The 115,343-nt window shown below is 39.6% G+C and carries 107 protein-coding genes, 1 other RNA gene, 2 pseudogenes and 1 riboswitch (1 of these 111 running past the window's edge); of the genes and pseudogenes, 26 read left to right on the plus strand and 84 right to left on the minus strand.

The window, feature by feature from the left end; all coding sequences use genetic code 11:
- Window positions 1-69: 69 nt before the first annotated feature.
- The 3 genes from hpf to HMPREF1519_RS00465 all read right to left on the minus strand — a co-directional run bounded on the left by hpf (window position 70) and on the right by HMPREF1519_RS00465 (window position 2,659).
- Window positions 70-618 (minus strand): ribosome hibernation-promoting factor, HPF/YfiA family, encoded by a 549-nt coding sequence (hpf, locus tag HMPREF1519_RS00455; RefSeq protein WP_002883786.1) that lies wholly within the window; start codon window positions 616-618, stop codon window positions 70-72.
- Between the two features lie 78 nt (window positions 619-696).
- A complete protein-coding gene (locus tag HMPREF1519_RS00460; protein WP_022496199.1) occupies window positions 697-1,359 on the minus strand; it encodes a ComF family protein in 663 nt (220 codons plus the stop codon).
- The gene (locus HMPREF1519_RS00465) at window positions 1,340-2,659 is read right to left on the minus strand and encodes a DEAD/DEAH box helicase (protein WP_022496200.1); all 1,320 of its coding nucleotides are present in this window, start codon (window positions 2,657-2,659) and stop codon (window positions 1,340-1,342) included. Before HMPREF1519_RS00465 ends, HMPREF1519_RS00460 begins: the two co-directional genes overlap by 20 nt.
- Window positions 2,660-2,713: 54 nt before the next feature.
- Between HMPREF1519_RS00465 and HMPREF1519_RS00470 the strand changes: the two genes are divergently transcribed.
- A complete protein-coding gene (locus HMPREF1519_RS00470; protein ID WP_022496201.1) occupies window positions 2,714-3,340 on the plus strand; it encodes a YigZ family protein in 627 nt (208 codons plus the stop codon).
- A gap of 101 nt (window positions 3,341-3,441) precedes the next feature.
- A complete protein-coding gene (gene cysK / locus HMPREF1519_RS00475) occupies window positions 3,442-4,368 on the plus strand; it encodes a cysteine synthase A (protein WP_002883742.1) in 927 nt (308 codons plus the stop codon).
- 177 nt (window positions 4,369-4,545) lie between these two features.
- Here the strand turns inward: cysK and HMPREF1519_RS00480 are convergent, their stop codons facing one another.
- The 11 genes from HMPREF1519_RS00480 to HMPREF1519_RS00530 all read right to left on the minus strand — a co-directional run bounded on the left by HMPREF1519_RS00480 (window position 4,546) and on the right by HMPREF1519_RS00530 (window position 15,236).
- The gene (locus tag HMPREF1519_RS00480; protein ID WP_002883751.1) at window positions 4,546-5,205 is read right to left on the minus strand and encodes a CBS and ACT domain-containing protein; all 660 of its coding nucleotides are present in this window, start codon (window positions 5,203-5,205) and stop codon (window positions 4,546-4,548) included.
- Between the two features lie 134 nt (window positions 5,206-5,339).
- Window positions 5,340-6,050, minus strand: coding sequence for an ABC transporter ATP-binding protein (locus HMPREF1519_RS00485; RefSeq protein ID WP_002883761.1), 711 nt, complete (start codon window positions 6,048-6,050; stop codon window positions 5,340-5,342).
- On the minus strand, window positions 6,050-6,814 hold the full coding sequence (locus tag HMPREF1519_RS00490; RefSeq protein ID WP_002883723.1) for an ABC transporter ATP-binding protein: 765 nt from the start codon (window positions 6,812-6,814) through the stop codon (window positions 6,050-6,052). The genes HMPREF1519_RS00485 and HMPREF1519_RS00490 overlap by 1 nt, the downstream gene beginning before the upstream one ends.
- Window positions 6,815-6,816: 2 nt before the next feature.
- On the minus strand, window positions 6,817-7,767 hold the full coding sequence (locus tag HMPREF1519_RS00495) for a branched-chain amino acid ABC transporter permease (RefSeq protein WP_002883720.1): 951 nt from the start codon (window positions 7,765-7,767) through the stop codon (window positions 6,817-6,819).
- 3 nt (window positions 7,768-7,770) lie between these two features.
- Window positions 7,771-8,655, minus strand: a complete 885-nt coding sequence (locus HMPREF1519_RS00500) for a branched-chain amino acid ABC transporter permease (protein WP_002890014.1) — start codon at window positions 8,653-8,655, stop codon at window positions 7,771-7,773.
- 43 nt (window positions 8,656-8,698) lie between these two features.
- Window positions 8,699-9,874 carry an ABC transporter substrate-binding protein gene (locus HMPREF1519_RS00505; protein WP_037610579.1) on the minus strand — a complete coding sequence of 392 codons (1,176 nt, stop codon included), beginning with the start codon at window positions 9,872-9,874 and terminating at the stop codon, window positions 8,699-8,701.
- 154 nt (window positions 9,875-10,028) lie between these two features.
- Entirely contained in the window at window positions 10,029-10,310 is a 282-nt protein-coding gene (locus HMPREF1519_RS00510) for a DUF2129 domain-containing protein (protein WP_002883763.1), read from the minus strand.
- On the minus strand, window positions 10,303-10,752 hold the full coding sequence (locus HMPREF1519_RS00515) for a YlbF family regulator (RefSeq protein ID WP_037610582.1): 450 nt from the start codon (window positions 10,750-10,752) through the stop codon (window positions 10,303-10,305). The genes HMPREF1519_RS00510 and HMPREF1519_RS00515 overlap by 8 nt, the downstream gene beginning before the upstream one ends.
- Window positions 10,753-10,837: 85 nt before the next feature.
- The gene (locus HMPREF1519_RS00520) at window positions 10,838-11,428 is read right to left on the minus strand and encodes an ATP-dependent Clp protease proteolytic subunit (RefSeq protein ID WP_002883818.1); all 591 of its coding nucleotides are present in this window, start codon (window positions 11,426-11,428) and stop codon (window positions 10,838-10,840) included.
- A gap of 173 nt (window positions 11,429-11,601) precedes the next feature.
- Window positions 11,602-12,231 (minus strand): uracil phosphoribosyltransferase, encoded by a 630-nt coding sequence (gene upp, locus HMPREF1519_RS00525; RefSeq protein WP_002883819.1) that lies wholly within the window; start codon window positions 12,229-12,231, stop codon window positions 11,602-11,604.
- Window positions 12,232-12,320: 89 nt separating this feature from the next.
- Complete coding sequence (locus HMPREF1519_RS00530) at window positions 12,321-15,236, minus strand: glycoside hydrolase family 68 protein (protein ID WP_037610583.1); 2,916 nt, start codon at window positions 15,234-15,236, stop codon at window positions 12,321-12,323.
- A 159-nt stretch (window positions 15,237-15,395) separates the two neighbouring features.
- Between HMPREF1519_RS00530 and HMPREF1519_RS00535 the strand changes: the two genes are divergently transcribed.
- Window positions 15,396-17,117 (plus strand): glycoside hydrolase family 32 protein, encoded by a 1,722-nt coding sequence (locus HMPREF1519_RS00535; protein WP_037610585.1) that lies wholly within the window; start codon window positions 15,396-15,398, stop codon window positions 17,115-17,117.
- A gap of 35 nt (window positions 17,118-17,152) precedes the next feature.
- Here the strand turns inward: HMPREF1519_RS00535 and HMPREF1519_RS00540 are convergent, their stop codons facing one another.
- The 4 genes from HMPREF1519_RS00540 to HMPREF1519_RS00555 all read right to left on the minus strand — a co-directional run bounded on the left by HMPREF1519_RS00540 (window position 17,153) and on the right by HMPREF1519_RS00555 (window position 24,244).
- Window positions 17,153-18,316: a MalY/PatB family protein gene (locus tag HMPREF1519_RS00540; protein ID WP_037610587.1), complete on the minus strand. Its 1,164-nt coding sequence runs from the start codon at window positions 18,314-18,316 to the stop codon at window positions 17,153-17,155.
- 10 nt (window positions 18,317-18,326) lie between these two features.
- The gene (locus HMPREF1519_RS00545; RefSeq protein WP_037610588.1) at window positions 18,327-19,421 is read right to left on the minus strand and encodes a cystathionine gamma-synthase; all 1,095 of its coding nucleotides are present in this window, start codon (window positions 19,419-19,421) and stop codon (window positions 18,327-18,329) included.
- Window positions 19,422-19,714: 293 nt separating this feature from the next.
- Complete coding sequence (locus HMPREF1519_RS00550) at window positions 19,715-22,495, minus strand: cation-translocating P-type ATPase (protein WP_037610591.1); 2,781 nt, start codon at window positions 22,493-22,495, stop codon at window positions 19,715-19,717.
- A gap of 117 nt (window positions 22,496-22,612) precedes the next feature.
- A complete protein-coding gene (locus HMPREF1519_RS00555; protein ID WP_037610593.1) occupies window positions 22,613-24,244 on the minus strand; it encodes a putative polysaccharide biosynthesis protein in 1,632 nt (543 codons plus the stop codon).
- Between the two features lie 94 nt (window positions 24,245-24,338).
- Here HMPREF1519_RS00555 and HMPREF1519_RS00560 point away from each other — a divergent pair, with 94 nt between their 5' ends.
- The gene (locus HMPREF1519_RS00560) at window positions 24,339-25,784 is read left to right on the plus strand and encodes a UDP-N-acetylmuramoyl-L-alanyl-D-glutamate--L-lysine ligase (RefSeq protein ID WP_037610595.1); all 1,446 of its coding nucleotides are present in this window, start codon (window positions 24,339-24,341) and stop codon (window positions 25,782-25,784) included.
- A gap of 61 nt (window positions 25,785-25,845) precedes the next feature.
- Here HMPREF1519_RS00560 and HMPREF1519_RS00565 read toward each other — a convergent pair whose 3' ends face one another.
- The 12 genes from HMPREF1519_RS00565 to HMPREF1519_RS00620 all read right to left on the minus strand — a co-directional run bounded on the left by HMPREF1519_RS00565 (window position 25,846) and on the right by HMPREF1519_RS00620 (window position 37,704).
- Window positions 25,846-27,078 (minus strand): lipid II:glycine glycyltransferase FemX, encoded by a 1,233-nt coding sequence (locus tag HMPREF1519_RS00565; protein WP_037610597.1) that lies wholly within the window; start codon window positions 27,076-27,078, stop codon window positions 25,846-25,848.
- 293 nt (window positions 27,079-27,371) lie between these two features.
- Window positions 27,372-27,935: a TIGR00730 family Rossman fold protein gene (locus tag HMPREF1519_RS00570; protein ID WP_037610599.1), complete on the minus strand. Its 564-nt coding sequence runs from the start codon at window positions 27,933-27,935 to the stop codon at window positions 27,372-27,374.
- Between the two features lie 64 nt (window positions 27,936-27,999).
- Entirely contained in the window at window positions 28,000-28,353 is a 354-nt protein-coding gene (gene rbfA / locus HMPREF1519_RS00575) for a 30S ribosome-binding factor RbfA (RefSeq protein ID WP_002883798.1), read from the minus strand.
- 95 nt (window positions 28,354-28,448) lie between these two features.
- Complete coding sequence (gene infB / locus HMPREF1519_RS00580) at window positions 28,449-31,265, minus strand: translation initiation factor IF-2 (protein WP_037610602.1); 2,817 nt, start codon at window positions 31,263-31,265, stop codon at window positions 28,449-28,451.
- Window positions 31,266-31,283: 18 nt separating this feature from the next.
- A complete protein-coding gene (locus tag HMPREF1519_RS00585; protein WP_002883776.1) occupies window positions 31,284-31,586 on the minus strand; it encodes a YlxQ-related RNA-binding protein in 303 nt (100 codons plus the stop codon).
- A complete protein-coding gene (gene rnpM / locus HMPREF1519_RS00590) occupies window positions 31,579-31,875 on the minus strand; it encodes an RNase P modulator RnpM (RefSeq protein ID WP_002883779.1) in 297 nt (98 codons plus the stop codon). The genes HMPREF1519_RS00585 and rnpM overlap by 8 nt, the downstream gene beginning before the upstream one ends.
- 20 nt (window positions 31,876-31,895) lie before the next feature.
- Window positions 31,896-33,095 (minus strand): transcription termination factor NusA, encoded by a 1,200-nt coding sequence (gene nusA / locus HMPREF1519_RS00595; protein WP_002886615.1) that lies wholly within the window; start codon window positions 33,093-33,095, stop codon window positions 31,896-31,898.
- A gap of 65 nt (window positions 33,096-33,160) precedes the next feature.
- Window positions 33,161-33,634, minus strand: a complete 474-nt coding sequence (gene rimP, locus HMPREF1519_RS00600) for a ribosome maturation factor RimP (RefSeq protein WP_002883745.1) — start codon at window positions 33,632-33,634, stop codon at window positions 33,161-33,163.
- A 152-nt stretch (window positions 33,635-33,786) separates the two neighbouring features.
- Complete coding sequence (gene lytR, locus HMPREF1519_RS00605; protein WP_037610603.1) at window positions 33,787-35,040, minus strand: glycopolymer--peptidoglycan transferase LytR; 1,254 nt, start codon at window positions 35,038-35,040, stop codon at window positions 33,787-33,789.
- 8 nt (window positions 35,041-35,048) lie between these two features.
- The gene (locus HMPREF1519_RS00610; protein WP_022496347.1) at window positions 35,049-35,570 is read right to left on the minus strand and encodes a GNAT family N-acetyltransferase; all 522 of its coding nucleotides are present in this window, start codon (window positions 35,568-35,570) and stop codon (window positions 35,049-35,051) included.
- Entirely contained in the window at window positions 35,563-36,006 is a 444-nt protein-coding gene (gene tsaE, locus HMPREF1519_RS00615) for a tRNA (adenosine(37)-N6)-threonylcarbamoyltransferase complex ATPase subunit type 1 TsaE (protein WP_014633907.1), read from the minus strand. The genes HMPREF1519_RS00610 and tsaE overlap by 8 nt, the downstream gene beginning before the upstream one ends.
- A gap of 276 nt (window positions 36,007-36,282) precedes the next feature.
- A complete protein-coding gene (locus HMPREF1519_RS00620; protein ID WP_022496346.1) occupies window positions 36,283-37,704 on the minus strand; it encodes an NCS2 family permease in 1,422 nt (473 codons plus the stop codon).
- Window positions 37,705-37,912: 208 nt separating this feature from the next.
- Here HMPREF1519_RS00620 and HMPREF1519_RS00625 point away from each other — a divergent pair, with 208 nt between their 5' ends.
- The 3 genes from HMPREF1519_RS00625 (at window position 37,913) to HMPREF1519_RS00635 (ending at window position 41,528) form a co-directional block, all read left to right on the plus strand.
- Window positions 37,913-38,725 carry a Cof-type HAD-IIB family hydrolase gene (locus HMPREF1519_RS00625; protein ID WP_014633589.1) on the plus strand — a complete coding sequence of 271 codons (813 nt, stop codon included), beginning with the start codon at window positions 37,913-37,915 and terminating at the stop codon, window positions 38,723-38,725.
- A 728-nt stretch (window positions 38,726-39,453) separates the two neighbouring features.
- Entirely contained in the window at window positions 39,454-40,191 is a 738-nt protein-coding gene (locus HMPREF1519_RS00630) for a LytR/AlgR family response regulator transcription factor (RefSeq protein WP_002883766.1), read from the plus strand.
- On the plus strand, window positions 40,191-41,528 hold the full coding sequence (locus HMPREF1519_RS00635) for a sensor histidine kinase (RefSeq protein WP_197016862.1): 1,338 nt from the start codon (window positions 40,191-40,193) through the stop codon (window positions 41,526-41,528). Before HMPREF1519_RS00630 ends, HMPREF1519_RS00635 begins: the two co-directional genes overlap by 1 nt.
- A gap of 87 nt (window positions 41,529-41,615) precedes the next feature.
- Here HMPREF1519_RS00635 and HMPREF1519_RS00640 read toward each other — a convergent pair whose 3' ends face one another.
- The 6 genes and pseudogenes from HMPREF1519_RS00640 to HMPREF1519_RS00665 form a co-directional block, all read right to left on the minus strand.
- The gene (locus tag HMPREF1519_RS00640) at window positions 41,616-42,683 is read right to left on the minus strand and encodes an HlyD family efflux transporter periplasmic adaptor subunit (protein ID WP_037610607.1); all 1,068 of its coding nucleotides are present in this window, start codon (window positions 42,681-42,683) and stop codon (window positions 41,616-41,618) included.
- Window positions 42,684-42,700: 17 nt separating this feature from the next.
- The gene (locus HMPREF1519_RS00645) at window positions 42,701-44,857 is read right to left on the minus strand and encodes a peptide cleavage/export ABC transporter (RefSeq protein WP_037610609.1); all 2,157 of its coding nucleotides are present in this window, start codon (window positions 44,855-44,857) and stop codon (window positions 42,701-42,703) included.
- 472 nt (window positions 44,858-45,329) lie between these two features.
- Window positions 45,330-45,551, minus strand: a complete 222-nt coding sequence (locus HMPREF1519_RS00650; RefSeq protein ID WP_022495973.1) for a garvicin Q family class II bacteriocin — start codon at window positions 45,549-45,551, stop codon at window positions 45,330-45,332.
- 365 nt (window positions 45,552-45,916) lie between these two features.
- A complete protein-coding gene (locus tag HMPREF1519_RS00655) occupies window positions 45,917-46,879 on the minus strand; it encodes a thioredoxin family protein (protein ID WP_002883806.1) in 963 nt (320 codons plus the stop codon).
- Between the two features lie 774 nt (window positions 46,880-47,653).
- Window positions 47,654-48,060 (minus strand): annotated as a pseudogene (locus HMPREF1519_RS10795) (transposase); the annotation flags it as partial.
- A 189-nt stretch (window positions 48,061-48,249) separates the two neighbouring features.
- Window positions 48,250-48,981: a cyclase family protein gene (locus HMPREF1519_RS00665; protein ID WP_002883746.1), complete on the minus strand. Its 732-nt coding sequence runs from the start codon at window positions 48,979-48,981 to the stop codon at window positions 48,250-48,252.
- A gap of 379 nt (window positions 48,982-49,360) precedes the next feature.
- On the opposite strand from HMPREF1519_RS00665, the gene HMPREF1519_RS00670 reads away from it, so the two are divergent.
- From HMPREF1519_RS00670 to serS, 9 genes and pseudogenes are all read left to right on the plus strand, one after another.
- The gene (locus HMPREF1519_RS00670) at window positions 49,361-50,368 is read left to right on the plus strand and encodes a PTS sugar transporter subunit IIB (protein WP_022495829.1); all 1,008 of its coding nucleotides are present in this window, start codon (window positions 49,361-49,363) and stop codon (window positions 50,366-50,368) included.
- 17 nt (window positions 50,369-50,385) lie between these two features.
- A pseudogene (locus HMPREF1519_RS00675) lies at window positions 50,386-51,187 on the plus strand (PTS mannose/fructose/sorbose transporter subunit IIC).
- 15 nt (window positions 51,188-51,202) lie between these two features.
- Complete coding sequence (locus tag HMPREF1519_RS00680) at window positions 51,203-52,117, plus strand: PTS system mannose/fructose/sorbose family transporter subunit IID (protein ID WP_022495830.1); 915 nt, start codon at window positions 51,203-51,205, stop codon at window positions 52,115-52,117.
- Between the two features lie 12 nt (window positions 52,118-52,129).
- Window positions 52,130-52,516, plus strand: coding sequence for a DUF956 family protein (locus tag HMPREF1519_RS00685; RefSeq protein ID WP_021145046.1), 387 nt, complete (start codon window positions 52,130-52,132; stop codon window positions 52,514-52,516).
- Window positions 52,517-52,781: 265 nt separating this feature from the next.
- Window positions 52,782-53,774 (plus strand): PTS sugar transporter subunit IIB, encoded by a 993-nt coding sequence (locus HMPREF1519_RS00690; protein ID WP_002883770.1) that lies wholly within the window; start codon window positions 52,782-52,784, stop codon window positions 53,772-53,774.
- Window positions 53,775-53,841: 67 nt separating this feature from the next.
- Window positions 53,842-54,657 carry a PTS mannose/fructose/sorbose transporter subunit IIC gene (locus HMPREF1519_RS00695; protein WP_037610611.1) on the plus strand — a complete coding sequence of 272 codons (816 nt, stop codon included), beginning with the start codon at window positions 53,842-53,844 and terminating at the stop codon, window positions 54,655-54,657.
- 14 nt (window positions 54,658-54,671) lie between these two features.
- Window positions 54,672-55,583: a PTS system mannose/fructose/sorbose family transporter subunit IID gene (locus HMPREF1519_RS00700; protein ID WP_037610613.1), complete on the plus strand. Its 912-nt coding sequence runs from the start codon at window positions 54,672-54,674 to the stop codon at window positions 55,581-55,583.
- 78 nt (window positions 55,584-55,661) lie between these two features.
- A complete protein-coding gene (locus tag HMPREF1519_RS00705) occupies window positions 55,662-56,036 on the plus strand; it encodes a DUF956 family protein (protein ID WP_003092275.1) in 375 nt (124 codons plus the stop codon).
- A gap of 208 nt (window positions 56,037-56,244) precedes the next feature.
- Window positions 56,245-57,522 (plus strand): serine--tRNA ligase, encoded by a 1,278-nt coding sequence (gene serS / locus HMPREF1519_RS00710; RefSeq protein ID WP_037610727.1) that lies wholly within the window; start codon window positions 56,245-56,247, stop codon window positions 57,520-57,522.
- A 35-nt stretch (window positions 57,523-57,557) separates the two neighbouring features.
- Here the strand turns inward: serS and HMPREF1519_RS00715 are convergent, their stop codons facing one another.
- The 8 genes from HMPREF1519_RS00715 to HMPREF1519_RS00750 form a co-directional block, all read right to left on the minus strand.
- Window positions 57,558-58,187, minus strand: coding sequence for a hypothetical protein (locus tag HMPREF1519_RS00715; protein ID WP_037610615.1), 630 nt, complete (start codon window positions 58,185-58,187; stop codon window positions 57,558-57,560).
- A gap of 63 nt (window positions 58,188-58,250) precedes the next feature.
- Entirely contained in the window at window positions 58,251-59,561 is a 1,311-nt protein-coding gene (gene der / locus HMPREF1519_RS00720; RefSeq protein ID WP_002886596.1) for a ribosome biogenesis GTPase Der, read from the minus strand.
- Between the two features lie 104 nt (window positions 59,562-59,665).
- Window positions 59,666-60,568, minus strand: coding sequence for a primosomal protein DnaI (gene dnaI / locus HMPREF1519_RS00725; RefSeq protein ID WP_014633898.1), 903 nt, complete (start codon window positions 60,566-60,568; stop codon window positions 59,666-59,668).
- 3 nt (window positions 60,569-60,571) lie between these two features.
- On the minus strand, window positions 60,572-61,747 hold the full coding sequence (locus tag HMPREF1519_RS00730) for a DnaD domain protein (RefSeq protein WP_037610617.1): 1,176 nt from the start codon (window positions 61,745-61,747) through the stop codon (window positions 60,572-60,574).
- Window positions 61,744-62,223: a transcriptional regulator NrdR gene (gene nrdR, locus HMPREF1519_RS00735; protein ID WP_002883820.1), complete on the minus strand. Its 480-nt coding sequence runs from the start codon at window positions 62,221-62,223 to the stop codon at window positions 61,744-61,746. The genes HMPREF1519_RS00730 and nrdR overlap by 4 nt, the downstream gene beginning before the upstream one ends.
- A gap of 121 nt (window positions 62,224-62,344) precedes the next feature.
- Window positions 62,345-63,874, minus strand: a complete 1,530-nt coding sequence (locus HMPREF1519_RS00740) for a HAMP domain-containing sensor histidine kinase (RefSeq protein WP_014633896.1) — start codon at window positions 63,872-63,874, stop codon at window positions 62,345-62,347.
- Entirely contained in the window at window positions 63,871-64,560 is a 690-nt protein-coding gene (locus tag HMPREF1519_RS00745) for a response regulator transcription factor (RefSeq protein ID WP_002883757.1), read from the minus strand. The genes HMPREF1519_RS00740 and HMPREF1519_RS00745 overlap by 4 nt, the downstream gene beginning before the upstream one ends.
- Window positions 64,561-64,715: 155 nt before the next feature.
- Window positions 64,716-65,252 carry a DUF177 domain-containing protein gene (locus HMPREF1519_RS00750; protein WP_002883813.1) on the minus strand — a complete coding sequence of 179 codons (537 nt, stop codon included), beginning with the start codon at window positions 65,250-65,252 and terminating at the stop codon, window positions 64,716-64,718.
- Window positions 65,253-65,550: 298 nt separating this feature from the next.
- On the opposite strand from HMPREF1519_RS00750, the gene rsmG reads away from it, so the two are divergent.
- From rsmG to HMPREF1519_RS00765, 3 genes are all read left to right on the plus strand, one after another.
- Entirely contained in the window at window positions 65,551-66,264 is a 714-nt protein-coding gene (gene rsmG, locus HMPREF1519_RS00755; protein WP_037610619.1) for a 16S rRNA (guanine(527)-N(7))-methyltransferase RsmG, read from the plus strand.
- Window positions 66,265-66,332: 68 nt separating this feature from the next.
- The gene (locus HMPREF1519_RS00760; RefSeq protein WP_081721210.1) at window positions 66,333-67,697 is read left to right on the plus strand and encodes a TrkH family potassium uptake protein; all 1,365 of its coding nucleotides are present in this window, start codon (window positions 66,333-66,335) and stop codon (window positions 67,695-67,697) included.
- A 39-nt stretch (window positions 67,698-67,736) separates the two neighbouring features.
- Window positions 67,737-68,408 carry a potassium channel family protein gene (locus tag HMPREF1519_RS00765; RefSeq protein WP_022496217.1) on the plus strand — a complete coding sequence of 224 codons (672 nt, stop codon included), beginning with the start codon at window positions 67,737-67,739 and terminating at the stop codon, window positions 68,406-68,408.
- 89 nt (window positions 68,409-68,497) lie between these two features.
- Here HMPREF1519_RS00765 and HMPREF1519_RS00770 read toward each other — a convergent pair whose 3' ends face one another.
- From HMPREF1519_RS00770 to HMPREF1519_RS00815, 10 genes are all read right to left on the minus strand, one after another.
- Window positions 68,498-69,328, minus strand: coding sequence for an energy-coupling factor transporter transmembrane component T family protein (locus tag HMPREF1519_RS00770; protein ID WP_037610623.1), 831 nt, complete (start codon window positions 69,326-69,328; stop codon window positions 68,498-68,500).
- Window positions 69,321-70,997, minus strand: a complete 1,677-nt coding sequence (locus HMPREF1519_RS00775) for an ABC transporter ATP-binding protein (protein ID WP_037610625.1) — start codon at window positions 70,995-70,997, stop codon at window positions 69,321-69,323. The genes HMPREF1519_RS00770 and HMPREF1519_RS00775 overlap by 8 nt, the downstream gene beginning before the upstream one ends.
- Before the next feature lie 65 nt (window positions 70,998-71,062).
- On the minus strand, window positions 71,063-71,608 hold the full coding sequence (locus HMPREF1519_RS00780) for an ECF-type riboflavin transporter substrate-binding protein (RefSeq protein ID WP_002883774.1): 546 nt from the start codon (window positions 71,606-71,608) through the stop codon (window positions 71,063-71,065).
- Window positions 71,609-71,617: 9 nt separating this feature from the next.
- The gene (locus HMPREF1519_RS00785) at window positions 71,618-72,466 is read right to left on the minus strand and encodes an SAM hydrolase/SAM-dependent halogenase family protein (RefSeq protein WP_037610627.1); all 849 of its coding nucleotides are present in this window, start codon (window positions 72,464-72,466) and stop codon (window positions 71,618-71,620) included.
- Window positions 72,467-72,616: 150 nt separating this feature from the next.
- Window positions 72,617-73,825: a serine/threonine transporter SstT gene (gene sstT, locus HMPREF1519_RS00790; RefSeq protein WP_037610629.1), complete on the minus strand. Its 1,209-nt coding sequence runs from the start codon at window positions 73,823-73,825 to the stop codon at window positions 72,617-72,619.
- A gap of 121 nt (window positions 73,826-73,946) precedes the next feature.
- Window positions 73,947-74,639, minus strand: coding sequence for a methionine ABC transporter permease (locus HMPREF1519_RS00795; RefSeq protein ID WP_037610631.1), 693 nt, complete (start codon window positions 74,637-74,639; stop codon window positions 73,947-73,949).
- Complete coding sequence (locus HMPREF1519_RS00800; RefSeq protein ID WP_037610633.1) at window positions 74,639-75,706, minus strand: methionine ABC transporter ATP-binding protein; 1,068 nt, start codon at window positions 75,704-75,706, stop codon at window positions 74,639-74,641. Before HMPREF1519_RS00800 ends, HMPREF1519_RS00795 begins: the two co-directional genes overlap by 1 nt.
- A complete protein-coding gene (locus HMPREF1519_RS00805) occupies window positions 75,699-77,072 on the minus strand; it encodes a M20/M25/M40 family metallo-hydrolase (protein ID WP_002883790.1) in 1,374 nt (457 codons plus the stop codon). Before HMPREF1519_RS00805 ends, HMPREF1519_RS00800 begins: the two co-directional genes overlap by 8 nt.
- 60 nt (window positions 77,073-77,132) lie before the next feature.
- Window positions 77,133-78,035, minus strand: a complete 903-nt coding sequence (locus tag HMPREF1519_RS00810; RefSeq protein ID WP_037610635.1) for a MetQ/NlpA family ABC transporter substrate-binding protein — start codon at window positions 78,033-78,035, stop codon at window positions 77,133-77,135.
- A 159-nt stretch (window positions 78,036-78,194) separates the two neighbouring features.
- Complete coding sequence (locus HMPREF1519_RS00815) at window positions 78,195-79,043, minus strand: amino acid ABC transporter substrate-binding protein (protein WP_002883793.1); 849 nt, start codon at window positions 79,041-79,043, stop codon at window positions 78,195-78,197.
- Window positions 79,044-79,432: 389 nt separating this feature from the next.
- Between HMPREF1519_RS00815 and HMPREF1519_RS00820 the strand changes: the two genes are divergently transcribed.
- Window positions 79,433-80,824, plus strand: coding sequence for a DUF4153 domain-containing protein (locus HMPREF1519_RS00820; RefSeq protein ID WP_037610637.1), 1,392 nt, complete (start codon window positions 79,433-79,435; stop codon window positions 80,822-80,824).
- Between the two features lie 51 nt (window positions 80,825-80,875).
- Here HMPREF1519_RS00820 and HMPREF1519_RS00825 read toward each other — a convergent pair whose 3' ends face one another.
- The 6 genes from HMPREF1519_RS00825 to HMPREF1519_RS00850 form a co-directional block, all read right to left on the minus strand.
- On the minus strand, window positions 80,876-81,208 hold the full coding sequence (locus tag HMPREF1519_RS00825) for a DUF805 domain-containing protein (protein WP_014633880.1): 333 nt from the start codon (window positions 81,206-81,208) through the stop codon (window positions 80,876-80,878).
- Between the two features lie 124 nt (window positions 81,209-81,332).
- Window positions 81,333-83,429: a peptide cleavage/export ABC transporter gene (locus tag HMPREF1519_RS00830; RefSeq protein WP_037610640.1), complete on the minus strand. Its 2,097-nt coding sequence runs from the start codon at window positions 83,427-83,429 to the stop codon at window positions 81,333-81,335.
- Window positions 83,430-83,603: 174 nt separating this feature from the next.
- Window positions 83,604-84,503 (minus strand): helix-turn-helix transcriptional regulator, encoded by a 900-nt coding sequence (locus HMPREF1519_RS00835; protein ID WP_037610642.1) that lies wholly within the window; start codon window positions 84,501-84,503, stop codon window positions 83,604-83,606.
- A gap of 177 nt (window positions 84,504-84,680) precedes the next feature.
- Window positions 84,681-85,331 (minus strand): phosphatase PAP2 family protein, encoded by a 651-nt coding sequence (locus tag HMPREF1519_RS00840; protein WP_037610644.1) that lies wholly within the window; start codon window positions 85,329-85,331, stop codon window positions 84,681-84,683.
- A 2-nt stretch (window positions 85,332-85,333) separates the two neighbouring features.
- Entirely contained in the window at window positions 85,334-85,891 is a 558-nt protein-coding gene (locus HMPREF1519_RS00845; protein ID WP_037610646.1) for an ECF transporter S component, read from the minus strand.
- An 80-nt stretch (window positions 85,892-85,971) separates the two neighbouring features.
- Window positions 85,972-86,094, minus strand: a riboswitch (FMN riboswitch).
- Between the two features lie 106 nt (window positions 86,095-86,200).
- Entirely contained in the window at window positions 86,201-86,710 is a 510-nt protein-coding gene (locus HMPREF1519_RS00850; protein ID WP_037610648.1) for a tRNA (cytidine(34)-2'-O)-methyltransferase, read from the minus strand.
- A 277-nt stretch (window positions 86,711-86,987) separates the two neighbouring features.
- On the opposite strand from HMPREF1519_RS00850, the gene trkA reads away from it, so the two are divergent.
- A complete protein-coding gene (gene trkA / locus HMPREF1519_RS00855) occupies window positions 86,988-88,337 on the plus strand; it encodes a Trk system potassium transporter TrkA (RefSeq protein WP_022496357.1) in 1,350 nt (449 codons plus the stop codon).
- Window positions 88,338-88,343: 6 nt separating this feature from the next.
- Window positions 88,344-89,783, plus strand: coding sequence for a TrkH family potassium uptake protein (locus HMPREF1519_RS00860; protein WP_022496358.1), 1,440 nt, complete (start codon window positions 88,344-88,346; stop codon window positions 89,781-89,783).
- A 22-nt stretch (window positions 89,784-89,805) separates the two neighbouring features.
- On the opposite strand, the gene yidD is transcribed toward HMPREF1519_RS00860, so the two are convergent.
- The 10 genes from yidD to HMPREF1519_RS00910 all read right to left on the minus strand — a co-directional run bounded on the left by yidD (window position 89,806) and on the right by HMPREF1519_RS00910 (window position 95,952).
- The gene (gene yidD, locus HMPREF1519_RS00865; protein WP_013990033.1) at window positions 89,806-90,054 is read right to left on the minus strand and encodes a membrane protein insertion efficiency factor YidD; all 249 of its coding nucleotides are present in this window, start codon (window positions 90,052-90,054) and stop codon (window positions 89,806-89,808) included.
- A complete protein-coding gene (locus HMPREF1519_RS00870; RefSeq protein WP_002883686.1) occupies window positions 90,054-90,779 on the minus strand; it encodes a pseudouridine synthase in 726 nt (241 codons plus the stop codon). Before HMPREF1519_RS00870 ends, yidD begins: the two co-directional genes overlap by 1 nt.
- A 91-nt stretch (window positions 90,780-90,870) precedes the next feature.
- On the minus strand, window positions 90,871-91,452 hold the full coding sequence (gene scpB / locus HMPREF1519_RS00875; RefSeq protein ID WP_037610652.1) for an SMC-Scp complex subunit ScpB: 582 nt from the start codon (window positions 91,450-91,452) through the stop codon (window positions 90,871-90,873).
- On the minus strand, window positions 91,445-92,158 hold the full coding sequence (locus HMPREF1519_RS00880) for a segregation/condensation protein A (protein ID WP_013990031.1): 714 nt from the start codon (window positions 92,156-92,158) through the stop codon (window positions 91,445-91,447). The genes scpB and HMPREF1519_RS00880 overlap by 8 nt, the downstream gene beginning before the upstream one ends.
- Window positions 92,158-92,919, minus strand: a complete 762-nt coding sequence (xerD, locus tag HMPREF1519_RS00885) for a site-specific tyrosine recombinase XerD (protein ID WP_037610654.1) — start codon at window positions 92,917-92,919, stop codon at window positions 92,158-92,160. Before xerD ends, HMPREF1519_RS00880 begins: the two co-directional genes overlap by 1 nt.
- Window positions 92,873-93,355, minus strand: coding sequence for a cyclic-di-AMP-binding protein CbpB (gene cbpB / locus HMPREF1519_RS00890; RefSeq protein WP_002883680.1), 483 nt, complete (start codon window positions 93,353-93,355; stop codon window positions 92,873-92,875). The genes xerD and cbpB overlap by 47 nt, the downstream gene beginning before the upstream one ends.
- Entirely contained in the window at window positions 93,352-93,873 is a 522-nt protein-coding gene (locus HMPREF1519_RS00895) for a metallophosphoesterase (RefSeq protein ID WP_037610656.1), read from the minus strand. The genes cbpB and HMPREF1519_RS00895 overlap by 4 nt, the downstream gene beginning before the upstream one ends.
- Entirely contained in the window at window positions 93,855-94,829 is a 975-nt protein-coding gene (locus HMPREF1519_RS00900; RefSeq protein WP_037610658.1) for a nucleoside-triphosphate diphosphatase, read from the minus strand. Before HMPREF1519_RS00900 ends, HMPREF1519_RS00895 begins: the two co-directional genes overlap by 19 nt.
- On the minus strand, window positions 94,822-95,637 hold the full coding sequence (gene racE / locus HMPREF1519_RS00905) for a glutamate racemase (RefSeq protein WP_002883619.1): 816 nt from the start codon (window positions 95,635-95,637) through the stop codon (window positions 94,822-94,824). Before racE ends, HMPREF1519_RS00900 begins: the two co-directional genes overlap by 8 nt.
- Window positions 95,638-95,700: 63 nt before the next feature.
- Entirely contained in the window at window positions 95,701-95,952 is a 252-nt protein-coding gene (locus HMPREF1519_RS00910) for a YneF family protein (RefSeq protein WP_002883695.1), read from the minus strand.
- A gap of 245 nt (window positions 95,953-96,197) precedes the next feature.
- Between HMPREF1519_RS00910 and HMPREF1519_RS00915 the strand changes: the two genes are divergently transcribed.
- Window positions 96,198-96,740 (plus strand): TetR/AcrR family transcriptional regulator, encoded by a 543-nt coding sequence (locus tag HMPREF1519_RS00915; RefSeq protein WP_002883702.1) that lies wholly within the window; start codon window positions 96,198-96,200, stop codon window positions 96,738-96,740.
- Between the two features lie 32 nt (window positions 96,741-96,772).
- On the opposite strand, the gene HMPREF1519_RS00920 is transcribed toward HMPREF1519_RS00915, so the two are convergent.
- The gene (locus HMPREF1519_RS00920) at window positions 96,773-98,026 is read right to left on the minus strand and encodes a diaminopimelate decarboxylase (RefSeq protein ID WP_037610660.1); all 1,254 of its coding nucleotides are present in this window, start codon (window positions 98,024-98,026) and stop codon (window positions 96,773-96,775) included.
- A gap of 136 nt (window positions 98,027-98,162) precedes the next feature.
- On the opposite strand from HMPREF1519_RS00920, the gene HMPREF1519_RS00925 reads away from it, so the two are divergent.
- Window positions 98,163-99,299 (plus strand): DUF5105 domain-containing protein, encoded by a 1,137-nt coding sequence (locus HMPREF1519_RS00925; protein WP_037610662.1) that lies wholly within the window; start codon window positions 98,163-98,165, stop codon window positions 99,297-99,299.
- Between the two features lie 36 nt (window positions 99,300-99,335).
- Here HMPREF1519_RS00925 and HMPREF1519_RS00930 read toward each other — a convergent pair whose 3' ends face one another.
- The 3 genes from HMPREF1519_RS00930 to HMPREF1519_RS00940 all read right to left on the minus strand — a co-directional run bounded on the left by HMPREF1519_RS00930 (window position 99,336) and on the right by HMPREF1519_RS00940 (window position 101,391).
- Window positions 99,336-100,025, minus strand: a complete 690-nt coding sequence (locus HMPREF1519_RS00930) for a Bax inhibitor-1/YccA family protein (RefSeq protein WP_002883648.1) — start codon at window positions 100,023-100,025, stop codon at window positions 99,336-99,338.
- 23 nt (window positions 100,026-100,048) lie between these two features.
- On the minus strand, window positions 100,049-100,552 hold the full coding sequence (locus tag HMPREF1519_RS00935) for an HD domain-containing protein (protein WP_002883682.1): 504 nt from the start codon (window positions 100,550-100,552) through the stop codon (window positions 100,049-100,051).
- Window positions 100,553-100,653: 101 nt separating this feature from the next.
- Window positions 100,654-101,391 carry a TrmH family RNA methyltransferase gene (locus HMPREF1519_RS00940; RefSeq protein WP_002883652.1) on the minus strand — a complete coding sequence of 246 codons (738 nt, stop codon included), beginning with the start codon at window positions 101,389-101,391 and terminating at the stop codon, window positions 100,654-100,656.
- A gap of 102 nt (window positions 101,392-101,493) precedes the next feature.
- Here HMPREF1519_RS00940 and HMPREF1519_RS00945 point away from each other — a divergent pair, with 102 nt between their 5' ends.
- A complete protein-coding gene (locus HMPREF1519_RS00945; protein ID WP_037610664.1) occupies window positions 101,494-101,772 on the plus strand; it encodes an acylphosphatase in 279 nt (92 codons plus the stop codon).
- Window positions 101,773-101,858: 86 nt separating this feature from the next.
- Window positions 101,859-102,776 (plus strand): membrane protein insertase YidC, encoded by a 918-nt coding sequence (gene yidC / locus HMPREF1519_RS00950; protein ID WP_002886520.1) that lies wholly within the window; start codon window positions 101,859-101,861, stop codon window positions 102,774-102,776.
- A gap of 167 nt (window positions 102,777-102,943) precedes the next feature.
- Here the strand turns inward: yidC and greA are convergent, their stop codons facing one another.
- The 10 genes from greA to gpsB all read right to left on the minus strand — a co-directional run.
- Window positions 102,944-103,426 (minus strand): transcription elongation factor GreA, encoded by a 483-nt coding sequence (greA, locus tag HMPREF1519_RS00955; protein WP_002883697.1) that lies wholly within the window; start codon window positions 103,424-103,426, stop codon window positions 102,944-102,946.
- 84 nt (window positions 103,427-103,510) lie between these two features.
- Window positions 103,511-105,487, minus strand: coding sequence for an endolytic transglycosylase MltG (mltG, locus tag HMPREF1519_RS00960; RefSeq protein ID WP_002883612.1), 1,977 nt, complete (start codon window positions 105,485-105,487; stop codon window positions 103,511-103,513).
- A gap of 96 nt (window positions 105,488-105,583) precedes the next feature.
- On the minus strand, window positions 105,584-106,078 hold the full coding sequence (locus HMPREF1519_RS00965; protein WP_037610666.1) for a GNAT family N-acetyltransferase: 495 nt from the start codon (window positions 106,076-106,078) through the stop codon (window positions 105,584-105,586).
- A 59-nt stretch (window positions 106,079-106,137) separates the two neighbouring features.
- A complete protein-coding gene (murC, locus tag HMPREF1519_RS00970) occupies window positions 106,138-107,466 on the minus strand; it encodes a UDP-N-acetylmuramate--L-alanine ligase (protein WP_022496367.1) in 1,329 nt (442 codons plus the stop codon).
- 26 nt (window positions 107,467-107,492) lie between these two features.
- A complete protein-coding gene (locus HMPREF1519_RS00975; RefSeq protein WP_014633860.1) occupies window positions 107,493-108,209 on the minus strand; it encodes a hypothetical protein in 717 nt (238 codons plus the stop codon).
- Window positions 108,210-108,364: 155 nt separating this feature from the next.
- The gene (locus HMPREF1519_RS00980; RefSeq protein WP_022496368.1) at window positions 108,365-111,460 is read right to left on the minus strand and encodes a DEAD/DEAH box helicase; all 3,096 of its coding nucleotides are present in this window, start codon (window positions 111,458-111,460) and stop codon (window positions 108,365-108,367) included.
- A gap of 110 nt (window positions 111,461-111,570) precedes the next feature.
- Entirely contained in the window at window positions 111,571-113,571 is a 2,001-nt protein-coding gene (locus HMPREF1519_RS00985; protein ID WP_022496369.1) for a cell division site-positioning protein MapZ family protein, read from the minus strand.
- 2 nt (window positions 113,572-113,573) lie between these two features.
- A complete protein-coding gene (locus HMPREF1519_RS00990) occupies window positions 113,574-114,740 on the minus strand; it encodes a THUMP domain-containing class I SAM-dependent RNA methyltransferase (protein WP_037610729.1) in 1,167 nt (388 codons plus the stop codon).
- Between the two features lie 152 nt (window positions 114,741-114,892).
- Window positions 114,893-115,260: RNase P RNA component class B (rnpB, locus tag HMPREF1519_RS10160), an RNA gene on the minus strand.
- A 14-nt stretch (window positions 115,261-115,274) separates the two neighbouring features.
- A protein-coding gene (gene gpsB / locus HMPREF1519_RS00995; protein WP_002889860.1) for a cell division regulator GpsB crosses the window boundary here: on the minus strand, window positions 115,275-115,343 show its final stretch. The gene runs 264 nt beyond the window's last position; only the last 69 of its 333 coding nucleotides appear in the window; its start codon lies beyond the right edge, outside the window; its stop codon occupies window positions 115,275-115,277.

Raw genomic sequence — 115,343 nt, forward strand, 5'->3', positions numbered from 1 at the left:
AAATTCTTGTCAATAGGTTTTTTGAAAAAAATAAAGGAAGCATGTCTCTCAACCTACTTCCCTTCTTTTTTATTTAGCTTCAATCAAACCGTAGTTTCCGTCTTCTCGTTTATAGAGAACATTAGTTGTATGATCTTCACTATCAGTATAGATAAAGAAGTCATGACCCAACAATTCCATTTGAAGGATAGCTTCTTCAACATCCATTGGTTTCAACTCAATGTTTTTAGTTCTTACAACTTCAACAGCTGGTGCTTCTTCAACTTGTTCGTTATTAAAATCAGCTGAGAATACTTCTCCTGTTGGAACTTTTTCACGATGCTTACGTGCAATTTTTGTTTTGTTTTTACGGATTTGTCTTTCAATCTTATCAACCACCAGGTCAATAGAACCATACATATCTTGCGAAACATCTTCTGCTCTCAGTGTTACAGAACCTGTTGGAATAGTAACCTCTACTTTAGCTGTCTTTTCGCGATAAACCTTAAGATTTACACGTGCGTTCAATTCTTGGTCTTCGTTGAAGTATTTTTCAACTTTGCTAAGTTTACTTTCAACATAGTCACGAAGTGCTTCAGTTACTTCGATGTTTTCGCCACGGATACTATATTTAATCATAAAAGACCTCTTTCTCGCTTGTTAGCGTTTTCTTTATCTATATTATATCCTTTTCATGAAAATTTGCAAGGATTTTTATTATCTAGCTAGTGAAAAGGTCAAAACTTCTTTAATACCTATAGCTTCTAATAGTTGAACCATATGATATAAAGTGGATCCTGTTGTATAGATATCATCCACTATAATAATCTTATCTGGTACATCTATACCTTTCTTGAGACAGAAGGCATTATCTTGACTTAAACGCTCCTCACGTGTTTTCGATGATTGCTTCTCAATATCTCTTTTCTCAAAGATATCCTGATAGGGAATTCCCTCTATTAATCCCTCAACTTGGTTGAACCCTCTTTCTACCAAGCGTTCTTCCGACAATGGGACCGGCACTATGGTATAACCTTTTTTAAAAAATGGTTTTAAATTATTTTTTATATCTTTTTGAAATGTTTTTCTAAGACAATAGTCTCCCATAAATTTATAGCGGCTAAAATAATCTTTCATGTTTTCTTCATAGCGATAAATGGCAAGGTGCTTAGGAATATAGCCTTTTTTCATCCAAAGTTTACAATCAATACAGGTATCTCTATGTAACTCCTTATTACAATTTTGACATCTTTCTTTTGAAAGTTTTTTAAACTGATTTTTACAAGATACGCAGGAGTACTCTTCTCTTTGGTTAAACGTAATCAGGTCTCTTAATTTTGGCACTGATTCAATCCAGTCATTACATAGTAGACACTTCATTGTTAAATCCTCCTTTTTTATTCATAACCTTTATTTCTTCTCGACAACGAAGCATTGATTTGGATAGTCCTTCATGAAAGAAATAAAGCTTTCCCGTCGGTCTATCTGGGGATCTTCCAACTCGACCTCCTATCTGAATAAGACTCGAACTAGTGTATAAGTGATGATTTGCCATACAAACAAAAACATCTACTTGTGGAAAGGTTACCCCACGTTCAAGGATAGTTGTTGTCACTAAGATGGATAACTCTTTTTCCCGGAAGTTCTCTACGGTAGCTGAACGCTCCTCGCTTTTTGATGAAACAAAGGCCATTTTTTCGTCTGGAAGATATTTTTGCAGAATGCTAGTAAACTTTTCACCTATCGCTATATTTGGAAAAAAGATTAATAGAGGGAATTTGGATTTACGTTGCTTTTTAATCTGATAAAGAAGAGGTCTTGGAAGCTTGCCTCTCATTAGAGATTTTTGTAGTCTTCCCTGCCAAAAGAATTTAGGAAGTACTAAAGGATTTCCATGGAAACGTCTAGCAAGGTGATGCTTTTCTAAAGATCCAAGTCGCACTTGCTCCTCTAAAGATAATGTAGAAGTCGCTGTTAAATAAATATAGCGACCGGTTTCCTTCTTTGCCTGCTCCACAGCATGATTTAACATGACATTTCCTACAAAAGGGAATGCATCAACCTCATCAACGATAACTAGGTCAAAGTTCTGGTAAAACTTTAGTAGTTGATGGGTGGTAGCTATTACAAGCGGACTACCATCATATGGTTCACTCTCAGCATGAAGCAGAGAAATACTACAAGTAAAATCCCTCTGCATACGAAGAAATAACTCTCGACAAACATCAACCCGAGGACTTGCGATAGCTACATTACCTTTACTTTCAAGAACATAGGCAACGATTTTATAAATCATCTCGGTCTTACCAGCACCGGTCACAGCATGTACGAGGCTGTCTTTCTGTTTTTGATATGTTTCTAAAAGCTTCTCTGAGACCTCAGCTTGATAGGGAGTCAGTTCCCCCAACCACTTCAAAACAGGAAATTCAATTTCAGATGTTTTTGAAGGAAAATAATAGAGTTCATTTCCTTCTTGATTTCTACCAAAGACAATACATGCTCTGCAATAATACTGACCTTCCGGTAATTGCCAATCTTCCTCTATCTGACTGTAACATCTTTTACATCTAAGTTGTTTATCGACCTTTATCATGCTTTCTAATGTAAATGCCTCTGAGTGATAGTCCACTGGCAACTGTTCTTTCGTAAATAGCCGTCCATAATATTCTTTAGGTACCATATCTTTATATTCGAAAATATTTTTGAATTCATCTTTTTATGATAAAATTTTTTTATGGATTACAAAACTATTGCCAACGATGGAATCGTTGAAGAAGAAATCAAAAAATCTCGTTTTATTTGTCACTTGAAACGTATTAGTAGTGAAGAAGAAGGAAGAGAGTACATCGCTCAGATTAAGAAAGAACATCACAAGGCTAATCATTCTTGCTCTGCAATGATTGTTGGAGATGATGGTCAAATTAAGCGTTCGAGTGATGATGGCGAACCTTCTGGAACAGCTGGTGTGCCTATGCTTACTGTTCTAGAAAAACAAGGACTTACTAATGTCGTAGCTGTTGTGATTCGTTATTTTGGAGGAATCAAACTTGGGGCAGGTGGTCTTATCCGCGCTTACTCTGGTAGCGTTGCCCATGCTATTGAAGAAATTGGTCGAGTCGAAGTCAAGGAATTAACAGGACTAACCGTAGAGTTAACCTACTCTCAGTACCAAGTTTTCTCCAACTTCCTTGAAAAAGAAGGACTCCAAGAATTTGATACAACTTTCTTATCAGATGTTTCTACTACTTTATTTGTCGAAGAGTCTGATATTGAAAGACTTGGTCAGGAACTAACCGAATTCTATCAGGGGAAAGTTAATTATGAAAAATCTGGAAAGAAAATCGTTGAAGTTCCTATCTGATAGTCAAACGTTATCACAGTGATAAAGAAGATGTATTTTACAAGTTGAGCCTACCGTCGTATACTTAAAACCATCAATCAAAGATTAAGAGGATTTTAAATATGACAATTTACAACTCAATCACTGAACTTGTTGGAAAAACACCTGTTATTAAACTTAACTCTATTGTTCCAGAAGGATCAGCAGATGTTTATGTAAAACTCGAAGCCTTTAACCCTGGTTCTTCAGTTAAAGACCGTATTGCTCTTCGTATGATTGAAGATGCTGAAAAAGCTGGTACGATTAAACCTGGTGATACCATTGTTGAACCAACTTCAGGTAACACTGGTATTGGTCTCGCTTGGGTTGGTGCTGCTAAAGGCTATAAAGTTGTTATCGTAATGCCTGACACAATGAGTGTTGAACGTCGTAAAATCATCCAAGCTTATGGAGCTGAACTTGTATTGACTCCTGGTAGCGAAGGAATGAAGGGTGCGATTGCTAAAGCTAAAGAAGTTGCTGCTGAACGCAACGGTTGGGTACCACTTCAATTTGCCAACCCATCAAACCCAGCTGTCCACGCGGCTACAACTGGTCAAGAAATTCTTGAAGATTTTGGTGCAGAAGGTTTGGATGCCTTTGTTGCTGGTATCGGTACTGGTGGTACTATTTCAGGTGTTTCAAAAACCCTTAAGGCTGCCAATCCAAATATCAAGGTTTACGGTATTGAAGCTGACGAATCTGCTGTCTTGAATGGTGATAAACCAGGACCACACAAAATCCAAGGTATCTCAACTGGTTTCATTCCTGACACATTGGATACAAAATCATATGACAGTGTTGTGCGTATTCCTTCTGATGAAGCTATCGCAACATCACGTACATTGGGTAGCCAAGAAGGTTTCCTAGCTGGTATCTCATCAGGTGCTGCTATTGCTGCCGCGCTAAAAGTTGCTGCTGAGCTTGGCGAAGGCAAGAAAGTCTTGACACTCTTGCCTGACAATGGTGAACGCTACCTCTCTACAACACTTTACGATTTTCAAGACTAATAAAAAAGAAGCTGGAACATAATGTTCTAGCCTCTTTTTATTGTATAAAATTTAAGCCTGTAGTTCATTAATTACTAGAAAAAGCAAGGATTATAATCTCATTTCCACTGAACTGTCCTACAAACTTTCTATTTTTTAGGATAACTGAAGTCTAAAGAATTTGTTTTATCTTCTTTATTAGTCTAACTCTTTTGCTTCTGTCTCTACAATTTCAGTAACTGTAAATCCTGCTTCTACAAAAACTTTCTTGAGTTGTTCAATTCCAATCTCTCCTTCAACTTGGAGTTCGACACGAAGTACGGTGTCATTTTTAGGTGCAACAATTGTACGTTCGATGTTGAGATTCTCACTAGCGATAAGGTTCGCAATTTTTTCCAAAACACGTGGAGTATCTGGAACTTCCAACCCAATACGAATTCCCGCTTGACCATAACCAGAAATTTCCAAGAAAGCACGAAAGACATCTTTATCTGTGATAATTCCTGAAATTTGGTCATTGTCCACAACCGGAAGAACTCCAACTTTATTTTGAAGCATGATATAGATTGCATCCTCAAGGCTAGCATATTTGGAAACTGTAAGGACATTCTTAATCATGATATCTCCTACCTTTGTCTTATTAAGGAGATAGTTCATTTCATAAATTGACAAGCTTGTTGCTTTTGATGGTGAAGCCTCTGCCATTGTACCCTCTGTAATAAGCCCAACAAGTTTATCGTGTTCAATTACCGGCAAACGGCGCAACCCTTTATCACGCATAATATCTGCAGCTGCTGCAACTGTTGTTTCTGGTGAGACATAAACCACACGTTTCGTCATAAAATCTTTTACTGCCATGTTTCATTTTCCTCCGAATGATTTCTTACTTGTATTATACCACACTAATTGTAACCGATTGCAATATTTTACTGAAAAATTAGTATTTTACAATCAGCATAAGACGATAGAAAAACGCCCTCGGGCGCTTTTTCTTATCCTCCAAGATAGGCTTTACGAACTTCATCTGATGCAAGAAGTTCTTCACCAGTACCTGAAAGAACCACTTTACCAGTTTCAAGAACATAACCGCGATCAGCAATTGACAAAGCCTTATTGGCATTTTGTTCAATCAAAAGAACTGTAGTTCCTTGCGCCTTAATATCTTCGATAATATCAAAAATTTCTTGAATAAAGATTGGAGCAAGTCCCATTGAAGGTTCATCCAAAAGCAAAAGTTTTGGACGACTCATAAGGGCACGACCCATTGCAAGCATTTGTTGCTCACCACCAGAAAGTGTCGCTGCATCTTGATTCTTACGTTCTTCTAGACGTGGGAAACGTTGGAAGACTTTTTTCAAGAGAGCTGCGTTCTCTTCTTTATTTGTATGAAGGAAAGCTCCCATTTCAAGATTTTCCATTACGGTTAAGCCTGCAAATACATGACGTCCCTCAGGTACTTGAGCCAAACCTTCGGCAACAATCTTACGTGCTGGTGTTTTGTGGATGTCGTTTCCAAGATAAGAAATGGTTCCCTCAGTTGGACGAACAAGACCTGAGATGGTACGAAGAATTGATGTCTTACCTGCACCGTTAGCTCCGATAAGAGTTACGACTTCACCTTCATTAACTTCAAAGCTGACGTTTTTTACAGCTTCGATCGATCCATATTTAATTGAGAGATTTTCAACTTTCAACATTGCCATTATGCTTCACCTCCCAAGTAAGCTTCAATAACGCGTTTGTTATTCTTAATTTCATCAGGTGTTCCTTCGGCAATCAAGCGTCCATATTCCAAAACATAAATACGCTCAGTAACATCCATGACCAAACTCATATCGTGCTCAATCAAGATGATGGTAATTCCAAAGTCTTTTTGAATTTGACGAATATGAGCAGTCAATTCAGCTGTTTCTTGTGGGTTCATACCCGCAGCTGGTTCATCAAGGAAAAGAATTTTTGGTTCTGTTGCAAGTGCACGAACAATTTCCAAATGACGTTGTTGTCCGTAAGCCAAGTTTTTCGCAAGTGTATCTGCCTCACCATCCAAGTTGAAGATAGCCAAGAGTTTCATAGCTTTTGCTTTTAACTCTTCTTCACTTGAATAGTACTTAGGCAAACGCAAAAGAGATGCAAAGAAATTTGAAGGTTGCTTATTTGATAACCCAACAAGAACGTTTTCAAGTACAGTCATATCTTTGAAAAGACGGATATTTTGGAAAGTACGTGACAAACCGAGTGAAGCGATTTTATAAGGTGCTTTACCGTTTAGGACTGTACCATCAAGTGTAACAGTCCCTTCACTTGGCTCATAGACACCTGTCAAAAGGTTGAACAAGGTTGTTTTACCAGCACCATTTGGTCCGATAAGCCCAACCAACTCACCTTCATTGAGTTCCATTGAAACATCACCAACGGCAGTCAAACCACCGAAGTTTTTAGTCAGATTTTTAACTTCAAGAAGTGCCATTTTTATTTGCCCTCCTTAGATTTATTGAAGAATTTTGAGAGATAGAGTTCTTTTGTTCCAAGAAGTCCACCTGGACGGAAGAGCATTACAAGAATCAAAGCCAAGGCGTAAATAATCATACGAAGGTTTGAAACATTTTGTAGGAACATGTTGATAATACCAAGAACAACAGCGGCAATGATAGTACCTGTGATAGATCCAAGACCACCAAGAACGGCAATGATAAGGTAATCAATTGATTTCATGATAGTGAAGTCTTTTGGCACAACTGTACCGATGTAGCTGACATAAAGTGAACCAGCAATCGCTGAAATCATGGCACCAATAACAAAGATAAGAACCTTCATTTTTGTGACATTAACACCCATTGACTCAGCAGCAATTTCATCTTCACGAAGAGTGATTGCTTGACGTCCAGTTGCTGAACGCAAGAAGTTAAGTACCAAAATTGTAATGATAACGACAAAGAAATAAATTACAGGCCAACTTGTATAAGGAAGGATACCTGTCAAACCAGCGGCACCATTAGTCAATTCTCCACCATTAACGATAATGATACGGATGATTTCAGCCATACCAAGAGTTGCAATGGCAAGGTAGTCCCCTTTCAAACGAAGGGTAGGTAGACCAAAGATAAGGGCAACAATAGCTGCGATGATGACACCGACAACCATTGAGAGGTAGAAACCGTCATATGTTGGCATCATACCAGTGATGATAGCTGATGAATAGGCACCAATTGCCATGAAACCAGCTTGTCCAAGTGTAAATTGCCCTGAGAAACCAAGAACCAGGTTAGTACCAAGCCCCATAAGAATTGAGATTCCAATCCCCATTAAGATTTGGATGTAGTAAAGGTTCATGATACCTGAAAGTTCAAGACCTTTCAAGATAAGGAAGAGCCCAATGATAAGACCAAACCAAATAAGGTTTACTTTTAGATTTTTCTTCATGTCTTACACCTTCTCTTTCACATTTTTACCGAGGATACCCGCTGGGCGAACCAAAAGGATAACGATCAAGACACCATAAACGATGGCATCACGGTAACTTGACAAACCAATTGCAGTTGATAATGTCTCCAAAATACCGATAACAAATCCACCAAGTGCTGCACCAGGGATAATACCGATACCACCAAGAACGGCAGCAACAAAGGCTTTAATACCTGGTGTCATACCCATAAGAGGTTCGATAGAGTTATAGTAAAGACCAATAAGGACACCCGCTGCCCCTGCTAGTGATGATCCAAGAGCAAAAGTGAAGCTGATAGTGTTATTAACATTAATACCCATCAATTCTGCTGCATCACTGTCTACAGATACGGCACGCATAGCTTTACCCATCTTAGTCTTTTTAACAATCAATTGAAGAGCAACCATAAGCACAAGGGCAACTACCAAGATAAGCAATTGCACATTTGTTACAGAGATTGATCCAAGATGATAAGTCTCAATTGCAATCTTTTGAGGGAATGAACGTGTATCTGCCCCTACAAATAGAACCATGATGTACTCAAGGAAGAATGAGACTCCGATAGCTGTAATCAAGGCAGAAATACGTGTCGAATTACGGAGCGGGCGATAAGCCAAGAACTCAATAACAACCCCTAAAATCGCACAGACAAGCATAGCAAAGACAAGGGCAACCCAGAAATTCATTCCAAGGCTATTAATCGCATAGTAACCAACGAAGGCACCCATCATATAGATGTCTCCATGGGCAAAGTTAATCAATTTGATAATCCCATAAACCATGGTATATCCAAGGGCAAGTAGGGCATAGATACTACCCAAGATAATACCATTGACTAGTTGTTGGGGAAGTTGTTCAAAAAACATATATAACCAAACTTTCTAGTTCATTTTCAGTATAGATAATAGATTATTTTTCAATTTCAACGGCTTCCGCTGAAACTTCTTCACCATTATCTCTTTTAACCATAAGAGCTGCTTTAATAGGGTTATGATCCTTATCAATCGTCATTTTACCAGTAACCCCGACAAAGTTTTTCAAATGTGCTAAGTTATCAGCAATATCAACTGATGTTTTCGCATCTTTAGATGCTTCTGCAATCATATAAACTGAATCGTAAGCTAGAGCAGCAAACATATTCGGGTCAGTGTTATAAGCTTTCTTATATGCTTTAATGAAACCTGATGCCTTGTCAGAAAGAGCAACATTTGTTGAATATCCTGATACATAGTAGACGTTTGAAGCATTCTTTTTACCTGCAAGCTCAGTAAATTTCGCATCACTAAATCCGTCAGGTCCAAGGATTGGTTTATCAATTCCAAGGTCACGTGCTTGTTTAGTGATAATACCAGTCTCAGTATAGTAACCTGGCATTACAATAGCATCATAATCAAGGTCTTTAAATTTTGTCAAGGCTGACTGATAGTCCTTGTCCCCTGAAGCAAAGGTAGCTTCAGTAACGATTTGACCTTTATATTCACGCTTGAATTCATCCGCAATACCTTTGGCATAATCTGAAGCATTATCATAGTAGAGAACTACTTTCTTAGCATTCAAATTATTGTAAGAATAAGCTGCCAAAACTTTACCTTGGTAACTATCCTTGAAGGTTGTACGGAAAACGAATTTCTTCGTACCATTAGCATCTACCGTAAGGTCGTCCTGCGTACCTGAAGGTGTCAGCAAAGGAACCCCTGTTTTTTGTGATACGAGGCTAGCCGCAGCAACAGCACCTGATGTCGCTGGACCAACGATAGCATTTACATTACTCTGAATAGCCAAGTTGGTTGAAGATGTTGAAGCTTCAGCATTTTCAGATTTATTATCTTTTGTGACAAGCTCAAGCTTTTTGCCATCGACGCCACCAGCTTTGTTAATTTCGTCAACAGCCAACTTAATACCATTCTGCTCTGCCTTACCATAGGCTGCAACGGCACCTGTCAACTCCATGTTAACACCAATTTTGATTGTATCGCCAATCTTAGTACCATTGGCATTAGCAGTCACATCTGGTGACTTGCCACAGGCAACCAAGAAAATGGAAGCAAAAAAGGCTAACACAATAAGTGTGATCTTTTTAGACATAAGATTTCTCCTTAATATTTTCTTAAAAAAGTCCACCTTATAGCTTACAGAATTATCAGACAATTGTCAACTACACACAACTAAGCTTTAGCGGCAGTAATCGTTTCCATTGCTTTAAGAATAACTCTTATTAAAGAAAAAAACTTTTCTCTTATTAAAGAGAAAAGTTCTTAAACGGTTCAGGGACTGAGGTGTCATAACGTTCCAGACTACCTACAAAGTCCATATCAATATCAGAATAGTAGGAAGTCAGAACTTTTTTCACTGCTTTCATTCCATCGAGCTCTTTCAAAATATCCTCGACCTTGTCCTCATCTACATAAAGGTGCACATAACGCATCTTATAAGAATGGTAGACAACATCCCCAAACTTGGCAATTTTACGTAAGTCTCTATTGTAATATAAATAAACAATAATGCCTTGACGCTTAATCATGACTCATCTTCTCCTTTATGTTCGTGTCTCCCTTTTTATGATGTGGTTTATGAGGGGCAAGAGGTAGCCCAGTATCAATAAAAATCTGGTCTGAAACAGCTTGGGCAATCTCCTCACCAAGATTGGCTAAAATAGTCTGTAAATCGAACTCTGCCTGACGATAGCCAATAACCACCTCGTTTAAATCAATTTGGCGCTTCATTCGCAAAACCTGACGTTTCAACTCTCTCACATCTGGTCTAAAAGCCTCATACGCCTTAGCAGTATCATAGCTATCCTTTAATTCTTGAAATGCAAAGAGTTGCTTTTGGAGCTCTTTGTCATTTTCGAATTGCTGACGACTCAGACGATAGGCATCTACCTCTGGTAACATCAGAAAGTGCGAAACAAGACTGTCTATAGCTTGATCAATAGCAAGCAACTCCTCATTGATTATTAACATGTTTTCTATTATAACACAAAAAGCCAGATGAAACGGTCCTTATACAACCGATTTACATCTGACTTTTATTTAAGACAAGCTCAGTTTATTTTAATTGGTTATTAGCCATGATTTCATCGATAAAACCATATTCAAGCGTTTCTTGAGCACTCATCCAATTGTCACGTTCAGCGTCTACATGAACTTTTTCAATTGGTTGTCCAGAATTATCTGCCAAGATTTGCTCCAAGTTATTACGTGTCTTGAGCAAGTGTTCAGCTGCGATAGCCATGTCTGTTTGTTGCGTACCACCACCAGTACCACCCATTGGTTGGTGAATCATGTACTCAGCATTTGGCAACATGAAACGCTTACCTTTGGTACCGCTTGAAGCGATAATTGTTCCCATAGATGCTGCCATCCCCATAACGATAGTCTGAACATCAGACTTGATGAAGTTCATTGTATCAACAATGGCAAGACCTGCCGAAACTGATCCACCTGGTGTATTAACATAAAGATAGATATCTTTTGTGTTGTCTTGAGCATCCAAGAACAAGAGTTGGGCGATAATTGAGTTTGCCATATTATCTTCAACAGGACCTGTTAACATGATGATACGATCCTTGAGCAAACGTGAGTAAATATCATAAGAACGCTCACCACGTGATGTTTGTTCAATTACTACAGGAATCATATGAATCCTCCTTTTAATATTGTCTTGATGCTATTATATGATTTTAGTCAAATTAGGTCAAATAAAAAACATCGTTCTTAGCACTCTTTTCAAAAGAGTGCTAAATCACCCTAAAACAATTTCACTTGAAACTTATTAATCTAGTAAAAAAAGGGAAATTTTCCCTTTTCAACTTATTTTGTACCAAAGAGACGGTCACCTGCATCTCCAAGACCTGGAACAATATAACCGTTTTCATTAAGTTTCTCATCCAAAGATGCTGTGTAGATATCGATATCTGGGTGAGCATCTTGCAATTTTTTGACACCTTCTGGTGCTGCAACTAAGCAAACAAACTTGATATTAGCTGCACCACGTTTTTTAAGTGAGTCTACTGCCAAGATTGCTGAACCACCAGTCGCAAGCATAGGGTCTACTACAAAAATCTGACGTTGATCAATGTCTTCTGGTAATTTAACCAAGTACTCAACCGGCTCAAGAGTTTCCTCGTCACGATACATACCAATATGACCAACTTTAGCTGCTGGTACAAGGCTAAGGAAACCATCGACCATACCAATACCCGCACGAAGAATTGGAACAATCGCCAATTTCTTACCAGAAAGTTGTTTTTGTACAGTTTTGGTAATTGGTGTTTGAATTTCAACCTCTTCGAGAGGAAGGTCACGAGACACTTCGTAACCCATGAGCATAGCAATTTCATTAACTAGCTCACGGAAGTCCTTAGTAGAAGTATCCTCACGACGGAGGATTGAAAGTTTATGTTGAATCAGTGGATGTGAAATAACTTGAAATTTACCCATAATAGTTTCTTCCTTTGCTTTATATTCACTCCATTATATCAAAAAGGCAAAAAAAACGCTTGCTTTACTGCAAACGTTTTTGAAAAGGATTATTTTTTAGGCAAATGAATCTTTCCTGTGACCAAACCATAGCCAAGAAGAGCTAGACTTGCAATTGCTGCAAAGATAGTCGCCAAGATTGAAAGAATGTTGCTCTTTGAACCTTCTGAATCACTTGGTGTCTTAGGAGTCGTAGCAAGTTTGGCAGCAACTTTAGTATTGTTGTCTTTACTTGACTCATCAGACTTAGTTACTTCATCAGCTTTAGCGACTCCGTGAGACTGAACTTCCTCTTCAGACTTAGCTGGTTTTGGAGCTTCTGTTTCAGTGACAGACTCTTCTTTAACAGGAGTCGTTGAAACAGTTGGTCCAGTTGCTACAATAGCCTCTGGTACTGGTGACGCAATCTCTGTAGCTTGAGCTACTGGACGACGGTCACCCACAGAACCCTCTGTTGAAGGTTTCGCAGGAACCTCTACATGATGATCATCTGATGAATTATTATCATTAGATGGGTGATCTGTGAAACAAGGGAACGGATTACGAACTGGAGAATCTGGATTCGTCGGCGTTGCTGGTTTATCTTCTTTATTAGTTGATGGTTGATTATTGTCTGCTGGTTTAGAAGGTGTATCTGGTTTGTTAGACTTATCATCAACAGAATGATTACCTTCTGTTGGATTTACTGGTGTTTCTGATTTATCTGATTTCTTGTCTTCACCATCTTTAACAGTTACAGTTAAGACACCGCGAGCTTCAGAAACGCCCGGTGAACCATCAACTGTAGGATAAGTATGTGGTTTAAGTCCATAATTTGAAACGGAATAATAATCGACATTAAAGTCCTCATTTGGCAACTTAGCACTGTTTTGGTCACCCACATGTACCAAACTTTCACTAGATTTATCCCAAATCCAGTCTCCTTGATTTGTCATCTTAGGAAGGACTTCTGTAGTATCATCCGCATTCATCTTGATGAGGAAGCTTGGAGCCCATGTTGATTTATTCTCAGCACCGGCAATACCACCACGGTTAGTCATATATGCAGTAACCAAAAGAGTATCTGTTGAACCTTCAACAGGAACAGCATAGTAAGAATAAGTAGATGTACGCCAGTCAGCTGGTACAGAGGCTGTCAAAACCACACCTGATCCATTAAGTGGGCGATATTCTCCACGGAGGCTATCTGATACGAATCCAAGCATGACAACGTCATCACCAACAGCTTCACGCGCTGCTACAGTACCTTCAGCATCCGTAGATTTATTGATACGTGAAGCAGTGAAGAGGTAATACTTGTTACCCATCTTAACCACACTTGGACGTTCTACTTCATCAGTAACCATGTGGCTAGTAACAAGTGGTGTGTAAAGTTCAGCTACAGATGGATTTTTCTCATTGTCATCAAGTTTTAAGATACCGATAGAACCATTTGCCCATGATGCAAGGTTGTAAAGGTGTTTATTATTGACAATATTGAGGAATGACTTAAGGTTAAAGGCGTCATCTCCTCCATAGTTTGACCAGTTGTAGATTTGTTTTTCGCCTTGGTAGTTTTCGTCACCTGTATTTGATTCGAAAATAAGGTAGCGGCTACCGTTATCTTCAATGATGTGTGGGTCACGAAGACAATAGTTATCTGTACGGTCTGGATTTCCATCGTGGTTGTGGTCATCGTTGAAAGTACTCATGAATTTTGGATAACTTTGATAATGATAGTTATCCCCACCAAAGAGAATGTGGTCATTTTCAACTGACTTAATAACAACTTCGTCGTTTTCAACAGCTAGGTTAAGTGTAGCACTAGCCAATTGTTGCCAGTTCAATTTACCACCACTAGTATCATTCTTAGTGTAGTAAAGTTGGATACTACCGTCAGAGTTTACCGTCGCTGAACCTGACCATTGTTGGTCATCTTCAAGGGCATTATAACCAAAGATTGGACCCGCATTTTTCCAATGTGTAAAGTCATTATCTCCATATTTACTATAGAGCAAGTAAATGTGGTTTGAGTTTTTATTTGGTGCACCGGCCATTGAAATGACTAACTGGTAACCGTTCCAGTTACTTACTACACCTGACTCAGCATCTTGGACTGGCCAAGAATCCCAAACATCGATTTCTCCTTTTTCCATTGTTTGGGCATCAACAGTGTTGAAGGCAGGCATATTGATGATTGTATCTGCTTTAAAGTAAGGAACTGCCAATTTGCTGTCTTGCTTCAAGAAGCTAGCAACGATATCTTTCAAGTTACGGTAAGTCAAGCTAGTACCTGTACCCTTGATAGCATCATCACTAAAGTCAACTTTATTAAGTGCTTTAATTTCTTCCTCAGTCAAGGCAACGATTTGATCTGAGGTCATATTCTCTTCAACAATAGACTTGATACGACCATTAAGTTTACTAAGGTTGGCATTAGCCGCGCTGTTTTCAGAAACTTTAAGGTCTACTTCAGTGTGTGTATCAGCTGCTTCTGAGCTTGCTGTTGAAGTTGGTGCTTCTACTGCAGCCTCTGATGTATGAGCCGGAGCAGAAACTGCAGCAACAGTCGCTGAAGGTGTTGTTGCATCTGATGAAGATGTCACTACTGTGCTAGACGCCTTTTCTTCAACTACTGATGGAGTTGTGTTGCTTGGTTGTGTCTCTGTAACTGGTTTAGTTGCAACCTCTGAATGTGCAACTGAAGATTCAACTGCTTCTGAAGTTGCCACACTTGTTGCTGTTTCACTGGCTACCGTTAGAGATGCTGTGCTTGTTTCTGGTGTTGCTGTCGCAGTAGCTACCGCTGGTGCTGTTTCTGTAACTTGATCAGCTTTTACCTGAGTGGCACCCAAAAATGCCAAGGTACCAACGAGCGCTGATGTTGCCCCTACTGTGGCAACCTTACGGATGCTATAACGCATCTTTTTGCACTCTGCTTGCTTTGGTGCTACTGTATTTGACTGTGAATTAACTGTACTATCCATATTAAACTCTCCTTTTAGGTTTTCACATGTTTTATTCTATCATTTTTTAATATAAATTCCAATCTTTTTTAATGAAAAATTTATATTTTTTGTAAAAAACTATTTTTTTGTTAAAATAATAACTACAAAATAAGTAATTTTATCAGGAAATATCACTATATGGAATCAAAATATTCACCTCTAATTTTAGCTCTCGTTTTTTTAATTTTATTTTTTGTTTTTATAATAAAAAATGAGAACGCTAACAATCCTTCCCAAAAAACAAATAAGGTTTCTATGAGTCAAACCTTTCATCTAGCATCTCATAAAGGATGGTCTAACGACCTACAGACTATCGTGTGGAATCAAGAAAAAAATTACTATGATATCTATTTTCTACACTCTGTGGATGGGGCTACTGATCCTTTTGGACCCAACGGTCAAGATTGGACACATACAACGACTAAAGATTTTATCACCTATAGTAAACAAGAGACTGCTATACCAGCAAAGGGTGGTGACTCTAAAGAAGGATGGCATTCTGCTTGGACAGGTAGTGTAGTCACAGATAGTCAGGGTATTTCTGGTATCCAAAATGAAGAACCTGTCGCCTATTTTACTGGACTCATGGATGATGGAAGCCAAGCAATCTATGCTAGTGCATCAAATGACAAGGGAACTAGCTTTACTAAAGCCTTAAAAGATGGTAAACCTTTATTGACAAAGGAACAATCCTATAACGGTAAAGACTTCCGCGATCCTTATGTTTTCCACTTCAAAGACAAATTACTCATGTATGTCGCTGAAGGTGACGCCTTAGGTGTTTATCAATCTCAAGATGGTATCAACTGGACCAAAGCAGATAGCAAGGGAGACTCCAAAATCCTACCCGAAACATTTTTTAAGGGTCGTAACTGGCAGGACAACGCTCCTATCGAGTGTCCCGTTCTAAAAACAATGACAACAACTGACGGTCAGGACAAGCAAGTTCTCTTTTTTGGAGCTAAGGATACAGCTTCAGGCGAAACAACTGGAACCTACTATACTGTAGGGCATTTAGATGGTAACGGCTTATTTATTGCAGATACAGAAACAAAACGCTTAGATCAAGGCTCAGACTATTATGGCGCTAACTTCACTGGAAGCAATCGAATCGAAGAAAGCAATCATAACCTTATCAGTCTTGGCTGGGTTGGTAATTGGAACTACTTCACGTCAGGCATTCACAGTGACCAAGAGGCCAAGAGTGATTTTCTAAAAACTATCGGATTTTACGCTACACCCAGAAAGCTACAACTGGATAAAGACGGTATTATTCAGTCCGCCCCCCTCTATAAAAATGAACAATTAACCGTCAAAAATCAAAATGACAACATTTCAAGTCAAAGACCACTCACCAGTGACAATAGAAAACCTTGGATTGATAAAAGTCACAATCAAAATGCTAATGGCCTTCTTGACCTTGCTGAAAAAAATAGTGCGGGGTATTACCAACTGCATTTTTCAAATATTAAGAAAGAAGGAGGCTTTATCTACATTGATATCTGGCAAGGCTCTGATTACGTTAAAATCGCCTACCAAATAACAAGTGGTACCTATCAGGTCTCTGCCTATGCTGCCGAACTGAATAACAGCATGGATGGTAGTCAAACTGCCTCTTCTTACTATTACGATGGTCTCTTGGGTAACGGTCAAGGTTATAAAGCTGACAGTCTCTATAAGGAAACTGATAATATCACTATAACGCTTATTACAGACAATCGTAGCTTGGAAATTTTCTTCCCCAATGGCCAAACCTACACTCTAGCCAGATTTAATACCTCTGGCAGGCAGGATGTCAAGGTCTTCTCCACTCAGGAAGATCTTCTACTCAACTTGAAAATCTACGATGTACACTCATAACAATAATAAAAGTGATGCTGTTCGCATCACTTTTATTATTTTCCAAAGACAGAAACGAGACGTTTAACCCCTTCTGCAACAACTGTAGTTGGCGTAGCTACGTTAAAGCGGAAATGCTTTTCTCCTTCGGAACCAAAAGTAATACCGTCATTTAGCACTACCTTGGCTTCTTCTTTAAGCAAACGTCCAAGTTCATTATGGTCTTGGTCATAGGCTGAAAAATCAAGCCATACCAAGTAAGTTCCTTCAGGTTTCATGACTTTGATATTAGTCTTTTCATTAAGTTCTTTGGTTAAAAGGTCAATATTAGTTTCAAAGACAGTTTTCAATTCCTCTAACCAAGGTTTCCCGTAGGTCAGAGCTGCTTGGGTGGTAATCAAACCAATGGTTGGAATTTCATGTTGATTATTTGCCAATTGCTTTTGTTTAAAGGCTTTACGTAAGTCTTCATTTTCAATGATAGTAAAACTGTTTTTGGTCCCAGCAATATTAAAGGTTTTAGTAGCCGAACTAAGCACCAGAGTAAAGTCCTTGTAAGCATCTGAAATAGTATTCATAGAGATGTGCTTATTCCCATATAGGGCTAAGTCTTGGTGGATCTCATCAGATACCAAGAGGACACCATATTTCTGACACAAATCTGCCACCTTAGTCAATTCTTCCTTAGTCCAGACACGCCCACCTGGGTTATGTGGGCTACAGAAAACATAAAGTTTAACCTCATTATCGACGATATCACGTTCCAATTGTTCAAAATCAATTTCGAAATGCCCATTAACCTTAACAAGACTATTTTCAATCAACTGACGATTATTCAAACGGACAGAACGAGCAAAAGGCGGATAAACTGGTGTGTTGATGAGAACAGCATCGCCTTCTTTCGTAAAGGCTTGAATAGCTGTTGAAATAGCTGGGACAACACCTTCAATGAGCACAATACTCTCTTTATCAACGACGTAACCATGTTGATTTTTTTCCCAATTAATAATGGACTGATAAAGCTCATCACTTGGATAAGGATAACCAAAAATATGTGTCTCAGCATAGTTGATGACTGCATCCCTAATCTCAGGAACAGGTAGGAAGTCCATATCAGCAACCCAAAGCTCAAGGAGTTCTGGATTACTTTCGGCTTCGTGCCATTTCATGGTGTTTTGATTCAAGCGATTTGGTTGTGTTGTAAAATCATAACGTGTCATAGGTAACTCCTTAAAGACTAAGGGCATTTTCCAAGTCAGCAATCAAATCTTGTGCTGCTTCAATACCAATTGAAAGACGAAGCAAGTCGTCTGTCAAACCATAGGAAGCACGTACATCACCTGGAATATCTGCGTGAGTTTGTGTCGTTGGGTAGGTAATCAAGCTTTCGACACCACCTAGGCTCTCCGCAAAGGTAAAGACCTTTAGAGAATTGATAATGGTTGGAATCTTGTCTTGATCAGCCACTTTGAAGGAAATCATCCCACCCTTGCCTGGATAGAGAACTTCCTTAACAGCCGGTAACTTTTCTAAGAAAGCTACAACTTCTTGAGCATTAGCTGTCGAAGCCTCCATACGAAGTTTTAAGGTCTTAAGACCACGCATGAGCATATAGCTATCAAATGGTGATAAGGTAGGACCCGTAGTATTGAGGTTATAATAAAGTTTATCGTAGAATTCTTGGTTGCTAGTCACAACAACACCAGCCAAAACATCATTATGACCTGATAGGTATTTAGTAGCTGAATGTACAACGATATCAGCACCTTGAGTAATCGGTGTTTGATAGATTGGGCTATAGAAAGTATTATCAACAATAACCACTGCACCCTTGTCATGAGCAATTTTTGCCACTTTTTCAATATCAAACTCAATCATAAGTGGGTTTGTTGGTGTTTCGATGTAGACAATATCAGTATCATCAGTGATGGCCACAATCATCTCGTCTTCTGTATTAGTGTATTCAAAAAAGAAGCGACCTTCTTTTTCCTTGTCATTAAACCAACGGAAAGAGCCTCCGTAAAGGTCACGCGCAGCTACAACCTTACTGCCTACTGGGAAAATTTCAAAGGCCAAAACAATGGCGCTCATCCCTGAACTTGTCGCAATAGCATAATCTGCTTTTTCAATAGCTGCAAGTGTTTTTTCCACTGTTGCGCGTGTTGGATTTTTAGTTCGTGTATAGTCAAAACCAGTAGAATGGCCAAATTCTGGATGTTGATAAGTTGTTGAAAAATGAATCGGTGAAGCCAAGGCTCCTGTTGCTTCATCCGAATTGATTCCTGCGTGTGCCAAAATGGTTTCTAATTGATATTCTTGTGTCATAATGTGCCCTTTCTACATGGTAAAGTGGATATACTCCATATCTATGACCTCTATTTTATCACTATTTTCTGAAAATAATGGTAAGTTCATCATACGGATTCTTGATAGTTAGTTATAGTTTATTTCTATAACCTGAAAATACAGATAGATGCTGTCTATAATTTAAAATAAGCCCAATTTTTGAGAATGTCGAAAATAAGTTTTCAAACGTCAAAAAGTGCCTAAAACATTATAGTTTCAAGCACTAAGAAATGATTTAAAAGTCTTGCTTCAATCTGAGCTTAGCCACTGACTTACTTTTTATCAAATAAGCGATATCTGATTTCTTCCAAAGCCATAATAACAAACGGACAAGCAAGTAAATAGAGCCAATCATCAAGTCCAATAGGTGCAGTGTTAAATAGCGTGTGGAAGAAAGGCACGTAAGACAGGATGATAAAGAGAACAATTTCTAAAACAATCCCTAAGCTAATAATCCGATTAGCAAATGGTTTAACTTGGAATATAGACCCTCTACCTTTACGACTATTCATAGCCATACCAATTTGGGTAAAGATAATAGCTCCTAAGGTCATGGTAGTTGCCTCTCGATAGAGAGGACCTGAGCTGGCCAAATGGTTTAAGTTACCTTGATTAACCCAATAATTAAGGAAGAAAGCCCCCATAGCTAAGGCTGCCTCAATCAGTCCATACCAGACAAAAGCTTTAATCAATAGTTGGCGATTGAGTAAGCGGTCTGATAAACGTCTTGGTGGCTTATCCATCACTCCTTCTTCAGGTGGTTCAACCCCCAATCCCAAAGCAGGTACCATATCTGTCCCCAAGTCAATAGCTAGGATTTGCATAACCGTTAAGGGAAGAGGTATGCGTCCCAAAGAGAACAAGAAGAAAGCAGAGGGTACAGCTTCAGGTGTATTGGAATTAAAAATATAAGTCAGGAATTTTTGAATATTTCTATAAACCGCACGACCTTCTTCAACAGCATGTACAATCGAAACAAAATGATCATCTGTTAAGATCATATCCGCAGATTCCTTGGCAACATCGGTTCCCGATACCCCCATAGCTACACCGATATCAGCTTTTTTAAGGGCAGGGGCATCATTAACACCATCACCAGTAACAGCGACAACCTCACCAAGCTCCTGAAGTGCATTGACCACACGGTATTTCTGTTCAGGCGCTACACGAGCAAAAACAATTTCCCCTTTAAGCGCTTCTTTGAGCTGGCCGTCATCCATGGCAGCTAGTTCAAGGCCTGAAACAACACGCGCATCATCACCTTGTACAATTCCGATTTTCTTGGCAATGCTAAGAGCTGTCAAACCATAGTCACCTGTCACCATGATAATACGAATACTAGCTCTATGGCATTTTTCAATAGCCTCTCGCACCCCCTGACGTGGCGGATCACTCATGGCAACCAAGCCTAGAAAGACCATATTGTCCTCCAGGGTCTGCATGTCCCACCGGTCTTCTCCAATATGCTCGCTATCTAAAGGTCTATAGGCCACAGCTAAAACACGTAGACCATCACGGGCAAACTTATCGTTAGCTGCAAGGATAGCCTGACGCTCAGTAGCTGTCAATGATTTAATCAGCCCTTGATTATCAAAGTAATCTGAGCAAAGCTCCATCACTTCTTTTGGAGCACCTTTGGTGATAGATATATGATAACTACCATCTAATCCTGACTCAAGCTTATGCACTGTTGTCATCCGTTTACGATCAGAATCAAAGGGAATTTCCTTGATTCGAGGGGCCCAAGTATGATTGTCATTTAAATTAATTCCTGCTTTTTCAACAAGAACATTAAGACAAGCCTCCGTCGGATCACCTAAAATCGTATAATTGGGATTATCAGCACTAGGAGCTACAACTTGAGCATTACTAGCCAAATGTGAGAATCGGACCAAACGATTAAGGAGCTCATTTTCTTCAAGAGAAACAGGTTGTCCTTCCTGCTCAATCTGCCCTTCCGGTGCGTAACCTAGCCCAGTTACCCCATAACTGTCTGACAAGGTCCACAGGTGGTTAACCGTCATAGCATTTTGCGTCAAAGTCCCTGTTTTATCCGAACAAATAACAGAAGTTGCTCCTAGCGTCTCTACCGAAGACAACTTCTTAACCAAAGCATGATCCTTAGCCATACGCTGAACTGCCATGGCTAGAGAGAGAGTAACTGTGGGAAGAAGTCCCTCTGGAATAAAGGCCACAATCATCCCCAATGCAAAAATAAAGGCTTGAGACAAAGGCTGACGGACAAATAGAGTCGCTGCCACCATAAAGAAGAGACCTACAGATACTGCGATGACCGAAATCTGTTTGGTCAAATGATCTAATTCTTTCTGAAGGGGACTCTTTTCCTGAGAAAGATTCTGTGTCAAATCCGCAATCTGTCCGAACTCAGTTTTCATACCGATAGCAGATACTATAAAATGTCCAGAACCAGAGGAAACTGTCGTCCCTGCAAATACCATATTGCCATATTCTAACTCAGTCTTATCGGGAGTCAAATCTGCTTGATCTGACTTATAAATGGGATTAGACTCACCAGTGAGGGCCGATTGATTAACCTGCAAATCTGTCACAGCGACCAAGCGTCCGTCTGCAGAAATACGGTCTCCTTCTTCAATGAAAACCAAGTCACCTGGCACCAAGTCTTGAGCTAGAATCTTGTCCTCCTTACCATCACGAAGAACTCGCGCATAAGATGGAAGAAGCTTGTTAAGAGCTGCCGTAGCCTGACTTGCTCTATATTCTTGAATAAAGCTAAAGAGACCATTAATAATGTTGACCAACCAAATTGCAATCCCCAACTCTAAGCTATGAGAGAGCATAGCGATAAAGCCACCAGCCCACAATAAGAGAGCCATGAGACTAGTAAAATGTCTGAAAAAGGTCAGCCAAATAGGCTCCGTCTTACTTTCCTTCAATTGGTTAGGTCCATAAGTCTCCTGCCTCTCCTTAACCTCTTGTGAGCTCAAACCTTGACGGCTTGTCTGCAAGACTTGGTAAACTTGTTCAGGAGGATAGGTCCCTAATTTTATCTTTTCTTGTCTAGAATCAGTCATAGTCCTTTCCTCGATTCTAAATCATTAAAACGATTTCATTTTTTCACCCCTATTATACTCCTTTTTTCAGAAAATGTTGAAAAGAAAAAAGCCAAGCCACACGACTTGGTTTAAATCTTATTTAATATGTAATTTAGCACGTAGGCTAGCTGCTCGGGTGCCAAGCAATTGGTCAGCCATACGAGTTACAAGAGCAAGAACGCCATAGACACCAATTCCAAGGCCTCCTCCAATGATCAAGTAAATCACACTGCCCACACGGCTTGTTGGTGAAAGTACAAACTGGAACACCCCATAGAAGACTGCAACTGGAATAGCCATGAGCACTGTAAGGATACAGATGAGTAAGGCTTTTCTAAACACTGTCTTACGACTAAAGTGCGTAACAGTGTGGAGGCGATTATACATGAGAGCAATTGGAACACCTAAGCCGATGGCTGTTGAAATAACTGGTCCAAGAGCTCCTAGGAAAATAATCAATGGTAACTGTAAGATTCCCTTAACTAAAACCCCAATCGCAAAATAATTGATAGCTTTACGGGTCTCAAAGATGGCCTGAAGCATAGGTGCTAAAACGCTATACAAGGCCAAGAAAATAACTTGAATCAGACTGGCTACAAAGAGCAAGTGGGCCTGGCTATCTGGTGCCCCGTAAAAAACTGTGTAGAGTGGTTTAGCCAGAATCACTGATCCTGCAATGGCAGGTACAATAAAGAGCAAGAGTAACTGAAGATTATTGATAATCAGTTTAGCCGCTCCCCTAAGATCCTTCTTAACCATATTTTCTGTCAAGAGTGGAATCCCAACTCCAGCAATAGAAATAGCTACGGCAATCAAAATCATAGTAATCTTACTTGGGTTTGAAGACAAGTAAGCATAGAGAACCTGAAGCTGACTGTTACTATAGCTTGTAAACTTCTCCATAGTACGGATAAAGGTCCATTGGTCAATCAACTGGAAAAGTTGGACCGCTGACCCAGTGATAATGAAAGGAATGGCTTCCTTAAAGGTTTCAATAACAATTGCAGTTGGATTGATATCAGGATGAACGGCCTGCTTACCAAAAAGACTCTTGAGCTTACCTTCCTTCCAAAGGTAGAAGAAAAGCACCCCATAACTAGCCAACATTCCGATGAAAGCGGCAAAAGTCGATTGGACAACTGCTGTCACATAATCGCCTGTCCCAATTTTCATGATGAAGAAGGTCGCCAACAGCATCCAAATAACACGGATAATCTGTTCCGCAATCTGACTTAAGGCATAAGGCTTCATGTTGTTAAAGCCTTGGAAAAAGCCTCGTAAAACAGACATAGATGGGAAAATAACAACTGCCCAAGAAAGACTACGCATTACGCGAACTAGATCTTCGTCTCCCCCAGAAAGATAAGACATCCACGGCGAAGCAAAGTACATGAAAACACCAAAGATCAGTCCGAGACCAATCATGTAATACAAGATACGCTTGAGTAAGAAGAAACTCGTCTCCATCTTTCCAAGTGTGTTGTATTTAGATACCTGTTTGGCAATTGCGACTGGAATACCTGCTGTTGAAATCAAGAGGAAAAGAGCATAAATGTTATACCCTTGACCAAAGAGGGCATTGGCCTGGTCACCTTGTTTACCCATCCAAGCATACCAAGGAATAATGTAGAGTGCCCCCAATAGACGACTGATAATATTGGATGCTGTCATCCATGCCGTCCCTCTTAGCATCTGCTGCTGCTGTGTATCAGTTTTAGTTTCAGTCATAACTTTCTTTCTAGAGAATAAAATATAATCTAGTTTATTATAAACTTTTGGCTGTGACTTGTAAAACAAGAACATTAAGGCTAAAATAGGAACTATGATTACTATTGAACAAGTTTTAGAGGTTCTTAAAAAGGACCATAATTTTAGAGATATTATCGACCAAGACAACTACTACTATTCATGGACTGAGGTGACTTTTGATCATCTTTCTTATGATAGTCGTGATGTCACACCATCGTCCCTCTTCTTTGCCAAAGGAGCTGCTTTCAAGCCTGAATTTTTAGAGAATGCTGTCAAAGCTGGCTTGAGTTTCTACGTGGCTGAGAAAGATTATCAAGTGGGAATACCTGCCATTATCGTATCAGATATTAAGCAGGCTATGAGCCTCGTTGCTCAGGCCTTCTACCAATACCCTCAAGACAAGCTTAAATTACTGGCTTTTACTGGGACAAAAGGGAAAACAACAGCAGCCTACTTTGCCTTCAATATTCTCAAGCAAAATCATAAACCTGCTATGCTTTCAACCATGAACACGACATTAGACGGAAAAAACTTCTTCAAGTCTACCTTAACAACACCTGAGAGTTTGGACCTTTTCCGTATGATGGCTGAAGCTGTTGCTAATGGCATGACCCATCTGATTATGGAAGTCTCAAGTCAAGCCTATCTGACTAAGCGTGTCTATGGATTGACTTTTGATGTAGGTGTCTTTCTTAACATCAGCCCAGACCATATTGGGCCTATTGAACACCCAACCTTTGAAGACTACTTCTACCATAAGCGTCTCCTCTTGGAAAACAGTCGAGTTGTTATCGTTAATAGCGGTATGGATCACTTTGATTTTATTGCTGAAGAAGTTGCAGATAAAGAGCATGACTTCTATGGTAAAAACTCCGACAATGCTGTTAAACATGGCTCAGGATTTAGCTTTAAGGCAAGTGGGAAGTTAGCCGGTGACTATGATATCCAACTTATCGGTGACTTTAACCAGGACAATGCTATGGCTGCTGGTCTGGCCTGCCTACGTCTCGGAGCTAACCTTCAAGACATCAAGGAAGGAATCGCTCAAACCTCTGTTCCAGGGCGTATGGAGGTTCTAACCCAAACTAATGGGGCTAAGACATTTGTTGACTATGCTCACAATGGAGATAGCCTAGATAAGCTCTTACAAGTCGTAACCAGCCATCAAGATGGTCGTATTAGTCTAATTCTAGGGGCTCCTGGAAATAAAGGTGAAAGCCGTCGTAAAGACTTTGGACATGTCCTCAATACCTACCCTGATGTTGATATCATCCTAACAGCCGATGATCCTAACAAGGAAGATCCTCTTGCTATCTGTCAGGAAATTGCTAGCCACATCAGTCGCGAGGTTCGTATCATTGTTGATCGAGAGAAAGCTATTAAAACAGCAATGTCTGAGACTACAGACTCTAAAGACGCTGTGGTTATCGCTGGTAAAGGTGCTGATGCCTTCCAGATCGTAAATGGTAAACGTGATAACTATGCTGGCGATATTGAAGTCGCTAAGAAATATTTGTAAACAACAAAAAGTCAATTGAGGCTAATTGTAATACCTCAATTGACTTTTTTCTATATAGAAACTAGTCTTTACCTAGTGTTTTCTTAAAAATATCATAGAAAGGATTTAGGGTCTTATCAAAAGAGCCAACAAGTGTTTCTAACTGCCCTCCAAATTGACGTTTGAAATGGAAGTTCCCTTTTCCAGTACTAGCTGCTTCAGTTTCGATTGTCCCATAAAAATTAAACCGCTCTTTACCCTTACGCATAGCATATTGTAGCATTTCCCAATGAAGAAGAACTGCCCCACCAAAATTAAGGTAGGCTTCATCATTCCCGCCGTAAAAGCTGACGACTTCTGGTCCATAATCCATAAAAAGATAAGCCGATAGAGGTAATTTGTCACCAGTGATTTGATAGGTCTTAAATTGCTCTAAACGTTTATAGTAGCTTCTAAGCTGATCTTGGGCATCCGCAATTTGACCCTTGGTGCGTTTTTTCTGAGGACCATCTTTTAAAGCCTGAATCTTAGTTTCAAAAGATTTAATGTTCTCATCAAGATAAGCCAAATAAGCTGGGCAATCCAAATAAGCTAACATGAACTTTGCAGATTTTCCAAAGTTCCTCTTCAAATCTTGGAAATAGGTTAATGGATGAACTGAAAATCCTTTTCTCTCTGCTGTCCGAACTAGGATGTCATAAAACTGATTGAGATTATCATCACTTAGCTCTTCAACTTTGACATTCAAAGCGGTAAATTTTTTTAAATCTCGCTTCAAGGATGGTGAGAAAGCTGCGAGCATCTCGTCAGAAGTAGTAAAGGTATCAATGGGTTTGACAAACATCTGATTAACAACTAGAGCCTGTTCTGGATCTAAATACTGCTCAAAACCTAATTTTTCAAATACCTTGGAGACTTCATCAGCCTTATCTTCTTCAAGGATTTCAAGTTCTTCATTCCTAATAAGATTGGTAAGATAGGGATGGATAGAAAGTGATGCAATATTTTTCTTTTTTAAGTAGAGTATCAAGGCCTCTAGAAAGTCTGTCAAATCAGCCATAGAAGTGTAATCTAGCAAGGGACCATGAAACAAGAGAGCTTTTCTAAAGATACGAAAGCTTCTTCTATAGACAACAATGGCTTGACCTATCCGCAGGCCATCCCTTTCAAAAACCAGAGCCTCTACTTCTCCGATATGATTACGGCTTAGCTGAAGCTTAGCCATCTCAGCTGACTGTAAAAAGTTGGCATCTTTATAGTTTGTCTGTGTTTTTTGATAGTCATCAAAACTCACATGTTTAACCATAATGGACATACTTATCATTCCTTCCATTTCATCCTATATCCCACATTTCCCCATAAAAATAAATGATTGGCAAAGTTTTCCTAACCAAGTGGGGTACTAAGTATTCATGGATATTACTCACAGATGATGAGGAAAATTTGTTAAATGATTAAATTTACAAACACTATTATATACAAATCCGCCATTTTTGTTAAGTGGTTTTTAGTTAATTTTCTGAAATTTAAAAGAAAAAATAATTACTTACATCTCTCTAGCAAAAAAGCTCTCCTTTTTAAATTTGGAGAGCTAACCTATCATAAAAGTTACCGATAGCGTCGTAATTGAGGTGGTGTATAAGACTGGACGAAAGCTTCAATTTCTGAAAAATCATCTGTAAAGAGGAATTTTGCTGCTGTTTCAGCCTCCAAAAAATCATGAGCAACCATGGTATCTAACATCGTTTTCATCGCATCATAATAGCCATTGAGATTGAAGAAAACACAAGGTTTGTCCAACTTGCCAACTCGAGCAGCTGCAATGGCTTCAGAAATTTCTTCCAGTGTTCCTAGACCTCCTGGAAGGGCGATAAAGAGATTTCCTTGCTCTAGCATGGCAGTCTTTCTTTCTGCCATAGTTTCTACTATGGTCATTGAGGTTAATCCTTCATAAGCTATCTCCCTATCTTTGAGGAATTGTGGCATAATGCCATGAGCCTGTCCCCCATTTTCTAAAACCGTATCACCAAGAACTCCCATAAGTCCCATCTTACTGCCACCATAGACTAGGGTATGCCCATTTTTAGCAATCCACTGACCCAAGGCAATCGTTGCTTTCTTAAAGCTAGGATTATCACCCATATTAGCTCCCAAATAGACCGTTACTTTCATTGAAGTCCTCCTTTTTATTCTATTATAACGCAAAATTCCTGCCATAACTGACAGGAATTTTTTCTTAGTCTTTACGCTCTAAATTACGAAGCATTTCATCAATTTTATTACCGTATTCGATAGACTCATCCTTAATGAAGGTCAAATCCGGAATCTTATACATGGTCAATTTTTTACCAAGTTCACGCTTGATTGTCCCAGTAGCCTTTTCAAGACCAGTTTGTGCTTTTTGGTTATCTGAGGCCAAGGTTGAATGAATGGTGTAAAAAATCTTAGCAGCTGACAAATCACCAAGCATCTGTACATCTGTGATAGTGACATCTTGCACGCGTGGATCACGAACTTTCTTTTGAAGAATTTCATTGACCTCACGTTTGATTTCCATCCCAACACGGTCTACACGAAATGAATTTCCCATAGTCTTATCCTTTCTCTCTTATTATGATGGAACAAAAGCCAGGCCAGATGACCTAGCTTTGTCTCCTAAGTAAGCTTTTTTCAAAGCTAACAAAATTAACGTTTAATTTCTTCCATAATGTAAGCTTCGATAACGTCATCAACTTTAATATCGTTATAGTTTTCAATCATCAAACCACCCTCTTGAGCGTTTCCGACTTCTTTAACGTCATCTTTAAAGTGTTTCAAGCTTGCCAATTTACCATCAAAAATAACGACACCATCACGAATCACACGGGCACTTGAGTCACGAGTGATTTTACCACTAGTAACCATGAACCCACCGATTGTTCCGACTTTAGAAACTTTGAAGGTTTCACGGATAATAGCTTCACCAATGACTTTTTCTTCAAATTCAGGATCAAGCATTCCTTTCATGGCATCTTCGATTTCTTCGATAACCTTGTAGATGATGCTGTGAAGACGAATTTCAACTTCATCAGTTTCTGCTTGTTGACGTGCTTGTGGTGTAGGACGAACGTTAAATCCGATAACAACAGCATCTGAAGCTTCCGCAAGAGTAATATCAGATTCGTTGATAGCACCCACTGCTGAGTGAACAACATTAACACGAACACCCTCAACATCAATCTTGAGAAGTGATGCTGCCAAGGCTTCAACAGAACCTTGTACGTCGGCCTTGATGATAACATTAACAGTCTTCAATTCACCAGCTTTAAGGGTATCAAAGAGGTTATCAAGGCTAACACGATGTGTTTGTTGACGTTGTTTCATAAGAGCACGTTTGGCACGTTCTTCACCGGCTGCACGAGCTGCTTTTTCGTCTTCATAAACGGCAAAATGGTCACCCGCCATAGGCGCTTCGTTCAAACCAGTAATTGAAACTGGTGTTGATGGTGCTGCAGTCTTAATACGACGACCAAGGTCATTGGTCATAGCACGGACACGTCCGAAGGTATTACCAACAACGATTGGGTCTTGAACATGCAAAGTCCCTTGTTGAACAAGGAGGGTTGCAACCGCACCCTTACCTTTATCCAAACGCGCTTCAATAACGGTACCGATGGCACGAACTGTTGGGTCAGCTTTAAGTTCTTCCACTTCAGCCACAAGAAGAACTGTTTCAAGCAATTCTTCAATATTTTGACCAAACTTCGCTGAAATTTCAACGAATTCGCTATCACCACCCCATGCAGTTGAGATAACGCCATGCTCTGCCAATTCACCGATTACACGCTCTGGGTTAGCACCTGGTTTATCAATCTTGTTAATCGCAACAATGATTGGAACACCAGCAGCCTTAGAGTGGTTGATGGCTTCAATAGTTTGTGGCATAACACCGTCATCCGCAGCGACAATCAAGATAGTAATATCTGTAACAGAAGCACCACGGGCACGCATAGATGTAAAGGCCGCGTGTCCTGGAGTATCAAGGAAGGTGATTTTCTTACCACCCTCTTCAATTTGGTAGGCACCAATATGCTGTGTGATACCACCAGCTTCTCCTGTTGCAACACGTGAGTTACGAAGGGTATCAAGAAGGGTTGTTTTACCATGGTCAACGTGTCCCATGATAGTAACAACTGGTGCACGTTCTACCATAGCATCTTTGTTGAGGTAGTCTTCGTCAACAAAGAAACGTTCGATATCAGCATTATCGACTTCTTCTTTCTTGGTTGCTTCGATACCGTAGTCAACCATCAACAACTCAATAGTATCCCCATCAAGAGATTGGTTTTGAGTTGCCATAACGCCCATCATGAAGAGTTTCTTAACGATTTCAGCTGGCTCACGTTTAATACGTTTTGCGATTTCTGCAACCGTCATGCCTTCAGTGTATTCAAATTCTTTTGGTAATTCATGGAATTTACGCTCTGTTACTGGTTTTGGAGCTGAATTACCACGGTTATTTTTACCTTTTTTATTTTTGTTTTTATTCCAGTTACTATTTCGTTGATTTCTCACTTGGTTTTGATTATTCCACTTATTATTTCTTGTTTGCTTAGGTCCATCTTCATTCTCGCGACGATTATCACGTGATTTATCTGGACGTGCCTTTTTACGACGTGTATCTTGTTCTTGTGCAGCCGGTGCTGGTTTTGGAGCTGGCTTAGCTTCAGCAACTGCTTTTTGAGCAGCGACTTCAGCCTGTTGTTTTTCTTTTCTTGCCTTTTCCTGCTCTTTCGCTCGGCGTTGCTCTGCAGCTTTTTCTTCACGGAAGCGTGTTTCACTTTGACGTGAATACTCTGCATTTTGCTCTGCTTTCAAGGCTGCTGCACGCGCTTTAAAGTCAATACGTGGTCCTGCCTGATTGTTACGGGCAGCATCGTTACGTTTATTGCGACCTTGATCATTGCGCTGTTTACCTTGGAAATTACGGTCACGATTACTCTTGTTATCGCGGTTTCCATTGTTACGGTTTCCTCGACCATTTCCATTTTGGTTGCGACGATCATTATTCTGACGTTTACCTTGATCGTTTCCTTGTTGTTTTCGGTTACGATTACGGTTGTCACGGCCTCCGCCATTTTGACGACGTTCTGCTTCTGCCTTGGCACGCGCTTCACGTTCTGCCTTAAAGTTACGGCTTTGTGGTTTCTTTGGAGTCGCAGGTGTTTCCTTTGCCTCAGCCTTTGGAGACTCCTTAGCAGGAGTTGGTTTCGAAGCAGGAGCCTCAACAACCTTAGGCGCTACCTTTTCCTCTTTAGGAGCAGGTGCCACTTTGGAAGCTGGCTTACTTTCAGCCTTAACAGCTCCCCCTTTTAAACTTGAAGTGATACGATTAGCATCAGCTTCTTCAACTGATGAGGAATGGCTCTTCACAGAAAGACCAAGTTCTTGAGCTTTCGCAACAACAACCTTGCTTTCTACACCAACCTCTTTTGCGATTTCATATAATCGTTTCTTTGACACGTGATGTCCTCCTATTCTTTAGTCCATAAGAGTCCTCATTTTCTTTGAAAATCCAGCATCAACTACAGCAACCGTTTTTCTTGGTTTACCAATAGCCATGCTTAATTCCAGTGCGTTAAACACTGTGGAGACTTCTATATTATAGTAGTTACATTTATCAGTCGTCTTTTTAGTCACGTTACTACCAGCATCATTGGCAAGAAAAACTAGTCTCGCCTGTCCTGATTGAACTGCCTTGATGACAAGTTCTTCGCCAGAAATAAGCTTTCCTGCTCTTTGTGCTAGTCCCAACATATTTGACAATTTTTCTGTGTTATTCAAGACCTAACTCTCTTCTTTTGACCTTGTGATCCACATAAGCAATGAGTTCATCATAAAAACTTTCAGGAACATCCATGGAGAAACTATGGTTAAAAGCACGTTTCTTTTTAGCTTGGAGAGCTTCTTCATTATCTAGTTTAATGTAAGCACCTCGGCCATTTTTCTTTCCTGTTGGATCAATGAAAATCTCACCATCTTTAGTTTTTACAATGCGGAGCAAATCACGTTTATCAATGATTTCTCCTGAGACAACTGATTTACGTAAAGGTATTTTTCGTGTTTTAGCCATCAAACACCTCTATGTTCTTCTTATTCTGCTTCTGTTGTTTCAGTTACTTCTTCTGTTGTGACTTCAACAGGTGTAGCATCTTCTGCAACAATCTCGTCAACAACTTCCTCAGTAGCAGCCTCAGCTTTTTCAGCTTCGAGTGCTTCATATTCAGAAGCTGACTTGATGTCAATACGGTAACCAGTCAAATGAGCTGCCAAACGAACGTTTTGTCCACGACGACCAATTGCAAGAGATAATTTGTTATCTGGTACAACTACTGTCGCACGTTTGCTATCATCTTCGTCAAAGAGAACATAGTCAACTTCAGCCGGTGCAATAGCATTGTAGATAAATTCAGCTGGATCTTCAACCCATTGAATAACGTCAATATTTTCCTCAACAGGAACTTCAATTCCTGTCTTAGCATCCAAACGTGTTGGGTGGAAACGGCTGACAACTTTCTTGATGTTGCTTCCACCACGACCAACGATAGTACCAATAGCATCAACGTTAGGGTTGTGACTGCGAACAGCAACTTTGGTACGATCACCAGCTTCACGAGACACGCTCATGATTTCTACAGTTCCATCAAATACTTCAGGAATTTCTTGTTCCATGATACGTTTGATGAATTCTGGATGGCTACGGCTTACAAAGACGTTGACACCTTTAGGGTTGTTTTCAACTTTATAAACATAAACATCGATGACGTCGTGTGACTTAAAGCTTTCGCCAGGAATTTGGTCTTGGCGTGACAATTGAGCTTCGAGCGTTCCAAGATTGACATAAATGAAACGTTGGTCAAAGCGTTCAACTGTTCCTTGCATGATTTCACCTTCATGTTGCTTATAATCATTATAAGTGATTTCACGCATCTGCTTGCGCATCTTTTCCATAATGGTTTGTTTGGCAGATTGCGCTGCAACACGGCCAAATTCATCGACTGACTCTTCAAAACGAATCTTGTCACCAAGCTCGTAAGCAGAGCTGATAGCAAGGGCATCTTTCAAGCTAATTTCCAAACGACTATCAAAGACTTCGTCTACAACTTCACGAACGGTATAAACTTGAAAATCACCTGTTTTTTCATTAAATTCAACTACAGCTGATTCTGACTGACCATAACGACGCTTGTAGGCTGACTTAAGCGATTCAACCACGGCATCAATGATGTCTTCCTTGTTAATGTGTTTTTCTTCTTCCAAGACACGGAAGGCTTCTAGCATTTCTTTGCTCATATTCTTTGTTGTTTTAGCCTCTAAAGGCTAAAACTGGCATCCTTTCTTTATTTACACTAAGAGTTTTAGAGTTTGACTGCCAAACGAGCTTTAGCAACTGTTTGATAGGGAATCTCAACAGTTTTATGGCGAGTCTTATCAAGGTAATCAATTGTTAGGGTTTCCCCATCAAAGGCCACCAAGTCACCTTGGAAAATCTTGATCTTATCAATAGCCTTGTAAAGACTAACATTGATATATTGACCAACAGCATTTGTCAAAGCTTCTTTGGTTTTTAAGGGACGCTCTAACCCTGGACTAGAAACTTCCAGCATGTATTGATCCGGGAAAGGATCAGGCTGAATAGTATCCAAGAGGGGACTGATAATTTCAGTCAAGTCTGCAGTATCTTCTACAGTAATACCTCCTGGCTTATCAATCAAAACTGACAAGACATAGTCACCGCCAAGCTTTTCGTACTCGATATCGACCAGTTCGTATGGCTCAGGAATAGCTGGAGCTACGACTGCCGTCACGAGATCAATAATTTTTTGCGACATTATGACCTCCTTACACACACAAGAGACGAAGTTTCTACTCCGCCTCTCTTTCGTTATTTTCCTATATTATAGCATAGCTCAAAAGCCATTGCAAGGAATAACCATATTGCTATCAATTCTAAGCAAAAAGGTTGGGAATCACCCAACCTTATTTATTGCGTCGCTGGAACAGTGCTATAAGTAGTCACACCCGATCCATTATTATTGTATGTAGGGGTTGTCGTACCTTGTTCCTGAACATAATTACCTGTGTTTTCACTATAGTTATTGCTATAGGTAGTACCTCCATTGTAGGTACTTACTGACCCACCACCAGCTGCCTCAGATGGCCCAGCCTCATAATTTGAAGATGCCTCACTCGAAGCCGCACTTCCTTTAGAATTAACGAAATCATCTGAGCCATAGTTAGAGCTACCAGAACCATAGAGAACCAAACTAGTCTTAAGATTAGATTCAGAAACTTTCTTCTTACCAACTTCCTGCTTAATGCGATTTTGCACCTTAAGAATATCCTCAGTGGAGGCTACTTGATAGCTTCCTCCATTGATCATGGCATCCGAACCAGCCAATTGGTATGACTTAATATTTTTAAGGGCATCACTATAACCCATCAAGCTACGCAAAGTATTGGTATCACCAAGATCGATACTGGTTTGAACATTTGAACTTACAGCCGACAAAATTTTCTTGTAAGAACCAATAGAGTCCATCTTCAAGAGCTTAGCTACAACTTTTTGAATAACCTCACGTTGACGTTTTTGGCGACCATAGTCACCATCAGGGTCATCGTAACGCATACGTGAATAGACTAAAGCTTGCTCACCATTGATTTTATGGGTTCCGGGCTCAACTTTTGCCTGAAATTCAGGTTCATTTTCTGCAATCGAAATTGGAAAATCAAAATGATTCGTTACCTCAATACCACCAACAGCATCTACCAAATCAATCATACCCTGCATATTAATCAGTGCATAATAGTCAATATCAATATCTAAAACCTTTTGAATGGTTGAAATAGCCAAGTCAGCACCACCCTCAGCATACGCTGAATTTAGTTTTGCTTCACCCGACCCCTCAATATCTGTCAAAAGGTCACGTTCCAAACTGGTCATAGTTGTTTTCTTAGTCTTAGGGTTCACTGTTACCAAAATCATGGTATCAGAGTTTCCTTCCCAGGTTTCCTTACGTTCTTTGGATCCTGTATCTACCCCCATCAAGAGAATAGTTATAGGCTTAGTCTGTTGAATAGCCTTACTATTCCCTGAAGTTGCTTTAGAAGCCCTAAACGTTTTTGACAATTCGCCTGTGGCGTAATTATAAGTTGTCGTTAGGTAAATACCAGCAGCTACTACTGTCGTTGCAAAAATCGCCAACAACATCAATAAAATTTTTCGTCCAAGTTTCATGTTTTTTCCTAATCTATGAGTTTAGCCATAAGGTAAACATCTAGAAATTCTCCATTTTTAGTTCTTGCACCACGTTTCTTAGTGCCTTCAATGTCAAATCCAAATTTTTGATAGAGATGAACCGCCCGTTCATTACGTGCTTGAACCGTCAACTCTAAGCAGCGGATAGTTGGTGTATGATCTGCCCAGTCAATCATTGTTTCCATAAGAAACTGTCCAACACCATTCCCCCAGTAGGGTTTAGAAACCGCAATAAATACGTCGCCAATATGACTGGTCTTAGTATCTTGATCAGAGGTAACATTACAAACACCAATGACCTCATGACCCAATTTCGCTACCAAACAAATCTCATTAAGCCTATGCTGATGACTTTCAATATAAGTGGCTAACTGTTCAGCACTCAGCATAGAACTTCTATCATCTTGTGCTAGAAAATCCGATTCCAAGGCTACAGTCTCTAGTAAACGAGCTAGAGAGGCCGCATCCTCTCTTTGGGCTTCCTCAATGACTAATTCTTGCTCAGCCATTTACCATTTCCTCCTGAATCTCCTTACTTCTAGGACCAAAAGATTCAAAAAGCAACTGACGCCCATCTCCATGATGAGATATCGAAATTAGGAGATAATCCCCTAACAGACTCTCGTCTAGGAGCTCACCCCACTCGATGATTGTCACACCTTCACCATACAGAAAATCATCTAAATCAATAGAATCTGGATCATCACCAATGCGGTAGACATCTAAATGATAGAGTGGCAGTCGGCCCTCATACTCCCTTACAATAGTATAGGTTGGACTCTTGATCATCTGTGAAATATCCAAACCTTTGGCAATCCCCTTGGTTAAGGTTGTTTTGCCAGCTCCCAGATCACCTGAGAGAACAATTATATCTCCAGAATCGAGTAGTCGACCTAGCTTTTGACCGATACTAATCAATTCTTCTTCATTTTGACTGTAAATCATGTTTTCATTATATCAAAAAATAAAAATATGGACTAGAATCCACTGTAAAAATACAGTAGAAACTTATAAATATTGAATCATCTAAGCAAGAAATTAAGATGAGTTTTTTAATTTTGTGTTTATTTTGACCACATCAATCACTCATGGATTAGAAATGTTTTTGTAAAACTTACTATAGTTTCAAAAGTTAACCAATAGTAACTCTCTCACATTCCTCCAGATAAAAATCGCAAAAGAAAAAGCCTGACAAATATACAGACTTTTAACTTTCAAGCTTTAGAATACAGCCATACTGATGAAGTTAAGGATAAACAAGATATCCAAAATCCACATAATAAAGTGGACATCCTTAGCTTGACCTTTGACGATTTTGACCAAAGTATAAGTAAGGAAACCAGCTGCGATACCATAGGTAATGCTATATGAGAATCCCATGAAAATAGAAGTGAAAAAGGCAGGAATAGCTTCAGACAAGTCTTCCCAATCCACACTCTTAAGGTTAGAGAGCATCATAACACCTACAATAATAAGGATAGGCGCTGTGGCAGCATTTGGAACGATTGATACCACTGGACTAAAGAAACTAGAAATGGCAAAGAGTACAGCAACCACAAGAGCTGTCAAACCAGTACGTCCACCAGCACCAATACCTGCTGCAGATTCAACGTAAGTTGTAACGTTTGAAGTCCCTGCAATGGCACCAATACTTGTACCAACAAGGTCAGAGTAAAGAGCACGGTCAAGAGCTTTTGATTCGTTGTTATCACCTGTTGAAGCAATGATACCAACCTTCTCACCAGTACCGATCAAGGTACCGATAGTATCGAAGATATCAGTCAATGAAAAGGCAAGAATAGCCATAAAGACACCAGGCAAACGAGAAACGTCTGAAAAGAGTGACCCCAATCCCTTTGATCCAAGCGCTGCACCAAAGACCTGACCAAGGTCTTTAATAGATGATGTCAAGCTAGCTGCGTGCCAGTCAATGCTTCCAAAATCAACAACACCAGCAAAAATAGCAATGATAGTCGTTACAAGGATTGAAAGAAGAACACCACCACGAATACCTTTAACAATAAAGAAAATCGCAATCGCAAGACCAATCAAACCTACAATTACAGTTGGGTTATTGAAAGCAACCAAACCTGGTGTAGCTGACGATGAAGCTGTAATTGACGCCTTGGCCATGTCAGCACCTTTGCCTGCTACAGTGTAGGTATGTGGATTAATTGAGAATTTCAAGAAACCAGCATTTTTAATCCCAACATAGGCAAGGAAAACACCGATACCTGCTGAAATAGCAGATTTGAGAGCTGTTGGAATAGACTCAATAATCATCTTACGTACTTTAGTTACCGTGATGATCAATGAAATAACACCACATAGAAAGACCATTGCTAAGGCCTCTTGCCAAGTGTAACCCAAAGAAAAGACCACTGTGTAGGTGAAGAAGGCATTAAGCCCCATACCAGGCGCTTGAGCGTATGGTAGGTTAGCATAAAATGCCATCATCAATGTCCCTGCAACCGCACCAATAATTGTTGCTAAGAAAACACCTTGTGCAGGCATTCCTGTTTGGGCCAACATCGCTGGGTTAACAAAGAGGATGTAAGACATGGCAAAGAAAGTTGTCAATCCGGCAGTCACTTCTGTGCGGACGTCAGTACCATGTTCTTTCAATTTGAAAAACTTTTCCATGAAAGTTTAGACTCCTTAATAAAAAATATTGTCAAAATCCGAATAATTTCGGAACATTCTCATGTAGAATGCAACATTACTATTCTACATGAAATCATTTGACGGTGCAAGGTTTATTTCCTGAGACTTTTCTTATGAAAAACCGAACGTTCTTAGAAAGCTCTTTCTTAATCACCAACAAAGGACAGATTTTTGCTATAATAGGAACATGACAAAAAAATTGATTGCACTAGATCTTGATGGAACGTTATTACGCCCAGATGGAACTATTTCAGAATTTACACAAAAAACGATTAAAGACGTACAAAACAAAGGACACCAAGTCGTTATTGCTACAGGTCGTCCTTATCGTATGGCTATTGACCATTACAAAACACTAGGGTTAGAAACACCACTCATCACCTTCAACGGCTCTTTGACCAATCTTCCAGACCAAGACTGGGCTTATGAGCATTCGGTTAAATTAGATAAGAAATATCTGATTAGCCTCTTACAACGCCATGATGAATTAGAGATGGATTTTCTGGCTAGTGAATATCGAAAACACTTCTATATCACTATGAATCACCCAGAGCGTATTCAACCACAACTCTTTGGTGTTGATAAAATTATTGAGGCTATGCGTTTAGAACCAACTAAAATCACGCGCAACCCTAACGCTCTCCTTATGCAAACTCGTCATGAGGATAAGTACCAACTTGCCGATGACATCAAGAAGGACTTCAAGGAAGAAATTGAAGTTGATTCTTGGGGTGGCCCGCTTAATATCTTGGAATTTTCGCCTAAAGGCATAAACAAGGCCTACGCCCTAAACTACTTACTTAAGGCCATGCGCAAATCAACGGATGATCTGATTGCTTTTGGAGACGAACACAACGACACAGAGATGTTGGAACTTGCTAAAACTGGTTATGCCATGAAGAATGCTAGCTCTGTCCTTCTCCCCCACGCTAACGAACAAATTGAGTGGACTAATGAAGAGGATGGCGTTGCTCGCAAACTCCAGGAACTCTTTTTATAAATAACAAAAGGCATCAGAGATTTCCGAGCCACTGAAAAAATCATCGCTATAACTCAAATAAAATAATAAAGGGAGGAATCTATCTTATATTTTGGTAGATTCCTCCTTTTTACCAATAACTTTCACAATAGTGGCTTCCTCGTGAATGATGAAATCCTTCTTCGGTATAATTATCCTTCGGAGATGAGCGAAATCATCACCTACTGTATTAAATAGAGAAAGTGTATTAAAAAGTGTATTAAATAGAGAAAGCCATTTACAATTATATTTTGTTCCACCACCATCAACGATTCAAAACTAAGAGAACCTAGCCTTATGCAGTACAGAATTAATCCAGTTTTCTAATGCTTTTTGGCTAACCATCTTGGATCAGTACAATCTTAAACATATAATATTCAAGGTAATGAATAAAAAAGAACTTTCTACAATTGGGTGAACACTTTATCAAAATTTCCTTTATTTTACGACGCAATATCATACCGAGACCAACTAATATCATCAAAGCAACAATAGCTGTAACTAGAAGCTTTAAAAAGATAACGTAATATATTATAAGTATTTTGAATCAGCTCAGCAAAATAAATTACTCAGTTTAAACTTGAAAAAGCGCTCATAAACATAGCTTAGCTCTCATTTAATTGCAATTAGATTATAATTATGTTATATTTTATGTGATTCTTTTAATTTTATTCGTAAAAAGAATATATAACACAATAAAGGACTAAAATATGGATATCTACATTTTAGAGGACAACATAATACAGCAAGGTAGATTGGAACAGGCTCTGGATAAGGCTCTCAGATCCTATGGTGAGACACTAGACTGTGTCCAGACCTTTGAACAATCCAACCAACTTCTGGAATATATAAAGCCAGCCAACCATCAACAACTCTTTTTCTTGGATATTGAGATTAAAGGGAAAGAAAAAGAAGGACTCCATTTGGGACAAACCATCCGAAACAAACTACCAGATGCTCATATTGTCTTTGTAACCTCCCACTCAGAGTTTATGCCCTTAACTTTTAGTTACCAACTCTTTGCCCTAGACTATATCGACAAAAATCTAGATGAAGATTCTTTTCAATCAAAGGTCGCGATAGCCCTATCCTATGTCGCTAAGCAAAGTATAAAAAAAGAGGAAAAGTTCTCTTTTCATTCTGGAACCGACCATATCGATCTCTCCTATGACCGTTTGCTTTATATTGAAACATCTGCTAAAAGGCACTATGTTATCTTACACGGTTCCCATAGCATTTTTGAGTTTCGAGCCAATATCTCAGACTTAGCTAATGCCAATCCTAAGCTCTTCCGCTGTCATCGCTCCTACCTAATCAACCCTGACAAGTTGGTACGTCTCAATAAGACCAAACGCGAAATCGAAATGTCAGACGGCACTAACTGTCTGGTATCTCGTAGACATATCAAGGCAGTCTTAGCCTTTATGTATGAGGATAAGAAGATATGATGTTAAAACTAGTTTTTTTGTTTCTTATAAATTTTAGCATAGGGATAGAACTAGCACTCTTCCTATATCTCATTGATCGAAAAGTGTCAGTTAGGCAATTTCTGTTTTTGCTACTTCTTAAACCACTATTTAATTTTATTTGTAATCTGACGAGATGGGGTATTCTACCTTACTTTAGTGAAGAAATATTTTATTTTTCCCTTTCTTTTTTACTATTAAGAAAGTCTACCCTTTCGTCTGAAATAAAGTTATTTTATAGCATATTCTTTTTGACAATAACTAATCTCAGCTTAAGAATGATAGCTTTCTTTTTATACCCACTATTTAATATTGGTAATGACTTTTTTAAAAGAGATATCGTTTTTTCTAATATGTCAATGATTATTCCTACATTGCTGTCTTTTCTTTTAATTGGATTCTTCAAACAAAGTTTCAAATTTTTAAAAAACCAGCGGCCTAATACCAAATCCCAAAGAACTATTAAAACTACGAATTTCTTATTGATAATTTATTTTATCATTCAGCACTCCCTAGTCTACGTTGAGGAATTTACCCATTCATCTACACTAGACCTACGCAAATTTATTGTCATTATCTATACCATTTTGTTCTTCTTAATGCTCATCTTTCTTGACCGAACTACTAGAGATATAATGCAAGAAGAACTAAATCTACAAAACAATATCAGGCTAAAAAATCTCGATACCTACAATCATAAAATTGAAGAGCTTTATCAAACCGTCCGTGGTTTTCGTCATAATTATAGAAACCTACTTACCACTCTGAAACTAGGCATTGATCAGGAAGACATGACAATAGTCAAGGATATCTACACTTCGATTTTGGAAACATCTGATAAAAGACTAGAAACCAAGCAATTTGACTTGACACAACTAATCAATATCCAAGATAATACTCTAAAAAGCCTCCTATCTGCCAAATTTCTCCAAGCAGATGACCAAAATATTGATATCTCCCTAGAAATTCCAAGTCCTATCACGTTAGAGGGAATGACTATTCTGGACTTTATCACTGTTATCTCTATACTGATAGACAATGCCATGGAAGCTACTGTAAAAGCTAAAAAAACTAAGATAATGATTGCTTATATTAAACAGGATAAATATCAACGCTTCATTATCAAAAATAGTACCAAAGAAGAGAGTATCTCTATTACCAAAATCTTTCAAAAAGGTTTCTCAAGCAAAGGAACTGACCGTGGTATTGGTCTAGCTAGTATAAGAGAGATACTAGAGTATTATCCCAACGTTTCTCTTAATACTAGAAGTGTGGCATATGAGTTTACTCAGGACCTAATTATAAGACAAAAAACTTGATCTAGCGTCAAGTTTTTTGTCTTATAAATCTTTCAACGGATACTTATTCATGTTTTCTTGTCAATCCTTGAGTTTTTACTTCTTGGTTTAATTTAGTTGATTAAGCACCTTATCTTTGACATAATCAAAGTAAGTCTTTTTAGCAATGACGCTCGTAACGTGTCCTTGCAAACCATACTTGATGTTTTGAGCCTCCTTAGTCGTTAACTTTGCTTTAGCTGTGATACGAAAAACATTTCCCTTTTCGGTTTCAGTCGCAAAACCGTCAATGCTTTCTATACTTCCTTTAATTGTTACACCATGATTGCCAACCTTATCGAGGAATAGTCGAACCACTTGCCCTTTCTTGAGATTAGAAACATATTCTGAGCTGACATAGTAACTGATCAACACCTCCCTAGTATCCAAAATATTAGGATAAAGTTGGGCTAATTCTGTCCCTGTGGCAACTACTGTAGATTGTTTAGCCGGTTGAACAATATGGAGGATGCCATCTTCTGGTGCTTGGATTTGCGTACTTGACAATTGAAAGCCTGCTTGATTCACTTTACCTTCTAAATCAATAATCTGTGATTGTAAAGTGGATAGTTGTTGGACGACTTCTTGCAAAAATTGATTTTTTAAGGCCAGTTTTTTAGAAGATATACTAGTATCATCTGTAACAAATCCTCCATCATTATTCTGAACCGATGTTTCTAGTTCGTCCAACTGACTAACATAGGTACTAAACGTACTTTGGTAGCCAAATTCATCATCATCTTCTTGAAAAAGGTTAGAACCTTGTTCAAGACTACTCTTTAAAATTTTCAACTGTGTCTCCTGTCGCTTTAGTAAATCCAGTTTCTGTTGAAGGTTGTCTTTCTGTGAAATCTCAGTTGTCTCCGTGTACTGAATCAAAGTCTCACCTTTTTTGACCACTTTATTGGATGTCAAATAATTAGCCATAATAGGATTATCACTGGTTGACTGAATCAGCGCAATAATACGTGTTGCTTCTACCGTACCTATGGCTTGAACAACAATCTCTTTTTTAGCCCAAAAGGAAAAGGATACCAGAAAAACCACGAATAAGACTAAAGGAAAAACAAGAAGCGTCGTAAAATTATGATACCGCCTGTGGTAAAATTCTGTGCTTTTAAATAAATTCGGATTCATACTGTTTTTCCTCCCGATTAACTTTGAAAGAGACGCTGGTAAAAGCCTGCTTGAGACAACAATTCCTCATGAGAACCACTCTCAACTATGCGACCTTGATCCATAACAAAAATACGATGTGTTCGCTGAGCGATACTCAAACGATGGGCTATAAAAATTATCGTCTTATCTGTTAGTTGCAATAAGTTATCAACGACTTTTTTCTCTGTTAATACATCCAATCCACTCGTCGCTTCATCTAAGATAAGCACTCGAGATTTCGTTAGGAGGGCACGAGCCAAAGCAATCCTCTGCTTTTGTCCTCCTGAAAGACCCGCTCCATCTGAAAGTTCTGTTTGAAATCCCATGGGCATTTGTTCAATATCTTGACGTATCTCTGCTATATCGCAAGCTTTTAAAATATCCTCCTGCACCACGCTAGGATCAGCTCCCAAAGTTAGGTTGTCTAATAGACTACCACTAAAAACATAAGACTGTTGGGGAAGATAGTTGATAAACTGACGTAAGGATCTCTTATCCAACTGATCGATATTTTGACCATTTAAACTAATCGTACCTTTGTAAGGCTTATAAAAGTTTACTAAGAGCTTGGCTATGGTTGTCTTACCAGACCCACTAACACCCACAAAACTAACTTTTTCTCCTTGTTTGATAGTTAGATTGATATCTGATAAAGCATCTCGACCAAAACCATATTTATAAGATAGGTCAGAGACAGTGATATCACCTTTAAGTAGCTGTTCTTGATATGGATTTTCTTGGAACGTTTGAAACTCTGAATCCACTAGATATACCTCGTTTAAACGGGCATTGGCCACCTTTGCAGACTGAAGTTTGGTTTGGAGATTGATGATATTTTCTAATGGTGTTGTGAAATAGGACAAGAGCATGTTAAACGTAATCAACTGACCAACTGATATCGTATTTGCCATAACGAGCTGAGCTCCTGTCCATAGAATGAGCACATTTAAAATCAATTGTGCCCCTTGTTTTATAGAGGTCTGTAAGATAGATAATCTGGACAACTTAAAGGAGTTATCCAAATAACCTACAAAGTCACTATCAATCTTTTGATAACGGACCTCTTCACTAGTTAGAGATTTAATGGTCTCAATCCCATTGATATCCTCAATTATCGCTGAGCTCACCATAGCATTGCTTTGCATAACATCATGGTTCATCTTTTCAAAGGGCTTCATAAAGGTATAGACAATAATCAAATAAATCGGTATGGAGTACAAGACTAACCAAAATAGATTCCTATTTTGGAGAAGAAGGACACCACCCACAATCATCAAAATTGAAACATCTAAGAAAACAGATAAGATGGTCGATGCTAACGCATCAATAATCGAATTGGCATCACTAAAACGTGAAGTTACCTCTCCCGTCTGTCGCGTCGCAAAAAAGGACATGGGAAGTTCAAAAATATGCCGAATATAGGATAAGACCACATCAATAGTTAGACGTTGACTCAGCACAGTCAGTAAGTACTCCCTGGCAAAATTCATCATTTGTTGCAAAATGTAGGTCACAACCAAACCAATTGAAATAATTCCCAAAGTTGACTGCATCTGATTCGGGATATACTCATCCAAAATTACCTGCAAGTAATAAGAACCTAATATATTGATCAAAGTAACTAAAAAACTAGCTAAGACAATATTGGTGATAAGAGATCTTTGCTTGAAAATAAGTGGAACAAGAGCTAATAAACCATTTTTCTTATCCTTGTATGGTTTATAGCTGGGTTCTGGTGCAAAAAATAAGGCGACACCTGTCCACTCCTTTTCAAACCCCTTTTTGGACATCCTAGTTATTCTGACGCTAGGGTCCGGATCTCCAATAATGAGATGATTTTTCTTATTTTTATAGACCACATAATAATGTTGTAGTCTACCATCTTTTGCGACATGAACGATAAAAGGATAGGATATATCTTTAATCTCAAAGAGAGACATATCCGCTTGAATAGCCCTTGTTTCAAACTCCATTTTTTTAGCCGCCTGAACTAAACCAAGGGCTGTTGTGCCCTCCTTGGTTGTTTTGGTTAATTCTCTCAAATGAGCCAAGGAGTAGTCTGATCCATAATACCTAGAGATAGAAGCAAGAGCTGCCACACCACAATCCATCATATCAACCTGAGGCACAAAAGTTTTACGAAAACGTAACATTACATCTCCTTTCCTATATTTCTTTCACACTCCTCAGTATAACAGCCCTCATAATTAATAGTTGATCCTGTCACAAATGGTCCAAATATGGCACGAATGGTGAAAAATCAGACTATAATTATAAAAGACCAACTAAATCTACCTTAATAGGTTAAATTCAGTTGATCTTTTTTGTAATTTTCATTACTAATCATCACAAACATATAAATTATCAAAAAGACAAGTCAATTGATGATAATCCTCTTGATAAATTAATTTTACGTTTTGATTCATCTTGTAATGTCGTAAGAGTATTACTCAACTCACTCCTGACCTCAGTGATATTCCTTTAAAAAGATTAATAACTGCTAGAATTTGAATACATCTCCGTTCTTTTGCAGTTGTTTATCAATTTAGAAGTAAGATTATAGATATTATTTATGATATTCGCAATTGGGCTGTTATTGCTCTTTTTCAACTAGATTACTTTCTATCAAGGGGCAATGTAAAATCCACTCCAACCATGAACTGCAATATCATAAACCGCTTGAGAAGGAGACTTTGTTACAATATAATCCCAACGTCCATCTGGATAACGGCAAGAATATCCGTTTGCACCAGACCAAACATAGCGACATATACCTCTTCCACCTCCAACAGTAGAGAGAGCTTCGGAATCAAGTGAGTTGAAATTGTTCAGTGTTTGTGCTGCCATAAGCGACAACCTCCTTTAAATAGTTTTTTGTGATATCATTATCACATGTCTAGTATAACAAGTTCAATCCCAAAAAGATCTTTCTGTCACAAATGGTCCATTTATGGCACGAACAGACAAAAGAAGGCCATTTGCCATTGACCAATCTGTTATAAAATGATTATTTAAGCGTATCACATGATACACTCAAATAATCATTTTATAGGTCGCTACATGTTATAGCAGTAGGTCTTTGAACCATTAAAGTTTCACCCTATTTTTTCTGTTTTTGAAATGGTCTCCCAAAGGTCCAACCATCCAGCGGAGCCGACACTAGTGGATTAGCAGAAACTAAGATACAGTGTCTTGCTTAGTAAAATCGATTATCATTTTAATGACTTCTCCTTATTATTATATGTCTTACTACCTATAATCCAAAAAGCTACTGCTGAGCTTACAAGACCCAAAATAATTATAACAGTATCATCTGAAGTGCCCAATGTAGGTAGAGATGCCTCAGATTTCTGAACAAACTTAGAAGTCTGAGTAGAAACGGAAACCGATGACAAAGCTTCAGATTGGTGTAATTGCCCTACTTTTTTATTTTCTTCCTCTGTTACATATGGCTGTATAGCAATTGATGTTTGTTCCGTAGGAGCATTACTACTTGTCATAAAGTGTTGGCTTGATTGCGAAAGATAGTCATAAACTTCCTTAGCTGAACCTCCACCAACCCAACCTGAAAGAACTTTTCCATTCTCTAGGTACAGAAGAGTTGGTGTCCCTGGAATACCAATCTCACCGAAAATATAGCTCCTGTCAAAATCTGGTTGGTCGGTGTCATAGTATTCTAAACGCCCCTCTAACAATTGATTCAACACTTTTAATTCAGGTGAGAACTGACGGCAGTAATAACATGTTTCACGGCCAAAATAAATAGTATGTTTCTGGTTATCCTCTGTAAAAGAATGATGTACATCTTCTATTGTTATTTTCGGCAACTCAGTTACATTGTGCTTATATTCGTCAACAGTAACTGTCGGTATCTTATCCGCAGTCTCCTCCTCAGACTCTCCTAAGGAAGGTAATGCTACTCCAATAGGAGAGTCTGGATCAGAAACACTAGTATCAACTTGTTGTTTTGGTTCCTCCTGACTAGTCGTTGCTATACCTACATCTTTCTCCGATGAGGTGGCAATCTGATTAGTCATTGTCGTATCTACGACTTCAACCGGTGAAGTCGAATTATACTCAGTATCTATTAGCTCATCAGCCAATGTCACACTAGCCAATAAACTAGTGAGTAATAGCGAACTGGTCAATAATGTTTTTAGTCTTTTTTGTGCCATAATAACTCCTTATTTCTGATAGTTTTATTATAATAACCAAATAAACTTGATTTTCTTCCTGGCACAAATGACCAGAATATGGCACAAATGGCTCCCTCCTCAACAACTTAGTTTACTAATTCTGATTATACAAATATGTAAAAACATGACCAGTCGTCACGTTTTTTGTATAACATACTTCATTTTAACAGTCTCACCTTTGCTCTACTTGTCTTAGTCGTTTTAATTGGTGAGAACATTGTTTACCTAATAATATTTCAATGACTTTTAACGTATTTTCTCACCTTATGGGTAGTCATTACATCACTAAACAGTAATAAAACCATAAAATCAAATAGGTGGGATGGTTTGTAATATCCTATATGGTTACTATCTTGAAGATGATAACACAAAAGGTAGATTTTTTCTGTCTAACTTCTGGGGTGCAGTTCACTAGCCACACCAAGATCATATCTGTATTTAAGTTCCTCATTTTCCCTATCTTAAAGCAATGTTTGTCCTTTTCTTTAAATTCTGGAATCTCTTCTGAAAGTGGTATTCATTACTATTAAGGGTAATAGAATAGGTTTTTGACTTAGCCCCTTCTGTATAATACCCCACTTTTTAAAGGACAGATTTTACAATACTTGATATCAAAATAATAGATTTCCTTAGAATTATATCTCACCATTATTCTTCCTGTCCTGACTTTCTTTAGCTCCATATGTCCTTCTGGATAAGCAAAGAGATCTACATCCTTGTTATAAAAAATTCTTCTTTGATATCTTATGAGCATTGGTAAATTGTTTTATGCAAGGCTTTTGAACGTTCACGAAAAACCTCTTGGAGTTTCTTATGATTGTAGTGAGCTTTAGTATAGGTCGTATCCGCAATGAGAATTTTACTTTTAATCAAGCCATGTTCCAGAGCAATTTATATAGATTTAACGATGAGTAAATCGAGTAACCGTTCATCTTTGATTCTAAGTTTACGAAATTTAGTCAATGAAGAAGGTTCAATAACGCTATCCTCTGGAGACAGAGCAAGGAAGTATTTAAAAGCCATATCAGAAAAGGACTGCTCTAGCACCTCCACATCGGATAACTTATAGATGTCTTTTAATAAGAGATATTTGAACATCATAATCGGCGAATAAGCTTTACGTCCAAGCCAGGACGATAATTTTTTTCTAACTCATCGTAAATAAAGGTAAAATCACAGAGTTCCGTTAGCTGACGTAAAAAATGATTTTTTGGAACAACAATATCATCTAGACTGGACTAAAGTTAACTGGTTATCAAGCATACAATCCCTTAAGTTTTGTATAACAAAAAAGTCATCGATTGATGACTTTTTCAGTGCGATTAGATTTCCGGTATTTTTTCTTATGATTAAGGTAAAATAGCCACTGCACGCACTGGGGAACCTGTCGCTTTGTCCCAGTGAGGAAATGCAATTGAAATCAAAGCACCAACAGCTGGAACTTGATCCAATTGATTCAAGACTTCCACCTGATAAATGTTTTGTTCCAAGAGGTAGTATTCGTTAACCAAGCCATGTTCTGCTGCTGGAATACCAGCATCTGTATCAAAAGTCTCATGACCGACAGCCTTAACATGGCGTTCATGAATCAAGAATTCTAGAGCTTCGCGGCTCCAACCTGGACTTTGCTGAACCCCATTTTCATCAAGGTTGCGCATAGCATCTTGATCTGGCCAACGCTTCGACCAATCACTACGAAAAGCGACAAAGGCCCCTTCAGTAATTTTTCCATGCTCTGCTTCAAAGTCTAAGATATCTTGTTTGCTCAAGATAAAGTTTGGATTCGCAGCAACTTCTTTAGACTTGTTGATAACATAGAGTGGTAAAAGAAGATCTTCGAGGGCAATCTCATCCAACCAACGACCACCTTCTACAAAGTGAATCGGTGCATCAATATGCGTTCCGTATTGACCAACCACTGTAAATTTTTGAACATGGAAACCATCTTTTAATGTGAAAAGATCTTCTTGTTTCAAAGCAGGAAGGGCTGGGAAATGTGGACTTTCCGCATTAATTTTGTGGGTCAAGTCAACCCATTTCTTAGATTGCAATTCATTATAAATACTTAGTAAATCTGACATAAGGAGGCCCTCTTTTCTTATAGATTTAACCTTAAATAGTTAATTGAAGAAATTATAGCAGCCAACACCAGCTATTACAAGCTTTTATCTCATTTTTTCTTAATCCTATTTCCTCTAGTTAGATATAGCTTAAAACTATATTTAACACTTATTGTCTGAAAAAAAAGTATATTTGCAATAATTTGATGTTTTTTTTCAATTATATGACACTTTTGTTACGAAAACCATTGACAAATTCATGGTAACGTCCTATAATTAGAGTGTTCTAATTTTCGAGGGACTAAAAAAATATTGTTGTCATTTCATACTGATCGATGCTAATACCAATAATCATTTTTCTATTCCTAAGAAACAATATATAAAAGGAGGAAGAACACTAATGGGTATCGGTATTATTATTGCTAGCCATGGTAAATTCGCTGAAGGTATTCACCAATCAGGTTCTATGATTTTTGGTGAACAAGAGAAAGTTCAAGTGGTTACTTTCATGCCAAATGAAGGTCCTGACGACTTGTACGCTCACTTCAAAGATGCCATTGCTCAATTTGACGCTGACGACGAAATTCTAGTCCTTGCAGACCTTTGGTCTGGATCACCATTTAACCAGGCAAGCCGAATTAAGGAAGAAAATCCTGATCGCAAGATGGTTATCGTGACAGGACTCAACTTACCAATGCTTATCCAAGCATATACGGAACGTATGGTAGCTCCTGATGCTGGGGTTGAAGAGATTGTCGCTAACATTTATAAGGAAACAAAAGAAGGCGTTAAAGTCCTTCCAGAAGGCCTTATTCCTGAAGAAGACACTAAACCAGCAGACGCTAAACCTTCTATTCCTAAGGGTACCATTCCTGAAGGAACAGTACTTGGTGATGGAAAAATCAAATACGTTTTGGCTCGTGTTGACACACGTCTCCTCCACGGTCAGGTTGCGACTGGTTGGACTCACTCAACTCACCCAGACCGTATCATCGTTGTTTCAGACACTGTTTGTCATGATAAACTTCGTACAAACATGATTAAACAAGCCGCTCCATCTGGTGTTCAAGTTCACGTTATCCCAATTAAAAACATGGTTAAAGCAAACAATGACCCACGTTTTGGTGATACACGTGCTATGCTTCTCTTTGAATCTGTTGAAGATGCTCTTGCTGCTGTTAAAGCAGGTGTTGATATTAAAGAAATCAACCTTGGTTCTTCAGCTTATAAAGAAGGAAAAGTCAACGTTACTAAAGCTCTTTCATTTGACCAAACAGATGTGGATGCTATCAAAGAGTTGCAATCATTGGGTGTCAAATTTGACGTTCGTGGGGTACCAAGTGATAGCCCAGCAAACGTTGATGCCTTGATTAAGTCAGCTGAAACTAAATTAGCAGAGAAGAAATAATTTTGGAGGATGCATAAATGAGTTTAGTACAAATTATTTTAGTCGTAATTGTTGCTTTCATCATCGGTTGTAGCTCAGTTAACGACCAAATCGAAACATACCAACCAGTTGTGGCTTGTTCCCTTATCGGTCTTGTTACTGGTCATCTAGAACTCGGCGTAATGTTGGGTGGTAGCTTACAGTTGATCACTATGGGATGGGCTAACGTTGGTGCTGCCATGGCACCAGATGCCTCACTTGCCGCTGTAGCTTCTACAATCATCCTTATTTTGGGTGGTCAAGGAACTAAAGGGATTGGTCCTGCCATCGCCCTTGCGGTGCCTTTGGCTGTTGCCGGTCTTGCCTTGACAATGGTTGTCCGTACAGCAACTGTCTTCATCGCTCATATTATGGATAGCCGTGCAGAAGCTGCTGATATCGCTAGTGTTGAAAGATGGCACTTTATCGGTATGGCCCTCCAAGGTCTCCGTGTTGCTATCCCTGCCCTCCTCTTGCTCTTGATTCCTGCACACCTCGTACAATCTGGTCTTGAAGCTATGCCTGAATGGTTAAAATCAGGTATGACAATCGGTGGTGGTATGGTTGTAGCCGTTGGTTATGCCATGGTTATCAACATGATGTCTAGTCGCGAAGTTTGGCCATTCTTCTTCCTAGGTCAATTCTTTGGCTGCCCTCAAAGAATTGACCTTGATTAGCTTGGGTATCATCGGTCTCTGCCTTGCCGTTATGTACCTTGCACTTGAAGCTAGTGGTTCATTGGGTTCTTCAAACGATGGAGGATCAGGTGATCCCCTCGGTGAAATTCTGGAAGACTTTTAATTAGGAGGAAAGAAAATGGCTGATTCAAAAATTAAATTAACAAAAGCAGATCGTTTCAAAGCTTTCTTGCGCTCATACTTCCTTTTAGCTTCATTCAACTATGAACGTATGCAAAATGGTGGTGTGGCTTACACCCTTATTCCTGCAATCAAAAAACTTTATCAAACTAAAGAAGAACGTGCTGCTGCGCTTAAGCGTCACTTGGAATTCTTCAATACACAACCATTTATGGCCAACCCAATCTTTGGGGTTACCCTTGCCTTGGAAGAAGAACGTGCCAACGGTGCTGAGATTGATGATGCTGCTATCTCAGGGGTTAAGGTCGGTATGATGGGACCTCTTGCAGGTGCCGGTGACCCTCTCTTCTGGTTTACCCTTCGTCCAATCTTCCTTTCATTAGGAGCAGGTTTGGCTGTTTCAGGTAACGTCCTAGGCCCAATCGTCTTCTTCGTTCTCTGGAACGTCATGGTAGCTGCCGTTAAATGGTATACTCAAGAATTCGGTTACCGTGCTGGTACTGCGATCACAGACGACGTATCTGGTAACCTTCTTCAACAAGTAACTCGTGGCGCATCAATGATGGGGATGTTCGTTATCGGTTCTCTTATCCAACGTTGGGTAAGTATCACCTTCACACCAGTTGTCTCTACTGTTAAACAACAAGAAGGTGCTTATATCGATTGGGATAAACTTCCAAAAGGTATTGCCGGTGTTAAAGAAGCCTTCCATCAACAAGCTGCCGGTCGCTCTCTTGACGTTAACAAAGTGACAACCTTGCAAGATAACTTGGACCAATTGATTCCTGGTCTTGCTGCCCTTGGTTTGACTTTCCTCTGCATGTACCTTCTTAAGAGAAAAGTTTCTCCAATTGTTATCATCTTGGGTATCTTTGTTCTAGCTATTGTACTCCACATTATTGGTCTACTCTAATCGGAGCAAGGTATGGTTAAATCGCTCAATACCGAAATGGCTCACACATCTAAGGGAACTTGGTTCCGTGAAGGGCCTATTTACGGAAATATCATGGTCGGTGATAAGGCCTTCGAATTTTACAATGATACGAAGTTACAAGACTACGTTCAAATTCCTTGGGATGAAATCACTTATGTGATTGCCGATGTCTACTTCGGTGGTAAGTTCATCCCACGTTTTGAAATCCGTACTAAGCAAAATGGACGTTTCCGTTTTGCCAGTCGAAAAAGCCGAATAACTTTGAAAGAAATTCAAAAAAGAATTCCTCGAGAAAGTTTAAGAAAAGCACCTAGCTTCATCGTTGTTCTCAAACAAGGCTTTAAGAATCTTTTCCGACTCATTGTCAAGAAGAAATAATCTCCGAGTATTATAAAAAGATTGTCCAATCTAATGGTTGGGCAATCTTTTTATAATGTTTTGCTCATTTTTGAAAGAAATTGACTTCTTTTGAAATTTTTTCTCACTAGCTATTGACATCTGCGTGAAAGCGTTTTAGAATATAATTGTTCTTGATTTCTTATGTTTAAAAAGATTGAGAGACGCTTTTTTTAGCGTCTTGATAAAAATCGGAGATAGTCTTTTTAAGCCTAGGAAAAAATAATTTATAAGGAGGAGAACACGAATGGGTATCGGTATTATTATTGCCAGCCATGGTAAGTTCGCTGAAGGGATCCACCAATCAGGCTCTATGATTTTTGGAGACCAAGAGAAAGTTCAAGTCGTAACTTTCATGCCAAGTGAAGGTCCTGATGATTTGTACGCTCACTTCAACGACGCCATTGCACAATTCGATGCTGATGATGAAATTCTTGTTTTGGCTGACCTTTGGTCTGGTTCACCATTTAACCAAGCTAGCCGAATTGCTGGAGAAAATCCAGATCGCAAGATTGCTATCATCACAGGACTTAACTTGCCAATGCTAATCCAAGCATACACTGAACGTATGATGGATGCTAACGCTACTGCAGAGCAAGTTGCTGCTAATATCATCAAGGAAGCTAAGGGTGGTATCAAGGCGCTTCCAGAGGAGCTTAATCCAGCTGAGGAAACAACAGCAGCTCCTGTAGAAGCCGCTGCACCTCAAGGAGCTATCCCAGAAGGGACAGTTATCGGAGATGGTAAACTCAAGATTAACTTGGCACGTTTGGACACACGTCTCTTGCATGGTCAAGTAGCCACTAACTGGACACCTGCTTCTAAAGCAGACCGTATCATTGTTGCTTCAGACGATGTTGCTAAAGATGAGCTTCGTAAAGAATTGATCAAACAAGCAGCACCAAATGGGGTTAAAGCAAACGTTGTTCCAATTCAAAAATTGATTGATGCTTCTAAGGACCCACGTTTTGGTAACACACATGCGCTTATCTTGTTCGAAACTGTTCAAGACGCACTTCGTGCTATCGAAGGTGGCGTGCCAATCAAAGAACTTAACGTTGGTTCTATGGCTCACTCAACTGGTAAAACAATGGTTAACAACGTTTTGTCTATGGATAAAGACGATGTTGCTTGTTTTGAAAAATTACGTGACCTTGGCGTTGAGTTTGACGTGCGTAAGGTTCCAAACGATTCTAAGAAAGACTTGTTTGACCTTATCAAGAAAGCTAACGTTCAATAATCTTCATTCGGATAAATTAGTTGATCAACTCAACTAATCACAACTCAATAGAAAAGGAATTATTACCATGTCAGATATGTCAATTATTTCTGCAATTTTGGTCGTAGTTGTTGCCTTCCTTGCTGGTCTTGAAGGTATCCTTGACCAATTCCAATTCCACCAACCACTTGTTGCATGTACCCTCATCGGTGCTGCTACAGGTAACCTCACTGCAGGTATCATGCTTGGTGGTTCTCTTCAAATGATCGCCCTTGCTTGGGCAAACATCGGTGCTGCCGTTGCTCCTGACGCTGCCCTTGCATCTGTTGCCGCTGCCATCATTTTGGTTAAAGGTGGTAATTTCACAACTGAAGGTATCGGTGTTGCGACTGCAACAGCTATCCCACTTGCGGTTGCCGGTCTCTTCCTAACTATGCTTGTTCGTACAGCCTCTGTTGCCCTTGTTCACGCCGCAGATAAAGCTGCAGAAAACGGAAACATCGCTGGTGTTGAACGTGCACACTACCTCGCTCTCCTTTTGCAAGGCTTGCGTATTGCTGTGCCAGCAGCCCTTCTTCTTGCCATCCCAGCCCAATCTGTTCAAGATACACTTGCCTTGATGCCTGCCTGGCTCAACCATGGTATGGTTGTCGGTGGTGGTATGGTTGTAGCCGTTGGTTACGCCATGGTTATCAACATGATGGCAACTCGTGAAGTTTGGCCATTCTTCGCCATTGGTTTTGCGCTTGCAGCCATTAGTGATTTGACACTTATCGCTCTTGGTGCTATCGGTGTCGCTATTGCCTTCATCTACCTCAACCTTTCTAAACAAGGTGGCGGAAATGGTGGCGGAACTTCATCTGGTTCAGGCGACCCAATCGGCGATATCTTGGAAGACTACTAGGAAGGGGTGCTCTCATGGCTGAAAAAATTCAATTATCTCAAGCAGATCGTAAAAAGGTTTGGTGGCGCTCACAATTCTTGCAAGGTTCATGGAACTATGAACGTATGCAAAACTTGGGTTGGGCTTACTCACTCATTCCTGCTATCAAAAAGCTTTATACTAACAAAGAAGACCAAGCCGCAGCTCTAAAACGTCACTTGGAATTCTTCAACACTCACCCTTACGTAGCCGCTCCTATCATAGGGGTTACCTTGGCTCTTGAAGAAGAAAAAGCTAATGGTACTGAAATCGAAGATGCAGCTATCCAAGGGGTTAAAATCGGTATGATGGGGCCTCTTGCCGGTATCGGTGACCCTGTCTTCTGGTTCACAGTTCGTCCAATCCTTGGTGCCCTTGGTGCATCATTGGCGCAAGCTGGTAACATTGCTGGTCCACTTATCTTCTTCATCGGTTGGAACCTTATCCGTATGGCCTTCTTGTGGTACACTCAAGAACTTGGTTACAAAGCAGGTTCAGAAATCACTAAAGACATGTCTGGTGGTATCTTGAAAGATATTACTAAAGGGGCATCAATCCTTGGTATGTTTATCTTGGCCGTCCTCGTTGAACGTTGGGTATCTATCGTCTTCACTGTAAATCTTCCAGGTAAAGTTTTGTCTGAGGGTGCCTATATCGAGTGGCCTAAAGGTAATGTCAACGGAGAAACTTTGAAAGAAATTCTCGGACAAGTCCAACAAGGACTTAGCTTTGACCGAATCAAAGTTGATACTCTCCAAGGACAACTTGATTCATTGATTCCAGGTTTGATGGGACTTCTCCTTACTTTTGCATGTATGTGGTTGCTTAAGAAGAAAGTTTCACCAATCACAATCATCATCGGACTCTTTGTAGTTGGTATCATTGCAAGCTTCTTCGGAATCATGTAAAAAGAGTAAGAGTTTAGCAAAGCTGAACTCTTTTCTTATGCTATAATAAAAGTACTACAATCGAAAAGCGAGATAGATATGGCACAATCATTAAACAAAACAGTTGAATTACATACAACAGGTGTTTCCTACATGGCTATCGGAGGAAAGGTCGGTAAATTTCTAATTGGAGATGTGGCTCTTGAATTCTACCCTGATGTCAATGTCGAGCAATACATTCAAATTCCATGGACTAGCATTACGCAGATCGGTGCAAATGTATCAGGAAAGAGGATTAGTCGTCACTTTGAGATTCTAACCGACAAGAGCAAATTCCTCTTTGCTTCTAAAGATTCTGGGAAGATTCTAAAAATCGCTAGGGAACATCTTGGCAATGAAAAAGTTGTTAAATTACCTACTCTCATCCAAACCATTGGTGCTCGTATCAAAGGTTTATTTGCCAAAAAATCATAATTTTTGTATAATGTAAGGGACGGATAAGTAATAGCTAGACCTTTCCAGAAAGCCTGCGGTTGCTGTGAGCAGGTAGGGTTGATCTACGAAATTCTACCGTTTCTAATAATTAAAGACATAAACAAGTGCACTCCTGTGAAGTTGGATGGAACCGTGGCCCATGTCACTCCAACACTTTCACGGGGTGTTTTATTTTTTGGAGGAACTTATGTTAGATGTAAAACGTATTCGTAACGACTTCGATGCCCTTGCCGAAAAATTGGCTACACGTGGTGTCGCTGCTGAAACTTTAAATGAACTTAAAGAGCTTGATGTTAAACGTCGTGAGCTTCTTATCAAATCTGAAGAGCTCAAAGCTCAACGTAATATCGCTTCAGATGGTATCGCTCAAGCTAAACGTAACAAAGAAGATGCTTCAGAACAAATTGCAGCCATGCAAAAAGTTTCTGCAGAGATTAAAGAAATTGATGCTGAACTTGCCGCTATTGATGAAAAACTTAACACTATCATTGTGACACTTCCAAACACACCAAATGATTCTGTTCCAGTAGGTGCTGACGAAGAGGAAAATGTAGAAGTTCGCCGTTGGGGAACACCTCGTGACTTTGATTTTGAAGTTAAAGCTCACTGGGACCTAGGAGAAGACCTTGGTATTCTTGATTGGGAACGTGGTGCTAAAGTTACTGGTTCTCGCTTCCTCTTCTACAAAGGCTTAGGAGCAAAACTAGAACGTGCGATTTACAACTTCATGTTGGATGAGCACGCTAAAGAAGGTTACACTGAAATGATCACCCCTTACATGGTTAACCACGACTCTATGTTTGGTACTGGTCAATATCCAAAATTCAAAGAAGACACTTTCGAGCTTGATGGTACTGACTACGTCCTTATCCCAACAGCCGAAGTTCCTTTGACCAACTACTACCGTGGTGAAATTCTTGACGGAAAAGAATTACCAATCTACTTCACAGCCATGAGCCCTTCATTCCGTTCAGAAGCTGGTTCAGCTGGTCGTGACACACGTGGTTTGATTCGTCTTCACCAATTCCACAAGGTTGAAATGGTCAAATTCTCAAAACCTGAAGACTCTTATGATGAATTGGAAAAAATGGTAGTTAACGCTGAAAACATTCTTCAAAAACTTAACTTGCCATACCGTGTCATCACTTTGTGTACTGGCGATATGGGATTCTCAGCTGCGAAAACTTACGATTTGGAAGTTTGGATTCCAGCACAAAACACTTACCGCGAAATTTCTTCATGTTCAAACACAGAAGATTTCCAAGCCCGTCGTGCACAAATCCGTTACCGTGACGAAGCCGATGGTAAGGTAAAACTTCTTCACACTCTTAACGGTTCAGGACTTGCTGTTGGACGTACAGTAGCCGCTATCCTTGAAAACTACCAAAACGAAGATGGTTCAGTAACTATCCCTGAAGCTCTTCGTCCTTACATGGGTGGTGCTGAAGTGATTTCACCAAAATAAATAAGAGAAATCTCCAGAAAAAACTGGAGATTTTTTTAGTTTTGATTAGCTTCCTCATAGTATGGTTTCAACTTATAGAACCCATCAGCGAGTTCTTCTACCAACTCTTCCATTGTTTCACTAGCAGTCACAGGGACATCATACTTGACCAACACCTTACGAACACGACCATCTCTAACTGCTTCTTTAAGCATCTGACGATTTTCTTCAGTTCCTTTCACACGATGACTGACACCATTTTCCTGGGCAAAATAGTATAGAGAGGGTGCAATCGGTAAGTCTAGGACCTTATGTTGCTTAGCTAAAGTAGTATCTGATTTTTTCCGTTCGACAAAGCTAACTTCTACTGAAATCCCCCATTTTTCAGGCTGACCATAAAGTCGAATCGCCATGGCCACATCGTCTAAACTATCCTCAGGGGCCCTGTAATAGCACCAAAAGTGTGGGCGACATATTTGTGCCTGATTGGCCCAATTACTGACACGATCCATCTTAAAGGGTGCCAAACGCTCCTCTAGAAGTTTTGCTAAAGTCTGCATCTCCTTACGAGCTGCTTGACCAAGTGCCTTGAGGTCTTCCATCTCTTCCTTATGTGGACCGGCTTTTTCAGGTTTGATATACTTAACTCCCTGTTTTGACAAATAAGCTTGAACATTTTCTAACATCGTTTTCTCCTTACAATGATAAAAGACCAACCCATAAAGATTCTATTCTGGTTGGTCTCTTTTTTATTTACGTTTACGAGCAATCAAATGAATTGGTGTTCCCTCAAAACCAAAGGCTTGACGAATTTGATTTTCCAAGAAACGCATGTATGAGAAGTGCATAAGCTCTTCTTCATTGACAAAGATAACAAATGTTGGTGGTTTAACCGAAACTTGTGTGCCGTAGAAAATCTTAAGGCGTTTTCCTTTGTCAGTTGGTGTTGGGTTGATGGCAATGGCATCCATGATAACATCATTCAAAACAGCTGATGAAATACGACGGTTCTGACTCTCACTGATGCGTTTAATCATCTCTGGCAACTTGTTAAGACGTTGTTTCGTCTCAGCCGATACAAAGATAATTGGTGCATAGCTCAAGAATTGGAACTGATCACGGATATCTGCTTCCCAGTTAGCAACGGTATGATTGTCTTTCTTAATCGTATCCCATTTGTTAACTACGATGATAATCCCTTTACCAGCTTCATGGGCAAAACCAGCGATACGCTTGTCATACTCACGGATACCTTCTTCGGCATTGATAACCATAAGGACGATATCAGAACGGTCAATGGCACGCATTGAACGCATGACAGAGTATTTTTCTGTGTTTTCATAAACCTTACCAGATTTACGCATACCAGCGGTGTCAATCATGGTATACTCTTGACCTTCACTGTCCACAAAGTTTGTATCAATGGCATCTCGAGTCGTACCAGCAATCGGGCTGGCAATCACTCGGTCCTCACCCAAAATGGCGTTAATCAAGCTTGATTTTCCGACGTTTGGGCGTCCAATCAAACTAAAACGAATGATATCTGGATTTTCTTCTTCAACTTCTGTTGGAAGATTTTCAACGATAGCATCGAGAACATCCCCTGTACCGATACCGTGAACAGATGAAACTGGATAAGGATCACCAAGTCCAAGAGAATAAAAATCATAGATATCTGCACGCATCTCAGGGTTATCCACTTTATTTACCGCCAAGATAACTGGCTTGTTGGTCTTATAGAGAATACGAGCAACGTACTCGTCCGCATCTGTCACGCCTTCCTTACCTGAAACGACAAAGACAATAACGTCAGCTTCAGTCATGGCAATGTCAGCTTGGTGCTTAATTTGTTCCATAAATGGTGCATCAACATCATCAATACCACCTGTATCAATTAAGCTAAACTGACGATTAAGCCATTCAGCAGAGGTATAAATACGGTCACGTGTTACCCCTTCAACGTCTTCGACGATAGAGATACGTTCACCCGCAATTCGGTTAAATAGGGTCGATTTCCCAACGTTTGGGCGACCCACGATAGCAACTGTAGGTAATGTCATATGTTTAAGTCCCTGATTAAATAGGGATTCCTTTCTTCATTTAGCAGTCTCACTTCCACCAAGGAAAGCAAACTCTCTTATTCTTTATCATTATTAGATTCAACTTAGCGGCGATTAACACCCTTCAAGTGAACCTCTTTGGCAAGAAAACGAATACGCTCCATCACACGTTTGGCCTGCCAAGTCTCGTCTCCTTGACGTCCATTGGATAGCTTAGCTTCTAGATCCGAAAAACTATAGTTAGACGTAAAGAAGGTAGGCAACTCCTCAATCATGCGATGCTGGAGGATAACTTGCAAAACATCATCCCTAATCCAAGAAGAGAATTGCTCTGCACCGATATCATCTAGAACCAAAACTTCTGCCTGTTTGACAGCATCAATTTGATCCTTGACAGAACCGTCCTTGATTCCGTTTTTAACATCAATAGTAAAAGATGGGTAATGAATAATGGTCGTGGCAACCTTCTTGGTCTCTGAAAGTTCATGAGCCATAGCAGCCAACATGAAGGATTTTCCAACCCCCATGTCTCCATAGATGTAAAGGCCTTTCTGGTCTGGACTAGGGTAATTCGCCACAAAATCCACAAGACTCTCAAAAGTATCAACACGAGCTACATCATCTAATGCAATGTCCGCAAAGGTAATCTTACGATAAGACTGAGGAAGACTCACCAAATTAATCCGTTTAGCAATAGCCTGTTGTTCTTGTTGCTCCTTGAGCTGACGCGTCTCCTTATAGGTGACATCAGCGTAGCCTTCATTCATGGTCAGAATCGGTTCATACCCTTTGGCAATATACGAGGCATCACCTTCTTTAACCTTACGGCATTCCACTAGGAATTGATTAAACTTAGGAAGACTACGCTTGATTTCATCCTGGCTTAGGCTATGCTCTTGAATAAAGCTAGCCACTCTTGGATCCGCTAAAATTTGCTTCGTTAAATCCGTCGCATTGCCAGACCCATGATGCCCTGTTCGGTTTAGGGTTTGTCCAACTCTTTCCATAGGCTACTCCTTTCCTTTTTCTAGTTTTGCCAAAGCTCGACGTCTAATTTCATCCAACTTAGCCTGATCAGCCTGACTGGTTTGATTATCATAATCTGGATTACTCCAGCTCGGCACATTTGTTTTCTTCTTAGAATCAGCTTTTGCTTGCTGTGATTTCTTATCGTAACCACTACGCAAAGCTAAAAGCCCCTGTTCAGCAGTGACGATATTCTTAAAGGCAAAATCGTTGGCAAGTTTAGAGATATACTCTCGATTTACATTCGTTGAACGTGTCCGTCCCAAACTGTAGGCAACCATGAGGTTAATGACCTCATCCATAAAGCCTCTTTGTGCCAAATCCGTGAGAATCTGCTTCTCAGAATTAGTCACAGTCCCGCTTGGGCCTTTAGCACTTTGCAAGTAATCTATAGGCTTTTCGGATCTAACCGCTTTAAGAATCTTTTTCTCCGTCTCTGTCAAAGCAGAATCACCACCCAATGTTTGAGCTTGAGCCTGCTCTAATTGCACCTGCATACGCTTGACAATAATCTGGTGGTTCACGGCTGTCTTCTTAGCTAAGAGATAAGTATCATACCAATTCATGCCATGAGTTTCAGACAATTTATAGATTTCTGGCACATCTGTCTTTTCATCTTTAAATACAAGCCCATCAGCCTGCATACGATTCCTGAAACTGCTTAAATCAAATGAATTTTTGGGCTTGATTTCAGACACAGACTTTTGAGCCAAACGCTCATCGGTAAAGACATCCGAAAAACGTTTAGATAAATCTTGCAAGCCTTGTAGACCTGCCGGTTTCAAAGCGTCTACTGCTGGTTCACTAATCTTTTGCTCGAGAAGTGAACTATAAACGGCATGTTTTAGAAACTGCTCAATTGATAAGGGAGACTTAAGCTCTATAACATAAAACCCTTGAGGTGACTGGTAAAAGGCCAAGAGATCTACTGCTGTCAGAACCGCCAGTGCTTCCTGAAGGGGCTGCATTCCAAAGTTAAGATGGTTCAGAATAGCCGCAAACTTATGGCGGTGATTACCATTGTCATAAAAAGCCACGAAATACTGGTAGAGAGCGTATCCTTCACTCCCAATAATGGGATAATAGCAACGCATCAAACTTGCCTGATCGGGAACGATAACCTGATTGCCAACATAGACAAATTCTTCAATAGGTCTCATTTTTTAGACTCTTTTTTCGCACGTACAGTTTTGGTGATTTCTTGAAGCAACTCTTCAATCTCATCAACATCCTTGAAAGAACGGTAGACACTGGCAAAACGTACATAAGTAATTTCATCAAGGTCAGCGAGTTCTTTCATCACTAAATTCCCAATGACATCACTATCAACCTCTCCATCATGGTTACGGCGAATGTTTTGCTCAATACGGGTGATGGCATTTTCGATATCCTCACTAGAAACTGGACGCTTCTGAGCACTCATCAAGATACCATTGAAAATCTTATCGCGAGAGAATTGTTCACGAGTACCGTCTTTTTTGACAACCAAAAGTGGAACTTCTTCCACACGCTCAAATGTTGTAAAACGAGCATGACAAGAATCACACTCACGACGACGACGAATGGTATTCCCATCTTCTGCCTGACGGCTATCGATAACACTAGATTTATTGTGTTGACATTTTGGACAACGCATGCACTTCACCACCAATCTTTGAAATTCGGTACTCTATTTTACCATAAAAACACATAAAAAGCACGCCCTAAACGAGGCGTGCTCATGACCAAGAACCACTCTAAGTCTCTTATAAATTGATTTAAAGCTCAAGTTGAGGTGTCGTCGTTTCTCCATCTGCAAATGGAATGTAAAGGTCGAAACGTGTTCCAACACCAAGTTCAGAACTAACATCGATACGGCAGCGATAAGCTTCCACAATTTGGTAAAGGATTGACAAACCAATACCAACACCAGATTGCGTTGTCGTACGGTTACGTGCCTTATCTGAACGATAGAAGCGCTCAAAGATATGCTCAATATCTTCTTTAGAGATCCCTTCACCATTATCTTGCACTTGCACCAACATTTCATCTTCCAGAGCCTTAATTGTAACCTGGATTTCCTTGTTAACAGGAGAATACTTGACCGCATTATCAATCAAAATCGTAATCGCCTGTTCAAAGTGTTGGCTGTAAATCTGTGCAGGGCGCTCTGAGCTCTCGAAATCATTGAGATAGAATTGGTAGTCTTCATGCAAGACACGGAAATTACCAATAACCGTACGGATTGAAGAATTCAAATCACAAGTATCGTTTCTGTGATTTTCAAATGATCCTTTGACACGGATAGAATCCAACATATCATTAATCATAATCGTCATACGGTTGGCCTCGTGACTGGCAGCCTCAAGACTTTCTTCAAGAATCTCAGGGTCATTTTTACCCCAACGTTGCAAGAGGTCCATATGCCCCTTGATAACTGCAATCGGCGTACGTAATTCATGACTGACGTCACTCAAGAAACGCATCTGCATCTGATTATTTTCTTGAATTTTATCCATCATGCGGTTAAAGTTAACCGCCAAATCACCAATTTCATCGTGACTTTCAATCTTAGAACGAAGTTCCAAGTCACTTGGCGAATCGGTGATAACTCCCATCGTTTCGTGCAACTGTCTCATCGGACGAAGAATAGATGTCAAGACAACTACAGTTGCTGCGATAACTAGGACCGTCATCCCCACTTCTAGGAAAATCAATAAGAAAATCAAACGCTCTTTAAGAGCATAGTAGAATTCCAAATCATGGAAAATTTGGGCATAACCAACGATGGTCTTTTTATCCTTACCGTAGATTGGAACTTGCAGCAAGAAACCACGCTTCCCTTTATAGGAAACTGACTTCAATTTGTTTACCTCGGACATACCTGGAGGCGAATCTGTGTTCTCCTCAGAAGTAAAGATAAACGTTCCCTTTTTGTCATAAACAAAAACAGATTGGTTAGAATATAATTTATTAGAAATCGCAACCTGACCATCCAAAGAGTGCTTTTCGGAAAGCACGCCATTAATGATCGATGCATAGATATTTTTAGGCGAATAAAGGGCAGCTAAAAGCGGTTCTGGACTCAACTCTTCGTCGGAGTCCCAGTCCTTTTCTATATAAGTAACAACTTTTGAGATTGTAGTGTTTACATTTTGACGTTCACGTTGTAAAAGTAGCGTATTGGCTGAGAAAATAACAACCAGAGTGAACATCGACAATACAAGAAAGAAGACCACAGCAGTTGTCATGGTCAACTTTTTTCTAATGGTTACTTTACCAAATAATTTATCTTGTAATTTACTCATTTTTCACGGATAACGTAACCCATTCCTCGTACTGTTTGAATATATGATTCCTTACCTGGAACATCGATTTTTCCACGCAAGTAACGAATATAAACATCTACCACGTTTGTTTCGATGGCGTCATCATATTTCCAAACTTGAAGCAAGAGTTCCTCACGGGTCATCACTTGGTTCATATTGCTCAAAAGTGTGTTCAACAAATCAAACTCACGTTTTGTCAATGGAATTGCTTCATCACCACGAACAACTGTACGGTTTTGAACATCCAATTTCAAATCACGATAAGTTGATGCTTTTGCTGGTGCATTCTTAGCAGCTTCGATATCTTGGCGACGGAAGGTTGCACGGATACGTGCCAACAATTCTTCAATCGCAAATGGTTTTACAATATAGTCATCAGCACCGCGGTCCAAACCAGCAACAATGTCCATGATTGAATCACGAGCTGTCATCATCATAATATAAGTATCTTTTTCTTGTTGGAGACGACGTGTTACTTCAAAACCGTCCATCTCAGGCAACATAAGGTCCAAGAGAATAAGATCGAAATCTTTCTCGAGTGCCATTTCAAGTCCTTCGCGTCCGTTGTCTGCTGTCACAACGTCGTATCCTTCGTGTTGAAGTTCAAGAGAGACAAAACGAGCAAGGTTTTTCTCATCTTCAACAATCAAAATGCGTTTGCTCATAATAAGTATTTACCACTTTCTTAAAATTTTTTGACTTCCATTTCCCTTAAAAAGTCTGTAGATTTACCCAATGAATAAATCCGAAAATTAACTTCTAATGATATAATAATATAGATTTTTAAAATTGTCAAACATTTTTAGTTTGTTTTTTTGAATTAATTTTCATCAAAAAGACCGTTCAATTGGGCAAAGGGATTACTTGCCTCTTTTTTCTCCTGTTGAAGTGCGGCAAAGTCCTCTTCTGACAAGACTTCCCAGTCATTCCCAGAGAGCGAAATTTGTCCTGATTCTTCCTCAGGTGTTAGTACTCTCAAAGGAATATTAAGAAGAATATTATCTAGAATACTCTCATCAAGATTAATAGTATCCCCATCCAAGATAAGAACTAGATTTTCTTCGACTAATTCTTTTTGAAGAGCAGCATCTGCCTCTTGTATAAAGGTTTCTGAAACCGGATAGTTAAAACTAAGTGTCACAGGTTCAAGTGAACGGCTAGATGGCAGGGTAATATCATAGCTAAGTTGATAATCCAAAAGGTACAAACCATTGTCATAGGCTACCTGCCCACTTGCTTGAATCTGTTCAAGATTTAAAACTTGATCATAGCGTTCTTTAATAGACTCCAACAAAGAAGGTGCTTCGTTAAAGGCGAGCCCTTCTGGAGACTTTCTAACTTCTGAAAGATAAATCATTTTTAATCCTCAAATTAAATTTCCCCATAGGGGTCTATTTTCAATCCACAAGACCATAATCCCCTACATTCACTTTTCATTAGAGAGCATGATTATGATTTTAGACTTAATTAGTATTATATCAAATTTTTAAGAAAAAATAACACCTTTAATATTACATATTTCTTAAACTTAGAACTTTTTTCAAAGCTAATGAGAAACTTACTCGGACCCAGTTTTCATCTGTCCTATAGAGTTAGATGAAAGCTCTTAATTATGGTAAAATAAGAGCATTGAAACTAGATAAAAGGAATATATAATGACACCTGAAGATTTTTACAAGGCTTTGAAAGAACTGGGGTTCAATCTCAGCCAAAAACAAAAAGACCAATTCCAACGCTACTTTGAGCTTTTGGTAGAATGGAACGAAAAGATCAACCTTACTGCAATCACAGAAAGAGACGAGGTCTACCTCAAACATTTCTATGATTCTTTGGCTCCTGTTCTTCAAGGGCATATTAAAAATCAAAGTATTCGACTTCTGGATATCGGAGCTGGAGCTGGATTTCCAAGTCTCCCTATGAAAATCCTTTGCCCTGAGCTTGATGTGACTATCATCGACTCTCTTAATAAACGCATCAATTTCCTCAATCTCTTGGCTGATGAACTTGAGCTCAGCGGTGTTCACTTCTATCATGGACGTGCAGAGGATTTTGGACAAGACAAGGCCTTCCGTGCTCAGTTTGATATTGTTACTGCCCGTGCCGTCGCACGCATGCAGGTTCTCTCAGAATTGACTATTCCTTTCTTGAAGGTTGGTGGACAACTTATTGCACTTAAAGCTGCAGCAGCTGATGAAGAGTTAGCCGATGCTAAAAATGCCTTGAACTCGCTTTTTGCCAAGCCTATTCTCAACGAGAACTACAGACTGCCAAATGGGGATGGACGTAATGTCACTATTGTCGATAAGAAAAAAGAAACCCCATATAAATACCCACGTCGTGCTGGAATTCCTAACAAGAAGCCGCTATAACGTTTATCCAAGGAGGTGTCTTACTCCTTGGATTATTATTTACTCTTATGATAACTCGGAGGTTTTCATTGATCAATCGTCTTTCTTTCACGCAAAAGCTGGTGCTCAGCTTTGTCTTTGTCATTATAGTGGGAAGTATTTTACTTAGCCTTCCTATAAGCCACTATGCTAATAGTCCAGAAACAAGCTACCTAGATCATCTCTTCAATACTGTGTCAATGGTCTGTGTAACTGGACTTTCTGTTGTCCCGGTCAGTAAGGCTTACAATGGTCTCGGTCAAATTTTCTCTATGCTTCTCATGCAGACGGGAGGACTTGGGCTCGTCTCTCTTATAGCCTTTAGCACCTATACCCTGAAAAATAAATTAGGACTGAGTGATCAAGATCTCCTTCAATCCGCACTTAGCAGGGATAACCAAAAAGATTTGAAAGCTTATCTTTTTAAGGTCTATAAAATTACTTTTTCTATTGAAGCTTTGGCAGCACTTGTGATCATGACTGATTTCGTTCCTCGTTTTGGACTTGGTCACGGCATTTTTAATAGTCTCTTTCTAGCTGTCTCTGCCTTTTGTAATGCTGGATTTGACAACTTAGGTTCTAACAGTTTACAGGATTATGCAACCAATCCAACCATTAACCTTGCTGTAGCTTTTCTCATTATGTCTGGAAGTTTGGGATTTGCAGTTTGGATTGATTTGATTCAACTATTGCGACGTTATATTAAAGATCGTCCAAGGAATTGGAAATTAGCTTGTAGACCTCTCAGCAATCAAAGTCGTCTTGTTCTTATAAGTACAGGCTGTCTCCTCTTAGGAGGAACACTACTTGCTTGGTTACTGGAAATGGATAACTCTAAGACAATCGGTACTCTCAATGTCTGGCAACAACTTCTGGTAAGTTTCTTTCAGACTGTAACCATGCGTACCGCTGGTTTTGCGACTATTTCCTATACCAATGCCGATTTCTCCACAAATCTTCTTTTTATGATTCAAATGATTATTGGGGGTGGTCCTGGAGGAACTGCGGGTGGTATCAAGGTGACAACTGCCTCTATCATGTTCCTGCTTTTTAAGTCAGAACTATCTGTTAACTCGAGCGTTGTTTTTCGAAATCGTATTATATCTAATAAGACTGTTTTGCAAGCATTCACAGTTATACTCTTTTTCCTAACAATGCTCTTTGTCGGCTATGTTATTTTGCTGGAGACTAATCCTACACTATCGCCCCTTGGCCTACTTTTTGAGAGTGTGTCAGCCATTGCTACCGTTGGTGTTTCAATGGATTTGACCCCTAATCTAAATACTCTAGGACGACTCGTTATCATGTCTCTGATGTTCATTGGCCGTGTTGGACCTATCACTGTTCTCTTGAGCTTGATGACCAAAAAAGAAAAGCATGTCTCTTATGCCCCAACTGATATTTCAGTTGGCTAAACAATTTTATTCATTGACAATATTCTGAAAGGATTTTATATGAAAACACAAATTATTGGGGTCCTCGGTTTGGGAATCTTTGGACAAACCATTGCAACCGAACTCTCCTCTTTTGGACAAGACGTTATCGCCTTAGATAATAACTCTACAACAATTGATTCCCTTGCTGATCAGGTGACTAAGGCCGCTGTTGGTGACATTACTGACATTGACTTTCTACGTTCTGCTGGTATTGATACTTGCGATACGGTCATTATTGCAACTGGAGAACACCTAGAATCGTCTGCGCTAGCGCTCTTGCAGTGCAAAAAACTTGGTATTAAGAATATTATTGCCAAAGCTATGAATAACAATTATGAGGAAGTCCTTTACGGAATGGGTGCTAACTGGGTCATCACTCCTGAACGTAGCACAGCAAAAGAATTGGCTTCAAATATCCTCCGCTATAACATATCAAATGTTTTTCATTTAGAGGATGACGTAGCTTTAATTGAACTTAAAATTCCTAGTGAATGGGCTGGAAAGTCCTTGCATACTTTAAATCTAAGACAAAATTATAACGTCAATGTTATTGGTTTTAGAGATGAGAAAAGTGGCAAGTTAAACACCCACTTTGACCCAAGTAAGAAACTACCTGATGAAGGGATCATACTAGTTGTCGCTGACAATCGAACACTAGAAAAATTTGATTATTTAGGATATTTAAAATAACAAAAAACGTTCCAATCTCGTTCATCTAGACAAGACTGGAACGTTTTTAGTTGTGCTTAATAGCATACTTTTACTAAAAGCCAAGAATATCATCCCCATGGATTGTAAAAACGACCATGATTGAGGAAGATTAAGCCTATACTAATCCCCAATAAAAGAATAGCTGACACGATGACAAGGTAATCTTGTTTCATCAAAGATTTATGCACATACCAGGTACGTTTTTTATAGCGACCAAATCGACGTAGCTCCATAGCTGTCGATATGGTATCAATTCGTTCGAGAGATGAAAAAATTAGTGGAAGAACAATTTGGAGATTCCCGCGAATACGTTTGACCAATCCCGACTTTTGCGACAAATCCAAACCACGAGCCTCTTGAGCCTTACGAATCGTAAAGAATTCTTCTTGGACATCTGGAATATAACGCAAGGTTAAACTAACGGAATAGGCAAATTTATAAGGAATTCCAATCTGATTAAGACTAGCCGCAAACTGACTCGGATGAGTGGTCATAAGAAAAAGAATGGCAAGAGGGACCGTTGAAAAATACTTGAGCAATAGATTTGCAAGGTAAAAAAGCTCCTGACTGGTTAGATAGAAACGCCCCCAGCCTTCAATAAGAACTGTCTTTGCCCCGTATATTTCTTCACCATAACCAGGTGCGAAAAGGTAGACCATAAGTAAATTAAAGAGGGCAATGGATCCAATAATCTTAACAACAAAAGAAATATCTCTCCAACGAATCTTAGCCAAATAAAAGAGATAAATGGAAAGTAAGCCTACTACTAGGATAAAGCGTGGGTCATAGGTTGCCATACAGGCAACTGAAACCATGATAAAGAAAAGCATCTTACTTGCCCCAGACAAATCATAGAGGAAACCTTGACCTGACTGATAACCAATTAAACGATTAGACATTAGGACCTCCTTTTTCGATATAATACTGGGTTACTTCTACTGGATCACTTGACAATTTCTGACCCAAAGTATAAAGAGAGGTCTGTTTGAGATTAGCTGACTCAAGTAAATCCTTCTGATTAAGAATTGTAACAGGGTTGTCGTCTGCAATGATTTTACCTTCAACTACAACGAGACAACGATCGCTATATTCCAACATGAGCTGCATGTCATGAGTAATCATCACAATCGTATGACCTTGCTTCTGAAGACTGTCCAAGAAATTCATGATATCTGTGTAAGTCTTGTAATCTTGACCAGCTGTTGGCTCATCCAAGATAATGATTTCAGGTTTCAAAACCAAGATAGATGCAATGGTCACGCGCTTTTTCTGACCAAAGGAAAGCGCAGAAATGGGCCAGTTACGAAAACTATAGAGACCACAAGTCTTCAAGACCTCATGAACACGCTCTTCAACCTCAGCCTCTTCAATTCCTCGCAAACGCAAACCAAGAGCCACCTCATCAAAAATCATAGTTTGGCTAATCATCTGATTTGGGTTTTGTAGAACAAAGCCTATACGTTCTGAACGCTCGGCAATACTATCTTGGCTAATATCCTGACCCTTGTAAGTCAATTTTCCTTGACTTGGGACAAAACCACATAGAGCCTTGGCAAGCGTTGACTTTCCAGCCCCATTTTTACCGACAATCGCTAGTCGCTCACCTTTTTTCAAGCTAAAGGACAGATCCTCTATGATTGCTGGATTATCTCCATAGGAAACACTAAGCCCCTCAACCTTCAAAATAGAGTCACTCGAACTGTCTCTTTTATCCTTCAAAACTCTGTCTGGCAGAGCAAGGTCAGATAAGTCTAAAGCATCCAATTGACTAAGATTTTGTGCACTCCTTGTGTCAAATCCCAACTGACGTAAAACCGTCACATATAGAGGTTCGCGAATCCCATTTTCTAGCAAGAGTTTGCTCGATAAAAGCTCATCTGGGCTACCATTAAAGAGGAGCTCTCCTTCATTAACCAGTAAAATGCGGTCAACGGGACGATAAAGAACATCTTCTAGGCGATGTTCAATAATAATCGTCGTAGCTCCCACCTCCTTGTGGATCTTATCAATGAGATCAATGGTTTCCTGTCCTGATTTAGGATCTAAATTTGCCAGAGGCTCATCAAATAAAAGAATAGGACTCTCATCAATCAAGACACCAGCCAAACTGACTCGTTGCTTTTGACCACCTGATAAATCTTGAGGGCGGTGATTCAAAAGAGAGGTCAAGTCTAGACGCTCAGCCCAAAGGGCTACCTTATCTTTCATCTCACTTTGATCAGCACAATCATTCTCCAAGGCAAAAGCCAAATCCTCGGCTACTGTTAGGCCAATAAACTGACCATCTGGATCCTGCAATACCGTCGATACCAACTGTGACTTATCATAGATAGATTGCTTGAAAATATCCTGACCATCTATCCTTACCTGGCCTTGTGCCTGTCCTTTATGAATATTAGGTATGATACCATTGAGACACTGAGCTAGAGTCGACTTTCCACTACCAGAAGGACCTAAGATGAGGACTTTCTCGCCCTTGGCAATATCAAAGCTGATATCTTTAAGCGTCGCTTCTGCTTGCGCATCATATTGAAATGTAAACTGATTAAAACTAATGTATTTATCCATGTTTCTACTAAAAAAGAGAGGAGGTATCAAAACAAACTGACAGTCCCACTCTCCTATGATTCATGCTAGTCTTTTGTAAGACTACCAGATTGTGTACGTGAGCTAGCATAGATTGCAAGAAGGAGGGTTCCTCCAATTGCAATTGTAATAAAGTTAGCTACGCCAGCTACAAAACTTTGTGCATAAAGGTATGACCAGGCTTGTGCAAATTGGAGTCTATCACCAATAGGAGTAACGATACCATAGGCAATAAGGAGGGCCAATGCTTGTGCTAGGTTAAACCAAATCATACTCATCAAAGAAAACTTGCCAGTTGTCACATCATATTTTTTGTTGAATAGACCAATTACAAGACCTGTAATAGCACTTGCAAGTACCCAAGCCCATGAGATATTTCCGTATTGGATGCCATCTTTAAGCGCATGGCCAATAAAGCCCATAAAGAAACCTGTAATAGGCCCAAAAATCACTGAGAATAGGGCTTGAACAGCATACTGAAGTTGGATGCTAGTATTCCCAAAAATAGGGATATTAACAAACATACCAATGATAATAAAGAGTGCTGCACCAATACCTGTCGCAACTACTGTACGAATTGAATTATTCTTCATAATCTTACTTTAATCTCCTAAACGTTTAATTTCAATGTGCCAGTTAGAGCCTACACCAATATTATATGCCTTGGCAAAAGACCCTTGGTTAATGGCTAAACCGACACGATAGAGGGAATTGATATAAATAATTGGTTGACCAATACGAACATCCGCAAATGATTTTCCATAGGTAACCTGATTTTGATAAACCAACATATCATTGTTAAAGATGGTTACTTCAAAGCGGTCACCAAAGTTTGGGTCTAAAGCGTAAAAATCATCACGTGTGATAGAGGTCCAAAGAGAGCCAAAACGGACATCCAAAATGTCAATCGCACCACGAACTAAATTATCCTCTATGATGGTTTCAACCACTGGAAGTTCTAGAATTTTGTCCACAGGTAACTCAGGACCGACTTCTTCAAAACTGATATGACCAGAAGCTAATTTAGCCCCTGTATAGGCATAAACATCACGACCATGGAAGGTATGAGAAAGTTCTGTATTGCTACGACGATTCTCAACCTCTGAAATCTCACGAACAGCCACGATACCAACAACCTTTTTGATATAAGAAAGTGTCCCGTTATCTGGTGTGACGATATATTGCCCCGTCTTTGTTAAGGCAACCACACTTTTACGTGAGGAACCTACACCCGGATCAACTACCGAAACAAAGGTTGTCCCCTCAGGCCAGTATTCAACGGTCTGAAACAGACGATAAGAAGCCTCAAAAGTGTTGTAGGGGGTAATCTCATGTGTCAGATGATGAACTCCCAAACTAGGTTCTTCCTGAAGGGCCACACCAATCATGGCCGAAACAGCACCATCAACCAAACCAAAGTCTGATTGAAGCACCAATAAATTATTAGTCATAAATGTTTCACTTTTTCTCTTTGAACGGTTTATTTTACCATATTTTATGGGCTTTTTAAAGATGATAGATCCTTGAGCTAGCTATAGTCTTTGACTATGTTTTCTCTAAAATCAAAAAGCCAGCCAAATAGGCCGACCTTATACAATTAGCTATGCTTTCTTCCAACGGCTCTTTTCTGCTACTGCTGTAAAGAGAACGTCTGTTGAAGAGTTAAGGGCTGTTTCACAAGAGTCTTGAATGACACCTACGATAAAGCCGACACCGACAACCTGCATGGCCAAATCATTTGAGATACCAAAGAGGCTACATGCTACTGGCACTAATAGGAGGGATCCTCCAGCAATACCTGAGGCACCACAAGCAGAAATAGCTGAAACCACACTAAGAATGAGTGCTGTCGCAAAGTCGACCTGAATTCCCAAAGTCGTTACTGCAGCAAGCGTTAGGACATTGATTGTCACGGCTGCTCCAGCCATATTAATAGTTGACCCCAAAGGGATAGAAACCGAATAGGTATCAGGATTCAAACCAAGATCCTTACAAAGTTGAAGGTTAACTGGAATATTGGCTGCTGATGAACGAGTAAAGAAGGCTGTAATCCCAGAGTCTTTCAAACAACGGAAAACCAGTGGAAACGGATTTTTGCCCATCATCACAAAAGCAATGATTGGATTAACAACCAAGGCAACAAAGGCCATTGTTCCCACTAAAACTAGGATTAGGACACCATAATCTGCCAAAACACCAACACCATTCTCAGAAATAGTATTAAAGACAAGACCAAGGATACCAAATGGGGCCAAGTTAATAATCCAACGAACGATTTGCGAAGTCACTTCTGCCAAGGTATTAAGCAAATCTTTCGTGTGATTGCTAGCTGTTCGTATGGCAAAACCAAAGACAACTGCCCATACCAAAACACCAATATAATTAGCTTGAGCCAAGGCATTGACAGGGTTATCCACCATCTTAAGCAATAAATCTTTAAAGACTTCTCCCACACCTTGAGGTGCTGTCGCTTTAGTTGCTGCAGCTGCTCCCAACTTCAAAGAAATTGGAAAAATATAGTGAGAGATAACAGCCGTCAAAGCTGCCGCAAAGGTCCCAAAGAGATAAAGAACAATAACTGTCTTCATGTTGCTTTGTTGACCTTCTCGCGTTTGGGAAAGGGCATTGGCAACCAAGGCAAAGACCAAAAGTGGGGCAATTGCCTTCAAGCCACCAACAAACATGTCTCCTAAGAGACCAATAACCGTAAACTTAGGAACAAGCAAACCAAGCACAGCACCCACTACCACACCAATGGCAATGCGCTTAATTAGACTGGTCCTATTCCAAGTTGAAATAAAACGTTTCATAACTCATTAACTCCTTTTTATGGTTAGCCAACCATAAAGCATTCGATAGCTTCCATACTATGATAAATATCTGAAATCGTCAAGGCATGAGAAAAGCCTGTAGCAAACAGGCTCTCAAATCCTATTTATGACTCAATTTACGAGTCAAGAAATCACCCAAGAATTGGATAAGGAAAATCAAAATCAAAATCAAGAAAGTTGCCAAAATGGTAACTGATGTACTTGAACGGTTATATCCATAGTAGATGGCGATGTAACCTAGACCACCTGCACCGATAGCACCGGCCATTGCAGTCTCACCGACTAGGGAAATCAGAGTTACGGTTGATACACGAACCAACTCAGGTAGACCTTCACTAAGGTAAACCTTAATCGTATCCCAAAGTGTTGCGCCACTTGCTTGTGCTGCTTCAATAACGCCACGGTCAAGATCTGCAAGCACCACCTGTACTTGACGTGCAAAGAATGGGAAGGTTGCAGCTGACAATGGAACCAAGGCCGCTGTCATACCGAGGTTAGTCCCCACGATAAAGTAAGTGAATCCTTTCAAAATCGCCAAGAGGATAATGAAAGGAATGGCACGGAAGATTGAAGTGATTTTATCCAAGATTTGGAAAACAAATTTATTTTCAATAACTCCACGAGGACCTGTCAATACCAAGAAGAGCCCCATAACAAGACCAAGAAGTCCCCCAATGATGAAGGAAATAACCGTCATGTAGAGAGTCGCATAGATGGCGTCTGGCCAAGAGTTAACCCCCTGCATACCGATACGATAAATATCTGGAAAGTTTTGTTGAATCCAATATGCCATTATTGGGCTCCTTTCTTAAGTACTTGCAAGCTGACACCTGCATTTTCAATCGCTTTTTGAGCAGCAAGAACCTTATCTGCCTCACCATCCAAGACAACGACCAATTCACCAACAGGAGTATCACCTAGAATCTCAACATTACCATAAAGAATGTTACTTGAAACTCCGTACTCTTTGAAAAGTTCGGTCAAGAGTGGCTCATCTGTTGAAGAACCAGCATATTTAAGTTGAACGAGAAGGGCTGAGCTTGGTAAGTTTTTCACCAAAGGTTGTGCATTAATCTTAGCCAAGGCATCTTCAATCCCTGCAGCAGTTTCAATAAATTCTTGTGTCAAATCTTCTTGAGGATTTGAGAAGATCTCAAGGACACTGCCCTCTTCCAAAAGTTGACCATTTTGCATAACGGCAACACGATTACAAATATCTTTAACAATTTGCATTTCGTGGGTGATCATAACCACTGTCAACCCAAGTTTTTTATTCAAATCCTGCAAAAGTGAAAGAATTTGCTTAGTTGTTTTAGGGTCAAGGGCTGATGTAGACTCATCTGAAATCAAGATTTCAGGATCATTAGCCAAGGCACGCGCAATCGCTACACGTTGTTTTTGACCACCTGACAATTGTGCAGGATAGTTTTCCGCACGATCAGCCAAATCAACCAATTCCAAAAGACCACGAATTTTTTTGTCTTTCTCTTCATTGCTTAGTTTAGAATGACGAAGAGCAAAGGCTACATTTTCATAAGCCGTCTTTTGAGCCATAAGGTTAAAGTGTTGGAAAATCATCCCAATCGTTTGACGTTTCTGACGCAATTCTTTTGTCGACAATTGGACCTTACCATCTGCAAAAGTCACATCTTTACCGATAGTGATTTTACCAGCTGTAGGCACTTGCAAAAGATTGATTGCGCGCACAAGGGTAGATTTACCAGCCCCTGAATAACCAACAATTCCGTAAATATCACCTTTTTCAATCTGGATAGACACATCCTTAACCGCTTGAATAGTGCGGCGTTTCTGCGTAAAGGTGATATCAATATTTTTCAAATCAATAATGACATTACTCATAACTTGCAATTAACTCCTTAATTAGTTCAATGTGGGTGTAGTAATCTGCTAAGCTAACATTTTCATCCCCACCATGGTCACGACTGTTGGCATTCCCTATACCAAAAGCTGCCATAGGAACACCCAAAGCCTGATGAATCATATGCATAGGCCCTGTACCTGCTGCCGTTGGAAGCACAGCAACACCTTCTTCATAAAAGCCTTTTGCTAACTCAATAACATTAACAATAGCCGGATCAGACATATCACTACGATAACTTTCTTCACCAAGAGTGAAGGTCACCTTGATACGGTCAAATCCTTCTTTTTTGAGGTGAGCCTTGATACACTCCAAAACGTACTCAGGCGTCAAGCCTGGGACCAAACGCATCTCCATCTTAGCTCTAGCTTGAGCTGGTAAGATAGTCTTAACCCCTTGCCCCTGATAACCTGTTGAAATGCCTTCAATGGATAGGGCAGGTTCAAAATAGTAAGTTTTTAAGAAAGCTCGGCGGTCACTTTCTAAAATGGGTAGTTTTAAGCCGTAAATCTTACGAAGACTATCTGCATTTTCAATGGCATAAGTTTCGATAAGATCCATCTCTCGTTCGTTTGGTTGGACAATCTTTTCATAGATGCCGTCGATAAGGATACGTCCCTGATCATCTCTCATGCTTGAGATAGCATTGAGCAAATACCATGAAGCCGATTCAATCACGGCACCAAACTTAGAATGAATATCAACATCAGCACTCTCGACAGACAAGTCAAAGGTAATAATTCCCTTGTTGCCCCCTGTGATTTCCAATTGACCTTTGCTATTTCGATTTCCTTGCTCCCAAACCAATAGGTCTGCTGGAAGCAGGTCATCTCGGTATTTTTCCAAATACTTTTCAAGATCGGTTGATGCAGATTCTTCAGCCCCTTCCATCATAAATGTAATGTTTACAGGAAGGTCGCCAACCTCTCGAATATATTTCCGCAGGGCTGTCAAACGAGCTGTAATATGCCCCTTATCATCATCAACACCACGACCATACATGTAGCCCTTACGAACTGTCAGACGGAAAGGTTCATCTGTCCATGGCTGATCATTATCCGCAGGAACCGTATCATAGTGTTGATAGAAAATAATTGTTTTCGCATCTGGATTTGGACTCTTGAATTTTGCCAAGACAAAAGGTGCCGTATAGGTCTCGTCAATTGTCACCTCTGCACCAACACCAGAGAAAATCTCACCAAGGTAAGCAGCCACATCATAGAGACCAATATTTTGAGCAAAAATAGATTTTTTAGAAATCAAAGTCCGCAAGACTTCAAAATAGTGCTGAGCAATTTCATCGTTACGAAATTTTCGTAACTGCTCTTCTTCACTTGAAAATGCCATCAAATCGTCTCCTTCATACACGACAAAATGGCGTGCTCTCACACGCCCTCTGTCCTTAGCTTATTTCTTTGAATTAGCTTTCAATTGATCTTGTGTTGGGGCACCTTTCCATGCTGGAAGGTCAACCTTGTTAGATGCATCATAGATGATTTGTGCTACTTCATCATTTTGGTAGGCTTTAATCAAAGTCTTGATAGCATCAGCTTTATTTGATTTTTCCCAATCTTTATTAGCTGCAATGATGTTAACCCAATCTTTCAAATCTTGACTTGGTTCTTCTTGGAAGAGAGTTGTATCATAGTCAACGTTTTGTTGTTGTGCGTATGAGTTATTAACAACCGCTGCATCTACTGATGAAAGAGTTTGAGCAGCTTGTTCAGCTGAGATTTCTTTGATATCCAATTTCTTTGGATTCTCAGAAATGTTCTTGATAGTTGCCAATTCACCATCTTTAACATCCAACTTAATCAAACCAGCTGTTTGAAGAAGTGTCAAAGCACGGCTTTCGTTTGTACCATCGTTAGGTACTGAGATTGTAGCTCCTTCTGGAAGCTCTTTAACATCTTTATACTTAGCTTTTCCGTTTTCAGTACCTGAGAAAAGGTGGATTGGGCTAAGAAGTGTGTCAGCTGCCGCAACAACATCACCTTTATTTTCTTTGTTCCAGTTGTTCAAGAAATAAATGTGTTGGAAAGCATTAACATCGATTTCACCGTTTTTAAGGGCTTCATTTGGTTGGTTGTAGTCTGTGAACTCTTTCAACTCGATAGTAACACCCTTGTCTTTAGCCAATTCTTTAACTTTATCCCACAATGGCTCAGTTGTATCATCCAAAGTCATGATACCAACTGTCAAAGTTTTATCATCTTTAGCTGATTTATTACCACCAGCACCACAAGCAGCCAAAGCTACTGTTGAAGCGACTGCCAATCCTGTAATTCCGAGAATTTTTTTAAGTTTCATAACGAACTCCCTTTAATTGTTTTAAGTGTAAAATTATTATCCCATAGGATGAGAATTGTAGCAAATTGTTTATAATTGTACATCTCTATAGTTTTTAACTATAACGTGTCCTAGATTTTAATTATATAAAAAAGCTGAGAATCGTTCCCAGCTCCTTTCTTATTTTTTGCTTGGAACTTTCAAAGCGTCTTTAGTTGGAATATAATCTTTATTTCCAAGGAATTTTTCAGCCAACTTAGCCAAAGTACCATCTTTTTGGAGTTCTTCCAAACGTTTGTTTACAAATTTTTGAAGGTCTTTTTGGTTATCTGCGAACAAGAAGTAGATGTATGGTTGTTCATCAGATTTAAGCTCAATAGTCTTCAAGTTGCTCAATTTATTATTTTTGATGATTGCATTAACAGTTGGTGCATCAAAGATCTTGAAGTCGTACTTGCCTTCATTTAAACTTGTCAACATTTGTGTAATATTTTCATTTGTGTAGTTAAGTTCAACTGGCTTGTCTGAATGTTTATCGTTAAATTCAGTTAATTGTGTCGCTGTCGATGTTCCTTGAACAACCTGCGTTGAGTGTCCAGCAATATCATCATATTTCTTAATATTACTATCTTTTGGAACAGTCAAAACAGCTGGTGTGGTACCAATTGGATATGAGAAGAGGTATTTTTGGTCACGTTCTTCTGAGTAAGAGATATTATTACCAGCCATTTGGTATTTAGCTGAGTCAAGACCTGTGAAGACTGAAGACCATTCTGTTTTTTGGAATTTCACTTCATATTTGTCAGAGTCTTTGAAGACAGCTTTAGCCACTTCCACATCGTAACCAGTCAATTCACCGTTTTCTTCATATGAGAATGGTGCTGTTGTCCCAACAGTGGCAAAGTTAATTGTTTCTTTAGCACCTGAAGATTTAGAGGCTTCTTTTGATGATTTAGATGAACATGCAGCAAGCAAAGCTACTGAAGCAATGGCTACACCTGTAATTCCAAGAATTTTTTTAAGTTTCATAATACTCTCCTTTGAGATTGATTGTTTTTATTGTAACAGAATTCACTAAGCTTAACTAATACTTAAACATAATCAAGGTGATAAGAAAATACTATCACCTAAAAATATCAATTGTTTGACAAAGAAAAAGTCATTTCCAATGTCTAAGAATGGACACAAACCGTTAATCTATAAAAAGCTTTCTTTAGTATTTGACTGTTTCTGACAATATAGCCTGTACAATCTATCATTCAATGTGAGCATAATATTTTTTCTCGCCTATTTTTCCAACTCATTCTCCAGACCTAAGTCTATGGACTTATTTTTAGTAATTTTACAGTTGGGTAACAAAGTCAAACGTTTTTTATGATAAAGTCTTTTTTGGACTAACATCCAAAAGGAGAATTATGATGGAAACAAATAACTACACTACTGATTTACAGCTAGTCTCCCAGGAATATTCCGATGAAAAGACTAGTCTTCAAACCAAAACCAAGAAATTCTTGGAACATTTTTCAACAAAAGACATTTGGAAAATTAAGGGACTGATTGTCGCCTGTCTTGTGTCCTGCTTCCTGTATGTCACTTACTTGACCCATTTTTCCTTTGCCCTTCCAGCAACCCTTGTCTTGATCAGTACGATTGAGCTAGGCTGTCGCCTATTAGGTGGAAAAGCAAAGGGAATGCGACTTGAATCGGGAATATTTATGGTCACTAGTCTCCTCCAAGGCTTGCAAATTAGTCTCTGGGGTCTGCACGACAACTGGGGCAGCGCTCAGATTCTTTGCCTTCATGCAAGTATCCTCCTTTACTTAATGGCACGTACCGGACAAAGTAGTCAGGACCGTTTGGGAATTATGGTTTGGACAGATCTCATTTATACCAGTTGCATCTTCCCACTGAAATATTTCTTCATTGGAGCCTGGACACTACTCTATAAAACTGCACCTAAACAAGAGCTCTCCCAAGAAGAAAAACACGCAGTTCAGAACCACAAATGGATGATTCTTATTAGTATCATTATTGCCTTGGTACTGACTATATTCGTTGCTAGTCAGCTTAGTCAGGTCTTACCTGCTTTCGGCCAACTTTGGCGACAGTTCTTCCAGACACTAACTTCTCTACTTGATTTCACCCTCAACTTCAAGGACGGCGGATTATTTTTCTCTCGTTTAATAGCCAGTATCCCTCTGACTCTAGGGCTTTTTGCTCAACTTGCAGCAGTCTATTTAGTTAAGGAAAAGCCACTCAGTCAAAAACGATTTGAAGGCCATCTTAAAGCGACCCGTCAGTTCCCAAAAGTAGCAGCTTATATCGTACTCGGAAGCCTCTGCTTCACTTATGCCCTATTCATATTAACTGCCACTAGTCAAATGGGAGAACTCCTTTCTCTCAACCAAGCCAGCATTCCAGCTCATCAAGCCTCACATATTGCGGTTCAAGGCTTCTGGCAATTGGTTCGAGTTTCTACCCTCAACTTAGGAATCCTAGCTGGACTTTACATTTTTTCTAAAGAAAATTTCTTCACCCACAAAGGGCTTCGTTTCTTAAGCACCCTACTCTTTACTTTTGCTAGCCTCTTTGCCCTTATCGCTGGCTGGAAACTCTTTGGCGTTTATATGGCACTCTATGGTGTGACGCCACGTCGCTTATTGTCAGGTTGGTTTGTCACAGTACTCTTTATTTGGTGTGTCCTAACACTTATTCGACTCTATAAACCTATTCAGGCAACTCGTCTCGCTATATTTTATGCAACTATCAGCTTTACCCTCGTTAACCTCTTAGGTAACTTTATTTTATAAGAAAAAAAGAGTGGAACTAGATTAACTAGCTTCACTCTTTTTATATTGGAGTTATTTTGAATCTCTTGTAGGAAAGGCATACATCACCCAAAGCACTACCAGTAGTGGTGTCGCTTTTAATACAATCCATGCAACATTGAAATTGGCATCACGTAGACGACGAATCTGCATAGAAATGGTAGGAAGCGCCGTTGCTGCTATAAATAAAATGAAAGCTGTTAATGTAAAGCCAGCAGCCTTTGTTTCTCCAAGGAAGTCCATCAGTAGGAAAATTAAAGTACCAATAACTCCATTAATCAAGACAACCCACCAATAGTCTGATCGTTTTGTACGACCATAAAAATCAATATAGCCTAACCAAAAATTTTTATATGCCTCTAACATGTTTACACCTCTTAATAGTATGCTACCAGTATACTATATTAAGGAGATAGGTGCAAGATGTGAATATTTAGACTACTTAAGTTTTCTACATATATAATTCTACATATATAATAGGAAGATTATTTTAAATAAACTGGAATGGATTGAAATTAGGACTGTCCGACTCAATCTGGCCACTCACCATGGTCACCACACGACTGACATGTTGACGGACACTATTGCGGTGAGCAATAAAAATCATTGTTCGTTTAATCTTAGTAAGATTAGCCATGACCCTGCTTTCAGTATCACTATCGAGACCACTGGTAGCTTCGTCAAAAATCAAGATAGGCTGCTTGGACAAGAGGGCCCTCGCTATCGCCAAGCGTTGTTTTTGACCACCAGATAGACCACCATCCTCAGATACTTGGGTCTGAAAACCTAGTGGCATTTTTTGAATATCCTCTAAGATATCAGCTTGTTGGCAAACCTTAAGAAGCTCTTTCTCGTCAACTTCTCCTTCAAATCCTAACAGCAGATTTTCTAAAATGGTTCCAGTAAACACATAGGTCTGCTGGGGAACGTAAGTCACCATTTGACGCAGCTCCGCATGGCCAATAGCATCTTTATCTAGGGTTACATGACCACTAGATTTTGTGTAATAACCCGACAACATTTTCGCTAAGGTCGTTTTCCCAGATCCACTTTTACCCATGAGGGCGATTTTCTCACCCTTATGAATCGTTAAATCAATCTTACTAAGCGTCTCTTGCTGATAACTAAAACGGTGACTGATACCCTTAAGAGCAAGTTGTTTAAAGGATAACTCTTTAAGTTTTCCTTTTTCTTCCTTATCCACAACATAAACTTCTTGAAGACGATTATTGGCTACTTTGGCTTGCTGAATTTTGGATTGGAGATTGATAATATTAATTAAAGGAGTTGTAAAATAATTCAGCAACATATTATAGGTAATCAACTGACCTGCAGATAGCTGTCCTTCCATGGCCAATTGTGCCCCATACCAGAGGATAAAGACATTGGAAACTAACTGAACCCCTGTCTTTAAACCATCCTGCGTTAATTGCCACTTAGCCTTAGACAAAGACTTCTTCAAATAGTCATGGAATTTCACCTCAATTTCCTGATACCGTCTCTCTTCAACTCTCAAGGATTTTAAGGTTTCAATGCCTCGCAAATCATCAATAACAGCGGTATTGACCTGACTATTTGCCTCCATCAATTGATAATTTTCCTTTTCAAAAAGCTTATAGAAGGCCAAAATGATTAACACATAAAGAGGAACTACCGTGAGTGTCATCACAAAAAGTGACTGATTTTGTAAAATAAGGGCCACAGCTAGAGTCATCACAATGGTCACATCTAGGAAAATTGATAAAATCGTTGAAGCTAGAGCATCGATAATAGTGTTGGCATCTCCAAAACGTGACGTGATTTCACCAGTACGACGTGAACTAAAGAAACTAATAGGTAAGGAAAGGACATGCTTAATATAAGGAAGAATGACAGCAATGGACAAGTAATTCCCCAATCGATGTAGAAGATAATCTTTGAAAAAAGTAAATACTTGTTGAGCTAGATAAGAGATACATAGGCCTAGCGAAATCATTGTCAGAAGAGTGTAGGCCTCCTGAGGAATCAAGCGGTCAATAATAGATTGCAAATAATAAGAACCAATAATATTAACAAGGGTCACTAGAAAACTTAACAAGACAATAACTGCAATCAAACCCTTACGACGAAACAAAATTGGTAAAAATGAAAGAAGCCCAGGCACATCTTCTTTGTATTTAGTGTAGGTTTCTCCCGGAACAAAAAAGAGAGCAACTCCCGTCCACTCTTTGGCAAACTCCTCTAAGGGTATTTTAATGACCTTCTTGCTAGGATCTGGATCACCAATAACAAGCTTCCCTTTGATTTGACCAAACACTGTATAATAATGTTGCAGTCCACCTTCTTTAACCACATGTGCAATAAAAGGATAAGATAGGCTTTCTTGTTTAAACAAGTCTAAATCCGCACGAATAGCCTGAGTTTCAAGACCCAACTGCTTAGCCGCTTCCACCAAACCAAGCGCAGAAGTGCCTTCACGAGAAGTCTGAGCCAATTCCCGCAAATAAGCTAAACTATAAGATGAACCATAGTGTTTAAGAATCATGGCCAAGGCAGCGACACCACAATCACGCTGATCAACCTGTGAAATATATGGATATTTTGACATGGTGACTCCTTATTAAAGACAACCTGTGAAATAAGGCAAGATAGTGATAAGTAGTGAGAATAGTGTAAATAAATTTAGCTTTTTCAAAATAAAACTCCTTTTAACTGTTATTTATGTTTCTATAGTAAACATTTAACCATTAAAAAAGTAGTGACATTTATGTCACCACCATTTCTATAAACCATCTGCCGCTTTCCCTGCTTTTATACTTTCTTCTAAAACCGAGTCTTCTAAAACGGAAGCAAACATTATGGCCTTATCGTAATTCTCTGCAGCCTTTTTCTTATTTCCCTTATGCAGAAGTTCATATTTAGCTTTGAGAACAAAAACACTAGGTTTATAGCTATAGAATTGTGATTTTTCTATAACGGCTAATGCTTTATCCACAACTGTTAAGAAGTCTGAAAAGGAATTGTGAAAAATCTTCAAAGCAGCGATAGCCATCAAATCATTAAATAAAACAATATTATAGACATCGTCTGTCCAAATTTCCTGATTTAATACTCTCTTTACAATCCTTTCAAAAAGTTTTTTGTCAAACTGTTTTCTTCCATAGAGATGGAAGAAATAATAGTCAATAACTAATAAATCGTTAGTTGAGAATTTCTTCTTCCTTTTGACTTGTTCAAACAAGTCTTCATATATTTCTTCAACCTTTGGGCTCTCCTCCCAATTAGTAAAACTCAAAATATTTTCCAAAATATCTAGAGTTAACAACTCTTCTTCTGGAAGAAGTTCAAAGAATTTCTCATAGACTTCCTCAATTAAGGCAAGTTTAGACTTTATTCTTTCTGGATTTCTGTACGTTGGAAACTTAATCAAACGATTCTTCATCTCATAATATTCGTCAGGAATGGTAATATTGTCATGATCCAATAGATCAGACATATTTTTTCCTAGACGTTTTGCAATATAAGATAATTTATCCAAAGACGGGAGCGACTCCCCTTTTTCAATGCGAATTAACTGACGAACAGTCAATTCCACACCATCTAAACATAGCACTTCACGTGACATCTGCTGGCGTTCACGCTCAGTTTTGATTCTTAGTCCAATGCTGTCTTTTATGTTCAAGAGACACTCCTTTATTTCGAAATTTTAAAAACATTATATCATAATTATAATATAATTAATATACAATTAATGCATTTTTAACAGAACAATAGTGAAAATAAGCTATTTTTATACATTTTATATAGGAAAGACCTTCCTTTGTATCAAAAAACATGCAGTTCAAAACTACATGTTTTTTTATTTCTGTTTACTTTGGAATCGCCATTCAAAGCGAATGCGGTCATAAGTTGGATAGATAGTATTAAGCAAACCAAAGGCTAAGGTAAAGCCAGCTAAAACATCTGTTGGATAATGGACACCCACATAAATACGCGAAAGTCCAACAAGGAAAATCAGAAGCCCAGTAATACCATAAACTGCTATTTTAGATTCTTTTTTCGCCAAACGCTGAGCAAGAACAATGGCAATTGCTCCAAGAATCATAAAAGTTCCCAAAGAGTGACCACTAGGGAAAGAATAACCACTAGCGTGCACTAAATGCGTAATTGATGGGCGTTGACGCTGGTAAATATACTTCAAACTTACAATCAAGATACTAGCGAGAAGCCCACTGGCACCTACAAAGATAGCTTCTGCTTTATACTGACGTAGATAAAGCCAGATTACTGCTACGATTGCAATAATAGCCTGTACGGGCGTATTCCCAAGTATGGTAATCGTTTTAAAAAAGCGTGTCAATCCTGCTGGTAAGTCTCCTCGAACCCAAGTTTGAATGTTGCTATCAAATCCCGTTAAGGCTTCAGGGTAGAACTTAACCATGTAACCGAGAGCAACAAATAACAATAAGGCAAAAGAAGCATAAATATAATGTGTGTGTTTGTGTTTCATATTTATAATTTTACTAGAATAGACTTAAGTGGAGCATAAATCAGAGCAAAGGCTACCGCAAAAATCAATCCTTCAAGTAAATTGAAAGGTACGACCATAGCGAAAAGATATTTATAGAGACCTATGAATTGCGCAATATCAAAGTTGGCAAATTTAGCATAGAGAGGTACTGCATAAATATAGTTAAGAATAACCATAACAACTGTAAGCAAGACAGTTCCTACAACAGAACCAAGAATATAATTCTTGCTTGTTTGATTTTTCTTCCAAAAATAGCTTAGGCCCCAAACAAAGACTCCTAGAGCAACGAAATTCATAGGAAGTCCAATCATTGATCCTGGACCACCATTGTTTAGCAAAAGCTTCAACAATGAACGGAGCAAGAGAACAGCAATGGCACTCTTGAAATCAAAGATAACCAAGGCGATAAGAACTGGAAGGATTGAAAAATCAACCTTCAAAAAGTCTGCTGCTGGAATCAATGGAAATGAAAAATAAAGCAACAAGAATGAAACTGCGGATAAAATGGCAATGTAAGCCAATTTACGTGTGTTTGTCATAAAAAAATTCCTCCAAATTTTAACAATTTGAAAGAAGTTCCCAATGGATTTGCCTATGCCAAAAAAGCCTACGCAAAAAGACTGGTCTTCTTCCATCCAGACTATACTGTCGGTTGAGGAATCACACCTCATCAGCTTGCGCTCGCGGACTTATCTATAGAATCACCACCGGTCGGGAGTTTCACCCTGCCCTGAAGACCTTTTAAGAATAACATAAAAAAACCTTGGTGACAAGGTTCTCAAATTATGGATTTCTAATCTATTGATAGTCAATGACTATAGATATTCTTAAAAGAGAAAAAGGGACCTCTATTTTAACTTGTCATGCTGATAACGATGACTCAGCTCCAAGCCCTCAAACTGTTGCTGACGAAGTGCTTCGTAAACAATCATACAAACAGTGTTGGACACATTTAGACTACGCACATGTTCATCATTCATCGGAATACGAATAGCTTTTTCAGGATGCTCACGCATAAAATCTTCAGGTAAGCCTGTATCCTCACGACCAAACATAAAATAGTGGTCTTCACCATCAGCATAGGCTTCTTCTGAATAAGTCTTATCCGCAAACTTCGTGACTAGATGCAAACGACCATCTTGATTTTTGAACATGAAATCTGCCAAATTGTCATAATAAGTGATGTCAAGCTTATCCCAGTAGTCCAGACCTGCACGTTTCATTTTCTTGTCATCAATTGGAAAGCCCATAGGACGGATGATATGAAGAGGGCTATTAGTCGCTGCACAGGTACGTGCTATATTTCCGGTGTTTTGTGGAATACGAGGTTCAAACAAGACAATATGATTACGTGACATCTCAATTCTCCTAGACATAAAAAATACCATGTCGCCCGGAGTCAAGCTCAGCAGACGACATGGTTGTGGACGTTCATTAGCTTAAATCATGACAGGTTAGATTTAAAATAACGAATCTTTGAATATATTTTAGCACTTCTGGTCTAAAAGTCAAGACTATTTAAAGAAAAATTTTACCTTTATTCCCTTAAATAGGAATAGTTGATAAAGCTAGCTGAAAAGGATGATTTTTCCGCTAAAATAGAGTATCATAGTAATGATTATTTGGAGGTAACTCATGCGTATTATTGTCGTAGGTGCCGGTAAAGTCGGTACCGCACTCTGTCGTTCTCTTGTTGAAGAGAAGCACGATGTTATTTTAATTGAAGAAAAGGAAGAGGTCCTCAAACGACTCAGCAAACGTTACGATGTGATGGGCTTTGCTGGTAATGGGGCCAATTTCAAAATCTTAGAACAAGCCGAGGTTAACAACTGCGATGTTTTTATCGCTATGACTGATAAAGATGAAGTAAACATGATTTCAGCCGTTCTGGCTAAACAAATGGGGGCCAAAGAAACTATTGTTCGTGTGCGTAACCCAGAATACTCTAATGCTTATTTCAAGGATAAAAACTTCCTTGGCTTCTCATTGGTCGTAAACCCTGAACTTTTAACCGCTCGCTATATTGCCAATACGGTTGAATTTCCAAATGCTCTATCAGTAGAAACCTTTGCTAACGGACGTGTTATCCTGATGGCATTTAAAGTCACTGAAAATAGCCAATTGTCTGGTATGACAATGGAACAATTCCGTAAGAAATTCGGCAATATTCTAGTTTGTACGATTGACCGTCAAGGTGAACTCATCATTCCAGATGGGAATGCTACCATGCAAATTGGGGATAAGATTTATGTCACTGGTAAACGTGTTGATATGGCGCTTTTCCACAGTTACATCAAACCAAAAAGCATCAAAAAACTTTTGTTGATTGGTGCTGGACGTATCTCCTACTACTTGCTCAATATCTTGAAAAACAATCGTATTAAGGTCAAATTGATTGAGCAAAAAATGGACCGTGCACAAACCTTTAGTCAGGTCTTCCCTGAAGTTTCTGTTATCTTAGGTGACGGTACTGCTAAAGACCTTCTTCTCGAGGAAAGTGCATCCAGTTATGATGCCGTAGCTACCCTAACTGGAGTAGATGAAGAAAATATCATCACCTCTATGTTCCTCGAAAGCCTTGGTATTCACAAGAATATTACTAAAGTCAACCGTACCAGTCTTTTAGAGATTATCGATACACGTGAGACAACAACAATTGTCACACCTAAGAGTATTGCCGTTGACACTGTAATGCACTTTGTCCGTGGGCGTTATAATGCTAAAGATTCTAGCCTCGATGCCCTTCACCATGTGGCTAATGGTCGTATCGAAACCTTGCAATTCCAAATTAAGGAAAACAACAAAATCGCTGGGAAGAAACTTTCTGAGCTTGAATTTGCTAATGGTGTCCTTATCGCTGCTATTATTCGCAATGGAAAATCTATTTTCCCAACGGGAGAAGACAGACTCGCTATTGGGGATAAAATCGTGATCGTTACACTCTTACAAAATGTAACTCATATTTACGACTTGTTGAAGAGGTAAGCTGCCATGAATCGATCTATTGTCCGTTTTCTTATTGCCAAGCTTCTGCTTATTGAGGCTGCTCTCTTGGTTGTACCACTTATCGTTGCCCTCATTTATCAAGAAGATGCCAAAGTATTTGCCAGCATCTTGGGTACGATGGGGATTCTCCTCTTTCTCGGAGTACTTGGTACTCTCTTTAAACCGAAGAACTACCATATTTACACCAAAGAAGGGATGCTTATTGTAGCCCTCTGTTGGGTGCTCTGGTCCTTCTTTGGAGGATTGCCCTTCGTCTTTGCTGGTCAGATTCCAAGTGTCATTGATGCCTTCTTCGAGATGAGCTCTGGTTTCACAACCACGGGGGCTACTATTCTCACAGATACTGGAGTACTTACCCACTCCCTCCTCTTCTGGCGAAGTTTCGCCCACTTGATTGGAGGGATGGGGGTATTGGTCTTTGCCCTAGCCATCATGAACAACAGTAAAAATGGTCACCATGAGGTTATGCGTGCAGAGGTGCCTGGTCCAGTTTTTGGTAAGGTCGTGGCCAAGCTCAAAAATACAGCTCAAATTCTTTACATCATCTATTTAACCATGTTCGTTATTTTTGCTGTTATTCTCTGGCTTTGCGGTATGCCAATCTTTGATAGTATCATCACTGCTATGGGGGGCGCAGGTACTGGGGGATTTGCTGTCTATAATGACTCTATCGCCCACTACCACAGCGATCTGATTACCTATGTGGTTACTGTTGGTACCCTACTCTTTGGGGTTAACTTCAACCTTTATTTCTATATCCTCCTTCGCAAAATCAAGTTTTTCTTCCAAGATGAAGAACTACGTACCTACTTTGCGATTGTGGCTATTTCAACTGGTTTAATTATCCTCAATATTTTTGGAATCTACCACAATTTGGCTGACTCTTTCAAATACTCATTTTTCGAAGTGTCAACTATCATCACAACAACCGGTTTTGGTCTGACAGATATTACCAAATGGCCACTCTTTTCTCAGTATATCCTACTCCTCCTGATGTTTATCGGAGGGTCAGCAGGTTCTACAGCTGGTGGTTTCAAGGTTATCCGTGCTATGATTATTGCTAAGATTGCACGAAATCAGACCCTGGCTAGCCTCTATCCTAATCGTATCCTGTCACTTCATATTAATGGAAGTGTTCTCGATAAAGAAACGCAGCACAGTGTTCTCAAATACCTAGCTGTATATGTACTCATTATACTAAGTTTAGTCACTGTTTTGTCACTGGATAATCAAGACCTCTTGATTGTGACAAGTGCTGCTGCTTCAACCTTTAACAACATTGGACCTTTACTTGGAACGAGTGATAGCTTTGCTATTTTCAGTCCTTTATCTAAGCTTATCATGGGATTTGCTATGATTGCAGGACGTTTGGAAATCTATCCTTTATTACTCCTCTTCCTACCAAAAACTTGGTCAAAAACTTAAGCATAGAAAAACTCCTTTGGATTCATTTATCCAAAGGAGTTTTATTACGTTTTAGACTAAAATAATCTGGCACCGGATCATCTCCAGTCTCTGATAAAGGGTGACATCTTAAGATACGGGCAATTCCCATAAGAACTCCCTTTAAGCCATGCTTTTCTATTGCTTGGATCATATAAACCGAACAAGTTGGACGAAAACGACAAGACGGTGGAAATAGGGGAGAAATCCATCTCTGATAAGCCCTGACCAAGGCAATCAGAAATCTTTTCATTATTTGACCTTATTGACAGCAGCGTTATGAAGCTGGCTGATTTCTTTCTTATTTAGACGGCGTGATTCACCTGGACGAAGCCCTGTCAAATCAAGGGTTCCAAAACGGGTACGAGACAACTTATCAACGAGCAAGCCCACTGATTCAAACATTTTCTTAACCTGGTGGTTACGCCCTTCATGAATTGTCAATTCGACAACTGAACGATTCTTTTCATGGTCAACTTTGATAATATTGTAACGTGCTGGCTTGGTTTTCTTGCCATCAATGACCACACCACGAGTTAATGGACGGAGGTTCTCCTTGGTCGCAATACCTTTGACACGCGCCAAATAAACCTTGTCAATCTCATTACGTGGGTGAATCATTTTATCGGTAAAGTCACCATCATTAGTCAAAATAAGAAGACCAGTCGTATCCCAGTCAAGACGACCAACAGGATAGATACGTTCCTTAACGTGGGGCATGAGGTCAATCACCGTCTTACGATTTTTCTCATCAGATACCGAAGAAATAACCCCTCGTGGTTTATTAAGAAGATAATAGACCTTCTCTTCATTATAAATTGGACTACCATTTACCTCAACAATGTCACCATTTTTGACAATGGTTGCCAATTCCGTAACGGTCTTACCATTTAGGGTCACACGACCTTCTTTAATCAGTTCCTCAGCCTTACGACGGCTGGCCACACCAGCGTGGGCAATATATTTATTAATTCGCATTCTTTTTCTACAGCTTAAGCTGTATCCTTTCTACCTAGCATCTCTGCTATGTTTCTTTCTTTTTAATGATTAGTTTCAACAAGGTTTACTCTTAATTGTCCGAGTCCTCAAGCTCTTCTGGAGTATCTTCCCTAAAGAGACTCGTTTCCTGCTCTTCAAGTTCTAGTTGGTCAATCGCCACAAGTTCGTCTAAACTGTTAATTCCCATATAGTCCAAGAAATAATCAGTAGTCGCATATAGGTTAGGACGACCGACAGCATCTTTTTTACCAGCCTCTTGAATGAGATTGAAGGCCTGAAGTTTAGCAATAGCACCACTAGAATTAACACCTCTAATGTCATCGACTTCAGCACGTGTAATAGGCTGTTTATAAGCAACTATAGAGAGAACCTCAAGACTCGCTCTGGATAGACTTTGGTTGATTGGCGTTTTAGAATAGTCACGAAGGAGACTTGCAAAATCTGGCTTAGTCACCAGCTTATAGGTATTTGACGATTCCAATAAACAAAGAGCTGAACCCTCATCTGCCTCATACTTGGCTTGCAATTTTTCCAAGGACTGAGTCAGACCTGTCACTGGCATTTCCAAAAGCTGTGCCATAGCATGTAGACTAAGACCATCTTCACCTGCCACAAAAAGTAAAGCTTCTAATCGTGCTAAGTGACTACTCATTCGTCCATTCCTTTCTTAGTGTGATTGTTCCAAAAATTGTTTCCTGTTGTACTGATATGCGATGTACCTTAATCAATTCAAGAGTTGCCAAAAAGAGGGTGATTACTTGATTCATATCTTTAGCATCGGTGAAAAGTTCATCTAAATGTAGTTCATTTTTTGAGCCAAATGCTTCCTCAATAATCAGCATCATGTCTTCAATTTTATAATCGTCACGCGCAATAGTCGTGTGATTTCGGCGAATTTCTTCTTGCTTTTCAGCCATGATTTTTGAAAAAGCCAAGAAAATATCTTGAATGGTCTTATCCTGATTCAGAGTCACATCTTCATAAACCAATTCTACTTTTGGTTTTGAAAAATACTGAGCTCGTACCTCATGCTGCTTAGCCAACTCTTGACTAGCTGCTTTGAAGCGTGCATATTCTTCCAATTGACTCAAGAGCTCTTGTTCAGGATCATCTGCTTCAGGCTCAGCTTCCACCACTGTGGGCAGAAGCTTACGACTCTTAATCAGCATGAGCTGACTAGCCATAAGCATATATTCCCCAGCAACTTCAAGCTTCATGGCTTGCAAGGTTGCCAAATAAGCCAAGTATTGCTCGATAACCTCAACAATGGGAACATCGTAAATGTCTACCTCATACTTAGAAACCAGATGGAGCAACAAATCCAGTGGCCCCTCAAAATCTTTTAACTTAATATCCATTAGGTTTTATAGTATTTCTCCAAGGTCACTGGACTTTTTAGTCCCAGTAAACGAGCAAGTTCAAAGGCGCCCGTTCCCTTTTCAATCTGTCTAAGAATAAATTGCTGACGCAAGACTTGAGCGGTTACATTCGATAAGCCACAGTCACTAACATAAGTCTGGATTTGCTTATACAGCCATTGTCGAGTATAGACCTTACCCAAAAGCAAGCCCTGGCTGTTCGCATCTTTAATAGCCAACAAATACTGCTTCACATCTGCTTCAAGTCTGAGAACACGCTTAGTGCTTCCCTTGGCCACAGTTACAACACCAAAATCCAAGTCAATATCGGACCAGTCCAACTCCAAAATCTCTGAAGGTAAGAGCCCCAACTCTAGAATCAGCAGACAAGACAGCTTACCAACCCCTTCACGCCCCTCATAAAGCGATGAAAGATCCAGTATTCGCAACTTATCCTCCTGAGAAGGTATTGTAACCGTCTCTGATAGTTTGAAAAATTTCTCTAATTCACCCTTTTGATAGAGGTATAGCAAAAATTGATTGACCGCAGAGCGCTTACGCTTTTGTACAGATGGCTTCCATTCCTTCAGTTGGTTTTCATAGAGCTTAAGACTGGTTTGATCAATTTGTCCTGAAATCGACGTTGCAAACTGCTTAAGATCATAAGCATAAGCTTGCTTTGAACTCTCCGAAATGACCTTAGTAGCCAGAAAATCAGTGATCTGAGTTGTCAGTTGTTTTTGGAATGATGATATAGTCATGTGTAAAGTCATGTAAGAGGCTATTAACCGCCTTTAGAATCGATTTTCGTGTGATAATTCCTTTGAAAATGCCTTGGCTGTCAACCACAGGAAGGAAAGGATTATTAACTAGCTTATGCATTACCTCATTTAGATTGGCATTATCTTCCACTGTTTCCACGACATCTGATGTCATCGGTCCGATATCACGGTTAACCATCTCCCACTCTTGCAAGTTATGTTCATCTTGATATCGCTTAATATCCGTCAAAGATATGGTCCCAAGATAATGCTTATCCTTAGTCAAAACGGGAACGCGCGAATAACCATTGCTTGTCAAAAGCAAGACCACATGATCAGCGTTGTGACTATCAATAAAAATAGCAACCTGATCTGATGGAATTAAATAATTATCTAAATGAGCCAACAAAAAATCTTCAAATTCTTTAGCAATCATCGTTCAAATTCCTGTGTAAGTTCTGAATAAAGTTTATGGTCACGTGTGTAATATTCTACACGAATTTTTGCACTGTTTATAATCACCTTAGCATAAAGTTTCTCATGGATAGGTCCACGTGGCTGCGAAACAGAACCTGGGTTGATAAACACTGTCTTACCATTTCGCCAAGCTGCTGCCGCATGCAAGTGGCCATAGAGACAAATATCTGCATCCTCTTGTTGCGCCCAAAGATCCAACTTGTCCCAGGTAAAATTAATGCCATAAAGATGACCATGGGTTTGTGCAATAATCACATCACCAAGTTTAACGACCAAACGTTCTGGATAACCTGAATCATAATCACAGTTACCACGAACCACATGGATACCTTCCCAGACAGGATCACTTGATTCTAACTCAGAATCTCCGTTGTGGAAAATAGCATCTACCTTCCCTTGATAACGATTTTTTATATCTACTACAATGTCACGTTCTCCATGGGAGTCGCTCATTACGATTATTGTTTGTTCTGCCATGCTGGGAAGACCTCCATAAGTTTCTTAACAGCTTGTCCACGGTGAGATTGTTCATTTTTCTCTTCTGCAGAAAGCTCTGCTGCCGTTTTACCCGTATTACCAACTAAAAAGAGTGGATCATAACCAAAACCATTGTCACCTTTAGGTTCTCGGCCAATATAACCCTTCCAGTCGGCATCAACAACCAAACTATCACGTCCAGGGGCCGCAACAACTAGGGTTGTATGGAAATTCGCAGTACGTTTGCTATCATCAAGCACCATAGCTAGCTCGTGCAATAATTTAGCATTATTTTCAGCATCCGTAGCATCAGGACCTGCAAAGCGTGCAGACCAAACTCCTGGTAAACCTCCAAGAACATCTACCTGCAAACCAGAGTCATCTGAGAGGACCATTTTACCAGTTAATTCAGAAATGGTTTCCGCCTTCAAGCGTGCATTTTCTTCAAAGGTCATACCCGTTTCAGCAACTTCAGGAAGGTCTGGATAATCATTAAGATTCTCTACCTTAATGCCTAGTTTTCCAAATAGTTTACGAAATTCCTTGGTTTTTCCTTCATTGCGTGTCGCAATCAATAGGACATCACCAAAGTCTGATTTGTTATCAGAACCAAAGAAATCACTCAAGGCAACACCTTCTCTAGGCACATGCACATAGACAAGCTTATCTCCTTCACTAACTACCAAAGCCCCTTGATGTTGCGTAACAGCTAGGTCACGACCAGTTTCCTCTTTCAAGCAATCCAAAATAAAGGATACCAAGCGAAGGTCTGAAGAATGTTTCGCAATATGTAACTGAAAGCCACTAACAGCCAAAACGTTAGTCAAAGCTTGGAAAAAGTCAACAAATTGCTCATAGGCCTCATCACCACCAAAACAAGTCAAGTGATTGTAGCTTCCAAAACTAGCCAAATACCAGTCTTGTTCGTCTTTATATTCAAAAATTGATTTAGTCATTTTCTAACTCCTTGTCCAAATCGACATGTTGGACAGCAACTTCTTCACCCAGCCATTGTTCTGCGATTTCTTTAAAACCTAGCACACTAGCTGTGGTGTAATATTCTTCCGTCTTGTCTTCGACTTCACGGCTGCGATTAATCTCAAAATAATTGAGCAAAACAGAAACATCACGAACTGTTTCCGCTCCGCTATCAATTAGCTTGACACTTGGCCCCATAACATTTTGGATGATGGGACGTAAAAGTGGGTAATGGGTGCAACCCAAAACCAAGGTATCTACCTTACCGACTAAAGGTGCCATGCTTTCATAAACAATTTTTTTAGCCACACTTGAGTTAATTTCATTGGATTCAACAATAGGGGCAAAGCGAGGACAAGATAAACTCAAGACATTCATTTGTGGTGCCAAATGCTTAATTTTTTGTTCATAGATGTTAGAGGCAATCGTCATTGGAGTCCCAATGACACCAATATGACCCGATTGGCTAGACTTAATAGCCGCACTAGAACCAGGCAAAACCACACCTAGCACTGGGATATCCAAGGCTCCTTTGATTTCCTCCCAAACTACTGCTGTTGCCGTATTACAGGCAATAACAATCATCTTTACATCTTTGGTCAGAAGGAATTTAACCAACTGCCAGGTATACTGTCTGATTTGTTCTGCCGGTCTAGGACCATACGGTGCCCTAGCAGAGTCACCAATATAAACAATAGACTCGTGAGGCAACTGACGTTTAAGTTCACGTACCACCGTCAGTCCTCCGACACCAGAATCTAAAAATCCTATAGGTCGATTATCCATCTTGCCTCCTTATCCCCTAGGTTACATGTAAAAAGCTGAGATTCACGTCCCAGCTCCCCACCATTATTTTTTCTTTTTCTTGCTATCTGCAAGTGCTTGTTTTTGTTGTTTGATAATTTGGTTATATGTTTGACGCACTTTTGCTTCATTTGGTTTTTGACCCGCAGCTGACATCATGGTACGAACAGCGTCCACATTCAAACGAGGATTTTCAGCCAATTCTTTCTCCATTTGTTTGCGGGCAAAGTATGCGCCTCCATAAAAACCACCCAAAAGGGCTACAAAAACAAGAATAATCCAAAGGACGGTGTTCATAAATTCATTTCTCCTATAACGTTGATTTACCTTATATTATAGCAAAAATGGGCCCTACTGACAAATAAGACGTTGATTCTGAAAAACGTCTAGAAAAATAGTTTTTTCGTTTAAAATACCGATAAAATGAGACTTTCAGTATTTTTCACTTACAAGTGTAAAGGACTTGTAAGATTTCTAGAACAAAAATAGGTTATTATATAGGTTGTGGAATTATTATTATGTTTATATAAAGGGGTTTATTTATGCTCAAGGAAGCAACTATTTCCGAACGAAAAATTGTCAACGCATTTATTGAACTCTTAGAGGAGAGTTCACTCGAACAAATCAGCATCACAGATATCATCAAGAAGGCAAATCTCAGCAGACCGACCTTCTACTACTACTATTCAAATAAGGAAGATTTGGTTGAAACAACCTTCTCAAAGATTTTAGATAAAATCTCAAGTATTCTTCAGGAAGACATGACCTACCAAGAAGGTGTTGTCACTGAAATGCTACGATATCTTAAGGAAAATCAAAAACTCTGTCTCACCTTGATGACACACATTCCAAACATCAATGAGATGATTCGTGAATTCATTATCGAGACTATCCTTAACTCTGATATTGAAAATGTTACAGAACTCATGGAACAAAGCTATCATATCCCTGCCAAATATTCATTGGAAGTTTATGTTAGCACCATTGTTACCATTTTAACACTATGGCTCAAAGAAGGCTGTATCGAATCCCCTGAGGAGTTAGCCGATATCATTCTTGAAGCTGTCATCATTAAAGTAAAATAAGCTAGAGCCTTTAAGGCCTAGCTTATTTTTTGTTAAATATCAAAATCAAAACCATCAAGAGTGGCAAAGTAATCATTCATCGTCTCTGCACGACGAATCATACGAGCTGTGCCATCTTCTTGGTAGAGAATTTCTGCAGAACGAAGACGTCCATTATAGTTGTAACCCATTGAGAAACCATGAGCACCTGTGTCGTGGATAACCAATGTATCTCCAATACGAGCTTCTGGCAATTCACGGTTCTTAGCAAACTTATCATTATTTTCACAAAGTGAACCTGTCACATCAACTACTTGAATGTCACCATCTGGATTAGTCATATTCGTGATGTGGTGGTAGGCATCGTACATAGCTGGACGGAGCAAGTTAACCGCAGAAGCATCTACACCAACATAGCGACGATAAGTATCCTTAATATGAAGAACCTTAGTAACGACAAGGCCATGAGGTGCTGTCATGAAACGCCCAAGTTCAGTGTAAATACTGATATGTCCAAGACCATTCGGAACAAGGATTTCATCAAATTTAGCATGAACCCCTTCACCGATAACGGCAATATCATTTTGTTTATTGGCTGGTGTGTAGTCCACTCCAACACCACCTGATAAGTTGATAAAGTCAAGGCTAACACCAAGTTCATTCTTGATTTCTACCGCCAATTCAAACAGTTGAGCAGCCAAGGTTGGGTAATACTCATTCGTTACTGTATTTGACGCTAAGAAAGCATGCAAACCGAATGATTTCACTCCTTTTTCTTTAAGGTAGGCATAGCCTTTGAAGAGCTGTTCCTTAGTCATCCCAAATTTTGATTCTTCAGGATGATCCATGATATCAGTACCGAGAGAGAAGACGCCCCCTGGGTTAAAGCGCAAAGAAAGGGTTTCAGGAAGTCCTGCAGCCTCTTCCAAGAAAAAGATATCTTCGTAAGCATCAAGGTTAATTGTCGCATTAATATCACGCGCGTAAACAAACTCTTCAGCACGTGTATCATTAGACGTAAAGCTAATGGCACTACTATCAAAACCAATTTTCTTACTCATGACAAGCTCTGTATCGGTCGCACAATCGACACCACACCCTTCTTCCTTCAAGATTTTGAGGATTGCTGGATTAGGTGTAGCTTTTACAGCAAAGAATTCTTTAAAACCTGGATTCCACGAAAAGGCTGCGTTAACTGCACGCGCTGTTTCACGAATACCTTTTTCATCGTAAATATGGAAAGGTGTTGGAAATTCTCCAGTGATTTGTTCAAGTTTATCAGCCGTAATAAAAGGTGTTTTTGTCATTTGATTCTCCATTTTTTACAATAGTAATCCTATTATAGCATAAGAAAAGGCTTGAAACCCAATTTTCTAATAATCTCAAGGCATAATTCATGATACAATAGACCTATAACCTAAATAAAATAATGGGGGATTATTTATGAAAAAATATCTTTACTCTGGGGCTCTTGCTCTAGCAGCCATCTTAACGCTCTCAGCATGTGCCAAACCAAAACTTGATGCCAAGCTTTCTGTTAACGATATTGTCTATATGTCAGGAAGCGACCTCAAGCTCAAGGATGACCAAACCCTAGTCGAAGTTTCATTCAAACTCGAGAATACTTCGGAAGATATGGAAAATGAGCTCAAAACATCTGCTAAACAATTCTACCTCAAAGATAAAGATGGTAAAAAAGTCACAGCAAGCAAGCTCGATAAGGGCGACCTACCTACTCTCTTCAATAAAAATAAGAACGTAGAGGACGCTACAGATGACTTTGGGAAGCTTGAAGCTGACGACTACAAGACTGTCTCACTCTTTTTCGAAGTTAACAACGACGAAAGCTATAAACTCTATTTTGAATCAAAAGATGAGAAAACAGAGGGACAAACAGTTTCTACTAGCCTAAAAGATTTCGATGGTAAAACAACTACCAATGTTAAAAAGGCTATTGACGCTTATTTCAACGCAGTTCTTCTAGGTGGTGAAAGCAAAGACTACAGTAAATTTGTTTCTAACGACTTGGATAAAGCCAAGGGTGAACTTAACCAATATTTCTCAGATAGCCTTCAATACAGCTATGATGATACTGATCATATCAAACCAACCGGTGATGAAATTCCAAAAGTTTTTGGTTGGGTCCAAACTGCTAACCGTGAACGCGGTAGCTACACTGTTGATAACATTATCGTCGCTAAAGATAAAGCAGAGTTTAACGTCAGCATGTCAACTATCAGTATGAAAGCTGCAGACGATGCCTATGGTGCTAATCACCCAAATCTCACAGATGACCTTAAAAACTACCTACAAAGCAATGGTGCTAACGCTGGAAATGTCGACCAACTAACAAGACAATACTACATGGAAACTTACCTACCGAATTCAATCAAAGAAGTAAGTCCATCAGCACCAAAGACAGAAGGAACAAATATCTTTGATAATTACTCAGTCGAGCTTACTAAAAAAGACGACAAGTGGGCCTTCCCAGATAAAGATAGCTATGTCGGAAAATGGGATTACTACCCACTCTTCTACGCTTACACAGGTCAGCAAGGGACACTTACAAAAAACTATTAGACATTAAAAAAATCAGCCATCTGGCTGATTTTTTTACTAATTACGTCTAGCAAAGAGTCGCAAGATATTCAAGAATAAGTTAATGAAATCCAAGTAAAGACTAAGCGCCATAGATACTGCCCATCCATCTGTAACCTGACCATTGGCACCGTAGTAAACCTTTTTAATCAACTGGTTATCGTAGGCAATTAAACCAGAGAAAATAAGAATTGATACAATACTAATCACAAAACTCATCATGCTACTTGCAAAGAAAATATTAATCAAGCTAGCCACAATAATCCCAATCAAGGCTGCCATAAGGAATTTAGCCATGCCTGATAGATCTCGCTTAATACTAACTCCGATAAGGGCCATGATAAAGAAAACAATGGCAGTGCTAAGGAAGGCTTGAAAAACTATGGCTTGCGTATATTGAACGATGATAAAACTAAGTGTAAATCCATTCAAAGCGGAGTAAACCAAAAATAGAGGTAGGGCCGCAGGTGTATTTCTTCGTGCAGCACCGCTAGCCAAAAAGACCAAACCAAACTCTAAAAAGAGGGCTGCCATGTAAACCCAAGAATAATTCATGAGAATATTGACAAAAACATGTGAGAGAGGAAAGAGCATCAGATAAGAAATGACTGCTGAAAGTCCCACTCCTATACCGACAAGGCCATAAATCTTTCCGAAAAAGCGGCTTAAGCCCGCATCACTAGTCGTATAAATTGCATTTGATTCCATAGCTATCTCCTAAAAATAATGAATTATTGGTGGTGGCTTTGTAGGGTCTTACGACGGAAAAACTTACGATTTTTAATTCGGTTTCGTAAGGGTGTCGCCGCTTCTTTAACCGCCCAATACTTATCCACCATCGTAACAATATAAGATTCCTTATACTTCGGCGGTGCAATCGTTGCTCCCCACATATGCTTGAGGATAATATCCTCTTCTTTTTTGTTTAGATTAACAAGCTTTCTGGCATTACGAACAGCAATACGTGGGTGTACCCAAGCATGACTCTTATTAAATTTAGTTACTCGCCAATCATAATAGAAAAAATCATGTAAGAGACCGCCTCGAGCAGTACTCTTGGCATCCCAGCCAAATTTTTTAGCAATCTTATAGCTGGTGTAACTAACATTAACCGAGTGTTCTAAACGTGTCGAATGATGGTGCTGTACAATCCCATCCAATTTTTGAAAACGTGGGTGTGAAATCAAATGTCCCACAACTTCCATGAATTCTTTATCATCTTCTGGTCGTTTCATAATAATACCTCATTAATGTTTCTAATGCTTCTTCATTATACCACTAGTGCTTAAAATTACTTTAAAAGTCAGTTGTTTTCTCCTAAAATCATCCTTGAGACCTAGAGACTAAACATGAGAATTCCTGCTGCAACAGCAACATTCAGACTCTCCGCCTGACCTGGCATGCTAATATGTACGAGTTGATCAGCAGACTCAGCCATATCCTGACTAATTCCCTGACCTTCATTTCCCATCACTAAGGCAAAATTGCCATCTGTCTTAACTGCTTTATAGTCAACAGAAATATCTGAGAGAGTCGTTGCCAAAACAGGTACCCCTTGCTTTTTGCAAGCCTCAACCATGTCAAGAATAGGTCCACGATAGATTGGAAGATGGAAATGACTTCCCTGCATAGAACGCAAGGTCTTCTGATTATAAATATCAGCTGATTTATCTGACAAAAAGACTCCGTCATAACCTGCGGCATCCGCTGTGCGAATCATTGTTCCTACATTGCCAGGATCCTGAACATCCTCCAAGAGAAGATACTTCCCTGAGAGAGATTCTGGCAAGGCTTGAGATTGTTTAGCAACTTCTGCCACAATCCCTTGGGGGGTCTGGGTTTCACAGAGCTCCTTGAGCACCTCTGGACTAACCAACTTCACCTTAGCCATATTAGCCACACGATTAGCCATTTCCTCAAGCACGAAAACTTGAAGAATATCGGCACCACTTGCCTTTGCTTCCTCAAAAAGATGCCATCCTTCTAAAAGATAGCTAGTTTTACGGTGCTTGCGCTGCAATAATTTTCTAGCAGATTTAATGCTAGCATTTTGCTTTGATTGAATGATTTCCATACACTCATTATAGCAGAAATTCCTTGATAAATCTTGGACTTGACCGACTTTATAGCAAGGATTATACTAAAGGAAAGAGCTTTCAAAAGGAGGTCGTGGACCATGCAAAAAGTAAGATTATTAGTCTCAGGAAGAGTCCAAGGTGTTGGTTTTCGTTATTCAACCTATGCTCTAGCACTAGATATTGGAGATATATACGGTCGGGTTTGGAATAATGACGACGGAACTGTTGAAATCCTAGCTCAGTCAGAAAATCCTGCTAAGTTAGCTAAATTTATTCAAGAAGTTCGAAAAGGACCTTCAAAATGGTCTAAAGTAACCTATGTCGATGTGACCATGGCAAACTTCGCAAATTACAGCGATTTTCGGATGGCTAATTAAGAGGAAGCCACCGTTTTTAGCTTGTTCTCTTTCTTAAAAAAAGGTAAAATAGACAAGTATAACTAAAAAACAAAAGGAATGATATTGTGAATAAAAATCAAAAACGTCTAGCCCTGATGGGGCTTGCTGCCAGCATGCTACTCTTCCTATCAGGATGTGTGAGCCTTGATAAGTCTGGTAATCCTACTGGTTGGGTCTGGAACCTCCTTGGTCGCCCTATGAGCCACGTTATCACCTACTTCGCAGATAATCTTGGTCTCGGCTTTGGTCTTGGTATTATCTTTGTTACCATCATTGTTCGTTTGATTATCTTGCCACTTGGTCTTCACCAATCTCGTAGCGCAGCCTACCAATCAGCAAAACGTGAGTACCTTGCGCCTATCTTGGAACCAATCAACGAACGTTTGCGTAACGCTGAAACTCAAGAAGAAAAAATGGCTGCCCAGTCTGAACTTATGCAAGCTCAGCGTGAAAACGGTCTAAGCTTGATGGGGGGTGTTGGCTGTCTTCCTCTATTGATTCAGTTCCCATTCTTCTCAGCACTCTACTACGCAGCACGTTACACTCCTGGTGTACTCCAAGATAACTTCCTCTGGTTTAACCTTGGTCACCGTGACTTCCCATTGATTATCATCATCGCAGCTCTTTACTACTTCCAATCTTGGTTGTCTATTCAACAAGTTCCTGAAGAGCAACGTAAACAAATGGCAGCGACGATGTACAGTATGCCGATCATGATGATTTTCTTTGGTATCAGCTCACCTGCAGCCGTAATCCTCTACTGGTTCGTTGGTGGTATCTTCTCTATTATCCAACAGTTGATTACCAACTACATCATCAAACCTCGCTTGAAAGAAAAAGTTGCTGAAGAGTTCAAAAAGAACCCTCCAAAAGCACCTCGTACTACACCAATCAAGCGTAAAGATGTAACACCAAAAAATACTCAAGCAATTGCAAGTAAACCAAAGAAAAACCGTAACGCCGGTAAGCAAAATCGTAAATAAGCTACAAAGCACTCTTGGCATTTGCCAAGAGTGCTTTTCTTATAGATTAATTCAGACTAGCCTAACTCCTACTAGCGCCGGCAACCAAAAAGGGAGTGAGACAGAACAACTGCTTTGTCTCACTCCCACTAGTTTCAAATATTAGACACTTTAACGCCAACAGTCACTTAGGCTGTTTTTTCTACACTAAGGATTTCTACAGAGTAGCTACCTGCTGGTGATTCGATAGCGACTTTGTCGCCAACTTTCTTACCAATCAAAGCTTGAGCAATTGGGCTTTCATTTGAAATCTTACCTGAGAAGATGTCAGCACCGGCTGCCCCAACGATATGATAAGTATCTTTGTCGTTTGTACCAACTTCTTGAACAACAACAGTTTTACCAATTGCAACCTCGTCATTAGCAACAGCATCACTATCAACGATTTCTGCATAACGAATTTTTGTTTCAAGAATCTGAATTTGTCCTTCAACAAAGGCTTGCTCGTCTTTGGCTGCTTCATACTCAGAGTTTTCTGAAAGGTCACCATAAGAACGTGCAATCTTAATACGTTCTACAACTTCTGGACGACGGACGAGTTTGTACTCCTCCAATTCCGCTTCAAGTTGTTCTTTCTCTGCTTGTGTCATTACATATGTTTTTTCTGCCATTTTTTTCTCTTTTCTATTTTTTGAGCCGTTGGCTGCATCATCAAAATCACTATTCGTTTGCTTGGTTTTAATGAGCCAATCAGACTATTTATCTTTTAGTTTGCTGTTAATGTAAGTTTCAACGTTATGCTGATGCTCTTCATAGCTTTCAGCAAAATAGACATTACCAGTGGTTACATCTGCCACAAAGTACATGTACTTGGTAGATGATGGATTGATAACCGCTTCAATCGCAGACAGACTAGGACTATCCACAGGACCTGGCATCAACCCCTTATGAACATAATCATTATAAGGGGAGTCAATGTTTGTGTCAATAGTTGCATCTTCTTTCAAGGTCGTTTCCTGACCAAGTTTTCCAAGAGCATAAAGAACTGCGATATTACTTTGTAGAGCCATGTCTGAGTTTAGACGATTATAGAAGACGCTCGCAATATTTTTACGGTCGTCATCTGTAGCTCCTTCTTTTTCAACAAGAGAAGCTAGGGTCAAAATCTCATTAACATTGTGTCCACTAGATGAAATCGTCGCATAGTAAGGTGATAGGTAGGTGTCCATCGTTGACAACATTTCCTCTGCCAAAGACTCCACCGTCGTATCATCATGAATGTTATAAGTCGCTGGGAACAGATAACCCTCTAGGACATACTTAGCATCCGTAGAATTCGGAAGGTTTGCCAACAAGGTTGGATACTTCGCTTTCATCTTAGTAATGAAAGCATCATCCTTCATCAATTTCAAGAAATCTTTCGCCTTAAGTCCAGTTGATGATTTTTTGCCTTTTTTAGCTGAAGAATTAACTTCAACTGCCTTGGAAATTTGATCAATGGTATATCCTTCTTTGACTAAGACCGTACCAAGAGATGGCTCCTGAGGTTTATCACTTCCTTTTTTCTGAAGTGCCTCAATAATTTCATCCATGGTCATGCTAGCCTGAAGGTTGTAATAACCACTTTTCAGATTTGAGATGTTCTTAAACTTGGTATAGTAATTAAAGACCTTACCAGACTTAATAACACCAGCTGATTCCAAGAGTTGGCCAATATAACTGCTACCTGAATTTTCGGGAATTTCAACACTAACAAACTTAGTTGAATTAACATCTTTTGCGCCAACAGCATCACTAACATAACGATAACCAAAGAATGTCGCTACTGACAAGATAAGAAGCAAGAAGATAATAATATTTCTTGCAATTTTCCCAGCACGGCGGTTATTTTTATTGCGTTTGTGATTTCGGTTAGAACGTGAAATCGGCTCTTCGTCGACAATGTCAGCCTGTTTACCATCTTTTGGTGAAGACTTTTTCTTCTTCACTTTCTTGCCTTTCTTTTTCTTAGGCTTTCCAGAGGGTTCTAGAGCAATACTCTCATCATCCTCATTACCATCAGCTACTAGCTCTGATTGAACCTTTTCTTGCGACGCTTGGTCACTTGTTTCATGATGTTCCTGCAAGAATGCTTCTTTTTGACGTTCTGAGGTCAATTTGGCCTCCAATTCTTTAGGGTCTGTATAAATAGCTTCGTTAGACTTAGCTTCAATGAGCTCCTTAGCCACATCTGCAGGAATATACTCCTCTTCAGATGCTTCGTTAAGACTAGTCTCCCAAACTGGACGTTTAAAACGGCGTTTCGACGTTTCAGTCTCCTGAGGGATATTTACCTTTGTCTCCTCCTCAATTGGCTCTTTAGGAATAGACGCTAGGTTTGAATGAGCATCAGATACTAAAGACTCCGCTTGGGAATCTGAAAACAAGCCAAGACTATCTTGTTGAGAATCTTGGGCTGTCTCAGAAGTCATAGATTTAGCAAAGGCACTGTGTGAAACAGAATGTGAACTAAAATCTTGGTTACTTACTTTATTAGACGCTGAATCACTACGAGTTGTAGCGCTCTCAGCTGACGTTGAAAGTGGTGTCTCGGGCATAGTTGCACTTTTATTATGCTCCTCCTCACGAAGAGAACGGAGCCGTGTCGCTTCTTGTAAGTCTCGGAGAATCTGATTTTTGAAGCTTAGGCTATCTTCAGAAGCTTCCGAGTGTTCATTAAACTTGTCCGTCAAGGCATACCTCCTCTATAGTAACAAACGCCATTATATCTTAAAAAGTCAGTTAATGCAAATCAATTGGTCCTTTGTCACAGTAACGTAACACTGAAATCAATGGGTTTCTGGGTTCTCCCAGACCATATTATACCAAGAGCTTCCACCATGATTTGATTCCGATTCTCCCTCATCAGTGAAACCATTGATCTCATAGTAAGCAATCAAGTAATCATGACAAGTCAAACTAATACCTTGGCGTTTTTGAGCAATAGCCAGATCTTTAAGCGCTGCAATCAAGGCTGTTCCAATACCTTGCCCTTTAAAGTCTTTGGAGATAGACAAACTAGTCACTGCAATAAAACCTCCTTGACTAGCATTAGGAGCCACTTTATGGAACAGGTCATCTGTGAGATAACGTTCCGCAATCACAGGTCCTTCGATGTAACCAGCTACAACGCCATCAATTTCAGCAATTAGAAAGGTATCACAAATCGTCTCTAAACGCTCTGCAATAGCCTCTGGAGTTGCAGCCTCTTCAGGCGAAAAATTTTCTTGTTCGATACGAACAACATCAGCCCAATCATCCTCTCGGGCATGTCGAATAAGCATATCAAATTCCTTTCTATTAAGAGAAAGAGCTGAGCGAAATCGCTACAGCCCTTAATATATTACATGTGTGTTTGCAAGCTTGCTAGGAGCTCTTCGAACGAGCGTTCGTAAAGTTGGATGTCCCCAGCTCCCATAAAGACATAAACAGCATTGTCATGGTCAAGGAGAGGTGAGACATTTTCAACTGTAACCACTTTGGCAGGTTTATTGATCTTAGCAGCAAGATCTTCAACCTTAACATCACCATGGTCAACCTCACGCGCTGAACCGTAAATTTGCGCCAAATAAACAGCATCTGCTTCACTCAAAGCTTCAGCAAATTCATCAAGAAGGGCGATGGTACGTGTGAAGGTATGTGGTTGGAAAATAGCAACAATCTCTTTAGATGGGTACTTTTGACGTGCTGCATCAAGCGTTGCAATAATTTCAGTTGGATGGTGGGCAAAGTCATCGATGACAACAGTACCACTGATAATTTTCTCTGTGAAACGGCGTTTAACACCTGAGAAAGTTTTAAGGTGTTCCGCAACCAAGTCCATGTCAAAACCAGCTACATAGAGGTTCCCAATAACCGCAGTTGCATTCAAGATATTGTGACGACCATAGGCTGGCACATGGAATTCTCCAAGGATTTGTCCATCATGTTTCACCTTGAAATTAGACCCTGTCGTTGTACGCACAATGTCTGTTGCTATAAAGTCATCATTTTCTTCGAAACCATAGTAATAGATTGGCGCATTGGCTGTAATCTTACGAAGGTGTGGATCCTCACCGTAAACAAAGAGTCCTTTTTGCACTTGCTTAGCATAATCATCAAAGGCAGAGAACACATCATCGATACTTGTAAAGTAATCAGGATGGTCAAAGTCAATGTTAGTGATGATTGAGTATGCTGGGTGGTATGGCATGAAATGACGTTCATATTCATCAGACTCAAAGACAAAGTATTGCGCATTAGCAGAACCTCGTCCAGTTCCGTCACCAATAAGATATGACGTGTCTGTGATATTTTTCATAACATGTGACAAGAGACCTGTTGTAGAAGTCTTACCATGTGCACCTGCCACACCAAAGCTAGTGAATTGATCCATGAAGTGACCCAAGAACTCGTGGTAACGCTTAAAGCTGTAGCCATTTTTAATCGCATAAGCAACTTCAACGTTGTTATCTTCACGAAAGGCATTTCCAGCAATCAATTCAACATCTTCTGTGATGTTTTTTTCATCGAAAGGAAGAATAGGGATACCTGCTTGCTCAAGACCACGTTGAGTGAAGTAATATTTTTCCACATCTGAACCTTGAACCTTGTGTCCCATTTGGTGGAGCATCAAAGCCAAAGCTGACATACCAGATCCTTTAATTCCAATAAAATGATAAGTTTTAGACATAGTTTCTCCTTACAATCGCACTGCGATTAGTTTGCGTCTTCTAAATGCGTCAAATTTAATTCTTGAGCAACTCGGTGTTCACGGTAAGTTTGACGTTCTGGGTAATTATAAACCTGGCTACGTTTCAAGAAGTCATAGCTATTTTTCTTGACGTTCTTACGAGAAGGGTTACTAGGCTGTTGATAGGTTGGAGCCACTTCTGCCAAGATGTAAGAATCTTGTTGCAGACGATTTGCCAAGTGATGGATCTTTGAGTGCTTCCCATTAGGTGCTAAAGTTCGCTTGATAGCACTTACAGGAGCTCCCAAGATAGAGGCTGTCACTGGTCCTTTATCCGTTGTTACAGCAGCTGGCTCAACAGTGGCCTCAAAGCTTGGTTTAGCTTCTACCTTAGGCTTAGCAGTCAGTTGACGGCTATTAGTATGTTTGGTTTGTTGAACTTCTTGGCGGAGGAATTTTTGGCGTTTCTCACGTACATCACGCTTAGCCTTTTCGCGGGCTTCCTCAGCATAAGTCATGCCAGCTTCTTGTGTCTCCACTCGTTTTGGAGCCTGCTTACGATTGCTAGGCTTAGCTGACAAGAAATCATAGTTCGGCAACAAATCATTGTAGTCCTTATCTTGGTAAGGGCCACGGATATTTGTGATTAAATCTTCATTTTCGTATAGGCGCATAGAGACCGGTTCTTGCAAGCAAGGTTCCCCGTCTGGAATCAGCGGAAATTGTCGTCTTTGGCGATGCATAAAAGACTTCCTTTCATTTTCGAGATGATGCGTATCTTAATATAAATAATCGGGAATGGGGAGATACGTCTTGCAATATCCTATTATAGCCTAATTCAAAAGATTTGCCTAGTAGCATTTTTATATTTTAGTATTCCAATATTAAATATAACAAATTAAGATATTGCAATACCAAGAATTTCTTTAATATCCTCTACTGTCATGCTGGCACGGCTTTCATTGCCATCCAATACTGTTGTGACGAGGTTTTTCTTACCTTCTTGAAGCTCAAGAATTTTCTCTTCAATAGTCCCTCTTGTAATCAAACGGTAAACTTCGACATTTTGTTCCTGACCTATACGGTGAGCACGACTAATAGCCTGCATTTCTACCGCTGGATTCCACCAAAGGTCAATCAGAATTACCGTATCAGCACCAGTTAGATTCAGTCCCACTCCTCCTGCTTTCAGAGAAATCAAAAAGGCATCTCGACTTCCTTGATTGAAGGCTCTGGTCATCTCCTGACGACTATCAGATGGTGTTGACCCTGTTAGCTTATATGAGGAAATCCCTAATTCTTGTAAGAGCCCCTCTGTAATATCTAACATTCCACGAAATTGTGAGAAGATAAGGACACGATGGTCCGACTCCTTAATTTGGCTAAGCAACTCTCTAAGGCTATCTAATTTGCCGCTATCTCCCGCATAGTCCATAAAGAGAGCTGGGGTATCACAGATTTGTCGTAAGCGGGTAATTCCTGACAAGATTTCCACCTTACGACGGTTGATTTCCTGATCACTTGCTGAAATTAATCCTTGTTGCATCTGTTGTAATTGTGCTAAATAGATAGCCTTTTGAGCATCTGACAATTCACTTTGGTGAGTGATTTCAATCAAATCTGGTAGATCAGGAAGGACCTCTTCTTTTTTACGTCTTAGAATAAAGGGAGAAATATACCTAGCCACTTCCTTAGGTGTTAACTTAAGGAAAGTTTTTTTAGCTGGTAAAAGTCCTGGTAGAATAATCTGGAAAATAGACCAAATCTCCAACAAATGATTTTCAATAGGCGTTCCAGATAGTGCTAAGCAATGTGGAACAGAAAAATCACGTAGATATTGGGCAATCTTTGTCTGTGTATTCTTCATGACCTGAGCCTCATCGAGAATGAGATAGTCATATTTACCAGCCTTGTAAGCATCAAAATCCTGACGGAAGGAAGCATAGCTTGTAATAATAATCTGGTGGTCTTCGGCAATGATGTCATCACGTTTTGGCTTGAGTCCATAAGAAACCGCTACATCTAACTGAGGGGCAAACTTTTTAAACTCATCCTGCCAATTGTAAATCAGACTTGATGGTGACAAAACCAAAACTCGTTGTCCTTCTTCTAAATGTGCAGAGAGGTAGGCAATAGTTTGCAAGGTTTTCCCCAACCCCATATCGTCGGCCAAGATACCGCCAAAACCATAGTGATGCAACATCGATAGCCACTGAACACCTTTTTCCTGGTAGGGACGAAGGCCAGCTTCTACCTTATAGGTTGGCAAATCAAAGGTCTCTGGCTTACTCAAATGTTGCGTTAAGAGTTGGAAATCTTTTGAAAAACGAACAGAATCACTTTCTGAAAGAGCATCCATCAATTGATAGGCAGTTAATTGATTGAGTTCTAGGTGACCTTTTCCTGAGTAACGAGCTCTCAGAGTTTTGAGACTCTCACTAATACGATGCGTCGCTTCGTCAAAAACAATCAACTGACCACTACGATTGATAAAATAGGGCGAGCTTTCCATCAAGGCTGCTAAAGCATGATCCACATCTTCGTCGTCAAGACTTGAAAAATCAAAGGAAATATCTAATAAATTTCCCTGACGCTCTACCTGAACCTGTGGACTCTGCTCAACCCGTAAGTCACGTAACTCCTGTCCAATCAGAACCGTTCCTGCATTTTCAAAATCTGGTAGAGTATTTGTAAAGAAATCATAGAGCTCTTGACTGCTACTTAATCGTTTAGATGACTGAAAATCAGGGGTGAATCCATGCTTAGACATCAAACGAAAAACAGCCTGCTCATGACGATAGTTACTGGTAAATCCTAAATGACTCAACTCTTGGCGATCATGTACCAAGAAACCATCAAAATCAAAGGATAATGTAAGAATAATCTCACTGTCACCTTTCAGATCAAAGCGAAATCTCGGTGTGAAATCCTTGATATTAAAAGCTTTTGGTGCCTTAACTGGCCCCATAGTCCTAAAATCAAAAAGACTAGCAGCCAAGATGGCTTGTTCATCGAGATTAAAGCTGACGTGCTTATTCAAATCACTTCCGATTGGAAGAGAGCGTAAGCCAACCAAAAGTTTTTGTTGTTTTCGATTCAGACGATAAAAAACACCTTGATAAAAGAGAATACGATTATTAAAAAACGCCTGACTATTCTTCTCAGCGACAGTCAATTCAATCATCTTGGGCTCGACACAAATATCAAACGAGAAGAGCTGAGCATCAGCAGTCAAATCCTCGACCAAAAGTTGGCGATATTCGGCTCCTTCCCATTCAAACCTAAAGCCATCCAAATCTTGCATCCGTCTCAAACCTTCTTCAAAAAAACCGTAAGGGAGACAAAGGTGACGTGCATTATTCGGTAAAATAAAATCTAAATTAGTCTTGGCTTCATCTGGAATCATCCGTCCTAAGAAGTCTAAAAATGCCTGTGAAGCCTGGTCAAATTGAATAAGTGATAGGGGTTCATAGTAGTTCTTACCTATCTGATAATAACCCTCAGCCTCTACAAGTTTGAGAAAGGCAGGAATATCTCGAATAACATAAGAACGTTCATCTGGTAAGCGACGTAAACGTATACTCCACCAAATCTCTGAACCAAAGGTAGATTCCTCTCCCTCTACCATCAAGCTATATCTAACGGTATCATCTTCATTCAGGGAAAGCCCTTCTAAAAATAAACCACCAAAAGAGTGACCTCGCTCTTGGCCTTGAGAGGATTCTTGTTCCTCTTCCAGTTCTGCCAAGAGACGCTGGCCTTCTTTATCATTTTTTAGATAATACTCAACCGCTGCCAAATGGGGACAATAGCCTTTTTGAGCGAAATAATCACAGTCACACGTGATTTCAGAATCATTGAGTGCATAAATTAAATGATGTTGGTCAACTGTTGTATCCAACTGAGTTTCTGAGACCTGATGAATGGTAATGAGATCCTTTTCAAAAAGTTCAATACCCTCATTACGGACTCTACCCGGCATCAATTTTGCCATAGTATTCACCCCTATCTTATCCCTCTATTATAGCACAAAATCCTTATAAACTAGGCCTTCACCAAGATAAAACAAAAAAAACACTCCCTAGGGAGTGTCGCAGATTATTATTAATAATCAAGTTTATCTGAGTGACCTGAACCATTACCAACATAGTAACCTGTCTTACAGTTGATACTGAAGAGGTAAGTTCCATCTGGAAGGTACAAGTTGTAGTAACCATTACCATTGATGATGTTAACTGGTTCAAGGATGAAGTTATCTCCTGAGAAGTAACCACGTGAGTGTGATGTTTCAATAATCTTATCAAGAACACCATCAGCCCAAGTCCAAGCTGGGTTACTTGTATCTGCTACTACATTTGCATTATAAGGCACACGTGAGCGGTCACGTTGAAGGATTGATGGGTTATAATTTGTGATTCCGCGTGTTACAACTGTTGAAGCTGCAGCTGAGCCACCAGTAGTTCCTCCAGTCGCACCAGTTGAACCAGTTGCACCTGAGTTAGCTGATCCATTTTGCGCTCCAGAAGTATTTGATGCGGCCGCACCACCACCAGTAGAAGCTGCTCCAGACGTGTTATCACCTGAAGGTGCAGCAGGACTAGCAGTATTGGCGCTATCAGCAGCTGTCGCTGCAGATGTTGCGCTCGCAGCTTTAGCTTTTTCTTCAAGCTGAGTCTTACCACCCTTAATCGCTTCTTGGATAGTGCTATCAAGACTCGCATTTCCAGTTGTTGTTACACTTTCTGGCAGATTATTAAAGTTGGCATCGGATTTAACAGCGATAGAGGCATTATAGCTACCATCTACCAGAGCATCTGACTCAAACTGACTGTTAATCTTTTGTACAGCTTCAATTTGTTTCTTCAAGTTATCATATTTTTTCTTAGCTGCATCATAATACTTGGTTTTCTCCAATTTCTTGAGCAGTTTTTCCAAATCTGATAGCTTACCAAATTGATCATTAGCGAGTTTTGTTTGCTCGTCATCTGTGAAGAAATTCTTATACATTTCTTCGAAGGCCTTATTATCAGCAGCTGCCGTGTCCTTGCTTGATGATGATGTCACTGCTGAAGAAGCTGTGCTTGTTGTTTTTGCCGATTGGCTATGTGTTCCTTTATAAAGAGCATAGCTACCACCAATAATAGCTAAAGCAAGAACTGCTAGAGCACCGATAACAACACCTTTACGACGGTAAACTGGAATATCACCATCAAAGGCACTCTTATGCGATGGTGAAATAGACTCTGAAGAGATTCTGTCTTCTGCAGATGGGCGATTAACTGCCATAGACACTTTTGGTGTTGTCTTTTCTTCGTCAGCTTTTGCTCCAGTTACCCCTGCCACTGTTGAGGCAATAGCCGCCAAATCGATAGTGTCTGAGATAGCAGCATCATCCAACAAAGGTTTTGAGGCTTGTTGCTCAGTATCGTCAATATTGGCAACAACAGGATTTTGTGGTTCTGGATCATCGATGTTAGCAATCAAAGGATTGTTATCATCAATATTATCTACCAATGCATCGTTATAGGCTGGCGTTGGCTGATTAGTTGAAGTAGCTGAATCTGCAAGTGCATCACCAAGGTCAAATTTTTCTGTTTCTGACGTGATGAAACGATCAGCATTCGTTGACGTAATGATAACTTCAGAACTTTGACTTTCTGGTTCTGCAATAACCTCAGGTTCAACAGGAGCATTTGGCAACTGCTTGTCAATATGAGATTGAGTTTCATCAACCTTGTTATCTGTAGCACCAAAACCAAATGTGACCGGCGTTACTTCTTCAGTAGCTGCTGTTGAGTTGATTGACTCATTAGCCATTGATTGACCAATCAAACCTGAATCTGCAAACTCCTGACGTTGCTTTTGAATAAAAGCATCCAAAGGTGATGTGTCGCCATCAGCTTCAATTTTCTTTGAAAATTTTTGTGAGGCAACTTCTTCGCGGTGTTGCTTGATATACTTATCCAAAATGCTATCTGTTTCTGTTACACCAGCATTAATCTCAGCTTCTTTGCGGACAGCCTCACCGACTGTCATTTCCTTGGCATCTTGGAAATCTAGCTCTTGGCTACCTTCATAGCCATTTTGTGTTTTATCTTCTGACACGTTTAATTTACCTTTCTAGCCTCAGAACGGCGAACACGCTCACCAAAATATTGATACAAATCAACACGGAGTGTCCCGTTATAAAGCTTACGTTTTTTATCGGCTTTCATACCGTATTTGCTTTCAAATTGTTCATCGCTGGTCAAGATAAACTTGCTCCAAGTTTTAAGTGGCGCAAAAGTTTGACCCATTTCATTATACAAGATATCCACAGCCTTGTCATCCAACAAACGCTCACCATAAGGAGGGTTTGAAATAATGACACCATTGATTTTATCTGTTTTCAGGTCCTGTAAACGCATTTGTTTCAATTTAATAACATCTTCAAGACCTGCCTCACGAGCATTGGCTTTTGCAATCTCAACCATACGGCCATCAATATCACAACCCATAATATCTAATTCAATATCATAATTCGCCTTGCTATCTGCTTCATCACGTACCAACTGTACTAAATCTTTATCCACCCAATTCCATGCTTCAAAGGCAAAATCACGATTAAATCCTGGCGCAATATTCATACCAATCATTGCAGCCTCAATACAGAAGGTCCCTGAACCACAAGTTGGGTCAATCAACGGTTTATCCGGATACCAGTTACTAAGTTCAAGAATAGCAGCCGCCATATTTTCTTTAATCGGTGCCCCACCTTTATCAGTACGGTAGCCACGCTTAAAGAGACTAGCACCTGTGGTATCAATCAAAACGGTAGCCTTATCCTTTAAAATAGAAACTTCAATCTTAAATTCCGCTCCTGTTTCTTGAAGAGGCACTCCTTCTGGACGGTGGAAATACTTCTGCAATTTCTTCACGACAGCTTTTTTTGAAATTGCCTGAACAGATGGCTCATTATGAAGCTTTGATTTAACACATTTAGCCTTAGCAATTGGGAACTTTGCACCTAGCGGAAGATAATTTTCCCAGTCTAAGGCAAAAACTCCCTGAAAGAGTTCCTCAAAGGTACGTGCTGGAAATTCACCCACTACAATCTTGATATGGTCTGCTGCTCTCAACCAAAGGTTAGTTTCAGCTATTGCACGAACATCGCCTTGGAAACGCACCTTACCATTTTCAACCTGAGTGTCATAACCTAACTCACGCAATTCACGTCCAACCACAGCCTCAAGACCTGCTGCAGCAGTTGCTACTAATGTAAATGTTTCTTTCATTGTCATCCTTTTATCTCATTGTTAAGAGTACAAACTTTTTTAACTGATGGCTTATTTTTCCACTCTTTTCTTTAGAAGATATAGTTGTAAAAGAGAGAATTCCTGCTAAAAGAAGGCTGAGACATGTGTCCCAGCCTCACCTATATGCAATTTTCTATAAGCCATGTTTTGTTCCAGAAGTGACTAGGTACCACTTCCTTCGATAATCATCTGTCTACTGCAAAGCAGTCAGGATGGTCCGTTCGTTTCCAGCCATCCCATGCCCCTACCAAAGTTTGGGTTGCTAGCTTGAGGGGTTTACCGCGTTCCACTTTTTAGGTTTCCCTAAAAACTCCGTCACTGTGGCACTTTCAGAGCTACTAAAACCTATCCGAAGACTTAGCCAGTTCACTCGCCGTAACTTGAAAATCAAGTCCCTAGGCTTATTAATTCACCTAGCACAAACACTACTGGCATCACAGCCAGTGCTAGCATGGACTTTCCTCATGGAAGACAAGCAACCATGCGATTATCCAAAAATTGCACAAACCAGTTTTATTCGACGATTTGTTTTCCAAAGACCTCTTTCTCCAAACGACTGACACGTTTTAAGATATCATAGTT

This window comes from Streptococcus sp. SR4, assembly GCF_000517725.1.
Taxonomy (GTDB): Bacteria; Bacillota; Bacilli; order Lactobacillales; family Streptococcaceae; genus Streptococcus; species Streptococcus salivarius_F.

Excerpts from the sequence above, each read along its gene's own strand:
- HMPREF1519_RS00625 (WP_014633589.1), top strand. The coding sequence starts at position 37,913 with ATGACAAAAAAATTGATTGCACTAGATCTTGATGGAACGTTATTACGC.
- HMPREF1519_RS00925 (WP_037610662.1), top strand. The coding sequence starts at position 98,163 with ATGAAAAAATATCTTTACTCTGGGGCTCTTGCTCTAGCAGCCATCTTA.
- HMPREF1519_RS00545 (WP_037610588.1), bottom strand. The coding sequence starts at position 19,421 with ATGACACAAGAATATCAATTAGAAACCATTTTGGCACACGCAGGAATC.
- rbfA (WP_002883798.1), bottom strand. The coding sequence starts at position 28,353 with ATGGGAAATTCATTTCGTGTAGACCGTGTTGGGATGGAAATCAAACGT.
- HMPREF1519_RS00805 (WP_002883790.1), bottom strand. The coding sequence starts at position 77,072 with ATGGCATTTTCAAGTGAAGAAGAGCAGTTACGAAAATTTCGTAACGAT.
- nusA (WP_002886615.1), bottom strand. The coding sequence starts at position 33,095 with ATGAGCAAAGAAATGCTAGAAGCCTTCCGTGTCTTGGAAGAAGAAAAA.
- HMPREF1519_RS00495 (WP_002883720.1), bottom strand. The coding sequence starts at position 7,767 with ATGAAGAAAAATCTAAAAGTAAACCTTATTTGGTTTGGTCTTATCATT.
- HMPREF1519_RS00520 (WP_002883818.1), bottom strand. The coding sequence starts at position 11,428 with ATGATTCCTGTAGTAATTGAACAAACATCACGTGGTGAGCGTTCTTAT.
- HMPREF1519_RS00880 (WP_013990031.1), bottom strand. The coding sequence starts at position 92,158 with ATGGATATTAAGTTAAAAGATTTTGAGGGGCCACTGGATTTGTTGCTC.
- HMPREF1519_RS00645 (WP_037610609.1), bottom strand. The coding sequence starts at position 44,857 with ATGTTACGTTTTCGTAAAACTTTTGTGCCTCAGGTTGATATGATGGAT.
- HMPREF1519_RS00565 (WP_037610597.1), bottom strand. The coding sequence starts at position 27,078 with ATGTCCATTATGGTTAAACATGTGAGTTTTGATGACTATCAAAAAACA.
- yidD (WP_013990033.1), bottom strand. The coding sequence starts at position 90,054 with ATGAAAAGATTTCTGATTGCCTTGGTCAGGGCTTATCAGAGATGGATT.
- HMPREF1519_RS00940 (WP_002883652.1), bottom strand. The coding sequence starts at position 101,391 with ATGGAAATCATTCAATCAAAGCAAAATGCTAGCATTAAATCTGCTAGA.
- HMPREF1519_RS00800 (WP_037610633.1), bottom strand. The coding sequence starts at position 75,706 with ATGAGTAATGTCATTATTGATTTGAAAAATATTGATATCACCTTTACG.
- HMPREF1519_RS00695 (WP_037610611.1), top strand. The coding sequence starts at position 53,842 with ATGTCAGATATGTCAATTATTTCTGCAATTTTGGTCGTAGTTGTTGCC.
- HMPREF1519_RS00915 (WP_002883702.1), top strand. The coding sequence starts at position 96,198 with ATGCTCAAGGAAGCAACTATTTCCGAACGAAAAATTGTCAACGCATTT.
- serS (WP_037610727.1), top strand. The coding sequence starts at position 56,245 with ATGTTAGATGTAAAACGTATTCGTAACGACTTCGATGCCCTTGCCGAA.
- HMPREF1519_RS00490 (WP_002883723.1), bottom strand. The coding sequence starts at position 6,814 with ATGGCACTTCTTGAAGTTAAAAATCTGACTAAAAACTTCGGTGGTTTG.
- tsaE (WP_014633907.1), bottom strand. The coding sequence starts at position 36,006 with ATGATTTACAGTCAAAATGAAGAAGAATTGATTAGTATCGGTCAAAAG.
- HMPREF1519_RS00980 (WP_022496368.1), bottom strand. The coding sequence starts at position 111,460 with ATGGCAAAATTGATGCCGGGTAGAGTCCGTAATGAGGGTATTGAACTT.
- cysK (WP_002883742.1), top strand. The coding sequence starts at position 3,442 with ATGACAATTTACAACTCAATCACTGAACTTGTTGGAAAAACACCTGTT.
- HMPREF1519_RS00795 (WP_037610631.1), bottom strand. The coding sequence starts at position 74,639 with ATGGCATATTGGATTCAACAAAACTTTCCAGATATTTATCGTATCGGT.
- HMPREF1519_RS00870 (WP_002883686.1), bottom strand. The coding sequence starts at position 90,779 with ATGCGAATTAATAAATATATTGCCCACGCTGGTGTGGCCAGCCGTCGT.
- HMPREF1519_RS00860 (WP_022496358.1), top strand. The coding sequence starts at position 88,344 with ATGAATCGATCTATTGTCCGTTTTCTTATTGCCAAGCTTCTGCTTATT.
- racE (WP_002883619.1), bottom strand. The coding sequence starts at position 95,637 with ATGGATAATCGACCTATAGGATTTTTAGATTCTGGTGTCGGAGGACTG.
- trkA (WP_022496357.1), top strand. The coding sequence starts at position 86,988 with ATGCGTATTATTGTCGTAGGTGCCGGTAAAGTCGGTACCGCACTCTGT.
- HMPREF1519_RS00895 (WP_037610656.1), bottom strand. The coding sequence starts at position 93,873 with ATGGCAGAACAAACAATAATCGTAATGAGCGACTCCCATGGAGAACGT.
- HMPREF1519_RS00670 (WP_022495829.1), top strand. The coding sequence starts at position 49,361 with ATGGGTATCGGTATTATTATTGCTAGCCATGGTAAATTCGCTGAAGGT.
- HMPREF1519_RS00850 (WP_037610648.1), bottom strand. The coding sequence starts at position 86,710 with ATGTCACGTAATCATATTGTCTTGTTTGAACCTCGTATTCCACAAAAC.
- HMPREF1519_RS00820 (WP_037610637.1), top strand. The coding sequence starts at position 79,433 with ATGGAAACAAATAACTACACTACTGATTTACAGCTAGTCTCCCAGGAA.
- HMPREF1519_RS00485 (WP_002883761.1), bottom strand. The coding sequence starts at position 6,050 with ATGGCAATGTTGAAAGTTGAAAATCTCTCAATTAAATATGGATCGATC.
- HMPREF1519_RS00700 (WP_037610613.1), top strand. The coding sequence starts at position 54,672 with ATGGCTGAAAAAATTCAATTATCTCAAGCAGATCGTAAAAAGGTTTGG.
- hpf (WP_002883786.1), bottom strand. The coding sequence starts at position 618 with ATGATTAAATATAGTATCCGTGGCGAAAACATCGAAGTAACTGAAGCA.
- HMPREF1519_RS00515 (WP_037610582.1), bottom strand. The coding sequence starts at position 10,752 with ATGTTAATAATCAATGAGGAGTTGCTTGCTATTGATCAAGCTATAGAC.
- HMPREF1519_RS00825 (WP_014633880.1), bottom strand. The coding sequence starts at position 81,208 with ATGTTAGAGGCATATAAAAATTTTTGGTTAGGCTATATTGATTTTTAT.
- HMPREF1519_RS00945 (WP_037610664.1), top strand. The coding sequence starts at position 101,494 with ATGCAAAAAGTAAGATTATTAGTCTCAGGAAGAGTCCAAGGTGTTGGT.
- upp (WP_002883819.1), bottom strand. The coding sequence starts at position 12,231 with ATGGGTAAATTTCAAGTTATTTCACATCCACTGATTCAACATAAACTT.
- HMPREF1519_RS00655 (WP_002883806.1), bottom strand. The coding sequence starts at position 46,879 with ATGGCACAAAAAAGACTAAAAACATTATTGACCAGTTCGCTATTACTC.
- rimP (WP_002883745.1), bottom strand. The coding sequence starts at position 33,634 with ATGTCGCAAAAAATTATTGATCTCGTGACGGCAGTCGTAGCTCCAGCT.
- sstT (WP_037610629.1), bottom strand. The coding sequence starts at position 73,825 with ATGAAACGTTTTATTTCAACTTGGAATAGGACCAGTCTAATTAAGCGC.
- HMPREF1519_RS00690 (WP_002883770.1), top strand. The coding sequence starts at position 52,782 with ATGGGTATCGGTATTATTATTGCCAGCCATGGTAAGTTCGCTGAAGGG.
- nrdR (WP_002883820.1), bottom strand. The coding sequence starts at position 62,223 with ATGCGTTGTCCAAAATGTCAACACAATAAATCTAGTGTTATCGATAGC.
- HMPREF1519_RS00665 (WP_002883746.1), bottom strand. The coding sequence starts at position 48,981 with ATGTCAGATTTACTAAGTATTTATAATGAATTGCAATCTAAGAAATGG.
- HMPREF1519_RS00620 (WP_022496346.1), bottom strand. The coding sequence starts at position 37,704 with ATGGAAAAGTTTTTCAAATTGAAAGAACATGGTACTGACGTCCGCACA.
- xerD (WP_037610654.1), bottom strand. The coding sequence starts at position 92,919 with ATGACTATATCATCATTCCAAAAACAACTGACAACTCAGATCACTGAT.
- HMPREF1519_RS00685 (WP_021145046.1), top strand. The coding sequence starts at position 52,130 with ATGGTTAAATCGCTCAATACCGAAATGGCTCACACATCTAAGGGAACT.
- HMPREF1519_RS00560 (WP_037610595.1), top strand. The coding sequence starts at position 24,339 with ATGATTACTATTGAACAAGTTTTAGAGGTTCTTAAAAAGGACCATAAT.
- HMPREF1519_RS00650 (WP_022495973.1), bottom strand. The coding sequence starts at position 45,551 with ATGGCAGCACAAACACTGAACAATTTCAACTCACTTGATTCCGAAGCT.
- HMPREF1519_RS00640 (WP_037610607.1), bottom strand. The coding sequence starts at position 42,683 with ATGAATCCGAATTTATTTAAAAGCACAGAATTTTACCACAGGCGGTAT.
- HMPREF1519_RS00535 (WP_037610585.1), top strand. The coding sequence starts at position 15,396 with ATGGAATCAAAATATTCACCTCTAATTTTAGCTCTCGTTTTTTTAATT.
- HMPREF1519_RS00460 (WP_022496199.1), bottom strand. The coding sequence starts at position 1,359 with ATGAAGTGTCTACTATGTAATGACTGGATTGAATCAGTGCCAAAATTA.
- HMPREF1519_RS00480 (WP_002883751.1), bottom strand. The coding sequence starts at position 5,205 with ATGGCAGTAAAAGATTTTATGACGAAACGTGTGGTTTATGTCTCACCA.
- HMPREF1519_RS00705 (WP_003092275.1), top strand. The coding sequence starts at position 55,662 with ATGGCACAATCATTAAACAAAACAGTTGAATTACATACAACAGGTGTT.
- HMPREF1519_RS00770 (WP_037610623.1), bottom strand. The coding sequence starts at position 69,328 with ATGTCTAATCGTTTAATTGGTTATCAGTCAGGTCAAGGTTTCCTCTAT.
- rsmG (WP_037610619.1), top strand. The coding sequence starts at position 65,551 with ATGACACCTGAAGATTTTTACAAGGCTTTGAAAGAACTGGGGTTCAAT.
- der (WP_002886596.1), bottom strand. The coding sequence starts at position 59,561 with ATGACATTACCTACAGTTGCTATCGTGGGTCGCCCAAACGTTGGGAAA.
- HMPREF1519_RS00530 (WP_037610583.1), bottom strand. The coding sequence starts at position 15,236 with ATGGATAGTACAGTTAATTCACAGTCAAATACAGTAGCACCAAAGCAA.
- HMPREF1519_RS00570 (WP_037610599.1), bottom strand. The coding sequence starts at position 27,935 with ATGAAAGTAACGGTCTATTTGGGAGCTAATATGGGTGATAATCCTAGC.
- HMPREF1519_RS00810 (WP_037610635.1), bottom strand. The coding sequence starts at position 78,035 with ATGAAACTTAAAAAAATTCTCGGAATTACAGGATTGGCAGTCGCTTCA.
- HMPREF1519_RS00750 (WP_002883813.1), bottom strand. The coding sequence starts at position 65,252 with ATGATTTATCTTTCAGAAGTTAGAAAGTCTCCAGAAGGGCTCGCCTTT.
- cbpB (WP_002883680.1), bottom strand. The coding sequence starts at position 93,355 with ATGATTGCTAAAGAATTTGAAGATTTTTTGTTGGCTCATTTAGATAAT.
- HMPREF1519_RS00965 (WP_037610666.1), bottom strand. The coding sequence starts at position 106,078 with ATGCTTATTCGACATGCCCGAGAGGATGATTGGGCTGATGTTGTTCGT.
- HMPREF1519_RS00830 (WP_037610640.1), bottom strand. The coding sequence starts at position 83,429 with ATGTCAAAATATCCATATATTTCACAGGTTGATCAGCGTGATTGTGGT.
- HMPREF1519_RS00840 (WP_037610644.1), bottom strand. The coding sequence starts at position 85,331 with ATGAAACACAAACACACACATTATATTTATGCTTCTTTTGCCTTATTG.
- HMPREF1519_RS00610 (WP_022496347.1), bottom strand. The coding sequence starts at position 35,570 with ATGGCTGAGCAAGAATTAGTCATTGAGGAAGCCCAAAGAGAGGATGCG.
- HMPREF1519_RS00935 (WP_002883682.1), bottom strand. The coding sequence starts at position 100,552 with ATGAAACGACCAGAAGATGATAAAGAATTCATGGAAGTTGTGGGACAT.
- HMPREF1519_RS00555 (WP_037610593.1), bottom strand. The coding sequence starts at position 24,244 with ATGACTGAAACTAAAACTGATACACAGCAGCAGCAGATGCTAAGAGGG.
- HMPREF1519_RS00780 (WP_002883774.1), bottom strand. The coding sequence starts at position 71,608 with ATGAAGAATAATTCAATTCGTACAGTAGTTGCGACAGGTATTGGTGCA.
- HMPREF1519_RS00635 (WP_197016862.1), top strand. The coding sequence starts at position 40,191 with ATGTTAAAACTAGTTTTTTTGTTTCTTATAAATTTTAGCATAGGGATA.
- HMPREF1519_RS00910 (WP_002883695.1), bottom strand. The coding sequence starts at position 95,952 with ATGAACACCGTCCTTTGGATTATTCTTGTTTTTGTAGCCCTTTTGGGT.
- HMPREF1519_RS00730 (WP_037610617.1), bottom strand. The coding sequence starts at position 61,747 with ATGAGACCTATTGAAGAATTTGTCTATGTTGGCAATCAGGTTATCGTT.
- HMPREF1519_RS00630 (WP_002883766.1), top strand. The coding sequence starts at position 39,454 with ATGGATATCTACATTTTAGAGGACAACATAATACAGCAAGGTAGATTG.
- HMPREF1519_RS00765 (WP_022496217.1), top strand. The coding sequence starts at position 67,737 with ATGAAAACACAAATTATTGGGGTCCTCGGTTTGGGAATCTTTGGACAA.
- HMPREF1519_RS00540 (WP_037610587.1), bottom strand. The coding sequence starts at position 18,316 with ATGACACGTTATGATTTTACAACACAACCAAATCGCTTGAATCAAAAC.
- HMPREF1519_RS00500 (WP_002890014.1), bottom strand. The coding sequence starts at position 8,655 with ATGTTTTTTGAACAACTTCCCCAACAACTAGTCAATGGTATTATCTTG.
- HMPREF1519_RS00975 (WP_014633860.1), bottom strand. The coding sequence starts at position 108,209 with ATGCATCGCCAAAGACGACAATTTCCGCTGATTCCAGACGGGGAACCT.
- HMPREF1519_RS00920 (WP_037610660.1), bottom strand. The coding sequence starts at position 98,026 with ATGACAAAAACACCTTTTATTACGGCTGATAAACTTGAACAAATCACT.
- greA (WP_002883697.1), bottom strand. The coding sequence starts at position 103,426 with ATGGCAGAAAAAACATATGTAATGACACAAGCAGAGAAAGAACAACTT.
- HMPREF1519_RS00740 (WP_014633896.1), bottom strand. The coding sequence starts at position 63,874 with ATGAGTAAATTACAAGATAAATTATTTGGTAAAGTAACCATTAGAAAA.
- HMPREF1519_RS00785 (WP_037610627.1), bottom strand. The coding sequence starts at position 72,466 with ATGACTAATAATTTATTGGTGCTTCAATCAGACTTTGGTTTGGTTGAT.
- HMPREF1519_RS00930 (WP_002883648.1), bottom strand. The coding sequence starts at position 100,025 with ATGGAATCAAATGCAATTTATACGACTAGTGATGCGGGCTTAAGCCGC.
- HMPREF1519_RS00845 (WP_037610646.1), bottom strand. The coding sequence starts at position 85,891 with ATGACAAACACACGTAAATTGGCTTACATTGCCATTTTATCCGCAGTT.
- HMPREF1519_RS00815 (WP_002883793.1), bottom strand. The coding sequence starts at position 79,043 with ATGAAACTTAAAAAAATTCTTGGAATTACAGGTGTAGCCATTGCTTCA.
- scpB (WP_037610652.1), bottom strand. The coding sequence starts at position 91,452 with ATGAGTAGTCACTTAGCACGATTAGAAGCTTTACTTTTTGTGGCAGGT.
- HMPREF1519_RS00715 (WP_037610615.1), bottom strand. The coding sequence starts at position 58,187 with ATGTTAGAAAATGTTCAAGCTTATTTGTCAAAACAGGGAGTTAAGTAT.
- HMPREF1519_RS00745 (WP_002883757.1), bottom strand. The coding sequence starts at position 64,560 with ATGAGCAAACGCATTTTGATTGTTGAAGATGAGAAAAACCTTGCTCGT.
- lytR (WP_037610603.1), bottom strand. The coding sequence starts at position 35,040 with ATGAAACTTGGACGAAAAATTTTATTGATGTTGTTGGCGATTTTTGCA.
- rnpM (WP_002883779.1), bottom strand. The coding sequence starts at position 31,875 with ATGGCTAAAACACGAAAAATACCTTTACGTAAATCAGTTGTCTCAGGA.
- HMPREF1519_RS00990 (WP_037610729.1), bottom strand. The coding sequence starts at position 114,740 with ATGAAAGAAACATTTACATTAGTAGCAACTGCTGCAGCAGGTCTTGAG.
- HMPREF1519_RS00505 (WP_037610579.1), bottom strand. The coding sequence starts at position 9,874 with ATGTCTAAAAAGATCACACTTATTGTGTTAGCCTTTTTTGCTTCCATT.
- HMPREF1519_RS00465 (WP_022496200.1), bottom strand. The coding sequence starts at position 2,659 with ATGGTACCTAAAGAATATTATGGACGGCTATTTACGAAAGAACAGTTG.
- HMPREF1519_RS00470 (WP_022496201.1), top strand. The coding sequence starts at position 2,714 with ATGGATTACAAAACTATTGCCAACGATGGAATCGTTGAAGAAGAAATC.
- HMPREF1519_RS00900 (WP_037610658.1), bottom strand. The coding sequence starts at position 94,829 with ATGACTAAATCAATTTTTGAATATAAAGACGAACAAGACTGGTATTTG.
- HMPREF1519_RS00550 (WP_037610591.1), bottom strand. The coding sequence starts at position 22,495 with ATGACTGATTCTAGACAAGAAAAGATAAAATTAGGGACCTATCCTCCT.
- murC (WP_022496367.1), bottom strand. The coding sequence starts at position 107,466 with ATGTCTAAAACTTATCATTTTATTGGAATTAAAGGATCTGGTATGTCA.
- HMPREF1519_RS00775 (WP_037610625.1), bottom strand. The coding sequence starts at position 70,997 with ATGGATAAATACATTAGTTTTAATCAGTTTACATTTCAATATGATGCG.
- dnaI (WP_014633898.1), bottom strand. The coding sequence starts at position 60,568 with ATGGAAAGAGTTGGACAAACCCTAAACCGAACAGGGCATCATGGGTCT.
- HMPREF1519_RS00680 (WP_022495830.1), top strand. The coding sequence starts at position 51,203 with ATGGCTGATTCAAAAATTAAATTAACAAAAGCAGATCGTTTCAAAGCT.
- HMPREF1519_RS00510 (WP_002883763.1), bottom strand. The coding sequence starts at position 10,310 with ATGATTAAGCGTCAAGGCATTATTGTTTATTTATATTACAATAGAGAC.